We start from the raw sequence: 115343 nt of genomic DNA, 5'->3' as shown, positions 1-115343 counted from the left end.
CGCCGCCCACGAGCACGAGCGGGTTGTGGCCGGCCATCTGCAGGTGGCGCATGACCTTGACCGCCACGAGGTGGCCGTGGTGGAGAGAGGCCGCGGTCGGGTCGAAGCCACAATAGAACGTCACGGGCCCCTCCGAGAGCGCCTTGCGCAACTCGTCAATATCGGAGGTTTGGGCGATGAGCCCACGCCATTGCAGTTCTTCGAGGACGTCCGTCACTTCATTCCCTTTCCTTTGCGCTCGCCGCGGCGGCGAACCACATCAATCTTGCCTCAACTGCTTCTCTTGCCTCAATTCTGCCCGCGTTCACGACGCCGTCGCCGCCGCTGCGTCCGGACAGTCCGGCGCACGTCGTTGACGTGATGTAGTATTCCTACTACGGTTAGAGCTGTTAGGACAACAAGGAGGTTTCATGCTGACAGTGACCGACCTACACTTCGCCTACGGCAAGAACGAGGTGTTGAAGGGCGTCTCGCTCAGCCTCGACGCCGGCGAACTCCTCGCCGTGCTCGGCCCCAACGGCGCCGGCAAGACCACGCTCATCGAGGTGATCCTCGGCACCTACGCCCCGGTATCGGGAACCGTATCCGTGTTCACGGACGGGCCCACCTGGACCCGGATCGGGCTGGTCCAGCAGCACTGGACCGACCACGCCAAGTGGCGCGTGAGCGACCAGCTGGGCTGGATGGAGCATGCCTTCAAGTCGGCGGGCCGGCCCACCCGCGACATCGACGATCTGCTCGCGCGCGTGGGGCTGACCGGGAAAAAGAACGAGCGCCTCGGGCAGCTCTCGGGTGGCCAGCGCCGGCGGGCGGACTTCGCCGCGGCGCTCATCGGATCACCGGACCTGCTCATCCTCGACGAGCCGACCACCGGGCTTGACCCGGCCGGCAAGCTCGAAATCCACGACCTCATCGCCGACGCCGCCGACCGCGGCACCGGCGTCCTCATGACCACCCACGACCTGCCGGAGGCCGAAAAGCTCTCCACCAAGATCGCCATCATCAACGACGGCGTAGTCGCAGCTCAGGGTACCGCCACCGAGTTGCGCGAGAAGTTCGTGCGCCCGGCGGAGGTGACGTGGGTGGAGGGTGACACGCGCCACGTCCACCCCACCGAGCACGTGGAAGAGTTCGTGGCAACGCTCGACCTGGCGGCCATCACCGGCCTGACCATCACCCGGCCCACCCTCGAAGACGCCTACCTCGATCTGGTCGGCCACAAACGCAACTGAAAGGATAGCGATGTCACACTTTGGTAAGGCAGTGAGGATTCAGGCTCTGGCGGATCTGCGTCCGCAGCTCCTGGGCCTGTCCGCTCTCAACATCCTCATCATCCCGGCGCTGTGGACGTTCCTCGGCAGGCGGCTGACGGGTTTGGTCGAGGGCATGGACGTGAGCGTGGGCCACTACCTCATCGCCGGTTCACTCGTCGGATTCTCGGCGATGGTGGCCTACCAGATCGCGGCGGAGATATATAACGAGTACATGGCCGGCACGCTGTTGCGGGTGCGCACGCTCCCCCAGGGCGTGAAGATCTGGTCCACGGCAAAGCTGATCACCTCGGCCGGCGTCATCCTCGTCTCCCAGGTGCTGCTCCTCCTCGCCACCCTCTTCTTTATCCCCGGCTTCGCCCTGACGTGGGACAAGGTAGCGCTCGCCATCCCCTTCCTCATCCTCACGCTCGCCGCCACGGCCCCGCTGGGCTTCATCATCGGCGCGTTGACGCGGACCGCCACGGCGCTCATCATCGGGATGCTCCTCTTCATGGGCTTCATGGCAATCTCGGGGATCTTCTTCCCCCTAGACCCCCTGCCCGGCTGGCTCCAGGCTGTCTCAAAGGTGCTGCCGATCTACCACGGCGGCGTGGTCTCACGCTGGGTCTTCCTCGGCGGGGCCGAGAACGTGGCTCTCTCCAGCGGTGTGCTCGCCGCGTGGTTCTTCCTTGGCATGATCGTGGCGCGCAAGGCGATAGTCTTGAGTTTTAGCAAGGTCAGCCTGGGCACGGTGGCCCGCGCCCAGCAAAACCTGAAGAACACCATGGGAATCTGATGAAGGACGACGTCGTATACAACCGGATCGCGCTGCTGCGCACGGAACGCGGCGTGTCCCGGCGCGAGCTCGCCGAAGCGATGGGCGTCCACTACCAGACCATCGGCTACCTCGAGCGCGGCGAGTACGCCCCCTCCCTCCACCTGGCCCTGCGCATCGCCGCATTCTTCGACCTCCCCCTCGAGCGCGTGTTCTCCCTCGAGGCATTCCCGCCGCTCAATTGAGCCAACGACGACGGTCGCCCGCCTGGCGCTTCAGGCGGGCGACCGTCGTGGTTAGCGGCGTTTAGCGGGCGTGAACGCGGGAGTTGGTGAATTCGCGTAGCTCGAGCACGCGACGTGCGGCCTCCTGGCGCTGTTCGGCCACGCGCTCGGGCGCGGTTCCTCCTCGCCCACGACGCGCGGCCACGGATCCTTCGACGCTCAGCACCTCGCGCACAGCGGGCGTGAGGCGCGAGTCGATCCGGGCAAAGTCGTCATCTGTGAGGTCCCACAGCTCGATGCCGCGCTTCTCGCACGTGGCCACACACGCGCCCGAGATCTCGTGGGCCTCGCGGAACGGCACGCCCTGGCGCACGAGCCACTCGGCGATGTCGGTGGCGAGCGAGAAGCCCTGAGGGGCGAGCTCGGCCATCCGCTCATAGTTGAGCTCCATCGTGGCGATCATGCCGGCCACGGCGGGCAGCAGCACGTCGAGGGTGTCCACCTGATCGAACACGGGCTCCTTGTCCTCTTGCAGGTCGCGGTCGTAGGCCAACGGCAGGCCCTTGAGCATCGCGAGCAGACCAGTGAGGTCGCCGATGAGGCGGCCGGCCTTGCCACGGGCGAGCTCGGCCACGTCCGGGTTCTTCTTCTGCGGCATGATCGACGATCCGGTGGAGAACGCGTCGTCGAGGGTGACGAAGGAGAACTCCTTCGTGTTCCAGATGATGATCTCCTCGCTGATACGAGACAGGTCGATGCCGATCTGCGCCATGACGAAAGCGAATTCAGAGGCGAGGTCGCGCGCGGACGTGCCGTCGATCGAGTTCGGCGAGCTCGTGGCAAAGCCCAAGTCCGCCGCCACGGCCTGCGGGTCCATGCCGAGCGTGTTGCCGGCCAGCGCCCCCGAACCGTACGGGCTCTCGGACAGCCGCATGTCAAGATCAACCAGCCGGCCGACGTCGCGAAGCATCGGCCACACGTGCGCGAGCAGCTGGTGGGCCACGAGCACCGGCTGGGCGTGCTGCATGTGCGTGCGCCCGGGCATGATCGCCTCCCCCGCGCGCTCGGCCTGGGCCATGAGGGCGTCGACGACGTCGAGCAGCCGGCCGCCGATGTGGCGGGCCTGGTCGCGCAAGTACATCCGGATGAGGGTGGCAATCTGGTCGTTGCGCGAACGCCCGGCACGCAACTTCCCGCCGAGCTCCGCACCGGCGCGTTCGATGAGGCCGCGCTCGAGGCACGTGTGGACGTCCTCGTCGTCGGGCCGAGGGCCGAACGCACCAGAGGCGACGTCGTCGTCGAGAAGCGTGAGGGCGGAAAGCATCCCGGACAACTCGGAGTCGGACAGGAGGCCGGCCTTATGCAGGGCGCGAGCGTGCGCGCGCGAGCCAGCGATATCGTAGCGTGCCAGGCGCCAGTCAAAGTGAGTGGAGCGGGAAAGCTCGGTCAGTGCGTCCGCGGGCGCGCCACTAAAACGGCCGCCCCATAAAGCCAGATGTTCCATGCATTTATCATGCCAAAGAAGCCAGGCCAGTGCGGGCATTCTTCGCCGGGAGTAGGATAGAAGACACACCGAGAGAAGGGAAGAGCAATGAAGGTGTTGGTCGCAGGTGGAGCCGGATACATCGGTTCGCACACTGTCGTGGAACTGGTCGCCGCGGGCCACGAACCCGTGATCGTCGATAACTTTTCCAACTCCAAAGAAACCGTGATCGACCGCCTCGAGGAACTCACCGGGCGCTCCCTCGAATGGTATAAGACGGACCTGGCCGACCCCGAGCTCACGCGCCAGATCTTCCTCAAGACCCGCCCGGACGCCGTCATCCACTTCGCCGGCTACAAGGCCGTGGGCGAATCGGTGGAAAAGCCGCTCGACTACTACGAGAACAACTTCAACACCACCTTCTCCATCACCCGGGCCATGATCGCCGCCGGCACGAAGGAGATCGTCTTCTCCTCCTCGGCCACGGTCTATGGCGACGTGCCGCTCCCGCTCCTGGAGGATGAGAAGCACCTCGATTCCCTCTCCCCCTACGGCTACACGAAGGTGGCGGGCGAGCGCATCCTCACCGACATCGCCCACGCCCACGGCTTCAAACTCGGCCTGCTGCGCTACTTCAACCCCGTGGGCGCCCACAAGTCCGGACGCATCGGCGAAAACCCGCTCGGGATCCCGAACAACCTCATGCCGGCCGTGGCGAAGGTCGCCGCGGGCCGCCAGGAGAAGCTGCTCATCTTTGGTGACGACTACCCCACGCGCGACGGCTCGTGCATTCGCGACTACCTGCACGTGGTGGACCTGGCCAAGGCCCACGTGGTGGCCCTGGAAAAGATGATGGACGGCCCGTGGGACGTGCGAATCTGGAACCTCGGCACCGGGCGCGGCACCTCCGTCTTCGAGCTGGTGAGCGCCTTCGAGAAGGCGTGCGGGCACGAGCTGGCCAAGGAGGTCGCACCGCGGCGCGCCGGGGACCGCGACGAGGTCTTCGCCGAGCCCACGCGCGCGCTCGAGGAGCTGGGCTGGAAGACCGAGCTCACGATCGAGGACATGTGCGAGGACACGTGGCGCTGGCAGTCCAATAACCCGGACGGCTACCCAGACGGCCCGGCGAAGTCCCAGCCCGGAACCGTCTGACCAGAATGATTGGCCCCCGCGCGGGGGTGAAATCTCGCGCCCGTGGGCGTGCGTGCGGATAAACTGGCCACATGCATGAACTTCACGGACGTTCCTTCCTCAAAGAGGCCGATTTCACCCCCGCGCAGTGGCGCGCGCTGATCGAACTGGCAGCCGACCTCAAGCGGCAACGCTACGAGGGGCGTGAGGTCCAGCGCCTAGTGGGCAAGACGATCGCACTCATTTTTGAAAAGACCTCCACCCGCACGCGCACTGCCTTCGAGGTGGCGGCATACCACCAGGGCGCCCACGTCACCATGCTGGACGGCACCACGTCCCAGATCGGCCACAAGGAAAGCTACGCGGACACCGCGGCCGTGCTCGGGCGCTTCTACGACGCGATCGAGTTCCGCGGCGCCCACCAGTCCGACGTCGAACTGCTGGCCGCTTGGTCCGGCGTGCCGGTCTACAACGGGCTCACCGACGAATGGCATCCCACCCAGATGCTCGCCGACGCGCTCACCATCGCCGAACATGTCGACAAGCCGTTCGAGGACGTCACGTACGTGTACGTGGGAGACGCCCGCTTCAACATGGGCCGGTCCCTGCTCGTGTCCTCCGCGATGCTCGGGATGGACGTGCGGATTGTGGCGCCGCAGGCCTTCCAGCCCGACGCCGAGGCCCAGCGCATCGCGGCGGAGTTCGCGGAGCAGACGGGTGCCCGGATCACGATCACTGACGAGGTGGGGGCGGTCGAGCGCGCCGACGTGGTCGCCACGGACGTGTGGGTGTCCATGGGCGAGTCCAAAGACGTGTGGAACGAGCGCGTCGAGGCGCTGCACGACTACCAGGTCAACGCCGCGCTCATGGCGGCTGCCGGCCCGGAGGCGATCTTCATGCACTGCCTGCCCGCCTTCCACGACCTCAACACGGCTGTGGGCCGTGCGGTCTACGAGGCCACCGGAATGGACGCGCTCGAAGTCACCGACGACGTCTTCTCCTCGGCCGCCTCCGTGGTCTTCGACCAGGCCGAGAACCGCATGCACACGATCAAGGCAGTCATGGTGGCAACCCTGGGCCACGACCTTGGCTAAGTTCCTCGATCGCAACCCGATCACCCGCCTCATCCTGCCCATCTACCTGCCGGCGCTCATCTTCGCGATCGGCTCGGGCACGGTCATGCCCGTCCTGGCCCTCGCCGCGCTCGACGTCGGCTTCGACGAGGCCGGCTCCTCGGCAGCCGTGGGCGTGCTCGGCTTCGTCTCGATCGTCATCTCCCCGCTGCTAGGCAAGCTGATCGCGCGGATCGGCGACAAGTCCGCGCTCATCGCCGGCTCGGGCGCCGCGCTCGTGGCGCTTGGCGGGTTGCTGTGGACGTGGGCGTACCCGGGCACGACGCCGTCCCGCGCTGTTTTCGTGCTCGCTATCGTCCTGTTGGCGGTCGGCTCGAATTCGTGGTCGCTCGCGCGGCAGGCCTACCTGGCCGAGTCCATCCCACCCATGTGGCGGGCCCGCGGCCTGTCCACGCTCGGCGGAATGATCCGGATCGGCCAGCTCATCGGCCCGCTGGTGGCCACGGCCCTGCTGACCGCGTGGGCGCTGCAGTCCGTGTTCATCTTCAACATCCTGCTCATCTTCTTGGCTCTCGCCCTCATCGTCGCCTACGTGGTGCCCGACCCGGCCGCCGAGCGCAAGCGCGTCTCCGCCGGCCAGAGCGAGGAGGGAAGCCGCGGGCTCGAACACCGCTCGAAGCTGGCCACGGCCATCCTCGGGATCGGCATCAACTGCCTCAACGTGCTACGGGCCAACCGCTCGGTCATCGTGCCACTGTGGGGGACCTTCCTCGGCTTCCAGCCCACCTTCGTCACCGCCACCTTCGCCGTGACAGCCCTGCTCGATACCCTGATGTTCATCGTCTCCGGCTCGCTTATGGATCGGCGCGGTCGGCACTGGGCGCTCCTGCCCTCCCTCGTCTTCATGCCGATCGGGATCGTGGTCATGATCCTATGGACCACACCGCTCGGCTTCGTGGTGGGCGCCGCGATCCTCGGCTTTGGCAACGGATTTGGCGCCGGGATCGTCATGACGATGGGCGCCGACCTGTCCCCCATCACCAACCGCGCTGCCTTCCTCGGGATCTGGCAGTCGATCGTGGCGATCGGCACCGCGGCGGGCCCGTTCGTGGTGTCGGGCATGACGGCCGCCGTGAGCCTGCGCGCGGGCCTGTGGGCCACCGTGGCCATCGGCGCCTTCGGCCTCATCTGGTGCGCCGCGCTCGTGCCGGTGGCCTACCGGCGCCTTGGCACCGACCTGCGCGGAATGCCGCTCTGAGACTGCCATTATGCGCAGCTCTTCGACACAACTTGTGAGTCTTCTGCTCATCGGGCCCATATAGAAATCGGCAGCCGGTATATTCACGACTTCTGTCGGCCAACCCGGGTAAAGAAGAGGGCGGGGGCTCCGTCCGCGAGCCCCCGCCCTAGTGTTGACCGTGCTAGCCGATCAACGCGATGTTATGCCAACCATGGCCTCCTTCAACCGGGGCATTCCAATACCCCTTACCCATATTGAAGTAGGTAAAGAGCTTGCCATCTTCGCGAATACCAACCAGGTCAAAACGACCATCACCATTGACATCACCAGGAATCACGGCATCGACAAAGTTCTGCCACCCATGACCAATCTGGCCCGTGAGCTTGATCTGGCCCTCACGATCACCGGCGTAGAAGAACATCTTCCCATCAGAACGAATACCGACGATGTCAGCATTCCGATCCCCGTTCATATCACCAGGGCCAAGAATGACGTTCATCGCCCCCCACCCGTGACCGATCTTCACACCCGACTTCATCCCCCGCGAGGTCAGCACGTAGCGGTACAGATCACCGCTCGGCACGTGGCGAGCCACCACATACTCCGTCTGGGTCGAGCCCATCTTGCCGGCATAGACAATGTTGTCCATGTTTGTCCAGCCATGACCCACCTGCGAGCCCTGAGTCAGGAAACCATCACCCTGAGAGTAGTAGAAGAACATCTTCCCATCCGGATAACCCACCAGCGCATCCCCACGACCATCACCATTCTTATCCGGAATAGCAACAATCGAAGTGAAGTGGCCAGCATCGCAATCCACGATCGCACCACCCGAGAACGCGCCACTTGCGCCACCCTGGTACCGGCGCAGGTTACCCGCACGATCAACCGCCCACAGGTCAGCAAAACGATCACCAGTGAACTCGCCCAACAGACCCGTGCCACTAGCCGGAATCGATGGACGATCCACTGCCGCACACACCGGCGGCTCGGTGTCGGTCGTGCCAGGGTTATCCGGCTCACCCGGCTGGTCGGGTGTCACGCTCATCACCTGAGCGTTGATCATGAACTGACCGTTTTCGTCAGGGCTCACCCAGGCATCATTGATCAGTTTGAAATTGTGCTCCGAGCCGTCGCTGCTTGAATCCACGCCCAGGTTGATGCGGTCCTTTCCGCCATCCAGCTGTGTGTAAGAGATGTAGTACGAACCGTGGACCGGAATCGGGTACGGGGTCGAGACTTCCACCCAGCTCCCGCCTTCACCGGCGTCGACTCTCGCCTTCATCGGGCCCACAAGCACGCGGCCCGGAAGGCCGTCGCGGTCATCGTTCTCCCACAGCGCCCACTCGAACTCCTGTGCCACGGTGGAACGGAAGATGAAGAAACGGGCAGCTGTGACATGAGCGTCGGCGTCCGCGTCGAAGCGCACGGCGGCGGTCTTGCCCTCATTGAGTGTAGTGAGTCCGGCGCCAGCCTTGCCAGTGTCGTAGGAGGTCCAGGAAGACTCTCCGCCAACCGCGTGGGCAAGCTCGATCTCAACATGAGCCGGCTGGACTTCCTCCACTGTCAAGGGAAGGTCAACTTCCACGTACCCAGGAGCGCCCGCGCGCAGAGTGTAATCGCCCGGCAAAAGCTCTGCCGTCACGGGCTCTGGCGCCGATTCCGCGAGCACGGGTGCCGTGCTCCCCTTCGCGTACACACTCAGGCGCGCATCCGCAACGCTCTCACCGGACTTGTTCTTGACGGTGAACGTGACGTTCTGGGCGTTTGCCTTCTCCAGGTAGAAGTCCTGGGTAATCGCCTTGCCGTCAACCAGCTGCAGCGTCTCGACCGCTGACTTGTAACCGGGTGCCTTCGCAATGAGCGAGGCCTCACCCGCATGGCTACGTAGCGAGTATTCACCGGTGCCAGCCTCAGTGGCCACCTTCGTACCGCGCTCGGCGAACTCAACAGTCGCCCCCACCGCGGGCACCCACGAGTCGGTGGCGGTAGCGGAAACGTCCGTCACTGCCTGCGTGAGCGCCAGCGACGGTAGCGTCAGCTCATCGCCATCGTAAAGAGCAAGCGAGGTCGACGCCGTCAGCTTCGGTTGCGGAACCGTGGCGTCCACCGTATCTGCGAACATGACGTCATCAAGGAACCAGCCGCCGGCGAAGTCGGTCAATTCACTACCGGATACCAACTCAAACTTCACCTGGGTCTTTGCCCCAAGATACTCTGCCGGGATCTTCACGCCGTCGACATGCCAGGCGTTCGCGGTGCGGAGCTGAGTCTTCTTGTCCTCCGGATCCTTCTCGTCGACCTTCGCCTCGTCGAGCTTGAAGATCTCCTTCCACTCTCCCTCACTCTGGCGCACGTAGATGTGCGCGATGTCGTCATCATAGGTGCTCCACTCATCGTGACCGACACGACCGCGGGTGTTGAACCACTGTTGCCAGTACATGGTGACGTCACTGTATGCGGACAGATCCAGGGCCGGCGAGATCAGGGTGTAGGTGGCCTTGGACTTGCGATAGTCATTGAGGACGGTCGCGAAGACGTTCGGGCTGTCCGGGTTCTTCCCACGCATCTGCGTGCTCGTCGGAGCCTTGCCATAGGCATCGATATCTTCGAGCGCCGGGACGCCGCGCTCGAACACCGTGCCCTTATCCGACTCGGACGTCCATCCCTGGGCATCCGATTCAAAGTCGAACTTCTTGATCTCCTTGCCCATCGTGAAGGTGCGCTGGAGAATCTCCGACGGCTCCGACTCAGCCTCGCCCGCCACGGCAGTCACGTAGTACGAGTACGTGCCCTGCTGTGGGGTTGGATAGTCAGCGAAAGTGACCGAGTACTTGCCGATATCCGAGCCGGTGAGCTCCTGAACGCGGGTGAAAGTTCCGTCGTCGTGAGCGCGGTATAGGCGGTAGGCGCTGATCGTCTCGTCTTTAATCGGGGCAAAGTCAACCACCGTACGGCCCGAGGCGTACTTGTTGATCGCGAGTTCCTTGTCCACCTTCGGAACGGTGGTCGTCTTGATCGCCTCGAGCGCCATGTCATCGATGAACCAGCCGGCGGTGGCGTGCTCGGACTTCCACGCGCCGCGCATGCCGAACATGACCCGGACGGTCTTGCCCGCATACTTCGTCAGGTCAACATACCCGCGCTGCCAGTCGGACGTGTTCTTGAACAGCAACTGCGGCTTGGTCTCCCAGGTGACTTCGCCATCGGAGCCGACCTCGCCAACCCAGACCTCGGCGGTGTCGTACACCGCAAACGCATAGTTATCGAGGTCGTACCAGTGCTTGAAGGTCAACGCTGCCGGCTGGTCGTCCTTCAGGCCGATCGGCGGGGTCAGCAGCACAGCGTCCGACAGGCCCGGGTATCCCTTGCCGTCGAGGCCAACGCCCACGAGCTTTTCGCCCGAGGTCGGCTTCTTCAGCGACTCTGCGGGCCTTCCCCACGCCCACATCGGCGTCTCGCCGCTCATCTCGAAGCCGGCCACGCCAGACTCGAAGTCCTCAGCCCACCCGACAGTGACGGCGTCCTTCTGCTCGAAGCGGTGCACCAGCGTGCAAGCTTCCTTCTCCGTACGGTCGGTGGCACAGATCTGGTAAGAAACGTCATCGGACTTCAACGTGTTCGGCGAAATGACGAATCCATATGTTCCGTCAACCTTCGTGCCCTCGATAAGCGTCATTGCCTCAGTGCGTTCCCCGGTTGCGTTAGCCAGCTTGAGAGTAACGGAAGCAATGCCGGTGTCGTCAGCCACCTGTGCGGTCACGTTAGTTGTGGTGGCGTGGTAGAAAACCCCGATGGGGTTATGCGTGATCACCGGCGCACCGGCATCGACACCGCGAACGTAGACCTTGCCCTGGACAGTGCCGATGGTGGAATCGACCTTCGCCATATCAATCGCGAGGGCAGCGTTGACCTTACCGGCGCCGTAGGCGTGGTTGGGGGCCTCGACGTGCTGAGCATCGGTTAGGGGCGTAGCGGACTGACGCAGGATCTCTTCAAGCTTGTCAACCGTGAGATTCGGGTTGGCGCTCAAGACGAGGGCGGCAACACCAGTCACATGCGGAGCAGCCATCGATGTACCCGTCAAGATCTTCATCGTCTGCTTATTCCAGCCCGAGCGGATGTTGACACCGGGTGCCGAAATATCGGGCTTGACCTGATCGGTGTACCGCGACGGGCCGCGAAGCGAGAACCTCGCCACGACGTCGTCGGAACGCAGCGCGCCAACGGCGAACGCCTCCGGGAAGGAACCAGGCTGGCTGATCGAGCCGGAGCCACCAAAGTTATTCAAGTCCTGGTTACCGGCCGAGAACACCGGGAGAATACCAGCACTGCGCCATTCCTTGAGCGCATCGCGCATGAGGTGGTTGGCCGCCGAGCTCCCCCACGAGTTGTTGACGACGCGCGGAGCGAGCTCCGGGTGCTTGACCCCGTTGCTGTCAACCGGGGCGAGCATCCACTCCATTGCCTTAAGCAGCTGCGAATCACTCGTATCGCCGTTCTCGTCAAAGACTCGCGCAGCGATGAAGTTTGCCTTGGGAGCCACTCCAAGGGATCCGGTCCCGCTCGGGTCCGAGCCGAGGATCGTACCGGCAACGTGCGTGCCGTGGCCCGTGGAATCGACCGGCTCGGTCTCCGAACCGACCGTATCGAACCAGCTCACAGCTTTGTCACCAGTGTTTCCGCGCCACTTATCCTTGAGTGCCGGGTGGGTGATATCGACACCGGAGTCGATGATTCCCACCGTGATGCCCTCGCCGGCATACTCGCCGAGCAGGCCCTCGGTGACAGAAATCTGACGAAGGTTCCACGGGAGGTGCATGGGAGCAGACCCATCGACACTCGACATGCGAGCACCGGAATCGTCGACCACCGGATCGGCTTCGATCTTCTGATCAGCAAGGACCTCGCTGACGCCAGGCATCTTTGCCAGGTCAATAGCGACTTCCTTCGTCACTGTGGCAGTGACTGCGTTGACCACGAACAGCGACTCGATGTTCTGTGCTTTGTCAGCCTTCTCCGCCTCGGCCAACGCGACAAGGACGGCCTGCTGAGAGGTTGCCGCCATATCGACCAGATTCTCAACGTGGTCAGTCTTTTCCTGCGTGGTTCTCGCAGGTGCACCATCCGCCTCCTGCTGGTCGTCCATCACGACGATGACGGAATGCCACGATGCATCTGCCGATTGTGCAATGTCCTCGTCGAGGTGTGATACCGCCATCGCAGACGGAATCGCCGAAAACGCAGTAGCTGTGATCGCGCCAAATGATAGCGCGGCAACTATGCGTCCGAAACGTTCGCGCATGTAATCTCCAATCAATTCGGACCCAACGGGTCGGTGAAAACGGCCGGCGTGGTGTGCGCACATCAACCGCGAGCTAACCAAGGGCAGCCTACCCTAACCTCCGAAAAAGGGCCAGACTGTTGGTTTTCCCTATTTTTGCCGTTGGTGACGTCCGTGCGCGCCCATCCTCCACCCCACTGCCACGCCGTAGCGGGGGCAACAAAAGTGGCGCGGTCTCCCGCGCCACTTTCGCCCCCGTTTCACTTAGGAGAGGCTGAGCTTCGGCATCGCCTCGCCCTTGCCGAACTTCACGTCGCGCGCTGCGGCCAGCTGGGTGGTGAGGCCGGTTAGCGCGATGAAGCCGCGGGCGTGCGACTGGTTGAACGTGTCGCCCTGGTCGTAGGTGGCCAGGTTGAAGTCGTACAGCGAGGTATCCGAGCGGCGGCCCGTCACCACGGCGCGCCCGCCGTGTAGGACCATCCGGATGTCGCCCGACACATACTCCTGGGTGTCCTTGATGAACGCGTCAAGCGAGCGCTTGAGCGGGGAGAACCACTGGCCCTCGTAGACGAGCTCCGACCAGCGCAGGCCCACGCGCTCCTTGAAGCGCGCCTGCTCGCGGTCCATCGTCACGCGCTCGAGCTCGCGGTGAGCCGTGATGAGCGCCACCGCACCCGGCGCCTCGTAGATCTCGCGCGACTTGATGCCGACCATGCGGTCCTCAACGATGTCGATCCGGCCGATGCCCTGGGCGCCCGCGCGGGCGTTCATCTCCTCGATCGCCTGCAGCGGGGTGACGTCCCGGCCGTCGATCTGCACCGGGATGCCCTTCTCGAAGGTAATCACGACCTCGTCCGGAAGCGGCGGGTAGGCCGGGTCATCGGTGTAGTTATAAACGTCCTTCGTGGGCGCGTTCCACAGGTCCTCGAGGTAGCCGGTCTCGATCGCGCGGCCCCACACGTTCTGGTCGATGGAGAACGGGTTGGACTTCGTGGTCTCGATCGGTAGGTTGTGCTTCTCGGCGTAGTTGATCGCGAACTCGCGGGTGAGCGCCAGGTCGCGTACGGGCGAGAGACACTTCATGTCCGGGGCGAGCGAAGTGATGCCGTTCTCGAAGCGCACCTGGTCATTGCCCTTGCCGGTACAGCCGTGGGCCACGGTCTCCGCGCCGAACTGGCGGGCCGCCGTGACCAGGTGCTTAACAATCAGCGGGCGGGACAGCGCCGACACGAGTGGGTAGGCCTCCATGTACAGGCCGTTGGCCTGCAGGTCGAGCATGCAGTAGTCCTCGGCAAACTCATCGCGGGCGTCAGCCACGTAGGCCTCCACGGCACCGCAGTCGAGGGCTCGCTGGCGGACCACCTCCAGATCCTCGCCGCCCTGCCCGACGTCGACCGCCACCGTGACGACCTCCGCCCCGGTCTGCTCGGCGATCCAGCCGATCGCCACCGAGGTGTCGAGCCCGCCTGAGTATGCGAGGACTACGCGTTCCTTTGCCATGATGAACCTTTCTAGTTATTTGAGGAAGAGTGGGCGATGTCGATGAGGTGGCTCAGCAGCTCGTCGGCACGTTTGGTGGATTCAGTAATGATGAGCACGGTGTCATCACCCGCGATACAGCCGAGCACGCCGTCGAGCACAGCGCGATCCAGCGCCGAGGCCAGTAGTTGGGCCGCCCCGGGCGGGGTGCGAAGGACGATCTGGTTACCGGCCGACTTGGCCGACACCATGACCTCGCGCGCCCAGCGCTCCAGGTGGAAGCCCGCGGGTGCGTCAGCCTCTCCGGCCACCCCGGGGCTGGGGATCTTGTAGTAGCGCCCGCCGGCGCCGTCGGGAACCTTGCGTGCCTGCAACTCGTCGAGGTCTCGCGAGAGCGTAGCCTGGGTGACGATGATGCCTTCGTCGGCCAGCAGCGCCCGCAACTCGGCCTGCGAGCCGATGGGCTGGGATTCGACCATCGTGATGATGCGGGCGAGCCGGGCCGCCTTGGTCACCATGGTTCCTGTCACGAGTGTGTCTCCATTTCTTCGATGAAAGGTGCCAATTCATCTTGCGTGATGATGAGCGGCGGCGCCAGCCGGATCGTGGTGGCGTTCGGCGCGTTGACGATGAAGCCCTTCTCCAGCAGTTCCGTCTGGAGAGCCGGGGCGTTTTCGACGACGACGCCGAGCAGCAGTCCCGCCCCGCGCACCTCGAAGCCCCGCGCCTCGAGATGGCCGCGCAGCCACTCCCCGGTAGCCCGTACGTGCTCGAAGAGCCCCGCCACTTCGCCCACCACGGCGTTCGCCGCCGCACACGCCAGCGGGTTGCCGCCAAACGTGGTGCCGTGGCTACCGGGGGTAAGCAGGCGCCCGGTCTTTTCAATTCCGACGACGGCACCGATCGGCACGCCCCCGCCCAGGCCCTTCGCCATCGTGATGACGTCGGCCTTGACGATGCCCGAATGAGCGAACCAGCGCCCGGTACGGCCCACGCCGGTCTGGACCTCGTCCACCACGAGCAGGGCCCCGAAGCGTTCGGCGAGCGCGCGGGCGCGGCGCAGGAAGTCACCCTCGAGGGGAACCACGCCGGCCTCGCCCTGGATGGTCTCGACGAAAATGGCGGCCACGTCGTCGTCGAAAGCGGCCTCGAGGGCCTCGATCGTGGGATCGATGAAGAGGACGTTCCCTCCGAGTGGCTCGAAGGGCTCACGGATCGCGGGCTTGTGCGTGATCGACAGGGCGCCGAGCGTGCGGCCATGGAAGCCGCCCTTGAGCGCGATGATCGTGCCGCGCGGCTTGTGCAGGCGGGCCATCTTGATTGCGGCCTCGTTCGCCTCGGCGCCCGAGTTGCAGAAGAAGACGCGGGCTGAGGCGCCCACGTAGCCGTCGTCGGACAGCATGCGCTGGATAGCGCCGGCCAGCTCGAGTTGCGGGGCCGTGGCGAAGAAGTTCGACACGTGAGTGGCCTTGCCCGCCTGCTCGGTGAGCGCGCGGGTGATGGCGGGGTGAGCGTAGCCGAGGGCGTTGACGGCGATACCAGCGAGCAGGTCGAGGTAGCGCTTGCCCTCCTCGTCAAAGACGTAGACGCCCTCGCCACGGTCGATGACCAGCTGCGGATCGCCGAAGGCGTTCATCATCCGCTGGGGATACAGGTCGCGATTCACTTGGCCTCCTTCTGGCCCACCACACCGCGCGGGGCAGCGGCCGTGACCTGGGTGCCGATGCCGGCGTTGGTAAAGATCTCGAGCAGGATGGAATGAGCCATCCGCCCGTCAATGATATGCGCCTTGGGCACGCCGCGCTCCACCGCCTTCAGCGCTGCCTCCATCTTCGGCTTCATCCCCGAATCGAGGGAGGGCAGGAGGGCGCGCAGGTCGTCGGGGTGGATCTCGGACACGAGTGAGGACTTGTCCGGCCAGTCGAGGTAGAGGCCCTCCACATCGGTGAGGATGATGAGCTTATCCGCGCCGGCGGCGTCGGCGATCGCTCCCGCGGCCGTGTCGGCGTTGACGTTGAGCACGTCCTCGGGGTTGTCGACGTCGGTGGCCACGGTCGAGATGACGGGGATGTGTCCGGAGGCAAGCATGTGGTCGAGGGAGGCGACGTTGATGGAGACGATGTTGCCCACGTGCCCGATGTCGATCTTCTTGCCCCCGACCTCAGCCTTACGCCGACGCGCGGACAGCAAGCCCGCGTCCTCGCCCGAGAAGCCGATCGCGCGCGGCCCGTCCACGTTGAGCAGGGAGACCAGCTCGCGCTGGACCTGGCCGGTCAAAACCATGCGCACCACATTCATCGTCTCGCGGTCGGTCACGCGCAGCCCGCCGCGGAACTCGGATTGGATGCCCACGCGTTCGAGCATCGAGTTGATCTGCGGCCCGCCGCCGTGCACCACAATCGGGTACAGGCCAACTGAGTGCATGAAGAGGATGTCCTTGGCGAACGCCCGCTTGAGCTCGTCGTTGATCATGGCGTTGCCGCCGTACTTGACTACCACGCGGTGCCCTGCGAACTCGTTGATCCAGGGCAGGGCCTCGATGAGGATTTCGGCCTTCTGTTGGGCGCCGGCCAGGCGATTCAAGATGCTCATGTCGAATATGCCGAATTCTCGTGGACGTAGTCGTGCGTGAGGTCGTTGGTCCACAGCTCAACGACCTCCTCTCCAGCATGCAGGTCGATCTCGATCGCGACCTCCCGGTTCGAGGCCAGGTCCACCAGGGTCCGGTCCTCGCCCACACCCCCGGCCAGGCACACCTGCACGCCATTGAAATACACGTCCAGCGCGTCGGCGTCGTAGGGCGCCACGTCCGCAGGGACGGTGCCCACCTGGGCAATGACGCGCCCCCAGTTCGGGTCGTTGCCGAAAATCGCGGCCTTGAGCAGGTTCGAGCGGGACACGGCGCGGGCCACCGCGAGCCCGGCCTCCTGCGAGCTGGCACCGACCACGCGGATGAGCACGTCGTGCGAAGCGCCCTCGGCGTCCGCGATGAGCTTGCGCGCCAGCGACTGGGCCACCGCCGTAAGCTGCCCCGTGAAGTCCTCGGGCACGACGCCGGAGGCGCCGCTGGCGAGCAGGAGCACCGTGTCGTTCGTGGACATTGCCCCGTCGGAGTCGATCCGGTTAAACGACGCCGCCACCGCGGCCTCCAGTGCCTCCTGGGCTTGCGCATTGGTCAGCACCGCGTCGGTGGTGATGACGCAGATCATCGTGGCCATGCCCGGGGCGAGCATGCCCGCGCCCTTGGCCATCCCGCCAATCGTGTACGGCCCGGCGATACCGGCCTGTTTGCTGACCGTGTCGGTGGTGCAGATCGCCTCGGCGGCATCGGCTCCGGCGTCAGCGCTGAGGTGAGCCCCGGCATCGGCGATGCCCGCGAGCAGCTTGCTCATCGGCAAGCGCTCGCCGATGAGCCCGGTGGAGCACACTGCCACCTCCTCGGGCTCCCGCCCGAGCATGGCCGCGGTATGGCGGGCGGTGGTCACCGTGTCCTCGAAGCCGGGCTGGCCGGTGGCTGCGTTCGCACCGCCCGAGTTGATGACGGCGGCGGTCTGCGTGCCGCCTGCGATCTGCTTCATCCAACGCACGGGCGCGGCGTAGACGCGGTTGGAGGTGAGGACCATGGCCGAGGTCGGCTGCGGGCCGTCGTTGACGACGAGCGCGACGTCGCGCCCGGCGCTCTTCAGCCCCGCGCGCACGCCCGCCGCCCGGAAGCCCTGCGGGGCCGTGACGCCGAGGGGCTGGACGTCCGCGGCGGTGTCGGTAAAGAGAATCATGGCGCTACTCCAATCTGGGACAGGCCGGTTGTTTCGGGAAGGCCGAGGGCCAGATTCATCGACTGGGTGGCCGCCCCGGCGGTGCCCTTGACCAGATTGTCGATCGCGCAGATCGCGGTGATGCGCCGCGCGTCGGCGTCGAGCTCGGCGTGGACGAGCGCAAGGTTGGAGCCCGCCACGATGCCCGTGGAAGGCCAGTCGGGCGACCACGTGACGAAGGGCTCGTCGGCGTAGGCGCCCCGGTAGGCCTCGAGCACGCGCTCCGGGCTCACGCCCTCCACCGGGATCGAGACCGTGGCGAGGATGCCGCGCGACATCGGCACGAGGACGGGGGTGAAGGACAGGCTCACGGCCGGCGCGCCGGCCGTGATGAGGTTCTGCGCGATCTCTGGGATGTGGCGGTGGGTGCCGCCAACGGCGTAGGGCGTGGCCGACTCGATGGCCTCGGAGGCCAACAGGTGGGTTTTGGGCGACTTGCCCGCGCCCGAGTATCCCACTGAGAGGATCGCCACGATGTCCTCCCCGCTTGCCAGCCCGGCGGCGATCGCCGGCTGGGCGGCGAAGGTAACAGCCGAGGCGTTGCAGCCGGGGGCGGCGATGCGGCGCGTCGCGCAGAGCAGCTCGCGCTGGGTGAGCCCCGTGGCGCGGATGAGCTCGGGCATGCCGTACGTCCACGGCTCGGCCGCCTCCGAGTGGTAGTAGCGCTCCCAGGCCACCGGGTCGGTCAGCCGGTGGTCGGCGCCGAGGTCAATGATGAGGGCGTCCGGATTGATCTGCTCGATCTGTGCCGTGATCGCAGCCGACGCGCCGTGGGGAAGGCCGAGGACGACGACGTCGTGATCAGCGAGCACCTCCGCCTCAAGCGACTGGATCTCAAGGTGTCGCAATGGCCACAGGTGCCTCTGGTGCTCACCGAGCGTGCCGCGCGAGCTGTGTGCGGCGACGGTGGCGACCTTCATGTCAGGGTGTGCGGCGAGTACGCGCGCGACCTCGCCACCTGCATATCCGGTGACGCCAGCGATAGCAACAGAGTACGTCATACGTATAACTATACGCTCCGGCGCATTTTTCTCCACTGGCGTCCACTGTGAGAACAGACACCGAACCCAGTGCACTTAAGAGCCCTTTATGTAAAAGCCTACCCATATGAGTGGATTGTTGAGAAACTCAAGACATGAAGAAAGCAATGCCGCATTCGTCTCGCGATGACCTCATGTTCGAGGCCGCCTACCTCTACTACATGGAGGGCCTCACCCAACAGGCCATCGGCACACGCCTGGGATACACCCGCTGGACGATCGGCCGCCTCATCGACGAGGCACGCCAAACCGGGCTCGTCACCATCACGATCAACCACCCGCGCATCCAGACCCACCACCTCGAGATGCAAATCGCCGAGCAGCTGCGACTCAAGCGCGCGATCGTCGTGCCGTCGAAGAACGGCGATGGGCGCCAGGTGGTGGCCCGCGCCACCGCCCAGTTCCTCATGAGCCGCGCGCCCATCCGCTCCCTCGCCGTGGCCTGGGGGCGCACGATGACCGCGCTCGCCACCGCGCTGCCAGAGCACTGGTCACCCGGCATCCGCGTCTACCAAACGAACGGCGGGCCCACCCACCACGGCGACAACGAGGTCTCATCCTCCATCTCCGCCATGGCACGCAAGGCCCCCGGCACCGCGTTCACGCTCCCGGCCCCCACGATCATCGGCAACCCGGACCTCGGCCCGCAGCTCATGGCCGAACCCTCCATCACCGGATCTTCGAGGGCGCCGCCGGAGCGGACCTCGTCGTCTACTCCCCCGGCACGGTCTCCAAGGAGTCCGTGCTGGTCGAATCGGGATTCATCCCGGAAGAGACCATCGACATGCTGCGGCGCAAGGGCTCGGTGGGAGACATCCTCTCCCACTACGTCGACGCCGACGGGAACCCCATCTCCGCCCAGCTCGAACGGCGCACGATCGCCTACCCGCTACGCAACCTCGCCCAGGCCCACCTCTCGGTGGCGGTGGCCGGCGAGGTGGAGAAGGCGCCCGCCATGGTGGCGGCCGCCCGCGCCAAGCTTGCCCAAATATTCATTATCGACACCTACACGGCCGAGGCAATCTTGGCCTACACCTCGAAGGAGAACTAAATGGCAACCATCGCAATTCTCGGCGCCGGCATCATGGCCACCGCCCTCACCTTCCCGCTCACGGAGAACGGCCACAAGGTCAACCTCGTTGGCACCCATCTCGATCGTGACATCATCGAGTCGATCCAGACCACGGGCGTCCACCCCGACCTCGACCTCAAGGTCAACGACAAGGTGGTGGCTTACCAGCTCGAGGACGCCGAGGCCGCCTTCGAGGGCGCCGACGTGGCGATGTCCGGCGTCAACTCCTTCGGCGTGCGCTGGGCGGGCGAGCGCCTGGCCAAGCTGGTGAGGCCCGGCATGAAGGTCCTCAACGTCACCAAGGGCATGGAGGCCGACGACGACGGCACGCTCCACCTACTCCCGGACGTGCTGCGCTCCTACTTCGACGAGGACCTGGCCAACTCCGTGACCTGGAACGCTATTGTGGGCCCGTCGATCGCGGGCGAGGTGGCCGTCCACCACGACACGTGCGTCATCTTCGCCGGCGAGGACCAGGACTCGCTCGACTACCTGGCCGACCTGTTCCGCACGGACTACTACCACGTGTGGACCTCCACCGACTTCCGCGGGTGCGAGATCGGCGCCGCCACGAAGAACATCTACGCCTTCGCCGCCGGCCTCGGCGCCGGGCTCCTGCGCAAGGAAGGCAAGCAGGATGACCGCTACGTGCGCTTCAACTACAACGCGGCCGTGTTCGGCCAGGGCCAGACCGAGCTTCGCCAGTTCATGACCCTGCTTGGCGGCAAGCCCGAGACGGCCGACGGCCTGGCGGGCGTGGGCGACATGTATGTCACCTCCGCCGGCGGACGCAACGTCAAGGCGGGCACGTTCGTGGGCGAGGGCGTCCCGTTCTCCGAGGTGCGCGACTCACTGATGAAGGGCGTGACTCTCGAGGGCGTCCAGGCGATCCGCGTGATCGGCGGCGCGCTTGAGCCGCTCACCGAGCGCGGCGTGATCAAGCCCGAGGACTTCCCACTATGCCGCTACCTCTACCAGATCATCGAGAAGGATGCCCCGCTCGACATGCCGTGGGAGAAGTTCTTCGGCGGCATGAAGTAATCAGGTGCCAATCGGCGCAAATTGCGCCCGCGTGAGCCCGGCCAGATCAGCCGGGCTCATTGCTACCGACAGGGTGCGCTTGCCCGCCGAGACGACGAAGCGATCCAAAGTCTGCGCCGAGGAATCGATCCACGTGGGCAACTGGCGGTTCTGCCCGAGCGGCGAGATCCCGCCCGTGACGTACCCGGTGAGTTTTTCGGCGTCGTGCGGAGCAATCATCGCAGCGGACTTGCCGCCCGCGGCCTTCGCCAGCGCCTTGAGGCTCAACCGCCCCGACGCGGGCACAACGGCGACCACGGGGTGGCCATCCACACTCACCATGAGCGTCTTGAAGATCATGTGCGGGTCAATCCCGAGCACGCGCGAGGTGTCGAGCGCGTAACCGCCGTCCATCTGCTCCGAGTGCTCGTATTCGATGAGCTCGTAGTCCACGCCGGTCCGGTTCAGGGCCTGGAGCGCCCGGGTTGCACCTTTGTTCTTCGCCATAACACCATCCTATGGGCGCGGGCCCTGCCGAGTGGCAGGGCCCGCGTGTCGGTCAACCGCAATCACATCCGTAGCTGCGCATCGAATGCCTTCTTCGCGGCCTTGATCACCCGGTTGCGCACCTGGGAGATCTCCTCAGCAGGCAGGGTGTGATCCCCGCGGAAGCGGAGGGCGAAGGCGAGGGACTTCTTACCCTCGTCGATCTGATCGCCGGTGTAAACGTCGAAGAGGCGGATCTCCTCAAGGATCTCCCCCGCCGCCTCGGCCAGCACCTTTTCCACCTCCGCGGCCGTCACCTGCTCATCGACAACGAGGGCGAAGTCCTCCTTGGCCACCGGATGGGTGAAGACGGGCGCCACCGCGATCGGATCACCGCCGCGCGCCTCGATGAGCGCATCCAGGTCGAATTCGAAGGCCACCGTGCGGGCGGGCAGCTCGAAGGCCTTGCACACGCGCGGGTCCAGCTCGCCCGCATACCCGATCACGGCCCCGCCCACGGCGAGCTCGGCACACCGGCCCGGGTGGAATGGCGCGTACTCGGCATTCGCGACCCCGAGCGTGAGATCGATCGTGCGGGCGGCGGTCTTGACCGCCTCCACCGCGTCGCGCCAGTTCCAGGTCTGGGCCGGCAGATCCGCCGCAGCCTGGGTGACCGCCGGGATCGCCACGCCCGCCACGTGATGCGGCTGGGGCGGGATCGAGGCGAGGAGCGCCTCCAGCGCCTCGGGATCGGGCCGCTTACCCACGCCCGGATTCGCCGCCAGCGCAATGCCGGTGGGCCGCGTGACAACCCCGGCCTCGAACACCGCCACGGTCGGGTTGCCGCGCGCCACGTTCATGCGCGCAGTCTCCAACAACGAATCAAGGAGCGAGGTGCGCATGTAAGGAGCCTCCTCCTGCAGCGGGTTGGCCAGCCGGATCGCGAGCCGGCGATCGTCGTCGTCAGCAATGCCCTGCTTCGCAAACGCCTCGGCGGAGACGAACGGGTAGGACAGCACCTCGGTCCAGCCGGCCTCGGCGAGCGCACGGCTAATGTCGCGGCGGTGGCGCTGGGCCGGGCGCAGGCCCGCACCTGCGGGTGCGGCCGGCAACCAGGACGGGATCTCGTCATAGCCCACCAGCCGGGCCACTTCCTCGACCAGGTGCGCCGGGCCCGTGAGGTCCGGTCGCCACGTGGGCGGGGTGACCAACAGGGCGTCGTCGCCCGACACGGCGCAACCGATCTGCTCGAGGATCTCCACGATCCGCTCGCGGCCGAGGTCAAGGCCCGTGAGGCGGGCGACCTCGAAGATGTCGAAGGTGAGCAGCTCGGGCAGAGTAGTCTGATCGTAATCCGAGTTCGCCTCATCGATCCTCCCGCCGCCGAACTCCACGAGGAGCTCGGCCACGCGCTGGGCGGCAACGCCGGCCACCCGCGGGTCCACGCCACGCTCGAAACGCTTGGAGGCCTCCGAGGGCAACTTATGCTTGCGGGCCATTCGCGCCACGGAGACGGGATCGAAGTGGGCCGCCTCGATGAGGACGTTCGTGGTCGCATCCGTGATCTCCGTGTCCAGGCCGCCCATCGTGCCGGCCAGGCCGATCACGCGCGCCCCGCGCCCGCCCTCGGAATCGGTAATGAGCAGATCGTCCCCGCCGAGCGCGCGCTCCACGCCGTCCAGCGTGACAAGGGTTTCGCCGTCGTTGGCCCGCCGCACCACGATCGGGGCCACGAGCGTGTCGAGGTCGTAGGCGTGTAGCGGCTGGCCGAGGTCGAGCATGACGTAGTTAGTCACGTCCACCGCCAGCGAGATCGAGCGCATGCCCGCAGCCAACAGACGCTCCCGCATCCACGCCGGCGAGGCGGCCTGCGGTTTGATCCCCCGCACGATGCGCGTAACGAAGCGGTCACAGCCCGGAACGCCGTGGATCGGCGCCGCGTCGTCCACCTCCACCAGGAAGCCGTCCTCCGTGGGTGTCGGCAGCGGGGCGGAAAGGTTTTCCTCGAGCCCCAGGTCGGTGAAGCGGGCGCCCGTGGAGTGGGCGAACTCGCGGGCCACGCCGCGCATGGCGAAGCAGTAGCCGCGGTCCGGGGTCACGTTGATCTCCAGCACCTCGCCGGCGAGGCCAAGGTAGTCGAGCACGTCCTCACCCACCGCCGGGATGCCGCGCTCGGCGGCCTCCTCCGGGCTGGAGGCGAGCACGATAATGCCGTCGTGATCCTCGCCCAGGCCCAGCTCGGCCTTCGAGCAGATCATGCCGTCCGAGACGTGCCCGTACGTCTTACGCGCCGCGATGCGGAAATCACCCGGCAATACGGCGCCCGGAAGCGAGACCACCACGTAATCGCCCTCGACGAAGTTGTGAGCGCCGCAAATAATGCCGCGCGAGGCCAGTTCCGAGGGCTCCTTGCCCTCGCCCGGGGCGTCGTTATGCGCGCCCACATCCACGCGGCAGTAGTTGATGAGCTTGCCGTTCTTCTGCTCGTTCTTCTCCAGCGTCAGCACGCGCCCGACGACAATCGGCCCGGTCACGTCCGGGCGGTGGATTTCCTCTTCCTCCAGGCCCACACGCACCAGGTCAGCTGCGAGCTGCTCGGCCGTGAGGCCGGCCGGGACCTCAACGTGGTCGGAGAGCCAATCAATATCGATCCTCGGCATTAGTTGCCCCTTCCGGTCGCGGCGAACTGGGCGGAGAAGCGCACGTCGCCCTCCACCATGTCGCGCATGTCGTCGATGGAGTTGCGCAGCATGAGCGTGCGCTCGATGCCCATGCCGAAGGCGAAGCCCGTGTAGAGGTCCGGGTCAATACCCGCGTTGCGCAGCACCTCCGGGTTGACCATGCCGCAGCCACCCCACTCGATCCAGCCCGGGCCGCCCTTCTTCTGCGGGAACCACAGGTCCATCTCCGCGCTCGGCTCGGTGAACGGGAAGAACGACGGGCGCAGGCGCGTGCGCGCCTCCGGGCCGAACATGCCCTTGGCGAAGTGATCGAGCGTGCCCTTGAGATGCTCCATCGTCAGACCCTTGTCCACCGCCAGGCCCTCGATCTGGTGGAAGACCGGGGTGTGGGTGGCATCGAGGGCATCGGTGCGGAAGACCTTGCCCGGGCACACCACGTAGATCGGCGGCTCACCGCGGTCCAGCATGACGTGGGACTGCACCGGCGAGGTGTGCGTGCGCAGCACCAGACCCGTAGCATCCGCCACCTTCTCCTCGCCGGCCGCTCCCACGCGCTCCACGCTGCGCACATAGAACGTGTCCTGCATCTGGCGTGCCGGATGATCCGGGCCGAAGTTCAGCGCGTCGAAGTTAAACCACTCGTTTTCCACCTCGGGGCCCTCGGCCACCTCCCAGCCCATGGCCACGAAGAGGTCGCAGATGTCCTCCATGAGCACGGGCAGCGGGTGGCGGGCACCCAGCGGCGCGCGCCTGGTCGGCACCGTGACGTCCACGCGCTCCTCGCGCAGCACGCGCTCCTGGTCGGCCGCCTCCAGACGCGCGGCCGCCACGGCCAACGCCGCCTGAATGTCTTTGCGGGCCGCGCCCATGAGCTTGCCGGCCACCGGCTTGTCGGCCTTATCCAGGTTGCGAATCTGCATATTCGCGTGCGTGATCGGCGCGTTGTCTCCGCTGTGGGCCAGGCGCGCCGCCTTCAATTCATCGAGGCTCGACGCACGTGCGAATGCGTCTCGCGCATCGGCCACCGCCTGCGCGATCCCGGCCTCGTCGAGTGGACTGAGAGTCATGTCTACCTTTCCTTGCCCCCGCAGGCGCGGGTTTACGCTCCAAGTCTAATCATTGAGCCAGCCCGGGGCGATTTCGGTCCACTGTGGCCCGCGCAACGACGCCGTCGCCCAACTCACGTCCGCGCGATCGGCCCGCTCCAGGTCCCGAGCTCCGCCACCTCGGTGCGCTCCCAACCCTGGTCGTGCGCCACGGCGTCGGCAAGCTCCTGCACCCACACCGCATACCACGGGCTGTTGGGGTGGAAGAGGTCGATCGCATGGTAGGAAAACAGGTAGGTGGCCATCGGCAGGCTCTGAGAGATACTGCGGATGTCGACGACGCGGTGAGACTCGAGCCGATCGATGCTGGCCGAGAACTCCTCCGCCCGCGCGTCGGCCGTCATCACCCCGAACGAGGGGATATTCATGACGAACGAGCCGGCGGGCAGCTCGCCCTCCAGACGCTCGACGTAAGCGGCAAACTCATCCTGGCTCAGCCACGGCTGGAGCACGTCGTTGCCGCCGATGTCGAGGCTGACGACGTCAGGGCGCAACGGCTCGCCCGCCACCTTGAGCCCGCGCAACTGCGGTAGCTGGGTACCGAGCACCGACTGGATCGTGCCGCCCGAGAGCGACAGGTTAAGCAGCACGACCTCGCGCCCGCTCATCTCCTCCAGCGCCCGCGCGAACCGGGGCACGTAGCCCTCCTGAACCACCCGGGCGCCCAGGCCCTGGGCCGCCGAATCCCCGAGCGCCACGTAGATGAGTGGCATCTCGCCGCCCACCTGCGCGATCTGGTCAAGGCGGGCCAGTTCAGCCTGGAGGTGGCGCTCCCAATACCGGCGGAAAGGCGAGTTCTGCTTCGCCACTCCCCGGCGGCGCACCATCCCGGCCATCACTCCCAGCGCGACCACTCCTGCAATCTTGCCCTTCAGCGCGTCGACCTGCCCCTCACTAGCTGGTCCGGCCATGGGATCTCCACATCCAGCACCTTCGCCCAGTGCCGCGGCACGTACGGGTCATGGAGCCCCACGCGGCCCACGTAGACCACGTCAGCCTCTTCTTCATACACGACGACGTCGGCCTGCGTGGCGTTCGTGATCTGCCCGGCGGCGCCCACCACGGCGCCCGTCTCCTCCCGGATCCGGCGGGCGAAAGGGACCTGGTATCCCGGGCCGGCGGGGATCTTAACGGGGAAACAACCGCCCGTGCTCACGGACCAGAAATCGACGTCGGGAAGCTCGCGCACCAGCCGGATCGAATCCTGCAGCGTCCACCCGTAGCTGCCGTCCACCTCCTCGAAGTTCTCCGCCAGCCAGTCGGTGGCCGAGATCCGCACGAAGAGCGGCACGTCGCCGATCACCGCACGCACCGCGCGCACAACCTCGCGCAGGAGGCGCGTGCGGCCCTCGAAGTCTCCGCCCCAGGCGTCCTCGCGATGATTCGATATCGGGGAGAGGAACTGGTGAATGAGGTAGCCGTGGGCGGCATGGATCTCGATCGCCTGGAAGCCGGACTCCACCGCCAGGTTCGCCGAGCAGGCGAACTGGGCAATAACGGCCTGGATCTCGGCCTCCGTCATCTCCCGCGGAGCGGGCAGGCCCTCGAACGCAATCGCGCTGGGCCCCACGGTCTCCCACGCCTCCTCGGGCGGTAACGCGCCACCACCGAGCCCACCCCGCGTGGAGGCCTTGCGGCCCGCGTGGTTGAGCTGGATCGCGGCCACCCCGCCGTGCTGGGTGATGACCCGGGCGATGTGCCGGAAGGCCGGCACATCCGCCTCATCATCCAGGCACAGGCACTTGTTCGAGATGCGCCCCACCGGGGTGACCGCCGTTGCCTCCACCGTGATGAGGCCAAAGCCGCCCACAGAGCGGGAGGCGTAGTGCTGGTAGTGCCAGTCGTTCGGCCGACCCAGCCACTCCCCCGACTCCCCCGCGCAATATTGGCACATCGGCGGCAGCCAGATCCGGTTGCGGACCTGCAACCCGCGTAACTCGATGGGATCGAAAAGACTCACTAAATCTCCTCCGGCACCATGGAGATCGCTCCACACGGGCATTCCTCGGCACACACGCCGCAGCCCTTGCAGTAATCGTACTTGAACTCATACACGCCGGAGGCAATCTTCGTGACCGCGTTATCCGGGCACACGCCGAAGCAGTTGTCACACCCGAAGCAGTTGCCGCAACTCATGCAACGCCGCGCCTCGTAGATCGCCGACTCCTCGTCCAGGCCGATCACCACCTCGTCGAAGGTGGAGGAGCGCCGGGCGCCCTCGAGGCGCTTGTGCATCTTGTGCGGGGCGTCAGAGTAGTACCAGGTCTCCATCCGATCGAGCGTGGCGTCCCCGTGCTTGTCCGCCGGGGCGTACGTGCCACCCCTCAGCCAGGAGTCGATGTAGCGGGCGGCCTTCTTGCCGTGCCCGATCGCCACGGTCACGTTCTTCTCCGCCTTGATCATGTCGCCACCGGCGAAGACGCCCGGGCGGCCCGTCATCATCTGGCCAGAAACCGTGACGACGCCGTCGTTGATCTCCACGCCCTCCACTCCCTCGAGGAGCGTGAGGTCGGACTGCTGGCCAAGCGCCATGATGAGCGAATCGGCGGCCAGCTCCTCGTACTCGCCGGTGGGCTGGGGGAAGCCGTTCTCGTCCAGGGCCATCTTCTCGATCTTGATCGAGCCGGCATCCACGTGGTCCACTGTGGACAGCCAGCGCATCGTGATGCCCTCCTCCTCGGCCTCCTGGACCTCCGAATCATGGGCCGGCATCCGATCGCGCGTGCGGCGGTAGAGAATGACCGACTCGGTGGCGCCCAGGCGCTTGGCCGTACGGGCGGCGTCCACAGCCGTATTGCCGCCACCGTAGACCACCACCACGCGGCCGAGGAGTGGCTGGCTAGCATTCGCCGCGAAGCCGTCCTCCTCCACGTCGCGCAGCACGTCCACCGCGTCCATCACGTGCGAGGCCGACCCGGCGGGCACGTTGATGTTCTTCCCGATCTGGGCGCCCACCGCAGTGAAGACCGCGTCGAAGTCGGCAAGTGCGGCCTCGACGTCGTCGACCCGCGTGTTTTGCTCGAAGGTGACGCCCATGTCGGCAATCCGCTGGATCTCCGCGTCGAGGATATTGCGCGGGAGGCGGTAGGACGGGATGCCATAGCGCATCATGCCGCCCGGCTTCTCACCCAAGTCCCGCACCGTGACCTCATGGCCGAGCAGGGCGAGGTGGTAGGCGGCCGACAGCCCCGCCGGGCCCGAGCCGACCACCAGGACCTTCTTTCCCGACGGCGCGGCGGCAACCTCAACCTTCCAGCCCTCCTCGATCGCCTTGTCACCAAGGAAGCGCTCAACCGAGTTGATGCCCACCGCCTCGTCCACCTGGGCGCGGTTACACGCCACCTGGCAAGAGTGGTAGCACACGCGGCCCATGCAGGCGGGAAGCGGGTTGTTGACCATGATCTCGCGCCAGGCCGCCTCGTAGTCGCCTTCCTCGGTGTGGTAGAGCCACTTTTGGATGTTCTCCCCCGCCGGGCACTGCTTGTTACACGGAGGCAGGAGGTTGACGTAGACCGGCCGCTCCGAGCGCCACGTGCCCGTGCGATTCGCCGCCGAGGAGCCCACCTCGAGGGTGATCGCAAACGGCAGGTTTTCCTTCTCGTCTCGCAGCGATGTCATGATTCGTCTCCCTCGTACTTGACAAACTCATCCAACGACTCGTCATCGATCAGGTCATAGCTCCTGATATTGCGGTCCGCCATTTCCTGGATCCGACGAATCACCTCCGGGTCCGCGCCCTTCTTGAATAGGTGGGCGAAGCGGCGCTGGAGGCGCAGGTAGTCCTCCACGGGCGCCGGGCGGCGGATCTTCGACACGGACGTGATCTCGCCATACTCGGCCTCGTAGACCGGAAACAGGCCAGTCTGGGTGGCCAGGCGCGCCACCTTGACCGTAACTCCGGAGGCGGTGCCCCAGCCGAGCGGGCACGGCACGAAGATGTGGATGTAGCGCGCGCCGTGCATACCCATCGCCTTCGTCACCTTGTACTCGAGATCGCGCAGGTCAGCCACCGTGGCGGTGGCGACGTAGGGGATCTCGTGCGCCATCGCAATGCGCGGCAAGTCCTTGCCCTGGCCCCAGGTATTGCCCGGCTCCGGGCCGACGGGCTGGGTGGTGGACGTGCGGGCCGTGGGCGGGGTGGCGCCCGATCGCTGCACGCCCGTGTTCATGTAGGCCTCGTTGTCGTAGCAAATGTAGAGCACGTCGTCGTTACGCTCGAACATGCCCGACAGGGGGCCGAAGCCGATGTCCACCGTGCCGCCGTCGCCGCCCTGGGCCACCACCCGCACGTCCGACTTGCCCATCGCCTTCAGGCCGGCGGCCGCACCGGTGGCAACGGCAGCCGTGTTGCCGAACAGCGAGTGCATCCACGGCAGGTTCCACGAGGTTTCGGGATACGGGGTGGAGAAGACCTCAAGACAGCCCGTGGCGTTGATGGCTACCACGTGGTTGTCGGTCGCCGCCATCGCCGCATCGAGGGCGTAGCGGGCGCCGAGCGCTTCGCCGCAGCCCTGGCAGGCGCGGTGACCCGAGGTCAGGGAGTTGAAGCGGTTCGGTCCGGATTGGACCGACTGGTACTGCCCGTCCACCAACCGGTTGCCCACCGCGAAGGATCCGACCTGGTAGAACTTGACCTCTTCGCGGGAGGGGATCGCCGTCTGGCGGTACTCCGGGCTTGGCAAATCAACGGATGTCATCGTGACCTTCTTCCTGTGCCCGCTCCGCGTAGTGGCGGATCATGTTTTCCGGAATCGCGCCGGATCTGCGCATCTTCGCCTCGCGCTCCAGTTCGTGCTCCACGAGCTCCGTGTCGAGGTCGAGGAACGTCAGGTGCTCCACCTCGTCACGCACCGCCTTGTCCAGGTAGGCGTTGAGCGAAGCGATCGTGATGTCGCGCCCGCCCAGGCCCGCGATCAGTTCGTGGCAGGTGAAGTGCAGCCCGCGCATGGCCGCCCGGCAGTGGGAGGAGACGATGCCGCCGATGCCCACCGAGAACGCCTTCTCCAGCACCACGAAGCGCTTGGCGTTCTTCAACACCTCGCGCACCGCCGCCGACGGGAACGGACGGAAGGACACGAGCGAGAGCACGCCGATCTTCTCCCCCGCCTCGCGCCGCATGTCGACGACGTCGCGCAGCGTGCCCGTGACCGAACCGAGGCAGACGACGATCGTTTCCGCGTCCTCGCAATTGTACTCGTGCAGCAACCCGCCCGAATCGCGGCCGAAGATCTCCTTGAACTCGGCCTGGATGCGCGGCATGAGCTCGAGCGCGTCAAGCTGCTTGTGGTGGGCGAGGTAGCGCACCTCGGTGAAGGCCTCCGGGCCCACCATCGCGCCGATCGAGATCGGATCGGCCGGGTCGAGCACCTGGCGCGGCTCGTAGGGCGGCAGGAAGCGATCCACCTGTTCCAGCTCGGGGATGTCCACCTGCTCCACGGCGTGGGTCAGAATGAAGCCGTCCATACACACCATCACCGGCAGCGAGAGCTCCTCGGCGATCCGGAAGGCCTGTACGTGCAGGTCCGCCGCTTCCTGGTTGTCCTTCGCGTACAGCTGCAGCCAGCCAGAATCGCGCTGGGACATCGCGTCCGAGTGGTCGTTCCAGATGTTGATCGGCGAGCCGATTGCGCGGTTGGCCACTGTCATAACGATCGGCAGGCCCAGTCCGGAGGCATTGTAGACCGCCTCGACCATGTAGAGCAGGCCCTGGGAGGCGGTGGCGGTGTAGGCACGGGCGCCCACGGCCGAAGCTCCGATGGAGGCCGACATGGCCGAGAACTCCGACTCGACGTTGATGTACTCACAGTTCTCAAGCTCGCCCTTCTTCACCATCGCCGACAGGCCCTCCACGATGTGGGTCTGGGGTGAGATGGGGTAGGCAGCGACGACGTTGGGCCGGCACGCGGCCACGGTCTGGGCGATCGCCTGCGATCCCTCAATTTGCTTCAGCATTGAGCGCCTCCTTCTTAGCTAGCACCAGGTCATATGCCTCCTGGGCGGCGGCCACGTTCATCTCGCCTACCCGCCCGGGGAAGCGCTCAGAGATCGCCTTGGCCACCGACTCCATCTTGTACAGGCCGGTCAGCGCCGCGGCCGCGCCGAGGAGCACGGCGTTAGGGACGGTGCGCCCGGTGTGTTTGCGCGCGATGTCCGCGGCCGGGATCGTCATGAAGTGGCCCTGCGGCATCTCGGCCTGACGCTCGGTGAGCCCAAGCTCCGCGCTGCGCTTGGAGGAATTGATGAGCACGTAGCCACGCGGGTTCAGCCCCGAAAACACATCGACAATGCCAAGCAGCGTGGGATCTTGCACGATGAGCAGATCCGGATGAAGCACGGGTTCGCGGGTGCGGATCTCTTCCTCACGGACCCGGCAGTAGGCGACGACGGGCGCGCCGGTGCGCTCGGATCCAAACGAAGGGAATGCCTGGGCGTGACGACCCTCGGCGAACGCGGCCATTGCAACGAGGTCAGAGGCGGTCACCACGCCTTGGCCGCCTCGCCCATGGATGCGAATTTCTACCATGACACCGATCATAGTTCTGGCGCGGTAAGGACGAGCCCGGCATTAGGTAAGACTTGAATTAGCTAATTTTTACAGACACTGAAATAGGGACGGCGCACCCGGCCGCGGGGACCTTCGTCCCTTAAAGCGTTCTTTCTCAGCGGGCCTCGGCCGCACGCTGCGCCAGTGCGCTGGCGTACAGGCACAGCGAGCTCGCCACGCCCGCGTTCAGCGATTCCGCCGCGCCCCACATGGGAATTCGCACCCTATGGTCAGCCAGCTCCAGTTGGGCGGGCGTGAACCCGTGGGCCTCGTTACCCACCAGCCACATCGTGGGGGACGCAAGATCTAGGACCTGCGACCCGGCGCCGTCCACCCGTGAAAAATCGCCCGGGCACACCATGGCCTGTGCCAAATCGCGCTCCCCACTCCCGTCCGCGCACAGCACCTGGATGCCGGCCGCGCGCGCCGCTCCGACCGCCTCCTGCACGGCCACCGAGAGGATCGGCAGGTGGAAAACCGACCCTGCTGAGGAGCGGATCACCTTGGGGTTGAACAGCTCCACTGAGCCCGGGCCGAGCAGCACGGCGTCAGCGCCCGCGGCGTCGGCGGTGCGGATGACCGTGCCGAGGTTGCCCGGGTCGGCCGACTCCGCCAGGCACACCAGCAACCGCGGCGCACGCCCAAGCACGTCGGCCAACGACGGCTGGCCGGGCACGTCCGCCACCGCGAGCCAGCCCTGGGCCGACGTCGACAGGCGCGCGAAGTCCGCCTCGGACAGCACGTGCGTGTACGGATCGACCCGTTGGGCGAGCGAGTCGAGGTCAGGGTGACGAGCGAGGCCCTCCTCCGTGACGTACAGGTCGCGAAGCTCCGGGCGCGCAAGCACCTCGCGCACCGCCTGCGGGCCCTCCACGAGGATCTGGCCGTAGCGCTCCCGGTTCCTGCGCGACTGCAGGCCGGCAACCTTCTTCGCCTGGCCCGTTAGGCCCTCGAAGCGGCGCGGCACCTACGCTCCCCTCACCGCGGAATACCGCGGGGCGTTCAAGTCCTTTTCCGAGATCATCGCCCGGTTATCGACGTCGACCGGGATCGGCCACTCGATGCCCAGCTCCGGATCAAGCGGGGCCAGCGCCGAGCCCGGCATCCCCGCCGTCCACTCCCGGTCGAAGAAGTAGAGGTACTCCGACTCCTCCAGCGCCTGGAAGCCGTTGCATACGCCCTGCGGGACCAGCACCATCGTGCCCGGGGTGATCTCCACGGTCACCACCTGGCCCCGCGTGGCCGAGCCCTCGCGGATGTCCACGTAGGCGCCGAAGACCCGCCCGAAGACCACCGTGACCAGCTTCGTCATCGCCTCCGCGTGAAGGCCGCGCACGGCCCCCTTGTGCGTGAGCGTGTTGTTCGCCTGGGCAAACGAGCTCACCAGCCCGCGCTCCTCCAGCCAGGACCTGCGCACTAGCTCACGGATTGTGCCGCGTTCGTCCGTGACCTGCTTCGGCGTGATGACGTAAAGGCCCTCAATGGCCGTGGCCTGCATGGCCGGTTCAATAATTTCCACGGTTCCTCCGTTTTTCCTTCATGGTACCAGCGCAAAATCAGTGAAGCGGGCCCCGAAAACCTCGGGGCCCGCCACAATGAGTGCGTTACTTGTTCGCCGGAGCGTTCACGTCCGCCGGAAGGGCGGCCTTGGCGGCGTCGACAAGCGCCTTGAAGGCGGCCGGGTCATTCACCGCGAGCTCGGCGAGCATGCGGCGATCAACCTCAATGCCGGCCAGCGACAGGCCCTGCATGAAGCGCGAGTAGACCATGCCCTCGGCGCGGCACGCAGCGTTGATGCGCTGGATCCACAGCTTGCGGAACTCATTCTTGCGCACCTTGCGGTCGCGGTAGTTGTAGACGAATGAGTGGGTAACCTGCTCCTTGGCCTTGCGGTACAGGCGCGAGCGCTGGCCGCGGTAGCCCTTGGCGCGCTCAAGCGTGGTACGGCGGGACTTCTTGGAGTTCAGTGCATTCTTTACGCGAGCCATCTCTACTCCTTACATGCCAAGAAGGCGCTTGGTGGGCTTGACGTCGGCCTGGGCCACCGGCTGGTCCGAGGACAGGCGGCGGGTACGACGCGAGGACTTGTGCTCGAGAAGGTGGCGCTTGCCCGCCTGCTCGCGCATGAGCTTGCCGCTACCGGTGACGCGGAAGCGCTTCTTAGCACCCGAGTGGGTCTTCATCTTAGGCATTATTCGTATTCTTTCTTGACTAGTTCGCTGCCGTCTCAGCCTGCTCATCGGAGGCGGCATCCTGCCGGGCGCGGCGCGAATCGGCGCGGTGAGCTGCGCGCTCTGCCTCACGCCTGCGGCGCTGGTCGGACTTGGCCTGCGACTTGCGACGAATAGGAGCAAGCACCATCACCATGTTGCGACCATCGACGCGAGGGGCAGACTCCACGGTGGAGTTTTCCTCAGTGTCGTTCGCAATACGCTCCATGAGGCGCACACCCATCTCCGGACGCAGCTGCTCGCGGCCCTTGAAGCGAAGCTGGATCTTGACCTTGTCTCCCCCATCAAGGAATTTCTTGATGGCCGAGACCTTCGTGTCGTAATCGTGCTTGTCAATCTTCAGGCTCAGGCGAATCTCCTTGAGTTGGGTATTGGCCTGATTGCGGCGAGCTTCGCGCTTCTTCTGCGCGGCTTCGTACTTGAACTTGCCGTAGTCCATCAGCTTGGCCACTGGCGGATTGGCGTTGGGTGCCACCTCAACAAGATCGAGATTAGCTTCCTGGGCGAGGCGCAGGGCATCCTTAACGCGAACGACGCCGACCTGTTCACCGCCCGGCCCGACTAGACGTACCTCGGAAACGGTAATTCGATCGTTGATTCTTGGCTCGTTGATAACGGTTCCTCTTCTTACTTCGACGTGCAATGCGCACGGAGTATCCCGAGGAAAAGGGGCATACGCCCACCTTCACCAAAAACCCGGCCCCCTGTGGGAACTCGAGGTGGGATTTCTCCGCTTGCATCCCGGCATTCGCCGGTGGTGGTCGCCTAGTAGTGTATCAGGGGCCGCCACGCTCCGCTATATCCGCTCACGCTACGCGCCCCGTGAGCTTGCCCACCTAAGCTCCCGCAAAGAACGGCCGGATCTCCACCACGTCCAGGCGCGACTTGACGTACGGGTCGCTTCCCATCGCCGCGGCCACGGTGTGGGCGATGTTGACGACCTTATCCCGGTCCACGGGCGGGATAAGGTAGAGCACGACGACGGCCGAGCCGTTCTGCCCCGGCTGGACCCCGATCTTCTCCAGGCCCGGCAGATAGCCGTCAATCCCAAGCGTGATCCTGCGGGGGATCTCCGGGTCGTCCCAGGGCGCCACCCACGGGGTATTGCTGGCGAGCGCGGCGGTGGCGCTGCGCCCCAGCCAGGTCTGGTCCTTGCCCGGGTCGAGCACAAGCACGCCGTCGGCTCGTTCCAGAGCCGCCGAGGCGACCTTCGCCACTTCAACCGGCACGGGACGGGCCTCATCGTTCCACGCACGCAAGGCTGAGGCCGAGGAGAAGATCGGCAGGGCCTGCCGCCCACCCGGAAACTCCACGCGCACCAGGTCGTCGTCCGGGCACTCGAGCGGATCGGTGGGGGCCGGCGCGTGGGCGGCGATCCCGGCGCCGTCGCGGCCCGGGTGCGCGTGCGGGAGGACGGGCACGATCACCCGGCCGAGCGCGGCCACAATCGCCGCTACGCGGGCGTGCTCGGGTTCGGCGTAGGCCGCGGCGAGCTCGGGGGTGATGGAGCCGTCGTCGTCGGCAAAGGGGTTGGGCGAAAGGATGCGGCGTAGGTCGGCCATCTACCGCTCGCCCGCAATCTCCAGCGCCTGCGGCAGGGTGAACGCCCCGGCGTAGAGCGCCTTGCCCACGATCGCGCCCTCCACGCCGAGCTCCACCAGCTCGCGCAACGCCGCGATGTCATCCAGGTTCGACACGCCGCCGGAGGCGACCACCGGGCGATCCGTGGCCTCACACACCTTGCGCAGCAGCTCGAGGTTCGGGCCCTCGAGCATCCCGTCGCGCGTGACGTCGGTGACGACGTAGCGGGCGCACCCGTCGTCGTTGAGGCGGGCGAGCACCTCCCACAGGTTGCCCCCGTCGCGCGTCCAGCCGCGGGCCGAGAGCACGTCCCCGCGTACGTCCAACCCCACAGCCACGCGCTCACCGTACTCGGCGATCGCGCGCTTGGTCCACTCCGGGTCCTCCAGCGCGGCCGTGCCCAGGTTGACGCGGGTGGCGCCGGCCTCGATGGCACGGGCGAGCGAGGCGTCGTCGCGAATGCCGCCCGACAGCTCAATCTTCACGTCCTTCTGCTCACCCACGATCCGGGACAGCAGCTCGTGGTTGGAGCCGCGCCCGAAGGCCGCGTCGAGGTCCACCAGGTGGATCCACTCCGCGCCCTGATCGACGAAGAGGGCCACGGCGTCGGCCGGATCGCCGTACTCCTGCTCGGTGCCAGCCTTGCCCTGGTTGAGGCGCACGGCCTTGCCGTTGACGACGTCGACGGCGGGGAGAAGTTCGAGTTTAGACATGGCTACCTTTCATATCGAGCCAGTTGCGCAGGAGGCGCAACCCGGCGTCGGCGGACTTTTCGGGATGGAACTGGGTGGCGGTCAGCGGGCCGTTCTCGACCGCGGCGACGAAGCGCGCGCCGTGCTCGGCGAAGGTGACCAGCGGCGGGGCGAAGTGCCCGCCGGCCAGCTCGGCCGCCGGGTCGGACATGACGGCGTAGGAGTGGACGAAGTAAAAGCGCTCGTTCTCAATCCCGTCAAACAGTGCCGAACCCTCGGGCACCTCCACCTTGGACCAGCCCATGTGCGGCACGATCGGAGCCGGTAGCAAGTCCACGCTCCCCGGCCACTGGGCGAGACCGCGCGCTCCCCCGTGCTCGGCGGAGTGATCGAACATGATCTGAAGGCCCACGCAGATGCCGAGCACGGGCCGCCCACCGGCGAGCCTGCGCTCGATGATCCGGTCAGCTCCCGCCGCGCGAACCTTATCCATGACGGCGGCCATCGCGCCCACGCCCGGCACCACCAGGCCGTCGGCGTCCTCAAGGATGGCCGGCTCGGTGGTGAGCTCCACGCGCGCGCCCACCTTCTCCAGGGCGCGCACCACCGAGCGCACGTTGCCGCCCGTGTCGAGGACCGCGATCATCGCACGCCCTCGCCGTCGGAGTCGTCGGCGGCATCGATCTTAGGCGCCCCACCGAGGATGCGCTCGACGTCGGCCAGGCTCAGGTCCATCGAGGAGATGCCCTCACCCGCCGCGCCGTTGATGACCAGGCTCTCCACCTTCGGGTCGAGCGTGTTGAGCAAGATTCCGGCCTGGACCTCCTCACCGCGTAGGCCGCCCAGGTAGCGCACGCCGGTTACCATGCCGGACAGACCGGCCTCGGAGCCGACGTCGTCGCCCAGCTCGGCCGTCAGCAGCACCACGCCGAACTCGGATAGCGCCGAGAGCGGGCCGGCGAGGTTATCCGGGTCGTCAGCGACGTTGGCGGGCTCGCCCTGCGCGGGCTCGGGCTCCCCGCCGAGGAGCTCGGCGATGTCCCAGTCGGTGAAGGCGGGCACGGCCACGTCATGTACCACGCACACGCCTGAGTTCGTGGCGATCACCCGGGCATCCAGCCCGCGCAGGCGCAGGATGCCGGCCACGATGTCGGGCTGGCCGAAGGGGGTGAGGACGACGAATCGGCGCGAGCTCACAGGGCCCCCTTGGTGGAGGGCACGCCGCTCACGCGCGGATCGGGCTCCACGGCGGCGCGCAGCGCCCGGGCCAGCGCCTTGAACTGGGCCTCGACGATGTGGTGCGGGTCGCGCCCGTAGAGCAGCTCCACGTGCAGGCAGATGCCGGCGTTCATCGCGAAGGACTCGAACACGTGGCGCGTCATCGCGCCCGTGAAGTGCCCTCCAATGAGGTGGTACTCCTGGCCCGCGGGCTCGCCACGGTGCACGACGTACGGCCGGCCCGACACGTCCACCACGGCCCGAGCGAGCGACTCGTCAAGCGGCACCACGGCGTCGCCGAAACGGCCGATCCCGCTCTTATCCCCCAGCGCCTGGCGCAGCGCCTGGCCGAGACAGATCGCGGTGTCCTCCACGGTGTGGTGCACGTCGACCTCCACGTCCCCGCGCGCCTCGACGTCGATGTCGATGAGCGAGTGCTTGGACAGGGCGGTGAGCATGTGGTCGTAGAACGGGACGCCCGTGTCGATGTGGGACGTGCCCGTCCCGTCCAGGTCAATTTTCACCCGGATCGAGGATTCGGACGTGGTACGCTCCACCATTCCTTGGCGAGTCATCGTGCCTCCTTCAGTGCCTCAACAAAAGCAGCGTTCTCCTTCGGCTGCCCCACCGTCACGCGAAGCCAGCCGGCCGGTCCGACCTCGCGGATCAAGACGCCCCGGTCCACAAGGCGCTGCCACACGGCGTGCCGGTCTTCAAAGGTACCAAACATGACGAAGTTTGCATCCGAGTCCGCCACCTGCAAACCCATCTGGCGAAGCTCGGCGGCCAGCGCGTCGCGGTCGGCGCGGATCTGGCCCACCTGCTCCATGAGCAAGGCGCGGTGGGCGAGCGCGGCGCGGGCGGCAGCCTGGCTCACAGCTGACAGGTGGTAGGGCAGGCGCACGATCCGCACCATGTCCACGATCTCGCGGCTGGCGGCCATGTATCCGAGGCGCAGGCCGGCCGCCCCGAAAGCCTTCGACATCGTGCGCGTCACCACCAGGTTCGGGTAGCGCCCCAGCAGCTCGAGGGCGCTCGGCACGCCGTCGCGCCGAAATTCCCCGTAGGCTTCATCCACGACGACGACGCTCGCCGCGCCCTCCGGCCCCGATTGCGCGCTCGCCTCGAGGATGGCACGGAGGTCGGCAGGGTCGAGCGCGGTGCCCGTAGGGTTGTTGGGCGAGGCCAGCAACACGACGGCCGGGCGGTAGACCTGCAGTTGCGCGGGCACGGCGGCCACGTCGATCGCGAAGTCCGCTCCCCGCTCCACAGCGACGAAGCGGCCGTAGACGTTACGGGTGTACTCGGGGTACATGGAATACGACGGGGTGAAGGTCAGCACCGTGCGGCTCGGGCCGGCAAACGCGGTGAGCAACTGAGCCATAACCTCGTTCGAGCCGTTCGCCGCCCACACCTGTTCCGGCGCGAGCCTCACGCCCGATTCGGCAGCCAAGTAGCCGGCGAGATCGGCTCGCAGGGCGAAGGCCTCGCGGTCCGGGTAGCGGTTGAGAGACGCGGTGGCCTCGGCCACGCGCACGGCGATCTCCGCCACCACCTCGGGCGCCGGCGGGTAAGGGTTTTCGTTCGTGTTGAGCACCACCGGCAACTCCATCTGGGGAGCGCCGTAGGGCACCTCGCCCACGAACTCGGGGCGCAGCGGCAGCTTCATGAGAGCCTCACCTTCAGAGCGTCGGCGTGGGCGGGCAGGTCCTCGTCCAGCGCGAGCGCCGTGAGCGGCCCGGCCATGGAGGCCATCGCATCCCGCTCGTACTCGATCTCCTGGACGGGCTTGATGTAGGCGAACACGTTGAGCCCCGCCGCGAAGCGGGCGGTGCCGCCCGTGGGCAGCACGTGGTTGGAGCCGGCCATGTAGTCCCCAAGCGGCACCGGCGAGTACGGGCCCACGAAGATCGCCCCGGCGTTGCGGATGCGGCCGGCCACCTCCCGGGCGTTCGCCGTCTGGATCTCGAGGTGCTCGGCCCCGTAGGCGTCGGCCACCCGCACGGCGGCCGCCATGTCATCCACCAACACGATCCCGGACTGGGGGCCGCGCAGCGCGGTGTCCACCCGCTCGGCGTGCTTCGTCGCAGCCGCCTGGGCCGCGAGCTCGGCCTCGCAGGCGTCGGCGAAGTCCTCGGAGTCCGTGATGAGCACGGAGGCGGCGGCCGGGTCGTGCTCGGCCTGGGACAGGAGGTCTGCGGCCACGTAGCGCGGGTTGGCACCGGCGTCAGCAATGATCGCGATCTCGGTGGTGCCGGCCTCGGCGTCGATGCCCACCACCCCATGGACGGCACGCTTGGCGGCGGCCACGAAGATGTTGCCAGGCCCCGTCACAACGTCGACCGCCTCGCACAGCACCGGCCCGTCGGCCTCCTCGGATCCGGCGGCGCCGTAGGCGAACATGGCGATCGCCTGGGCCCCGCCCACGGCGTAGACCTCGGTGATGCCGAGCAGCTTGCACGCAGCGAGGATCGTAGGGTGGGGCAGGCCACCGTACTCCTTCTGCGGCGGCGAGGCCAGCGCGATCTGCGACACGCCCGCCACTTGCGCGGCCACCGCGTTGTGGATGACGGAGGAGGGGTAGACAGCCAGCCCGCCGGGCACGTACAGGCCCACGCGCTCCACCGGGATCCAGCGCTGGCGGACCACGCCACCCGGCACAATCACCGTCTGCGCCGGGGTGGGTAGCTGAGCGCGGTGGCCGGCCCGGTTATGCTCGATCGACAGCTCGAGAGCGTGGCGCAGTTCGGGCATGAGCCGGGCTTCGGCGTCGTCGATCGTCTCCTGCGGCACGCGCAGGCTCTCGGGGCGCACGCCGTCGAAACGCTCGGCCAGGTCGCGTAACGCGGCCGCGCCCTCGCGCCTCACCCGTTCGATGATCGGGCGCACGGCCTCAAGCGCGGCGTCGATGTCCACGCTCGCCCGCGGAAGGCTCGCGGCCAGCTCCGCCCGCGTGAGGTTGCGCCCACGAAAATCAAGTCGTTGTAGCATGCGGCCAGTGTACGCCGTGAGCACCGCAAACGCCTGGCCCGCCCACCTATCGGGAGCCCGGCCCCGGGGGCGTCACTCCCCCGCCACCGCGTCGACCGCGCCGCCGAAACGCCGCTCGCGCCCGGCGAATCGATCGAGGCAGGCGCGCAACGAATGCTGGTCAAAGTCCGGCCACGGCTCGTCCACGAACATCATCTCCGCGTACGGGGACTCCCAGAGGAGGAAGTTCGACGTGCGTTGCTCACCGCCGGTGCGAATGAAGAGGTCAACGTCGGGAAGGTCGGGCTGGTACATGTAGCGCCCGAGCAGCTCCGGGGTGACCTGGTGGGGCTCGACCACCCCGCGCCGCACGTCGTAGGCCAGCTCCATCGCGGCGTCCGCGATCTCGTTGCGCCCGCCGTAGTTACAGCAGAAGTTGAGGATCATCGTGTCGCAGTCGGCCGTGTAGCGCTCGGCCGCCTGAAGTTCGTTGATGACCGAGCGCCACAGCCGTGGCTGGCGCCCCGACCACACCACCTTCACGCCCCACGAGCGCAACTCCTCGCGGCGGCGGCGAATGACGTCGCGCGAATAGTTCATGAGGAAGGCGATCTCGCGAGGGGAGCGCCGCCAATTCTCCGTGGAAAAGGCGTAGACGGACAGCACCTCGACCCCGGCCTCAATCGCGCCGGAGATCACGTCCATGAGCGCGTCCTCGCCCGCCCGGTGGCCCTCCGTGCGCGGCAGACCCCGGGCGTTCGCCCATCGCCCGTTGCCGTCCATGACAATGGCCACGTGCCTCGCCTCAGCCATGGCCTCCCCCTTCCGCGCCCACCAGCGCAAGCGACTTCATCTTCGATTCCAGCTGCCACTGCACGAACGCGCCGATGAGGGCTGCCGCTTGACGACGCGCGGCGCTCCCCGAGGCGTCCGCGATCGACCAGTCCCCCACGCTCAGCGCGCCGATGAGCTGCCAGGCCTCCACCGACGGGATCGTGGCGCCCGGCGGCCGGCAGTCGTCGCACACCGCCCCGCCGCTGTGGACGTGGAAGGCCTCGTGCGGGCCGGGCGCGCCGCACTTGGCGCACTCGAAGACCGCCAGCTCCCAGCCCGACAGCGACATCGCGCGCAGCATGTAGGAGTGCAGCACGAGCGTCGGCGCGTGGGCGCCGGTCGCTAGCGCGTGGAGCGCCCCGTGGAGGAGGGAGAACTGCGCGGGTTCGGGGTGGTCGTCGGTCAGGCGGTCGGCAAGTTCAAGCATGGCGGAGGCACACGTGTACGCGTCGTATTCTGCGACGAGGGTGCGCCCGTACTGGTTGCGGGATTCGACCTGGGTGATCGTATCGAGGGTGCGGCCGCGGTAGAGCTGGACATCGATCATGGAGAAGGGCTCCACGCGCGCCCCGAAGCGGGACTTGGTACGCCGCACGCCCTTGGCCACCGCCCGGATCTTGCCGTTGTGGCGGGAGAGCATCGTGATGATGCGATCGGCTTCGCCCAGGTCATGGCAGCGAAGCACGATCGCATCGTCACGGTAGGTCTTCATGCGCCCCATTATAGGGGCCCGGGCCGCCGCTCTAGCGCAGGGCGCGGTTGACGGCAGACACGATGGCCTTGAAGGCGGCGGTGACGGTGGACGGGTCGAGGCCCACGCCCCACATCACCTGGCCGCCGATCTCGCACTCGACGTACGAGGCGGCCGTGGCGTCCCCGCCCGACGACAGGGCGTGCTCGGCGTAGTCAAGCACCCCGACGTCGATGCCGAGCTTGGCGAGCGCGGCCGTGAAGGCGTCGATCGGGCCGTTACCGGTGGCAGCCACCGTGGACTCGCTCACCTCATCGCCGTCGCGTTCGGACAGCGTGACGGTGAGGACGGTCTGGTGGCCCTCGTCCGCCGTCGTGACCGTAGTGCCGCGCAGGGAGTAGCGGCCCCAGGGGCGCAGGCCCTCGGCCGCGGTGTAGGGCAGGTACTCGTCCACGAAGATCTTCCACAGCTCGTCGGCCGTGACCTCCCCGCCGATCACGTCCGTGCGGTGCTGGACAAGGTTGGACACCTCCACCTGGAGGCGGCGCGGCAGGTCCAGGTCTCGCGTAGAGGACAGGAGGTAAGCCACCCCGCCCTTGCCGGACTGGGAGTTGACGCGGACCACGGCCTCGTAGGACCGGCCCACGTCCTTCGGATCTATCGGCAGGTAGGGCATCTCCCACAGCACCGCGTTCTCGTCCCCGCCGGCGGCGATAACCTTGCGGGCGCGGGAGGCGAAGCCCTTCTTGATGGCGTCCTGGTGGGAGCCGGAGAAGCTGGTGTAAACGAGGTCGCCGCCGTAAGGGGTGCGGGGCGGGACCTCCATCTGGGTGCAGTGTTCAACAGTGCGGCGGATCTCGTCCAGGTTCGACAGGTCGAGCTGGGGGTCGATCCCGTTGGAGAAGAGGTTGAGGGCCACGGTCACCAGGTCCACGTTGCCGGTGCGCTCGCCCTGGCCGAACAGGCATCCCTCCACCCTGTCGACGCCGGCGAGCAGGGCCAACTCGGTGGTGGCCACCCCCGTGCCGCGGTCGTTGTGATTGTGGGCCGACAGGGCGATGTGCTCGCGCCGGGAGAGGTTGCGACTCATCCACTCGATCTGATCGGCGTACACGTTCGGGGTGGAGCGCTCCACGGTGGTAGGCAGGTTGAGGATGATCTCCCGGTCCGGGCCGGGCTGCCACACGTCCATGACCGCCTCGCACACCTCGAGCGCGAAGTCGAGCTCGGTGTCCACGAAGATCTCTGGCGAATACTCCAAGCCCACAATCGTGTGGTCGTCGAAGCTCTTTTCCATGTAGGACACGAGGTCCTGAGAGCCGGCGACGGCGAGCTGCTTGATCTGCTCGCGGTTCATGTTGAACACGACATCGCGGAACACCGGGGCGGTGGCGTTGTAGAGGTGCACGGTAGCACGCGGCAGGCCCTGCAGGGCGTCCACCGTGCGGTGGATAATCTCCGGCCGGCTCTGGGTTAGCACTGAGATCGTCACGTCCTCGGGCACCGCGTCATCCTCCACGAGCGAGCGCACGAAATCGAAGTCCGCCTTCGACGCCGCCGGGAAGCCCACCTCGATCTCTTTCAGCCCGATCGCCACCAGCAGGTCAAACATCTTGCGCTTCTTCGCCGGGTCCATCGGGTCGATAAGCGCCTGGTTGCCGTCACGAAGGTCGGTGGACAGCCAACGCGGGGCCTTCGTGATTCGGTTGTTCGGCCACGTGCGATCCGGAAGGCTCACCGGGTTGGAGTCAAGGAAATGACGGTACTTCGCGATCGGCATCGGGGTGGGTTGCTGCTGCGTTCCAAAGCCTGCTGTTTTCATGGTCTCTCCCAAAGTTGTGTAAACGGTTAGCCAACACGAAAACCCGCGGAGAGGTGTCAGCCAGTGACCTCGCCGCGGCACCTAAGCAGGAGCGTGAACATGGCACTACCCTACCGGCGCCCTACCCGCGCGCAAGCGATATTCCACGTTGTGGGCGGCTAGGCCTCTCCGCGCACCTGCGCGAGCACGATGGTGACGTTGTCGTGCCCGCCCGCGGCCAGCGCCTCATCACGCAACAGGTGGACGGCCTCATCCATGTTGACCGCCTTGGCCAAGATCATCGCGATCTCATAGTCGGTTAGCTCATCGTGTAACCCGTCGGTGCAGCACAGCACGAAGTCGCCGTCGTGCAACGCCACGCGGCGAAACTCCACGTCCGGCGGCCCGTAGGTGCCCACAGCCCGGGTGATGATGTTCTTCTGGGGGTGCACGTGCGCCTCGTCGTCGGTGATCTGACCGGCGTCTACCATCTCCTGGACCATCGAATGGTCGTGCGTGAGACGTTCCAGGTCGCCGGCGCGGTATCGGTACACCCGCGAGTCGCCCACGTGGAACACGAGCGGCACCTCGCCCAGGTACACGCCCGCCACCGTGGTGCCGGCGGTGGGGCCAAGGTTAAGCAGCGAGGTCTGGGTGTCGAAAAACTCGCCCTCCACGTGCACCGTGATCGCCTCCGCAGCCCGGGCCAGCGCCTCCGAGATGACAGCTGCCGCCTCACTTTCGAGGTCTCCCTCCACCTCGGCCAGCATGTCCACGGCGTACTGCGCCGCGACGTCGCCCAGTGCGTGCCCGCCCATGCCGTCGGCCACCGCGAACAGCCGGGGGCGAGCCAGATAACGGTCCTCGTTGCGCGCACGGACGGCGCCGGTGTCGCTCACGCACACCATTCTTGCGGTCAATCTCCTGCTCACGCCTGCCCTCCTGCCCTCCTGCCCTCATCCTACGCCGAGCGCGGGCACTCTAGAAGAACGGCGAGGGGTAGATGCCCCAGTAGGCCAGGGCAAACAGGAGGAGGATCTGCCCGGTGAAGATCACGCGCAAGTCCGCCCCCGCCCGCCGGGTCTGCATCGGGTGGGCGTGCCACGTGGCAAGCGCGCGCACGAGGAAGTACACCGCGGCAAGGCCCAAGAGTTCCACCGCGAGGATCCCGCCCTGGACCACCCACCGGTTCGTCTCGTAGCTCAGCGCCAAGGTCGCGATCGCCACGAGGTAGGCGAGAAAGGCCACCCACGTGAGCGTCACCAGCACGGCGCTGATGAGGATCGGGCGTCCCACGCGCTGATAGTTCTGCCGCGCCCCGATCCCAAAGTGGCCCGACAGCAGGAGTAGCGATCCGATCACGGTGAGCATGAGGCCCGAGGCGAGGATCGCGAACATCGCGGTCCCCGAACCGAACCAGCGCGGGGTGTCAAGCGTCTGCGCCGTGAAGGCCTGGTGCGGCTGGGCACCCGCCACCTTCGGGCTGAGCCGGGCCGAAGACGGCAGGCCGTTGATGAAGTTCGCGATGTCCTGGAAGGGGCGGGCCTGCAGCTCGCCATCGATCCGCAGCCCGTGGTCGGCACCCTCGTAGTAACGCACCAACAGATCGTTGTTGCCCGCCTCCTGCAGGCTCTCCCCCACCTCGATCGGGCCCTGCACGATCGGCATCGACAGGTCGTGGGTGCCGTAGGCCATCATCACCGGCACCGTGATTTGCTTGTGGTAGGGGCGCGGGTCAAACGTGGCGTACTGGAAGTCGCCCGCTGCGATCGCGCCCGTAATGAGGCGCGGGATGCCCTGGTAGATGACCGGTGGTACGCCCACGTTGCGCAGGTAGGCGTCCGCGGCGAGCGCCCCCTGGTCGCGGATCGGCATGGCCGGGTCGGAGATGAGGATGAGGAAGGCCGCCTCGGCGTCATCGGCAACCGCCACGGGCGCAACGAGCGCGCCCTCGGACTCTCCGTAGTAGCCCACGTCACGAGCGTAGACCGAGTCCTGATCGCGCAGCCACTCGGCCACCGTCTCATACCCGCGGGCGAGTCCCAGGTAGTCGCGTTCGAAGGTGGTGTAGTGCTCGAGCAGCTTGTCCGGGACTGCCGTCACGATCCCGGCGGAGGCCAGCCACTGGGCGTGCTCCTCGAAGGCCTCGTGCGAGGATGTGCCCGTGCCGTGCAGGAACACGACGCCAGGGCTCTGTCCCTTCACCCCCACCGGCTCGCGCAGTGTCAACTCGATCGTGGTGCCGTCCTCCATGGCGACGTCGTGCACCGACGTCGCCACCTCGTACGTGTCAAGCGGCACGGTACGCGAGGAGGAGACGATGGCCGTGTCCGCGGTTTCGGGCGCGATGAGGTTCGTCATCGGCTGCGGGTTCCAGTTCGGCCCCGCCCACGCACCCCACGTGCCAAGAACCAGAACGGCGAGCACCCACAGCAGGACGAGTGAGGGCTTGCGCGCACGTAAACTGATCAAAAGCCGAGCCGCCCCAAAAGCTTCGGGTCGCGCTGCCAATCCTTGGCCACCTTGACGAAAAGGTTCAGGTAGACCTGGCGGCCGAGCATCGCCTCAATCGACTCGCGCGAGGAGCGCCCCACCCGCTTCAGGCGCGCCCCGCCCCGGCCGATGATGATGCCCTTCTGAGACTCACGCTCTACGTACAGGCTCGCGTGGATCGCCAGCACGGGCTCCCCCTCGCGCCGCGGCCGCTCCTCCATCTCGTCGACGACGACCGCGATCGAGTGCGGCAGCTCCTCACGCACGCCCACCAGCGCGGCCTCGCGGATGAGCTCGGCGATGCGATCCTCCTCTGTTTCATCCGTCACAGAATCGCGCGGGTACAGGGGTGGGCTGAGCGGCATGCGCTCGAGCAGAAGGCTGGCCAGCAGGCCCACCTGCTCGCCGGCCACGGCAGACACGGGCACGATCTCAGCGAACTCGTGCATCTGGGAGATCTCGATGATGCGCTCGGCCAGCGCGTCCTTCGTCACTTTGTCCATCTTCGTGATGACGGCCAGGATCGGCGCGCCAGTCTTTTTCACCAGGTCAAGCAGGAAGCGGTCGCCCGGGCCGGTCGGCTCGTCGGCCGGCATGCACAGGGCCACGGCGTCCACATCGGATAGCGCCTCCCCCACCATGTCGTTGAGCCTCTCGCCCAGGAGCGTGCGGGGGCGGTGCAGCCCGGGGGTGTCCACCACGATGAGCTGGCCCGCCTCCAGCTGGACGATGCCCCGGATCACCCGGCGTGTGGTCTCGGGCTGATCGGCGGTGATGGCGATCTTCGTGCCCACCATCGCGTTCAGCAACGTCGACTTACCCGCGTTCGGGCGGCCGACCACCGAGACGAATCCGGCCCGGAAATCCTCAAACTCACTCATCTTCATCCTGCGCTCTTTTCACAATGACACTCACCAGCCGCTTGCGGCGACCCTCGAACCGGTCCGCCGCTAGCACCAAGCCGGCGATCGTCGCCTCCGATCCTGAGATGGGTATCTTACCCAAACCCTTCGCAAGAAGACCGCCGATCGACTCCACGTCGTCGTCGTCAACATCGATGCCAAAGAGCTCGGCCACCTCGTCGATCGGCATGCGGGCCGGGACGCGGAAGACGCCGTCGTCGATCTGCTCCACCTCGGGCAGAGCCCGGTCGTGTTCGTCGACCATCTCGCCCACCAGCTCCTCGAGCAGGTCCTCGATCGTGACGAGGCCGGCGATGCCGCCCCACTCGTCCACCGCGAAGGCGATGTGGTTCTGGGTGGCCTGCATGTGGGCCAGCAGGTCGTCGGCCAGCATGAACTCGGGCACGAACTGGGCCTCGCGCATGACGTCGCTCACCAGGAGGCCCTCGGTGTCGGTGCGGCGGTGGATGCGGCGCACCACGTCCTTAAGGTAGGCAACCCCCAGCAGGTCGTCGGAGGACTCGCCAATTACGGGCACGCGGGAAAAGCCCGAGCGGGTGAAGAGCGAGATGGCGTGGTCCAGATCCTCCGTCGCGTCGATCGAGATCATGTCGGTGCGCGGCACCATCACCTCGCGCACGATCGTGTGCGACAGCTCGAAAACCGAGTGCAGCATCGAGCGCTCGTCGTCCTCCAGCACCTCGGACTCCGAAACGCGCTCCACCATCACCTGCAGCTCGTCCTCGTACCTCGTCTCCCGTTCCTCCTCCGCCGTCTCGCGCCGGGTGACGAACACCGAGCCGAGCCGGGCGAGCGGCCACAGCACGGCGTCGCCCACCCGCAGCGCCTGGACGGGGTATTTGGCGCCGAGGTGCGCGGGCAGGAGTAGGCCCGTGCCCATGAGCGCGAGCACGGCGACAACGAGCGTCACGATCCACACGAGCCAAGCGGCATGTACGAAATCCGTGATGAGGGTGAACACGCCCAGCCCGAGCAGCATGAGGAATACGTTGTGGACGGCCGTGACCGCCGCCAATGTGGCCGGGCGCCGCTCGTAGATCCGGGCCAGGTGCTCCCCCGCGTTGCCCTCCTCGATCGCCTGGCGCACGCGCGGGTGCGTGATTGTGTGCAGAGCCTGGAGCGTGATGTTGGTGAGGATCGTGCCGAGCAGGGCAACAATCGCCACCACACTGGCCAGGGTGAGCGAGACTTCGGACTCAATCATCGTCGACCGTCGGAGCGATGTCGTCGATGTTCCCCGAGCCGTAATCGTGCGGCTTGCGCGCCAGGAAGGTGAGCAGCAGGCGGCGCTGGAGGTCGAACATCTCCTCCTTCTCCTCCGGCTCGGCGTGATCGTAGCCGAGCAGGTGCAAGATACCGTGGGTGACGAGGAGCAAGATCTCCTCCATCGTGGCATGCCCCGATTTCAGGGCCTGCCGCTTCGCCACCGCCGGGCACACCACAATGTCGCCCAGCATCCCGGGCTTGGGCTCGGTGCCGAGCGGGGCAGGGCGGATCTCGTCCATCGGGAAGGACAGCACGTCGGTGGGGCCGGGCAGGTCCATCCACTCCAGATGTAGCTGCTCCATCGCTGCCTCGTCTACGAAGATCACCGACAGGTCAGCGCGCGGGTGCACCCGCATCTGCTCGAGCACGTAGGAGGCCAGCTCGCTGACCTCCGTCACGCCCACCGCCGGTTCGAAACCCGATTCGTCGTTTACCTCAATCATTTTCCTCACTCGGCGTCATATCGTGCGTAGGCGTCGATGATGTCGGCCACCAGCCGGTGGCGCACCACGTCGGCCGATCCCAACTCAATGAACTTGATCTTGTCCACGTCGCGCAGGATCCGGCGCACGAGCGCCAAGCCCGAGGTCTTCTTCGACGGCAGGTCCACCTGGGTCAGGTCGCCCGTTACCACCATCTTCGAGTGGAAGCCGAGGCGCGTGAGGAACATCTTCATCTGCTCCGGCGTGGTGTTTTGCGCCTCGTCGAGGATGACGAACGCGTTCGACAGGGTGCGCCCGCGCATGTAGGCCAGCGGCGCCACCTCGATCGTGCCGGCCGCCAGCAGCTTGAGGATCGCGTCCGGGTCAATCATGTCGTACAGCGCATCATAGAGCGGGCGCATGTACGGATCGACCTTGTCGTTCAGCGAGCCGGGCAGGAAGCCCAGCGACTCGCCGGCCTCCACCACCGGGCGGGTGAGGATGATGCGCGAGACCTCCTTGCGTTGGAGGGCCACCACGGCCTTCGCCATCGCCAGGTAGGTCTTGCCCGTTCCGGCCGGGCCAATACCGAACGTGATCGTGGCCTCGTCGATCGCGTCCACGTAGGCCTTCTGCCCGAGGGTCTTGGGCCGGATCGTCTTGCCCCGGTTGGTGAGGATGTCGGTGCTCAGCAGGTCAGTGGGCTTGGCCAGCCCCGATCGCATGATAGCGAGCGCGCGTTCCACCGCGTCCACGGTCATGTGTTCGCCGGTGGCGGCCACGGAGATGAGTTCGCTCATGAGCTCGGCCGCGAGCTCGACGTCGGCCTGCTCGCCGTTGATCGTGATGCCCTGCCCGAGGACGTGGAGGGTGGCCGGTGCCAGCCCCTTTTCGAGTGCGCGCAACACCTCGTCCCTGTGGCCGAGGATGTTGATCATCGGCACGCGGTCGGGGACGGTGACAGTTTTGGTAACTTCCATCGTTTTCATTCTAGCGGTATGCCGTGACGACGGCGGCCGCCCACGCCCCCGCCGTCGCCGAGCGCATGACGTGGTTGCCGAGCAGGACGGGGGTGGCACCGGCGCCGGCGAACATCTCGAGTTCGGCGGGCGTGATGCCGCCTTCGGGCCCGACGACGATCATGACGTCGCGCTCGATCGGCAGCAGGTCGGCCAGCGGCGCGGTTGCTTCCTCATGGCAGACAACCGTGAGCCCGTCGAATTCGCGGATCGCGGCGGCGAGCTGGCCGGAGGTGTGGAGGGGGTGAATCTGCGGGAGGAAGGCACGCCGGGATTGCTTCGTGGCCGCCCAGACGGCATCGGCAAGCCGCGCCCGGCCCTTCTCGGCCCTGTCCCCGCTCCAGCGCACGATCGAACGCTCGGCCATCCACGGGATGAAGGCGTCCACGCCGTACTCGGTGCAGGTTTCGAGCGCTTGCTCGTCGTGTCCGCGCTTAGCGAGCGCCTGGACGAGAGTGATGCGCGGGCGCGCCAGCTCCTCTTGAACGGAGGCGAGCCGGCGGCCGCAGACCTCAGCCTTGCCGACGACGTCGACTTCGATCGTCACCCGCAGCCCGTCCCCGTTCACGACGTCGATCCGATCGCCCACGCTCGTGCGCCGTACGACGGCGGCGTGGTGGGCCTCGGGCCCGGTGAGGATGACCTGCTCGGTATCGGCGAGGTCAGGATCGATGTAGACCGGTAAAGTCATCGGCCCGAGAGCCGATCCCAGATGCGCCCGAACACCGACTGGCTGGAGTCGACCAGCTCGCCGGTCTCCTCCCCGCGCTCGTGGGCGAACTGTTCGAGGAGCTCGCGCTGGCGGGCATCGAGCTTGGTGGGGGTGACCACCTGGACCTGGACCTTGAGGTCGCCGCGCCCGCCGCGGTGGAGGCGGCCCACGCCCAGGCCGCGCAGGGTTTCGACGTGGCCGGCCTGCGTGCCCGGGTCGAGGGAGATGGTCTGCTCCCCATCGAAGGTGTCGATCTCGAGCGTGGTGCCGAGCGCGGCCGCCGTCATCGGCACCTGCAACGTACATAGCAGGTCATCCCCGGAACGGGTGAAGACCGGGTCGGGCTCGATCTGGACCTGGGCGAACAAGTCACCCGCCGGGCCGCCCGCCAGGCCGGCGTCGCCGCGGCCCTGGAGGCGGATGCGCATCCCATCGTCTACGCCCGCGGGAACCTTGATGGTGACGGGCTGGCTGGCGCGGATGCGGCCCTCGCCCGAGCACTCCCCGCACGGGGTGACGATGATCGTGCCATATCCCTGGCAGCGCCCGCACACCGTCTGTGACATGACCTGGCCGAACAGCGACTGGGTGACCTGCTGGACGGAGCCGGTGCCGTCGCAGTTCGTGCACGGTACGGGCTCAGTGCCCGGCTCGGCCATCTGCCCGTGACAGTGCGGGCACTCGACCACGGCCTCATGGTTGATGGTCTTCTCCGCGCCGAACACCACCTCGTCGAGGCTGAGGTGGACGGCCACGAGCGTGTCCTGGCCGCGCCGGGCGCGCGAGGCCGGGCCGCGGCGTGTGTTGCCCCCGCCGAAGAAGGTATTGAAGATGTCCTGGAAGCCCTCGAAGCCCGGGCTGTAGGTGGCCCCGCCGCGCAGCGCGTCCTCCCCGCCCATGTCGTACATCTTGCGTTTGTCCGGGTTGGAGAGCACCTCGTAGGCGTTGTTGACCTCCTGATACTTCTCCGTGGACCCGCCGTTGGGGTTGTCGGGGTGCAGTTCGCGGGACTTCTTCCGGTAGGCCTTCTTGATCTCGGCCTGGGTCGCGTTCCGGCCCACCCCGAGGACGTCGTAATAATCTGCCACAGTTTCCCTTTGTTAATTCGCTGCCAAGATGTCGGATAGATACTTCGCCACCGCATAGACCGAGGACATATTCGCCGTGTAGTCCATGCGCGTCGGTCCAATGATGCCAAGCCGGGCCAGTGTTTGCTGGTCCGCGCCCACATAGTTGGTGGACACCACAGAGGTTTCGCTCAGGGCATCACTCGAGTTCTCCCGGCCGATCCCCACGTGCAGCCCGTCCTCCTGGTGGGCGAGGATGCGCAGCAGTACCACCTGCTCCTCGATCGCGTCGAGGATGGGGAAGACCGAGTTGTCGAAGTCAATCGTGTAGCGGGTGAGGTTGGCGGTGCCGGCGACGACGACCCGTTCCTCGGCCTCGTTGCGTAACGTTTCTTCCACCACCTGCACGACGAGGCGGGCGGCCGGCTTGAGTTCCTCTGGCAGGCCGTCTTCCACCCGGCCGAGCGCGTCGGGCAGGCCGGCCAGCTGGAGCTCCTCGAGTTCGGTGTTGAGCACCCGCCGCAGCGCCACCAGGTCCTCCTCCGTGAGCGCCGAGGGGAAGGAGACCATGCGCTGCTCCACGCGGCCAGCGTTGGTGATGATGACGACCAGCGCGCGGGTGTCGGTGAGCGGCACCAGCTCGATGTGGCGCAGGGCCGTGCGGCGAAGCGAGGGGTATTGCACCATCGCCACCTGGTTCGTGAGGGAGGACAGGAGGGCCGCGGCGCGTGTGATGACCTCGTCTAGGTCCACCGCCTCGAACAGCATGCGCTTGATCGCGGTGCGCTCGGCGCGCGAGAGCGGCTTGAGCGAGGCGATCTGGTCCACGAACTGGCGGTAGCCGGCGTCAGTGGGCACGCGCCCTGCGGAGGTGTGGGGTTGGTGGATGAGGCCAGCCTCCTCAAGCGACACCATGTCGCTACGGACGGTTGCCGGCGAGACGCCGAGGTGGTGGCGCTCGACCACGGCGCGCGAGCCCACTGGCTCGCCCGTACGCACGTAATCTTGCACGATGGCGTTGAGCACCTTGGCCTGCCGATCCGTTGCCATCACGCCTCCCCACATAGCACTCGCATAACTCGAGTGCCAATTCTACGCCCTGGCCTCCAAATATCCCAGTTGCCTCCCACGCGCTACCCTAGCCCCATGAGCTATATCGACCGCTACGGCCCTGACGCCCTCAACGCCCCCGCCTCCACCATCCGCGACGTCACTGTGGAGGTGGGCATGGTCCTCGAGGACGTCACCTCCGGGTACGTGGGCGAAGTGATGAAGGTGGGCAAGGTGGCCGGCCAGTGGCAGATGGAACTGGAGGATGCCCAGATGCGCCGGCGCGGCTTCCCGATCGGGCGCGGGTTCTGGCTCGAGGGCGAGGCGGTGAACCTCATCCCGCCCCTGCCGAAGAAACTGGTAGCCAGCCGAGGCCCGAAGATCACTGCCTCGGGCTCCTTCCACGTGGAGCACGAGGCGCGCGTGGCCAAGGCCTCCCGCATCTGGGTGGAGGGCAAGCACGACGCCGAGCTCACCTCCAAGATCTGGGGCTCCGACTTGGCCTATGAGGGCATCATGATCGAAGAGCTCTTCGGCGCCGACCACCTGGCCGATGTCCTCGCCGTCTTCGGCCCGTCCGATTCCCGGCGCGCCGGCATCATGCTCGACCACCTCGTGGCCGGCTCCAAGGAGGCCCGTATCGCCGCCGAGGTGGCGACCATGGAGGGCGTGCTCGTGCTCGGCCATCCCTACGTCGACATCTGGCAGGCGATCAAGCCCGGCGTCGTTGGTCTGAAAGAATGGCCGCACGTGCCGCGCGGGGAGGACATCAAGAAGGGCACGCTCGCCCGCATGGGCTGGCCGCACGCCACGGCCGAGGATATCGGCCTGGGCTGGGCCAGGATTCTGAGGGCCGTGCGCGACTACCGGGACCTCGAGCCGGCGTTCCTTGGCCGAATGGAGGAGCTCATCGACTTCGTCACGGCCGCTAGCCCCACACCTCACCGGGCAGGGTAGGGATGATCCCCTCCGCATAGGAGGCGATCTCCTTCAGCCGCTCGACCTTCTCCCCGCCCTCGTTGACCATGAAGGTCACTTTGTTGGCCGTCAAGTGCGCCGCTCGCAGGCCGGGCCAGGAGGTGAGGAAGGCGGCGACATCGTCGTTCACCCAACCCGACTCGCCCTCCCAGGACAACCCGCCGTCCAGGCGCGCGAGGGTCTCGGGGATCTCGGGCTCGGTGCCGTCGCTACGCAGTGGGACCTCAAGCGTGAACAGCAGGTAGCCGCCAACCGACGGCGCCACGAAGCTGCCCGCCCGCCAGGTGGTCCCGCGCCGGCCGGAGCTGACGGCCTCCACGCCCGGCGCCCCCACCGCGAGCGGCCAATGGCTCGGCAGCACCGTGGTATCGAGCAAGAAGAGGGCGAGGTTGTCCACGGTGTCCTTCACCCGCCACCCCTGGGCGCGCATGGCGCCCTTGAGACGCGAGGCCTCGTCCCACGTGCCACCCGACTTCTTGGAGAACAGGGTGATCCCCGTGTAGATCAGCGGGATGCCGATCACGAGGGCAAGGATGGTGTAGACGACATAGTCGCGGTTCATGATGCCTCCTCGGCGTCCCACAGGGTTCGGGTCACGACGTCAGCCAACAGGCGCCCCTTGCGGGTCAGCCGCAAGCGGCCGGCGAACGCGGCGGCTGGGTCGATCAGTTCGTCGGCGATAAGCGAGGCGACGACGCCAGGCGGGGTAGCACCCACGTCGATGCCCTCGCTCAGACGGATGCCCAGCATGATATCCTCCTCGCGCCGCTCGGCGGGGGTGAGGACCTCGCCGCCCGCGATCGGCAGCTCCCCGGCCTCAAGTTTGCCAGCGTACGCGATCGGGGGCTTGATGTTCCAAAAGCGACGCCCGTCCAGGTGGGAGTGGGCGCCGGGGCCGAATCCCCACCAGTTCGCGTTCGTCCAGTAGGCCCGGTTGTGTTCCGAGCGCTTGCCGGGCTTGGCCCAGTTCGACACCTCGTACCACTCGTAGCCGGCGGCAGACAGCGCCTCGTCTGCCATCTCGTACTTGGCGGCCAGCACGTCCGGGTCCGGCTCGGGGATCTCCCCGCGCCGCAACTGGGCCCCCATCTTCGTGCCCTCCTCGATCGTCAGGCCGTAAGCGGAGATGTGGCCGGGCTCGAGCGCGATCGCGGCGTCGAGGGAGGCACGCCAGTCATCGAGGGACTCCCCCGGCGCGCCGTAAATCAGGTCAAGGGAAAACTCCAGGCCGAGCTCCCGCGCCCAGCGGGCCACCTGGGCCACTTGGCCGGGCGTGTGCTGGCGGTCGAGGGTGGCCAGCACGTGCTCGACCGCCGACTGCATGCCGAAAGAGAAGCGGGTAAAGCCCGCATCTGCGAGGGTCTCGAGTGCCTCCAAGGTCACCGTCTCCGGGTTCGCCTCGGTGGTCACCTCGCCCTCAGGGGAGCCGAAGGCCTCCGTCAGCGCGGCCAACACCGCCGCCAGGTCGGACGCCGGCAGCATCGTGGGAGTGCCGCCCCCAAAGAAAACCGTGCGCAGGGGCCCTGCCGGGGCGACGGCGTCGTGAGCAAGGGCGATCTCAGAGATGAGGGTGTCCGCGAAACGCGAGGCGCTCGCGCCCTTGCCGAAATCGAGGTTCGTGTAGGTGTTGAAGTCGCAATACCCGCAGCGCACCGAGCAAAACGGCACGTGGACGTAGGCGGACAGACCCTCCACCCGCGCGGTGTCGATGCCGAGTTCAGTCACGCTCGCGGATCGCCTCGACGTCGAAAATCTTGCGCCCGGCCTCAATCCCGCGCGACTCGAAACGGGTCATTACGCGGCCCGGCCAGCGCTTGGCGAAGCCGCCCCGGTACTGGCCCTGGTCGGCCGCATCGGGGTTCTTCTCCGAGTAAGGATTGGAAAAGTGCGGGCTGTTGGCCACCACATCGCGCATATGCCAGGCGTAGTCGGCCCAGTCGGTGGCCATACGCCACACGCCGCCCTGCTCGAGCACGAGCGCCACGGTCTTCGCGAAGTTGTCGCTCACCAGGCGGCGCTTGTGGTGACGCTTCTTGCGCCACGGGTCCGGGAAGAACGTCCACACCTCCCGCGCCCGCGGGTTTTCCACCTCGCCACACCGGAAAAGGATGGGCAGGGCCTGGGCGGCGTCAACCTCCATGATCCGCACGTTCTGCACGCCCTCGCGCACGGCCGCATTCACGCAGCGCGCCACGCCGGGCGACCACGCCTCGATCGCCAAGAAGTTCCACTCGGGGCGGGCGAGGGCCGCGGACATCGTCTGCTCCCCGCTGCCCGGGCCGATCTCGACCACGAGCGGGGCCGAACGCCCAAATGCCGCGCGCAGGTCCACGAACGCATCCTTAGCCAGGGTGGTCTGGGCCGGCCCCTGCGGGTAGTCGATGACGTATGCCGGGCCGTATTCCTCCATTACCTTTTCGTACTTGTCCCCCAGGCGCGAACCGCGCCGGGTGAAGGACATAATCCGGCCGTAGTTGGGGTTCTGCTCGGGCAGGGTGCCGTGCTCGGACATTACTTCTTCTTTGACTCGGGCATCTCGGAGGACAGGGCTGCGACGAAGGCCTCCTGCGGCACGTCCACGCGCCCAATCGACTTCATGCGCTTCTTACCTTCCTTCTGCTTCTCCAGCAGCTTGCGCTTACGGGAGATATCGCCACCGTAACACTTGGCCAGCATATCCTTGCGCAGGGCCCGGATCGTTTCGCGGGCAATAATGCGCGAACCGATCGCGGCCTGGACGGGGATCTCGAACTGCTGGCGCGGAATGAGGCCCTTGAGCTTGCCGGTCATCTCCACACCGTAGTGGTAGGCGTTGTCGCGGTGGACGATCGCGGAGAAGGCATCCACCTTCTCGCCGTTGAGCAGGATGTCGACCTTGACCAGGTCCGCCTGCTGCTCGCCCTCCTCCTTGTAATCGAGGGAGGCGTAGCCCTTCGTGCGGGACTTGAGCTGGTCGAAGAAGTCGGTGACGATCTCGGCCAGCGGCAACTTGTAGCGCAACTCCACCCGGTCCTCGGACAGGTAGTCCATCCCCTCCAGGTTCCCGCGGCGCTGCTGGCACAGCTCCATCGTGGTGCCCACGAAGTCGGAAGGGGTGAGGATCGTGGCGTTGACCAGCGGCTCGTAAATCGCCTGAATCTTCCCGTCCGGGAACTCGGACGGGTTTTGCACCACATGCTCGGCCCCGCCTTCGGCAACCACCCGGTAGATAACCGAGGGGGCGGTGGCGATGAGGTCCAAGTCAAACTCGCGCTCGAGGCGCTCTGTGACGATCTCAAGGTGGAGCAGGCCGAGGAACCCGCACCTAAAGCCGAAGCCGAGTGCCACAGAGTTTTCGGGCTCGTAGACAAGGGCGGCGTCGTTGAGCTTGAGCTTGTCCAGCGCATCACGCAGGGCCGGGTAATCCGAGCCGTCGATCGGGTAGATGCCCGAATAGACCATGGGCTTGGGGTCGCGGTAGCCCGAGAGAGGCGCGGCGGCCGGCTTGCGGGCGTCCGTGACCGTGTCGCCCACGCGCGACTGGCGCACCTCCTTCACACCCGTGATGAGGTAGCCCACCTCCCCCACGCCCAGTCCGGCGGCCGGCTTCGGTTCGGGCGAGATGACGCCGATCTCGAGTAGCTCATGGTTGGTGTGGGTGGACATCATCTGTACACGCTGGCGCGGGGTGAGGTTGCCATCCACCACACGCACGTACGTCACCACGCCGCGGTAGGAATCGTAGACCGAGTCAAAGATCATGGCGCGGGCCTCGGCGTCGGCGTCGCCCGTGGGGGCCGGGATCTCGGCCACGATCCGGTCAAGCAACTCGTCCACGCCCTGGCCCGTCTTGCCCGACACCCGCACCACGTCGTCGGGATCGCACCCGATGAGGGAGGCGAGCTCGGCGGCGTACTTGTCCGGGTTCGCGGCCGGCAGGTCGATCTTGTTGAGGACGGGGATGATCGTCAGGTCATTCTCGATCGCCATGTACAGGTTCGCCAGCGTCTGCGCCTCGATGCCCTGCGCCGAATCGACCAGGAGGATCGCGCCCTCGCACGCGGCGAGCGAACGGGAGACCTCGTAAGCGAAGTCCACGTGGCCGGGGGTGTCGATCATGTTGAGCGCGTAGGCCTGCCCGTCCACCGACCACGGCATGCGCACCGCCTGGGACTTAATCGTGATCCCGCGCTCGCGCTCGATATCCATGCGGTCAAGGTACTGGGCGCGCATCTCACGCTCCGTGACGATGTCCGTCAATTGCAGCATCCGATCGGCAAGCGTGGACTTGCCGTGATCGATGTGGGCGATGATGCAGAAATTCCGAATCTGCGCGGCCGGAGTGGACGCGGGCTGGATCTTGGCCAGCTCGGCAGAGGTAGAAACGGGCACGAGTCTCCTTCGAATAACAGTCTTTGACAACGATACCAGCGCGCCCGCACGGAACCGGGAATGTGCCGTGTGAAATTAGGCGGCCTGTGCCAGACTTGAGGCGTGTACACCTCCATTTTGTGGGACATGGGCGGCACGCTCATCGACACCTACCCGGCCGTCGACCACCTGCTCGCGCGGATTGGATATCGCACGGACGCGCCCAGCAACGCCCAGCTGTCCGAGGTGGCCCGCCTGCGCTCGATCTCCATCGACCACGCAATGAACAAGCTCCACCAGCTCTACGACGCCGACCTCGAGGCCCTGCATGCCGGCTACTCCGAACTCAAGGAATCGTGGAAGACCCGCCCGGCCCCGCTCATGAGTGGCGCGCGCCGCGTGCTCGAGGCTGTTCGCGACGCCGGTGGGCTCAACCTCATCGCCACCCACCGTGACCGCTGCTCGGCCGAGGACCTGCTGGCCGCCCACGGCATCGAGGTGGACGACATGGTGTGTGCTCCCGACGGCTACGAGCGCAAGCCCTCCCCTGACATGTACCTGGTGCTGATCGAACGCCACCGTCTCCACCCGGCCCGCGTGCTCGCCGTGGGCGACCGCCCGATCGACGTGGAGGCCGCCACCGCCGCCGGGGTGGACGGCTACCTGCTCGACCACCGGGGCAAGCAACCGGGCACCCTTGCCTCCCTCAGCGAACTTATTGGGATGATCGGGCCGCGGCAGTGAGACAATACCTACCATGAGCCTAGGTCCTGGATCCCTCAACGTCTTTCTGCCCCTCATCGAGCGCCTGACCCGCCTGCCGGGGCGCGCGCTCGTAACCTTCGCCGCCGCAAGCAACGCGCTTCTCGCCTTCGTCGGCTGGCAAGCCGGCACGCACGGAGGTGGCGCAGGCGCGTGGATCCCGTTTGGCGCATGCGTAGTCTTCAGCATCGTGCTGGTGTTCTTCGCGATCCGGCGCTCCCGGCTCGAGCGCCTGCTGAACGAGTACACCGAGAAGGTGCGGGCGCGCTACGCCAAGCAGACTCAACGATCCGAGAGCGCGGGCCAAATCTCGCAAAGCTCCGGGGACGGGATCATCATCGACGAATATGGCAACGTCCTCACCCGCGAGGCGGGCATGGAGGCCGAGGTCAAGCGCCTGCGGGCCCGGGAACGCCAGGCCGACGCCGAACGGGAGGCCGCCCAGCGGCGTAAGACCTTCCTCTCCCGGCTCGAGGCCGCCCAGCGCGCCGCCATCGCCCAGGCGGGCGGGGTGGGCAACGTCCCCCACCTCCAAGACGACCTGCGCTGGACCGTGCTCGCGGCCGGCATCACCCTCGCCTCCCTGCCGTTCATCGCCCTCCTTGCCATCATCAGCCTCTTCATCTGGCTCTAATGCCGGGTGGCCGGCACTCGGAGTGCCGGGGCGGCCGCTCAGGCGAGCCGCTCCAGCGGGCGCGAAGTGGGCGACGGCGTCGTGAACGGCCAGCCTTGTGGCAAAATGGGGGCATGGGTTTTAACAAGAAGCGCCTAGCCGCCGACGAGCACGTTATTCGCCACATGCGCGAGCACGTGAAGGCGATTTTTGGCAATATCCTCGCGCTGGTGGTCGTGGTGGTGGCATTGGTCCTCGCACTCTACTTCCTGCCCGACTCAGTGCGCCCGTGGGCGCACTGGGCCGCCGGCGCTACGGCTGGGCTACTGGCGATCTTCCTGTTCGTCATCCCGTGGCTGCAGTGGATGACCAGCACGTACACGGTCACCGACCGGCGGATCATCACCCGCACGGGCATCTTCAACAAGACCGGGCACGACATCCCGCTCTCCCGGATTTCGAGCGCCTCCTACGAGCGCGACATCATTGACCACATGTTCGGCTGCGGCACCCTCATCCTTGAAACCTCGGCCGGCAACCCGGTCACGCTCCACGACGTGCCCGAGGTCGAGCGCTTGCACGTGACCCTGATCGAGCTGCTTGACGAGAGCGAGGACGAGTAGCCGTGTCTTTCATGGAGTCCCTCCGGCGCGCGGCCAAGTCGGCCGGCCGGAGTCTTGGCCGGGACCTGGCCCGCAAGGCGGGTGACGAGATCTCCCGCGCGATCACCGGCAGCCGTGGCACGTCGGGACGCGGCGGGCGTTCAGCATCGCGCGGAACGGCGCAAGGCGGGGGTAGTGCGCGAGGTGCGAGGACGGCGTCGTCGAAGAAGAACGCGACTCAACCGGCGCCAGGACCCAAGTTGCGGCCCAGGGGCGCCACCTTGCCCGGGCCTGACGAGCCCGCCATCGAGTGGCCGGTTGCGCGCATCGGCCTTCCCACCTTCGACTACTCCCCGCTCCCCGACGCCTCCCCCGACCCGGGCGAGGTGGTGTGGGCGTGGGTACCGTTCGACGAGAACGACGGGCGTGGCAAGGACCGGCCCGTGCTCGTGCTCGCCGGATACGAGGAGCACGTGGTGTTCGTGCAGATGTCGAGCAAGGATCACGACGACTACACCCGCTACGAGGCCAGCCAAGGCCGCACGTGGCTGGACATCGGGACGGGCGCGTGGGACTCGCGCGGGCGCTCGTCGGAGGTGCGGCTCGACAGGCTGCTGGTCGCGCACGTGGCCCAAGTCCGCCGCGAAGGCGCCACGCTCGATCGGGCCAGGTACGACGCCGTAGTCAAGGCGCTCATGGAACTCCACGGCTAATGCCAGACTTTTCCAAGGTTCGCCCGCTAATATGAAAAGAGTAAGGAAGCTAGACGCTTCGGACCCACGTTAAAGGAGCAATCATGAGCTTTGATGACATCAAGAACAAGGCCAAGGACCTGGGCGGCAAGGCCAAGGAAACCGCCGGCAAGGCCACTGACAACGAGGACCTCGAGTTCGAGGGCAAGAAGGACCAGCTGGTTGCCGACGTGAAGAAGGCCGCCACCGAAGCCGGCGAGAAGGCCAAGGGCTTCGTCAACGACACGATCGACAAGATCAAGGGCGACAAGGACGAGCAGTAGTCAACGCCCCGGGGCTCACGCCCCTGTAGCCACCACGGCGCCGCAAACGTGAGCAGATGCACCACAAACCGCATCTGGCCTCGCTTTTGCGGCGCCGGTCGCTTTGCTAAAGTAGTCAATTGGACTTTGAACCTGGTCGGGTGAAAGGTCCGGCCAATCTTCTTTCCACGGGCACCCCACGCCTCAGTCCGAAGATGGCATGCCCTCACCGACCCGCGGCCCTCGGGGCCATCATTCACAACGAAAGAGTTCATCAGTGGCAAACATCAAGTCCCAGATCAAGCGAAACAAGACCAACGAGAAGCGCCGCCTTCGCAACAAGGCCGTCAAGACCGAGGTTCGTACCCTCGTACGTAAGACGCGCGAGGCCGCTGCAGCCGGCAACGCCGAGGAGGCGCAGGAAGCGCTCCGCGTTGCTTCCCGCAAGCTCGATAAGGCTGTTTCCAAGGGTGTTATCCATCGCAACCAGGCGGCCAACCGCAAGTCGAAGCTCGCCAAGCTCGTTGCGAAGATCAACGGCTAAGTAGCTCGAAGAAAGGGCGGCGGACTGGGGTCCGCCGCCCTTTTGCGTGCCCGCCGGGCCTGAACTACGGGCGCGGCCCCGCCGGGCCACGCCCGCCAGCTGGAATTAAAGAGCTTTGGACGATTTCGGGGCGATCTTCGTATATGAGGAGATCGCCCCGGAATCGTCCAGGAATTTCAAACGGGTCCCGGGTAACAGCTTGCCCAGTGGCCGGAGGCAGTCACGCCGGCGGAGAGGGATGAAGCCTCACCGCCCGAAACGACGGCGTGACTGCCGGAGGCTTAACAACCGCTTTCGCTAGGCGTTCACCTTGAGCGCGGCGTTGATTTGGTCCACCGAGTCCTTCGCGTCGCCCAGCAGCATCTGGGTATTCTCGTTGAAGAACAGCGGGTTTTGCACGCCGGCATACCCTGCGTTCCCCATGGAGCGTTTAAAGACAATGACGTTCTTCGCCTCCCAGACCTTGATGACGGGCATACCCGCGATCGGCGAGCCGGGCTCTTCGGCTGACGGGTTGACCGTGTCGTTTGCGCCGATGACGAGCACCACGTCGGCCTCGGAGAGCGTGTCGTTGACTTCGTCCATTTCGTAGACGATGTCGTAGGGCACGTTAGCCTCGGCAAGCAGGACGTTCATGTGCCCAGGCAGTCGGCCCGCCACGGGGTGGATCGCGAACGACACGTCCGCGCCCGCCTCGCGCAGGCGCCGGGTGAGGTCCGCCACCGGGTATTGAGCCTGGGCCACTGCCATACCGTAGCCGGGGGTGATGACCACCTTGGAGGCCGAAGCCAGCATGTCGGCCACCTCGGGGGCGGTGATTTCGTGGTGCGTGCCGTAGTCGCGTTCTTCGGCCACCGCGCCGTCGGAGCCGAAGCCGCCGAGGATCACGGAGATGAAGGAGCGGTTCATCGCCTGGCACATGATGTAGGACAGGTAGGCGCCCGAGGAGCCTACGAGTGCGCCCACGATGATGAGCAGGTCATTGCCGAGGGTGAAGCCGGCCATCGCGGCGGCCCAGCCCGAGTAGGAATTGAGCATCGACACGACCACCGGCATATCGCCGCCGCCGATTGCGGCCACGAGGTGCAGGCCGAGCAGGAGCGCGATCACCGTGAGCAATGCCAGCGGGATCATGCCCATCCCCACGGTGCGCGTGTGGGCGAACCAGATGATGAGCGCCAGCGAGGCGACGATCGCCCCCAGATTGAGCCAGTTACGCCCCGGCAGGGTGAGCGGCTTGCCAGACATTCGGCCCGAGAGCTTGAGGAAGGCGATGATCGAGCCGGTGAACGTGACCGCGCCGATGAACACCGCCAGGCCCACCTCGCCCATGTGGAAGGCGTTGTCGGGCGAGTCCGAACCGGGGGTCAGGATGAAGGAGTTGTAGCCGACGAGCACGGCTGCCAGGCCCACGAAGGAATGGAGCATAGCGATCAGCTCGGGCATGCCGGTCATTTCCACCTTGCGCGCGAGCGGGATACCCACGGCCGCGCCGATGCCGAGCGCGACCACGATGAGGGCGGCCACCACGGCCTGCTTCTGCGCGAACGAGATGAGGAGGATGACGGTGGCAAGAAGCACGAGGCCCATGCCTACCATCCCGAGCCGGTTACCGCGCTGGGCCGTGGCCTGCTTCGACAGCCCCGCGAGCGCGAGGATAAACAGCAGAGCGGCGGCGATGTACGCCAGTGACTCGAAGCTGAGCTGCCATGACGTGTAGTAAGCAACGATGTCGTTCATGATCAACTCCTATGGAACATCTTGAGCATGCGCTCGGTGACGAGGAATCCACCAAAGATGTTGATGGATGCCACGGCGATGGCGATGAAGGACAGGATCTGGACGGCGACATTGTCGGATCCGACCTGGAGGAGCGCTCCGACCACGATGATGCCCGAGATCGCGTTCGTGACGGACATGAGTGGTGTGTGGAGGGCGTGGGTGACCGCGGTGATGACGTAGAAGCCGATCACGACGGCGAGAGCGAACACCATGAAGTGGGTGGTTGAGCCCGGCGGCGCGGAAAGGATGAGCCAGATGAACAGGGCGCCGGCGGCAAGTTTCCACCAGTGCTTGGCGATCCAGGATTTCTCCTTCGGCGCCTCGGGGGCGACCTCCGCTTGCGCGGGCGCGGGTGCCGGCGCCGGGGCGGCCGAGACCTTCACGGGCGGCGGCGGGAACATGACCTGGTCATCGAGCGTGACGAGCATCTGGCGCACGATCTCATCATCGAGGTCCAGGTGGAGCAGGCCGTCCTTGTCCGGGGTGGTGAGCTTGAAGAAGTTGAAGATGTTCTGCCCGTACAGCTGTGAGGACTGGCCCGGCAGGCGGGCGGCGAGCTCTGCGTAGCCGATGATGATCACGCCGTTGGCGGTCACGACCACCTCGTCCGGCCGCGATCCGACCACGTTGCCGCCATTGGCGGCGCCCATGTCGACGACGACGGAGCCCGGCTTCATCCCCGCCACGGTTTCCTCCGTGAGCAGCACGGGTGAGCGGCGTCCAGGGATGGCGGCGGTGGTGATGACGATGTCGGCGACTGCGGCCTGTTCGGCGTACAGCTTTTCGGCAGCGGCCGCCTGCTCCTGGCCCATCTCCTTCGCATACCCGTCGGTGGATTCCTGGGAGGCGACCGGGATGGCCACGAAGTCGGCGCCCATGGATTCGACCTGCTCGGCCGTCTCGGGCCGCACGTCGGTGGCCCTGACGATCGCGCCCATCGAGTTCGCCGTGCCGATCGCGGCCAGGCCCGCAACGCCCGCACCGATCACGTAGACGTTGGCGGGGGCGACCTTGCCGGCCGCCGTCACCTGGCCGGAGAACAGCCGGCCGAAGTGGTGGGCGGCCTCGATCACGGCCCGGTATCCGGCCACGTTGGCCAGGGAGGACAGCACGTCCATGGACTGGGCGCGCGAGATGCGCGGGACCATGTCCATCGCCAACCCGGTGATCCCACGGCTGGAGAGGGCCTCCAGGATGTCGGGGTTGCGGCCGGGGGCCATGCGCGCGATCAAGGTCGCGCCGTGCTTCATGAGGTCGAGTCGGTCAAGGCCGGGGGCGTCGAGCGCCGTGACGATGTCCGCTGCCCACGCCTCCTCCGTGCTGACAATCCGCGCCCCCGCACTCTCGTACAGCGAGTCGGGGAAGCTGGCCCGGGCACCGGCGTCGTGTTCAACGACAACCTCGTAGCCCAGCTTGATCAGCTTTCCCGCTGTGTCCGGAGTAGCGGCGACCAGAGTCTGATCGCCAGACTCCCGTGGTACACCAATGCGCAACTTCACTCCTTTTGTCGTTACGTGCTAAAGACTCTTTCAGCATATCCCGCGCTCGGCGGGCGTGCGTCGCTTTCTTGCCGATGGGCTCGCGCACTATTGCCGTAGCGCGCAGATGGTGACGATGGCCCGCTCGAGCGCGTACTCCGGGTCCCGCGAGAGGCCCTTGACCTCCGCGTCCGCTGTGGCGATCGCCTGGATCGCCTCCGCCAGGCTCGCCCCCGACCACCCGCGCAGGTCCTGCTTGGCGCGGCTGGCCTGCCAGTTGTTGAGCTTCGGAGTGGGCCGGCCCTTGGCCGAGCGCACACCCAACACCTGCGCCATCGTGCGTAGCTTCATAGCGATCGCGCCCACGATCGCGACGGGCGAGTTGCCGGTGGCGACCGCGTGCCGGGCGAGCTCCACGGCCTTTCCGGCGCGACCTGCCACGACGGCATCGGCGACATTGAATGCGGTGGCCTCCACGCGGCCGGCGAAGTAGGTGCGCACGTCCTCCTCGGTGATCGTACCCTTCACGTCACTCAGGAGCTGGCTGACGGCCGAGAGCAGTTCGCGCAAGTCGGAGCCGAGTGCGGCAACGATCGCGTCCACCGCGTCCGACGTCATTTTCCGGCCCGCATCGCGCACGTCCTGCACCACGATCTTCGCCTTGTCGTTGGGGTACTTGACCTTCTCAAAGGCGTAGGTGGGCACCTTGCCCTTGAGCGCGTCGAGCACCTTTTTCCCGCGTTGGCCCCCGTTGTGGCGCAGCACGAGCACCGAGTCCTGCTCCGGGGCCTGGATGTAGGCAAGCAGGTCATCTTGGAAGGGCGCGTTGACTTGCTCGAGGTTGGGCACGACGATCGCGCGCGGCTCCCCGAACAGCGACGGCGTGAGCAGGGCCTCGAGCTGGCCGCTCACGTACTGCGAGGAGTCAATCTCCACGATGTTCGTGTTCGGATCCGCCGCGCGCAGCTGGCGGCGCAGGGAGGCCACCGCCCGATCCCCCAACACGGGTTCGCCGGAGGTGATGAGCACGATGGGTGCGAGTGTGACTGCCATGCGTGCCATTATTCCACGTCCATCCGACAACCCGAGACCATCTCGGCTGCCCCGAGCACGGCGGGCCCGCACAGGTCCGTGCGCACCTGGATTGGCGCGTGCCAGATCTCCAGCGCCTCGCGCGTGGGGTGGCCGTACGTGTTGTCCTTACCCACGGAGAAGATCGTCACCCTCGCCTCGAGCCTCTCGGCAAGCTCCCGGCTCTGGTCGCGCGCCCCGTGATGGCCGACGACGACGACGTCGATCTCCCCCACGTCCCCGAGCAGGGATCGCTGACGGTCTTCGGGTGCATCACCGAGGATGAGGATCCGGTGCGAGGCGGTGACCATCTGCACCACCAGCGAGTCGGCGTTCGTGGAGTCGTCGGTGCCGATCACCGAGCGCGGGCCGATGATCTCGATCCCGCCCGTGCGCTGGCCAAACTCCACCGGTCGGTGCTCGACGCCGCGCCGGTCCATGAGCTCAAGGGCCCAGGAAGAGTTGTAGACGTGGTTGAGGTTGGGCGAGTACCACACTTCGCCGACGTCGGCCGCATCCAGCACGTCCTCCAGTCCGCGCACGTGGTCGGCGTCGAAGTGGCTGATGATGACGAGGTCAATGCGGGCAACGCCAGCGAGCTCCAGGCAGGCCGCCATGTTGCCGCCCTCGGGCCCGACGTCGACGAGGACAATGCCTTCTTCGGTCCGTCCGAGGAAGGCCGAGCCCTGCCCCACGTCACACTGGATCGCCTCCCAGTCCCCCGCCCCGCGCTGCGGGATGAAGGCGGAGACGAGCGCGGCGCAGACGAGCGTGCCCACCGCGCCGAGGATGACGCGCACGCCCCCAAACGCCAGGGCGGCGAGCAGCACGCCGAGGAAGGCGACATTGGCGATGAGCACGGCGATCGTGGGCAAGCCCGAGCCGGGCAGACCGATGAGCAGGGTGGTCACCTTCGCCATCCACCACGTGCATGCTTCGCACGCGCGCAGGATCGGGGTGGCCAGCCAGGGCGCCACGGGTAGCAGGAGCGTGCCGGCCATGCCCCCAATTGTCAGTGGTGCCACGACGGGCGCAACCAGCGCGTTGGCCAGGATCCCCCATAGGGAGGCCCGTTCCTGGATGGCGAGGAGCGGCGGGCCGGTGGCGATGGCGGCGATGAGGGAGATGGAGACGACGTCGGCGATCGCCCCGGGCACGTGCTCGGCCAGCCGACGCTGGAGCGGGTAGGAAAAGACGATGATGGCAGCCGTGGCGAGCGCCGAGAGCTGGAAGCCGAGGCTGCGAGCGAGCTCGAGGTCGAGCAGGCTGACCCCGATGATCGTGGCAGCGAGGAGCGGCAAAGCGTTCGTCCGCCGGCGCAGGGCGATCGCCAGGCACATGAGCACGCCCATGTAGCCGGCCCGAAGCACGGAGGCCTCGGGGCCGACCAGCGCCACGAGCCCGCCCAAGCTCGCCAGCGCGAATGCACCGGCAACGAGCGGTCGGCGTCGGCCCACCGCGCCGAGCACCACCGCGATCACGAGGGAAACGTGGGCGCCAGAGACCGCCGTGAGGTGGGACAGGCTGAGCATGCGCATCTGTTCGGTGGCAAGCTCGGGCAGGCCCGTGTCGTCGCCCACCACCACGCCGGGGATGAGTTGGGCGTGCCAGGGGCGGTCGGCAACGTACTCGCGCAGGGCCGAGCGCAGGCGCCCTGTCAGGGGCGCGGAGAGGGGCTCGATAGTGGAAGCGTTGAGGCGGAGCATGGCATCGCCGGCCGACAGCCTGCCGCGTGCCACGAATCGCGTGCCTCGCTCGAGGCGTTCGCCTTCCCAACGCATGTAGGCGCTCGCGCGCGAGCTCATCGCCGGCCCAGAGTTAGCCGCAGCGCTCACCCGTGCGACCGCCTCGATCCGCACCATCGCGCCGAACTGCCCGCCCGTCGTCTTCGGGTGGCGTTCGATTGCGCCGGTGACCTCCACCTCGCGGCCGACCTCGTGATAGATGGCATCCGACTCCCCCACCAGGGCATCCGTCCCGCCCGCGATCGTCCCGGAGAGCAACGCCACCCCGACGATCGTGGCGAACCAGTTGCTTCTCAGCGCCCCGAGCAGGGTGACAAGGAGCGCCACGAGCCCGAGCGCGAGGTAGTCGGGGGCGAGGAGCGCCACCGCCCACACCACCCCCGCAGGCACGAGCAACCGGAAGTCCTGCATCAGATGCGCACGTGGTCGCGCAGCTGCTCGAGCGTCTTGGGACCGATCCCTCGCACGTCGATGAGCTGGTCGATCGACGTAAAGGTACCGTTGGCGTTGCGCCAATCGATGATGGCTTTGGCTGTCACCGGCCCGACCCCCGGAATCGCCTCCAGCCCCGCCTGGTCCGCCGTGTTGAGGTTGACCTTCCCGTCCGCAGCGCCGGTATCTCCCGCCCCGCCGCTCGCTGCTCCTTCCCCGCCGACGACGCCCGAGCCGGTCGCGTCCCCTCCCTCCCCGACAGCGGGGACGTGGATGTGAACGCCGTCACTGATGGGCCCGGCCAGATTGATGCGGGCGAGGTCGGCCTCCCCGGTTGGCCCGCCGGCCGCCTGCACGGCGTCCGCAACCCGCGCGGGCGCCGGCAACGTGACGACACCCGGCACCGCCACCTGCCCCGACACGTGCACGACGATCGTCTCCGCCCTCGCGCTCGCCTCCTCCGAGCCCGCAGAATCTGGCGCTGCCTTGCCACTGGCGGTACCGTCCACTGCGTGCCCACCCTCGGTACTCTCGCCGGAGCCTGCTCCCCCGTCCCCCGCGCCGGCCTTAGACTGCGCTGACTCTTCTCCCTGCGGGATCGCGGCCACCTCGGTGGAGCGCCCGGACAGCGCTCCGATCACCCCCGACAGCGCAAGGACGAGCAGGAGGACCGCGGCGATGCGCAATGAGTTACCGTCAAGCACGAAGCGGCGCTTCATAGCGGGCGTGGTGAGCGCCCCGACGTCGTCGCCGGCGCCGAGGCGCATGGCCGTGCGGGTGAAGCCCTCGACCTTCTCCCAGTCGGCGGTCGACTGGCGGGAGGCTGGGCGACGGGTAGGCATTGTGGTCATGGAGCCATTATGTGCGCTCGTCCCCACGCGCCTTCGCGCCCGAGCCCCAAAAATGGGGTTGCCCTCCCGCGAGCGAGATTGTGGAAAATGACTCCCACCTCGGCCCCGGCCTGCCCGTAGACTGGTCCCATGAACGATGAGATCCTCCGTTTGCAAGCTGAAGCGCTCGAGGCCGAAGCTCAGGCCGCCGCAGCAAAGGCGGCCGCCGCCAAGGCCCGCCTCGAAGCCGCCCTCGCGGCCCAGGAGTCTGGCTCCCCGGAGCCGCAGCCCAACGAGGACACATCTCCCGAACCCGCGCCAGCAGCAGCGCCAGCGAAGTCGGCCGTGCCCGCAACAGAGCAGCACGCCGAACCGGCCGCCTCCCCCGCACCAGACCCCGCACCCGTGCCCTCACCCGCAGCCTCGGACTACGAGCAAACCGTCCGCGCCGGCTACACCTTTGACGGCCCGACACTCACGGTCGGCACCTACATGGAAGACGGCGTTCCCCGCCCGGCCACACAGGTGCGCCTGCCGCTTGGCATGCTCAACCGCCACGGGCTCATCGCGGGTGCCACCGGCACCGGCAAGACCCGCACGCTCCAGCTTTTCGCCGAGAGCCTGTCGGCCAGCGGCGTGCCGTGTTTCGTCACGGACATCAAGGGCGACCTCACGGGCTTGCTCGAGCCCGGCCCGGCATCGGACAAACTCGCCGCTCGCGCGGCTGAGCAGGGGCAGGATTGGGCGGCGTCGTCGTTTCCCACGGAACTGTATGCGCTGGGAGGCGAGGGCAACGGCACCCCGATTCGCACCACGATCTCCGACTTCGGCCCGATCCTGCTCGCCAAGGTGCTCGGCCTCAACGAGACGCAGGAATCGGCGCTGTCCCTCATCTTCCATTGGGCCGACACGAATCAGCTGGCCCTCATCGACATCACCGACCTACGGGCCGTCTTCTCCTACCTCACATCCGATTCGGGCAAGGACGAGCTGAAGGCGATCGGCGGGGTCGCGCCGGCCACCGCGGGCGTCATCTTGCGCAACGTCGCCGAGCTCGAGGCCCAGGGCGGTGCGCTGTTCTTCGGCGAGCCCGCGTTCAGCGTGGCTGAGTTCATCCGGACCGACGACGGCCGAGGCGTCATTTCCGCCCTCGAGCTCCCGGACATCCAGTCCCGGCCCGCGCTGTTTTCCACCTTCCTCATGTGGCTGCTGGCCGAGCTCTTCCAGGAACTGCCCGAGGTAGGCGATCCGGACAAGCCCAAGCTCGTGTTCTTCTTCGACGAGGCCCACCTCCTGTTCGACGGCGCCTCGAAGGAGTTCCTGCGCCAGGTGGTGCAGACCGTGCGGCTCATTCGCTCGAAGGGCGTGGGCATCGTCTTCATTACCCAGACCCCGACGGACATCCCGGCCGACGTGCTCGCCCAGCTCGGCTCCAAGGTCCAGCACGCCCTTCGCGCCCACACCCCCGCCGAGGCGAAGAAGCTCCGCGAGACGGTGGCGACCTTCCCCACCTCACCCCTCGACCTCGAGCAGATCCTGCCCAGCCTGGGCACGGGCGAGGCGATCGTGACGATCCTCGACAAGAAGGGCCGCCCCAGCCCCGTGGCCCCGGTGCGGATCTGGGCGCCGGCCGCCGTCATGGGCCCGGCCAGCGCGCAGGCGATCGACGCCGCCCTGCGCAACTCCCCCACCCTCGCCCGGTACAAGGACCCCATCGACCCCGAGTCAGCCTTCGAGCTGCTCGAGCAGCGGATGGCCGCGGAGGCGGCGGCCCGCGAGGAGGCCCAGCGCCTGGCCGAGGCAGCCAAGGAGGCCGCCAAACTCGAGGCGGAGCGCAAGAAGGAACTCGACCGCCAGGCCCGCGAGCTGGAGAAACAGATCGAGCGCGAGCGCCGCGAGGCGGAGAAGGAAGCCGAGCGTCGGCGTCGTGCCGCCGAGGCCGAGGCGGAGCGCCAACGCAAACGCCGCGAGGCCACGGTCGATCAGATGGTGCGCACGGCTGGCCGCACGCTCACGCGCGAGATCACGCGAGCAATCTTCGGAACCCGCCGCCGCTAGGCCGGGCCACGCGAAACGGGTGGGACCTGATGAGAGGCGAGGGCGCCAGAGCAAGCCAAAGTCAATGGCCATTAACTTGTTATAGTCTATCGGTCTAGACTAATGTGACGAAGCGAAGAATCCTCATCAAAACGCTAGAAAGGATCGTACGCGAAAGAGGCGAAATACTCATTCTGACTGAAGGTGGTAATCAGACGAAAGCCACCATTGGCCAATGGAGCGAGCCGATCCCCAGACACCGAGAAGTCAGCGAACGCCTCGCCAAAGCAATCATTAGGAGGGCAAGTCAATGATCGATATCCTCATCTCCGCCGTCCGCGACGGTAAGTGGTGGGTGGCAGAATTCGAGGTTGAAGGTCACCCGTACGGGACACAGGCGCGCCGCCTCGATCAGCTCGAGGGCATGGTCAGGGACGCCGCGAGCCTCATGACCGGCAAGCCGGCCGCCGAGTTCAACGTCGACATCAACGCTCAGGGCATTCCCGGAGAGGTCGTTGAAAACTACCGCAAGGCCGCCCAGGAAGCGAGTGCCGCCGAAGCCCGCCTGTCTGCGGCATCGCGCCAGGCTGTTAGCACACTGACGGGCGCTGGCCTGTCCATGCGCGATGTCGGCGCGCTGATGGGCCTGTCCACGCAGCGCGTCTCACAGCTGGCCAAGGCCTAGAAACCCGGTCCCTACCCTTCGCCAACAGTAAGTGCCATAGCGCAACCCGGGCACGACGCCGGCTCTAGCGGCGGAAGGTCAGCGTGGCTGTCATCTGGCGCGACTGGCCGGGCTCCACGCGAACCGAGCCGACGGCGTCGGGACGATTGAACGAGTCGGCAACGGCGGACATGGGCGCGAGTGCGATGGCTGTGCGGGGGTCGCGCTCGAGGCAGTCGCCGGTGTCGATGTGGACGACCGCGGCCTCGCCGGGCTCCTGCGTGAGAACTACGGAGGCGTTGGTGGACGGGGTGACGACGCGTGTGGCGACCACCCCGTAGTTGTCGGGCACGAGCCCACGGTAGTAGTCGTTGAGGGACGCCGACCCCAAATAGTCGATGACCACGGGCGTGTTGACACCGCCGTAGGCGGACTCCCCCGGCAACGGGACGCCACGGCGGTCGGTGAGGATCTTCGTGCGCGCAGGGATGGACAGGCCGAGGTTCGACACGGTCTCCATGCCCGGCAGCATGAAGTAGGGGTGCCAGCCCACGGCGATCGGCGCGGGCTCATCAGAGAGATTTTTCGCCTCGAGGGTGATGGAGAGGTGCTCCTCGCCGTCGGCGCCCGAATCGAGGGAGAAGTGCACGGACACCTGGCACGTCCACGGGTAGGAATCGCAGGGCTTGATCACGGTCTCCATCGACAGGGTGGTGCCGGCGGAGACCACGTGGAAATCCTGCAGGTAGGCGAGTGAGTAGGCGCGCACGGCGTCGTCCACCTGGATGTCACGCCCGTCGAAGGTGTAGGTGGCGTCCGCGATCGGGCCGGACCACGGGGCAAGGATCATCGAGCGCGCACCCGCGCCGGCCTCGAGTTCCTCTTTCGATTGATGGCCTGCCAACACCTCCACGCCGGGCTCCGGCTGCCAGGACAGCAGGGTGGCGCCGCGTTCGGACACGATGGCACGCGCGCCCGTCGGCGAGGCGATCTCCCAGGCGGCATGCCCAAACTTGTCGACCTTTGAGATGTCAGTAGATGCCATCACACACCCTTTCCTTCGTCGTTCACTGTATCGGTTCTTGAGCTGGCGCGCCGAGCCGATATCACTGGCTGGAATTGTTACGAAAAACTACGGAACAATGTTGACCAGGTTCGGCTCGCGCACGATCACCTTGCGCGGCTCACCCTCCAGGAACTTGGCCACCTTCTCCGAGGCCAGCGCCATCGCCTGCAGGTCAGCCGCCGAGATGTCGGCCGGGACCTCCAGGCGGTCGCGGACCTTCCCGCGCACCTGCACAACCGCCGTGACCGTGTCCTCGGCCAGCAGCGATTCGTCCGCCACCTGCGGGAACGGCGCGAAGGCAAGCGACTGATCGTGCCCCAGCCGGCTCCACAGCTCCTCGGCCACGTGCGGCGCCACGGGCGCGACCATGAGCACGATCGCCTCCGCCACCGAGCGCGGCACCTCACGGCCGGTCAGGTGGTTGTTGAGCATGATGAGCTTGGCGATCGCGGTGTTGATCCGCATACCCTCGTAGTCCTCGCGCACGCCCACGATCGTCCGCGCCAGCAGCTTCGCCGTCTCCAGGTCCGCTTCCCCATCGACGACGACGAGCTCGCCCGTCTCCTCGTCCACAATGTTGCGCCACAGGCGCTGGAGGAATCGCTGGGAGCCGACAACCGCGCGGGTCTCCCACGGGCGGTCCACGTCGAGCGGGCCCATCGACATCTCGTACAGGCGGAACGTGTCCGCGCCGTACTGCTCAGCCATCTCGTCAGGGGTGACGATGTTCTTGAGCGACTTGCCCATCTTGCCGTACTCGCGGTTGACCTTCTCGCCCTGGTAGACATAGGTCACCTCGCCCGAGGCGTCGGCGGCGGCCACTTCCTCCACCTCGTCGGCCGGCACGTACTGCCCGCGCGAGTCGGTGTAGGCGTAGGCCTGCACGTAGCCCTGGTTGAACAGCTTGTAGAATGGCTCAAAGGAGGACAGGTGTCCGAGGTCGAACAGGACCTTGTGCCAGAAGCGGGCGTAGAGCAGGTGGAGTACCGCGTGCTCCACGCCGCCCACGTACAGGTCCGCGCCGCCCGCGACCTTGCCCTCGCGTGGGCCCATCCAGTACTCCTCCACCGCCGGGGCCACGAAACGTTCGGCGTTGTGCGGGTCAAGGTAGCGTAGCTCGTACCAGCACGAACCTGCCCAGTTCGGCATCGTGTTCGTGTCGCGCGTGTACATCTGCGGGCCATCCCCCAGGTCGAGCTCCACGTTCACCCAGTCCTGCAGGCGCCCGAGCGGCGGCTCAGGGTTAGACGAGGCGTCGTCGGGATCGAAGGAGCGCGGCGAGTAGTCCGGGGTGTCCGGCAGGTCCACCGGCAGCATCGACTCAGGCAGGGCGTGAGCGTTGCCATCGGCGTCGTAGACCACCGGGAAGGGCTCGCCCCAGTAGCGCTGGCGGGAGAAAAGCCAGTCGCGCAGGCGATAGGTCACCGTGGCCTTGCCCAGGCCCTTGGCGGCCAGCCAGTCGCTCATCGCGGCCACCGCTTCGGCCTTGTACATGCCGTTGAGCGAGATCTCTTCATTCGCCGAGTCAATGATCTCGCCGTCTTCCTCCCACGCGCTCTCCCACTCGAAGCCGTCGGCGGGCTTCATCGTGGGTACGATGTCGAGGTCGTAGGCCTTCGCGAAGTCGAAGTCGCGCTGGTCGTGGGCCGGCACGGCCATGATCGCGCCGGTGCCGTACCCCATCATGACGTAGTCCGCAGTGAACACCGGGATTTGCTTGCCGTTGACCGGGTTCGTCGCGTAAATGCCGGTGAAGACGCCGGTCTTTTCCCGCGCGTCGTCGGCCCGGTCCATGTCGGACTTCATCGACGCCTGGCGCTGGTAGTCCATGACCGCGCCCATCGGCGTGCCAGCCCCGCCGGTCCACGCCTCCTTCGTGCCCTCCGGCCATTCGGTGGGCACGCCCGAGCCGCCCAGCATCGGGTGCTCCGGGGAGACCACCATGAACGTGGCGCCGAACAGCGTGTCGGGGCGCGTGGTGAAGACTTCGAGCGTGACGTCGCCCTCGGCCGTATGCGCCGCGAACGTCACCTTCGCGCCGTGCGACTTGCCGATCCAGTTGCGCTGCATGAGGCGCACCTTCTCCGGCCAGTCCACGTAGTCGAGGTCGTGGGCGAGGCGGTCGGCGTAGTCGGTGATGCGCATCATCCACTGGCGCAGCTCGCGCTTGAACACGGGGAAGTTGCCGCGCTCGGAGCGGCCCTCGGCCGTGACCTCCTCATTCGCCAGCACGGTGCCCAAGCCCGGGCACCAGTTGACGGGCGCGTAGTCGATGTAGGCAAGGCGCCGGGCATCCACTGCACGACGCCGTTCGGCCGCGTCCAGCTCGGCCCACGGGCGTCCGTCCGGGGTTGCGACCTTGCCCCGCTCGTATTCTTCGACGAGCTCTGAGATAGGGCGGGCGCGGCCCACCGTGCCCGCGACGCGGCCGGGGGCTTCGGTGTCGTACCAGGAGTTGTAAATCTGGAGGAAGATCCACTGGGTCCAGCCCACGAAATCCGTGTCGGTGGTAGCGACCGAGCGGCGCGCCTCGTGCGACATGCCAAGGCGGCGCAGCTGGCGGCGCATGTTGGCGATGTTTTGCTCGGTGGTCACGCGCGGGTGCTGGCCGGTCTGCACGGCGTACTGTTCGGCGGGCAGGCCGAAGGCGTCATATCCCATCGTGTACAGCACGTTCTTGCCCTGCATGCGGGCGAAGCGCGCGAGCGTGTCGGTGGCGATGTAGCCCAGCGGGTGGCCCACGTGCAGGCCCTTGCCCGACGGGTAGGGGAACATGTCGAGCAGGTAGAAGGGCTCCTTGAGCTCCGCGCGACCGTCCGCGAGCGCGCCAGCCGGGTTGGGGGCGTTGAACGTCTCCTCGCGCTCCCAGCGATCCTGCCACTTCTTCTCGATCTCGCCGGCAAGCTCGGCGGTGTACCGATACGGGGTGCTCATGAGTCTCCTTTACTTAAGATCGCGGCTATTCTAGCTCAGGTGCCTGGCCCGGCCCGCCGGCGGCCACTGTGAGAGACATGACGCACGCCGTAGAATATAGCCATGAGCACCATCTTTTCCAAGATCATCGCCGGGGAGATCCCCGGCCAGTTCGTCTGGGCCGACGACGTGTGCGTCGTCATGGCCACCATTGAGCCGGTTCGCCCCGGCCACGTCATGGTCGTCCCCCGCGCCGAGGTGGCGAAGTTTAATGAGGTGGACGCCGGCGACTTCGGCCACATGATGCGCGTGGCGCAGATCGTGGCGAGCGCCCAGGAGAAGGCGTTTGGCGTGCCGCGGGCCGTGGTGGCGATCCTCGGTTTCGAGGTGCCGCACACGCACGTGCACGTGATCCCCGCCGAGTCGGAGGAGGCGGCGCGCTTTTCCGACGCCGTGGCCGCACCTGCCGAGGAGATCGCCGCAGCAATGGACAAGCTGCGCGCCGCGCTGATCGAGACCGGGTACGCCGATCAGGTGGCAGCCGCCCGGTAGTGCCTGTGCCGCCGTCACTTTGGAGTTGTTAAGGGAATAGACTCTCCTTGCACTCACACACTAGGAGAGTATTATGCGATCACTATTTTCGCGTCTTGCGACCGTCGCATTGACGGCGGTTCTCATGGTGGTTGCCGTGGCACCCACCGAGGCGAGCACGATCCGTTCCGGCTACCGGGACACGCTTCTTGCCCGCCATACGAACAATGATCTTTATGCCTACGGGGGGAGCGCTAGCTATCTCTCTCCGGGCATGAAGATTGGCCACGGCTGGGGCGGTTTTGATTACGGCATCCAAATTGCCTCGCTCGACGGCGCCGATTATGGCGACGTCATCGTCCGCTCCCCCGACGGCCTGCTGCGCATCTACCACTCGGATGGCACCTCGCTGACCGGCGGGTACCAGATCGGGTACGGGTGGCACGTCATGGCCGATATCGTCCCGGCCGATGACTGGGACGGGGACGGCCACCCGGATCTCCTCGCCCGCCACAGGGACGGCCGCCTGCTCCTCTACCCCACGCTGAGCGCGGGCGAGTGGGACCGGGTTCGCGAGATCGGATGGGGCTGGGACGACATCGACATGATGGTGGTGCCCGGCGACATCGATGGTGACGGGGTGGCCGACCTCGTCGCCCGCCACAAGCCCACGGGCCGCCTGCTCCTCTACCCGGGCGACGGCAGCGGTGAATTTGGCGCGATGCGCCAAATCGGCCACGGCTGGGAGTCCTTTACCAACATCACCTCGATTGGCGACATCGATGGCGACGGCCGCCCCGACATCATCGGCCAGCGCGCGGACGGCAAGCTCTTCCGCTACACGAGCCTGGGCAACGGCTGGTGGTCCAAGGCCGTGCAGATCGGCCACGGCTGGCAGGACATGACCCTGCCGGGCAAGTGGAAAGCCACCACGGTTGCGGGCCCACCGGCGCCGAAGCCGCAGCTGCTGCGCCAGCCCTTCGTCTACGGCACGCTCCGCACGGGCGACATCGGCTACCACATGGTTCAGGGCCGCGTGATCTCGGAGCGCAAGGATACCGTGCCGCGTTACGCCCTGTGGGTCACCCACAAGGGCACGTGGCCGTGGGCGATCCCCAGCGCCACGAGCCGCCCGATCGTTGGCCAGATCATGGAGTTCCCGGCCTCGACACTGGCCGCGAACCTCACGCGCCTGGACGTCTACGAGGGCTACTACCCGAACCGTAACATCAACACCTTGCGCTACTTCCGCAACGCGGCCACGACGACGTCGGGCAAGCCGGTCTGGATCTACGAGACCTCCCCGCGCCAGGCGCAGTGGGTGGTGCGAAATGGCTACCGGGTGTCGAATGGTGACTGGTTCAACCAGATCCGCGCGACCTCGCTACGTAGTCCGTCGGGCGGGCTGTGGGTCTCGCCTGATGCCGAGGCGTACGTGCAGGTTGACAAGGCCACCGAGATCACGACCTGCACCTCCGAGCTCGGGAGCCTGGATGGCCAGTTCCTCCACCTCGATCTGACGGCTACCGCCCCGGCCTCGACCGAGCAGGGCTACATCTCCGTCCCGGCGGAGTCCTTCGTAGCCGTGGATTCGGACGGCAACCCGTTTGCACCGTTCGACGAGTCGGCGCGGTACTGCTCCGCCATGAATGACCAGCTCATCGCGTTCGTCGACGACGGCGTCACGGCTTCCGGCACGCTCACTCTTTCCGGTGACATTGCCGAGCTGTACTGGGTCAACGACGACGGCGAGGCGGTCCTCATCTGGTCGAAGAACCCGGCGCAGCTCAGCCAGCCAAGCACGGAGCCGACAAAGGATCCTACCGCTGAGGTGACCGAGCCGGCCGAGGGGGCGGACCAGTCCGCGACAGAACCGGCCGCCGAGCAGACCGGTGAGCAGACCGGAGCGGCGGAGTCGGACAACAACGACTAGTCGGAACGCCGCCTGCCTAACAGTGAGGGCCTCCGGGGATTCCCGGAGGCCCTCACCATTGGCGGAGGTTGATTAGAAGACGAGCGCCCAGGAGTCCCAGAACCAGATGACGGTGAACAGGACGAGGACGAGGTAGACCACTGCCACGGTGATCCAGCGGTTGCGCACTAGGGCCGAGCCGAAGCCCTCGGCACCCTCCCCAAGGTGTCCGGCTTGGGCCACGCGGGCCAACAGCACGATGAAGAGCGGGATGGTCACGATCCACACGACCAGGCAGAACGGGCACAGTGACCTGTTGACCACGTAGGATTCGTAGGCGAACCAGACCACCCACACGATGCCCATGCCGGCGCCGGCGAGCGCGGCGTTCCACAGCCAACGGTGGAGGGTGCCGCCGAAGGCGAGCACGAGCCCGAGGGCCACGATTCCGGCGAAGAACATCATGCCGAACAGGGCGTTGGGCACACCGAACAGGAGGTGACCCTGCCAGGCGGTGAAGTACTTCGAGCAGCCGATCAGCGGGTTGACGTCACAGATGAGGCTGGCGTTCGGGTTTTTGTAGTAGGTGAACTCGGACAGGACGAGCATGAGTGAGGCGAACAGGCCGATCGCCCCAGTGATGATCATGGTCAGCGAGGTTTCGAGCGAGGCGCCGCCGGCGCGCTCGTGCTCGCTGGCCTTGGCCTCAAACTTGGCGATTCGACGATCCATTTCCTCGATGTCGAGTTCACTCATGATGTTCCTTCGCGTTTGCGACGTACGATTCAACAAAGTGGGCCGTGTCGGACCAGTCGGCAACGGCGTGGGTGTCGATCCCGAGTCGGGTGACGGGGTAGTCGTTGCCGCCCTCGTCGAGGCGGTCGCCCACAAACAGCATGTTCGCGATCGGTATGCCCGTGACCTTCTCCAGTTCGGCGATTCCGTAGGCCTTGTCCACGCCCTTGCGGGTGATGTCCACCGACGTCGATCCGCCCGATCGCACTTCGAGGTGCGGTAGGCGCGGGGCGACGGCGGCGCGCAGGGCCTCCTTCTTCTTCCCCGTGGGGTCCCAGGCCTTCTTCGCCTCGAGGGGCGCCTGCTGGCCGAGCGCGGAGAACGTGATTTGCGATCCGCGGTCTTCGAGGATATCTCCCCACACCTCGGTCTCCCACAGCCCGAGACGCTTGGCCTCTTCCTCCACGACTGCCATCGCCTCGGCCCTCTCCTCGGCGCTCAGGTCACGCACGTAGACGGGCCGCCAGTCGGCGTCGTCGTAACGCATGTAGCGCGTGCCGCACGTGGGCATGAGGTGGAGGCGGGCGAGCTGGGCGTCGGTGGCGTCGAGGTTGGCAAGCAGCTGGCCGCGGAACTGGTCAAACGTGCCGCCGGAGATGACACACACGTCGTGAAGATCGAGCAGGTCGCGAAGCGCGGCGGCCATCCGAGGTGACAGGGGTGATTTCGACGGTGCGAGCGTGTCATCGAGATCGAAGGCGAGCAGTGCGTACAAGGTTCCTCCTGAGCAGTTCGGCGTCCATTCTCTCACGCCACACGGAATAAAACACATTTCAACTATTTCGCGTTGGAAGAAATGCAGCCTCACCCGATAATGTGGCGCCTATGGAAGATTTTCAGCCACAACACGCACCGGACTCGGAACCTGACGAGGTGACGGTCAAGGCACACGAATACCGCTCCCCCGTCCCACCCGCCCTTGAAACTGCCGCCGGATGGGCGTGGCGCATCATCGTTCTCGCCATCCTGCTGATCGGCGTGGGCTGGGTCACCTTCAAGCTCTCCCTCCTCTTCATCGCGCTCATGGTGGCGCTCCTCATCGCCGTCGTGCTCGAACCTGCCAGCGCTTACCTACGCAAGCGCTGGAACTGGCCGCCGGCCGCCGCGGCCGCAGCCGGAGTGCTCGGGTTGGTCGTCATCATCCTCGGTCTGCTTGTGGGGGCGGGCACCGGAATCGTGGCGGGCATGTCCGACCTGGCCGACCAGGTTATCGCCGGCGTGTCCACGATCGTCGACCTTCTGACTGACAAGTTCCCCACCCTCCAGCAAACACTGAACGAGAGCTGGTCGAAGGCGCAAAGCGCCCTACAGAACAACGCCGCCACCCTGCTGGGCGGCGTGGCCTCCATCGGATCGAGCGTCACGGGCTTCCTCACCGGCATGATCCTGTCCCTGTTCTCCCTATTCTTCTTCCTCAAGGACGGCCGGCGCCTGTGGCACTGGATCGTGCGCGCCACACCGCGCTCGCAGCACGACCGGGTCAACGAGGCCGGCATCCGCGCCTGGGTGACGATCGGGAACTACACCCGCACGCAGGCGATCGTCGCCGCTGTCGACGCCGTCGGCATCGGTATCGTCGCGATGCTCCTGAAGACCCCGATCTCGCTCGCCTTCCCCATCGCGGTGGTCGTCTTCCTCTTCTCCTTCATCCCGATCGTCGGCGCCTTCCTCTCCGGCTTCCTTGCCGTGGTGATCGTGCTGGTCAACACCCAGTCGGTGGGCTTCGCGCTGCTCATGCTGGCCGGTGTCATCCTCGTCCAGCAGATTGAAGGCAACGTCCTCCAGCCCGTCCTCCAGGGCAACGCGCTCAACATGCACGCCCTGGCTGTGGTGCTCATCGTGGCAGGCGGATCGGCGCTCGCGGGCATCATCGGAGCTCTGTTCGCCGTGCCGCTTGCCGCCGCGATCAACACCGCGATCCTCTACCTGCGCGGGCATGACACCTACCCCTACCTCAACCGGATGCAGGACCGCCCGGGCGGCCCGCCGCGCGCATTCGAGGAGGTCTCGGCCGAGCACTGGGAGCGCTTTGACGAGAAGGTGGCCCAGCACCTCACGCCGAAGGAGCGCAAGGCGAACGCCAAGCAGGCCCGCGCGGAGCGGCGAGCCGCCCGGCGCTCGCGTTAGACTAGATCAGTAAACTTTCCGCCTTACGTTAAGGAAGAACATGGCAACGCCACACATCAACGCAGAAAAGGGAGACATCGCTCCCGCCGTCCTCATGCCGGGTGACCCGAAGCGCGCCGAGCGCATGGCCCAGATGCTCATGCCGGACGCCAAGGTCGTGTCGGACGTGCGCGGCATTAAGGCCTTCACGGGCACGGTGGATGGCAAGCCACTGTCGATCATGGCATCGGGCATGGGCCAGCCGTCGCTGGGCATTTACGCCTCGGAGCTTTTCTCCATGTTTGACGTGCAGCGCATCATCCGCGTGGGCACGGCCGGCGGCCTGTCGAAGGACGTGAAGGTGGGTGACGTAGTGATTGCCAGCGGCGCGCACTACGAAGGCGTGATCAACACCTACCTCATTCCGCAGACCCACTTCTCGGCTATCGCCTCCTTCAACCTGGTCAGGGCCGCGGCGGACGCGGCTGGGGATGACCCGGACGTCGTCGTGGCACCCGTGATCTCGCGTGACCGTTTCTACAACGTGCCCGAAGAGGTCAACGAGGCCGCCGCGAAGGTGGGCACCGCCGGAGCCGAGATGGAGGCAGGCGCACTCTACGGCCTGGCGTCCCTGTACGGCAAGGAGGCCCTTGCCGTGCTGACCATCTCGGATCACATGACCGTACCGAGCGAGGACATGACGCCGGAGGAGCGCGAGACTAAGTTCGTCAAAGCGCTCGAGCTCGCGGTGGCGGCAGCCCTTTCCTAATGAACACGCTCTCCCCCTCGACCGAGGACTACCTCAAGACGATCTGGTCCATCTGCGAATGGTCCGGCGATGAGGTAGTCCCGATCGAGCTTGCGCGCCGCATGGGGCTGAGCCCCTCCACTGTGACCGAAGCCGTGAAGAAGCTCAGCTCCCAAAACCTGGTCAGCCATCGGCGCTACGGCCCGATCCGCCTCACCGAGGAGGGCTTGCGCGAGGCACTGCGGGTAGTGCGCAAGCACCGGCTCATCGAAACCTACTTGCACACCCACCTGGGTTATGCCTGGCAGGAGCTGCATGACGAGGCCGAGGCGCTCGAGCACGCCGTGTCCGCGCGTTTCATCGACGCGATTGACGACCTGCTCGGCCACCCGCTGCGCGACCCGCACGGCGACCCGATCCCCCAGCCCGACGGCTCGATGCCAGCCATGGACGTCTTCCACTTGCACGAGGCAGCAGAGGGCGCGCCCGTGGTGATCGAGCAGGTGGACGACGACGACGCCGACGTGCTCATTTACCTGGGCGACCTGGGGGTGCGGCCCGGCAAGAACGCCACGGTGACCTCACAGAGCGCGGTGCTGGGCCTGACCACGATCGAGATCGACGGCCAGTCCATTGCACTGCCCAACCCCGCCGCCCGGCGGGTGCGCGTGACAATCCCAGAGCGCTAACTCATCGGGCGGGCGCGCACTGCGCGCCCGCCACGTGAGCGCCGCCCACGCAGGGTACACATCCACGTCAAAGGGCATATCCTGCCCGCGGGTGAGGATCCATGTGAGCCGCAGCCGGCCCGTGTATTGGCGTTCTTCCATCTCCATATCTCCACTCTCCCATGCCCCTCCGACAATTCTTTCCCGCCGATGCCCTATGCTGGTACAGCTGGACACTTTCGAAGGGATGAGCAGTGGCAAAACTGTATTTTCGTTACGGCACGATGAACTCGGGTAAGACCGCCGGCCTGCTCATGGCGGCCCACAACTTCGAAGAATCCCACCAGCAGATCCTCATCCTTAAGCCCGCCCTGGATTCGAAGGCCGGCGCCGCGCTCTACACGCGCATGGGGATCGAGCGGCTCGTGGATCACCTCGTGGCCGAGGACGACGACCTGTTCGAGCTTGCGAGTAACTGGCTCGCCTCCATCGAAGGCAAGACGGTGGGCGGGATCCTCGTGGACGAGGCGCAGTTCCTCACCACCGCACAGGTGGACCAGCTGCTCATGGCGGCCCTCACCCTCAACATCCCGGTGCTGTGCTACGGGTTACGTACCGACTTCCTCACCAAGGTCTTCCCCGGCTCGGCCCGCCTGCTGGAGACTGCCCACACCCTCGAGGAACTGAAGACGATGTGTGGGGCGGGGTGCCGGCGCAAGGCGAACTTTAACGCCCGCAAGGTCAACGGCCAGTTCGTGCTCCACGGCGAACAGATCGAGATCGATAACCGCTCCGAGGTGGAGTACATGGCCCTGTGCGGGCAGTGCTTCCTCAAGCTGGTGGGCCCGATCGACGGCCACCGCGAGTAGCCCTGCAAGCAAGTACCGCAAGTAATCACCGACTTCCACCCTCAGATGCATCCGAGCGCAGACGCATCTGGATTCTGCGCCCGAAGACTCCGCTTTTAGCAACAAGACAGCCCAGGGTTCTGATCGATCCACACGTGCGCGTTACGCCACACCCCACCACCTTCATATCGATATCGATTCCCGTTACACTTGTAGGTGATAAAGATTCTCAATTGAAAGTAGGTGATCCTTCTTGTCGCGTCTGAGTTGGGCGAAGCGGCTCGCCGCCCTCACTACCTCCGCACTCGCCGTCTCCTTCTTGGCACCGGCGGCGGCCGCGCCCACGGAGGGCAAGGCAATTTTCGATCAAGGCCACACCGATTCCCCGAAGGTGTTTTGGGAGAATGACGCCCTGACGATCAAGGCTTCCGGCCAGCAGGTCACGCCGCTGGAGAAGGGCCTGCACTGGCTGCACCAGGGCTACGATTCCAGCGGCAAGCAGTACTTCTATTACACCGCTGGCGAGCATCCCCAGTATCGCTTCCTGGGAGAGGCGGGCGACCTGTTCTACTGGGGCTCCCCCATCAATGCCACGGGCGGCGCTAAGAACCTGTGGATCGGCTACGGTTCGGACGCCGGCATCCCTGTGGAGAAGTTCCGCGACCAGATGTTCCAGCTGGAGCTCGTGGACTTCACCGGCCCGGGCCAGATGGAGATGTTCCGCTACACGAATGATGATTATCCGCAGGAGCGCTTCCTCTCCAGCCACCAGAACGACTACCGTTTCCTCCAGCTCGGCGCCGGTGCTCACACGCACCTCAACACCACGTTCTCCAAGCCGGGCACGTACCACCTCACCTACCGCACCACGTACCGCGATGCCACGACCGGCCAGTTCGTGACCTCCGCTCCGCAGGATATGGAGTGGCAGGTTGGCGGTAGCAATCCGCGTCAGGCCAAGCTGGGCAACGTGATCGACGCTTACAACGCCTCCCAGGAGACGGGCTCATCGCAGTCCTTCAAGCCCACGCTCACGCTTGCGCCTTCGGGCACCGAGCCGATGACGTCGATCACCTTCGACACGGGCGATCCGGCCGCCACGGGCCGCGTGGCCTTCTACATCGACGGTTACTACCTGGCCGAGCAGCCTCTGACCGGCGGTTCCGCTACGTGGAGCGAGATGATCGGCTCCCAGACCTCAAGCTTCCAGGCCGTTTACGTTCCCGACGCCGGCTCGCCCGCCCCGCGCTGGATGACCGCCCCGGTCTCTTACAAGCTCGGCGATAAGGCGACGACGACGTCGGAGTCCGGCCAGTTCCCGGCCCCCACGAACACCAACATCCCGGCGAAGAACCTGAGCCCGGCGGCGATCACCTCCACCAAGGTGACGATGTCGAGCAAGCTCGAGGGCGATAACTACGTCATCACCGCCATGCCCGAGGATCCGAACGTGGAATTCGGCGTGGTTGGCGGCTTCGGCGAGGACGTGTCGAGCACCGCCGAAGAGTGCCCGATCAACTTCACCTCCACCCGCTCCTCGCGCTCGATGACGATTTCGAAGAGCTTTGTGGACGACTGGTGTGACACCACCCAGGCCCACTGGGAGCTCACCCCGGCCACGCAGTACCCGGCGGCCCGCACCCCGCTGGACGCCGAGGGCGCGGAGTTCACCGCGACTGCGAACTTCGCCGCTGCACCCGATAGCGATGCGCCCGCACCCTCGGAGCCGGAGACTCCGGCGCCGGAGAACCCGGACAACCCCACCGACCAGCCGACCGGCGATGCCGGTGGAAACGGTGAAGCTGGCGATAACGGCAAGCCTGGCGAGGCCGAGGACAACGCCAGCGCCGAGACCGAAGGCGCCATCAAGACCGAGGCCGTGACGATCACGGAGGGCCACATCGACTACGGCCCCACGCTCACGCCGGACGGCTCGCTGCGAATCATCGTCGGCGACGATTCACGCACTATCGAACCGCGTAGCGTGGTTCGCGATCCCGACGCCGTCACTCTCAAGGCCAAGGTGCGAAAGCAGGTGCGCTCCAAGCGCGTCTTTGGCGATGAGTCCTACAACTTCTTGGGCGATTACGGCACGCCGCTGTACGTGCTGCCGCAGTCGCAGGTGAGGGGCTTGGTATGGCCGGGCTTCTCTACCGAGCGCCTGCCCACGGAGACCTTCCCCAATGGCACGACGATGACCTTTACGCCGATCTCGGTACCCTCGGGAGGCGCACAGGCGACTCCCGAGGTTGCTGGACGCGCGATGCCGATGATGGCGTCGATGGCTCATTCGGCGTCGGCGGACGAGGGCGCGAAGGCCTGGGCCTTCACGCAGGGCCTCGCGGGCCTGCAGGATCTGCTGGTCGACTCCTCGAAGACTACCACGGTGACCAACACCCTTCCGGCGCACATCCACGCCAACTGGGTCTTCACCCACCCGGGCACGTACGAGTTCGCGATGCAGGTCTCTGCCACGGATAAGGACGGCACGTCGATAACGTCGGACATCGGCAAGATCCGGATCGTCGTGGAGGACAAGTCCGCGCCCGACGCCGGTGACACCGACAACACGGACACGGGCAACGGCAACGACGAAGCCGGCAACGGCTCCGGTAACGACAACACGGGCAACGGCAACACCGATGGCTCGAATAAGGGCGACGCCGACAACGGCGGCAAGCCCGGCGGCAAGACCCCGGACAAGCCGGCCGGCGCCCCCGGCACCACCGGAACACCCGGCGCCACCGGAACGCCTGGCGCTACCGGCACCCCGGGCGCGGCGGGCACCGGCCCGGCGGGCACGATCACGGGCGGCGGCGCCGCTGTGGAGCAGTGCATCCCCACCCCGATCGAGACCGAAGTTTCGGGCCCGGCGGCGAAGGCATCGGGCGGTTCTTACACCGTGCCGGCCAACACCCACTCGCACCCGAACTGGGTGTTCACCAAACCGGGCACTTACAAGGCGACGATCACGCAGACCGCCAAGCTCAAGAGCGGTAAGCGCGTCCAGGCCACGGGCACCCTCACGTTCAATGTGGGAGGTTCGGGCAACGCGGATTCGGGCCACTTCGACATCGGCTCGGTCCTCGAGGGCGACAAACTCATGTTCAAGGTGAAGGATGACCGCACCCAGCCGGCCAAGTGGGTCGATCCGGGCTCGCTCGTCTTCGGCCTGAGCGACGCTTCGAAGGCCACCGCACCCGCAGGCCTGGAATTCATCGCCCCGAAGGGCTCGCAGATTTGGATGATCTCCTCCGCCGCTGTTCCGGGCGTGCCGTGGGTGGGCGCGAATACGCAGCACCCGTCGATCGTCTCGGGTACCACCGGTGAGGTCACGTGGTCGCTGTCCAGCGTGACCGGCCCGGGCCAGCTCGCGGTGTTCTCCTCGGGCAACCTCGGCCAGGTGGTTGGCGAGCGCTGGTTCGGCGGCGCGGCCAGCGATAACGGCCTGCCGGCGGGCGTGGAGAAGAAGGGCGATAAGTACATCAAGACCGAGTGGGTGGGCAAGACGGCGTCGGGCGCCGACTGCCAGCTCTCGGCCGAGCAGATCGCCCAGCTCCAAGCGGAGGGCAAGAACGTGGCGGCCGGCCAGACCACCGCGCTCACTCACGCCGGTGCAACCGTGTCCACGCTTGCGGCCCTCACGATTGCGCTCATGGGCATCGGCGGTGCGCTGATTGTTCGCAGGCGCTTCGCATAACCGGGGCAGGCTCGCCCGCTCCCTAGCACTCCTGGCCAGCCTCGCGCTGGCCGGGTGCGCCGCACCTACGGAGGACTCGGCCGGGGTGGTCGCCACCACCCCTGTCGTGGCCGACTTGGTGCGGAACGTGGCGGGCGACGCGATCGACGTCGTCTCCCTCGTTCCGCCCTCCTCCGACCCCCACACGTACGAGCCGCCCTTGTCGATGCTGCGCCACGTGACGCGCGCGAAGACGGCGTTCTCTAACGGGCTGCTCCTGGAAAACGAGTCGATCCGTGCGATGGTCGATTCGAACCTTCCCGCGGGCAGCCCGAACGTGGCACTTGGGGACGAGTCGGTGGCAGTGGGCGGCTACCACATCCCGCTCGTCGAAGACCAGGCGCTGGACACGATCTGGTTGGGCCTGCGCGTGGCCGGCCGCTACTCCGACCCCGGAACGGTGACCTTCCGCGCCACCGCGCTCGAGGGCCCGGGCAACATCTCGGCCTTCACCACGGGCGTGTTCGGCCAGCCCTCGATCTGGCTCGACTCCTCGAACGGCCTGGACGGCGACCAGCTGGCCCTCCCCGCCGGCTCGCACACGCACATGTCGTGGGGGTTCACCGCCCCCGGCCGCTACCGCCTCACCATCGAGGCGATTCCCGACGCCGACATGCGCGGCTCCTCCCCCGCCGAGGCGACGATCGAGTTCGCCGTTGGCACCGATCCGGGGCCGAATGCTCTGGATTCGGGGCACGTGGACCTCTTCGCTCAGGCCGACCTCACGCTGCGCGGGGAGGACAAGGGCCGCAGCTTCGAGCGCAAGCCGGCCGACGTCGTCGTCGCGGTCCCACACGCCACCCGCACGCAGGTGCCGGCGGACCCGCAGTGGCGTTTTCTCGGCAAGCCCGGGGAGGACGCGTGGGTGCTGGCGCAGGCCGTGATCGGCAGGCACGTGCACGGGGAAATTGACCCGCACATGTGGCTGGATGTTGCCAACGCGATCACCTACGTGGAGGTGATCCGCGACCAGCTCTCGGCGATCGAGCCCGAGCACGCGGACGTCTTTGAGGCCAACGCCTCGGCATATATCGCCAGGCTCGAGCGGCTCGATGCGTGGGCCGCGAACGTGCTCGCCACGATCCCGCCCGCTAACCGCCGCCTGGTGACGGCCCACGACGCCTACGGGTACCTGGCCAACGCCTACGGGCTTGCGATCACGGGGTTTGCGTCGGCGAACCCGTCGCTTGAGCCGTCGGCCGGGGCGCTCGCCACGCTCACCGCCACGCTGCGCGACCTGCACGTACCGGCGGTTTTTACGGAGGCCTCCACGAAGTCGGGGGCGGGCGAGTTGACGTCGATCGCGGACGGCCTGGGGATTAGCGTGTGCTCCCTGTCCTCCGACTCGCTCACCCCGGACGCCCCCACCTACATTGACCTGGTGGTTCACAACATCACCGCATTAAAATCGTGCCTGGATCCGAGCTCGTATCCAGCATGGACGTTTGAAGGATAGACATGAAACGACTCTCCGCGCTCACCGCGCTCGCCCTCGCCGCCACGGCCCTCACCGTGCCCGCGGCCGCCACCACCGACTCCACGGCCGTGGACCCCGCGCTCACACAGCGCGTGAACGCCGACGAGGCGGTAGCCCCTGCCGGCGAGCAGACGGTGATCGACGCCGGGCACGTGGACATGGGCCCGCGCATCATCGACGGCCAGTGGCAGGTCCTCGCCCGCGACGACACCACCGCCACCCCCACATGGCGCCAGACCAACGACGTCGTCTACCGCGTCTCCGACGCCGCCCGGCTCGACGTGCCCGAGGGCTACGACTTCGTGGGCGGCACGCAGGCGTGGGTGATCCCCCAGCAGGAGATCTCGGGCGTGCCGTGGCTGGGCTGGAACACGCAGGACCCGGCAGTGATTGACCAGGTCAACGGCACGGTCAACATCGTCTTCGAGGGCCACGAGGGCCCGGGCACCTTCACCGCGTTCGTCCAGGCCGGCAACTTCCAAGGCCCGGACCTACTGTGGGATTCGGCGAAGGCCGAGTCCCAGCCGATCTCGGTGGAGCTTAACACGCACACGCACGTCAACTGGGCCTTCACCGAGCCGGGCGTGCACCGCATCCGCCTATCCTTCACCGCCACTCTCAACGACGGCACGACGGCCGGCGACACAGCTTACATCAACGTGGCAGTCGGCTCTGAGACGAGCATCGACGACGTGTGGGCGGCCATCGCCGCCGTACAGCCGGACTCCACGACGCCCGACGGCTCGGCTGACGCCTCGGAACAGACGGGCGAGGGCCAGTCTGGCGCGGGCCAGAGCAGCAATGGTTCGGAGCAGGCTGACGACGCCAGCCCCGACGCCACCGCGCGCGACCAGCGCGACTCGAGCACCGGCGTCGTCGTCCTTGGCATGGCGGGCCTGGCCCTGCTCGTCGTGGCCGTCTTCGTGGTGCTACGCAAGCGCACGAGCTCCGCGCAGGCCCGCGCCCTGGAGGACAAGTGAGCGTCCTTGCCCTTCGCGACGTGGACGTGTGCCTGAGCGGGCGCACGATCCTCGAAAGTGTCTCGCTCACGGTGGAGCCGGGCGAGATCATGGGTCTGCTCGGGCCGAACGGCGCGGGCAAGACCACGCTCATGCGCGCGATCATGGGGCTCATCCCCACTGCGCGCGGCACGATCGAGCGCTCGGGTGCGCCGGGCTACGTTCCCCAGCGCCACGACATCGCCTGGAACTACCCCATCTCCGTGCAAGAAACGGTCATGACCTCCCTGCAGGCGCGCATGCGCCCGTGGCAGTGGGCGAAGGCTGAACACTGGCGGTCCGTCTACGACGCCCTGGAGATGGTGGGGATGATCGACCTGCGCGAGCGCACGCTCGACGAGCTCTCGGGCGGGCAGAAGCAGCGGGTGCTCATCGCCCGCGCGCTCGCCCCTGGGCCCCAGGTGTTGTTGCTGGACGAGCCGTTCACCGGCCTCGACCACCCCACCCAGGACTCGCTCACCGATCTCTTCACCTCCCTGTCCGAGGCCGGGGTGGCGATCCTCATGTCCACCCACGACCTCACGCAGGCCGTGGGCATGGCCGACCGACTGGCCCTGCTCGCCGGCACGATCCGCGCCGTCGACGCCCCGGACAACCTGCGCGACCCCCACATCTGGATGGACACCTTCGCCGTCCGCCCCGACTCCGCCCTGCTTCGTACCATTGGACTGACATGAGCCTGCTCGACTTCCTCGCCGACCTCGCCAACCCCCAGCTTGCCTTCCTTCAGCGGGCCATGGTGGTGGCAATCCTGTCGGCTATCATCTGTGGCGCCGTGGGCGTTCACACCGTCCTTCGCGGCATGAGCTTCATCGGTGACGCGCTCGCCCATGCCGTCTTCCCCGGCATCGCCGTGGCCTTCGCCGTGGGCGGCTCGGTACTGCTGGGCGGGGCGGTGGCCGGCGTCGTCGTCACCCTCCTCATCGCCGTGTTCACGCAGAACCGGAAGGTGGGCGAGGACTCGGTGATCGGCATCTTCTTCGCCGCCGCCTTCGCGCTCGGCCTGGTCATCATGGCGCACATCTCCACCTACACCGGCTCGCTCGAATCGATCCTGTTCGGATCGCTCACGGGCGTCCAGCCCGGCGACCTCACCTCCATCGCCATCGGCGCCGCCGCGATCCTCACCGCCCTGGCGCTCGCCCACAAGAAACTGGTGATCGTCTCCCTCGACCGCGCCTACGCCTCCTCGCTCGGTATCCGCGCCGGGCTCGTAGACGTGGTTCTCTACCTCACCATCGCCGCCGCGGTGGTGATGAGCGTGCAGATCGTGGGCAACATCCTAGTGCTCGCCCTGCTCATCACGCCGGCCGCCACCGCCCGGCTCCTGACCGATCGCTTGGTGCCCATGATGCTGATCGCGCCCGCCATTGGCTCGGCGGGCGCGTTTTTCGGCATTTGGGCGTCGTGGGTGTGGGACCTGCCCACGGGCGCGGCGATTGTCCTCATTTTGACGGCCGCGTTCGCGCTCGTGTGGGCGGTCCGGGCGCTACCCGCACACAGGCTTAGGCGTTAAGCTCGGCGCGCGTAGGCGCGTAGGCTCCCGTGTGTGCCACGGTGATCCCAGCGTTCTTCGAAGCGCGCTCGAGGATGGCGCGCACCTTCGAGACCCAGGTCGGCCATCGTCACGCGCTTTGCTATCCTCGTCCTTTCCTCGGCATCATTCTGCCATCGACGCCGGACGCCGGCACAAAAGGGTGCGGTCGAGGTCTCCCCCGGCCGCACCCTTGCTCGTACTTACATCTTCTTATCGTGCCCGCGCACCACCATGCCCATGGTCCCGAGCGCAGAACTCACGAAGTGGCCTAGCTGCCACACGGGGTTCTTGCGCAGATGCAGGGTGAGCCGGGTGGGCACCGGCACGTCGTCGTAGGAACGGATGATGGTCGGGTTGTCGGCGTTGTTCATGATGCCCTCTCTATTCCGGAATGAGCGTCCAGCCCGGCAGGGCCTTCGCCTTGTAGATGAACAGGTAATGGAGGAAGGTCTTCATCCAGTGGCCAGAGAGCCCGATCTTGCCGGTGGTGAGCTTGGTGTTGCGGCCGCCGGTCTGCGGGTACTTCTGGTAGTTCGGCACCACGGGGTACATTGCCATGGATGCGGCCGAACCGTTGAGGATGTCGTTGCCGGCGGAGGCCACGCACACCGCGCCGAGGCGGGACATGGAGGCTTCGTGGGCCGGGGCGGACGCGCCGTTCTTGATCCGGTCGCGGATCGTGAGTGCCACCGTCTTGCCCATCACGCCCGAGGGCATGCCCGTACGCGGCGGGGCAGGCGCGATCGCAGTGCCGAGCGCGGAGGCGCGCGGCTTGGAGATCGGGTGCGGCGGGGCGAAGGCGATACCAACCGCGAACATATTCGGGTACTGCGGCACCTCGTACTTCTCGGGCCAGTCGGTGGCGAGCCACTCGTCATAGGACTTGGGCGTGTAGTTGGCATCAACCTTCATGAAGTTCGCCGGGTTAAACAGACCCTCGATGGGCTCGCCGTCCTTGTCCACGGCCGACAGGCCCTGGCCGGTGAACGGGGGCAGTAGCATGGCGAAGTCGTACTTGAGCTCGTACGTCTTGTCGTCGTCGACCACCTCGTACTTGATCGTGTCCTCGGTGATCTCCTTGCAGCCGGCGCCCAGGATCGAGGCGACCCCGCGCTCCGTGAAGATGGACTCGGTCCACATCTTCGAGGACTGCTTGAAGCCGCGCTCCACAAACTGCATGCCGCCCACGCCGAAGTCGCCCAGCTCGTATTCGTTCGTGAGGTAGATGAGGTCCGCCTTGTCGCGCACCCCGTAACGCTTGAGTTCGTGGTCCACGTTGAACGTGTATTCGAAGGCCGCGCCCTCGCAGGTGCAGTTGCCGGCGCCCATGCCGACCACGAGGGTCTGGCGTTCGCCGCGCTTCATCTTCTCGATCGACTCCATCAGCTTTTCATTGGCTTCGACGGCGTGATCCGCTGTGCAGACGGAGACCGTGTAGCCGTTGTCCGGGCCGAGGCCCGGGGTCGCACCGAAGTTGAGCCGCGGGCCGGTGGCGTTGACGAGGTAGTCGTAGTGGATCTTCTCCTCTTCGCCCTCGCGCTTCGGGTCGGTGTAGACGACCTCGACGTAGGGCCGCGAGTCGCCGGCGTCACCCTCGGGGTGGATGACGGTGGCGCGCGCCTGGCGGAAGTCCACGCCCTTGCGCTTGTAAATCGGTGCGAGCGGGAAGACCACGTCCTTCTTCTTCATTCGCCCCGTGCCAACCCAGATATTCGACGGAATCCAGTTCCAGTGCGAATTGGGGCTGACAACCACAACCTTGTGACTCTTGCCCAGCATCCTCTTCAGGTGCAGGGCTGTGGTGTGCCCGGAGATTCCGGCTCCGAGAACTACAACTGTGGCCATTTTCCCTCCAGCCATTTAGCGATGCGGCGTCGTTGCCGCTTGTCACGATCATACGCTATACCCCACCGGGTATCTTCGTTTTTCTGGAAGTACACCAAAGTCTTTTCTTTTTCGGTTTCACAACGCCGTCCGCGCGGCCTAGTAGCGTTCGGCGATGCGGGCCTTCTGGTCTCCCGACGCCGTGGCAAGGTATCTTACCTTCGGCGCCCGGCCGCTTACCCCGGCGAGCTCCACGGTGTACCCCGCCAGCAGGCCGTATTCGACGTCGGTGTGCGGCTGTTCGCGCTGGTAGATCTCCTACTTGCCGGCCTGCGCGGCGAGGGATTCGGCCAGGAGGTCGCGTGGGGCGGGCAACTCCCGCGAGCGCGAGAGCAACCAGTAGCCCACCGACAGGGCGAGGATGTAGGGCACGCCCGCATACCAGGCGATCGGCATGAGCCAGTAGAGTGCGATGAAGATGGCCACGCTCGCGGCGAGGACCACCACGTTGGTCACGGGGCTGCCCCACAGCCGGTTGGTGGGCAGGGGCAGGCCGGCCCGGGCACGCTTGGCGCGGAAGGCGATGTGGGTGCTCATCACCATCACCCAGGTGACGAGAATGCCGATGGTGGCCATGCCGTACAGCCACATGAACACGTTGCCCGGGCTGAGGATCGCGAGCGCAGCGGCGAGTGCCATTCCGCACATGGCGAGGCCCACGGCTCCGCGCGGGGCGCCCTTGGCGTTGGTGCGGCTGGCGAAGCGTGGGGCTTCGCTGTCGACGGCGAGTGAGTGGAACATGCGGCTGGAGGAATAGAGGCAGCCGTTTGCGGCCGAGAGCGCGGCGACGATGAGCACGGCGTTCATCACGTGCGAGGCGCCGGCCACGCCCGTGATCTCCAGGACCTTGACGAACGGTGACTGTTCTACCGTGCCGGCCACGGCTGCCGTCAGCGTCCAGGGCTGGAGCATGAGGACCACGAGAATCGCGCCCACGTAAAAGATGAGCAGGCGCCAGATCATGGTGTGAGCGGCGCGGGGGATATCGCGGGTGGGGTTGGCGGACTCGGCCGCGCCCACCGACACGTTCTCAATCCCACCGAAGGCGAAGACCGCCATACACGCCGCCGCCAGCACTCCCCCAACGCCCTTGGGCAGGAAGCCGCCCTCGGTCAGGTAACGCACGCCGACGGCGTCGTTGGTCCCAAGCCCCAGCACCACGGCCAGGCCGAGCAAAATGAAGACGACGATCGCCACTACCTTGATCATTGAAAACCAGTACTCAGACGAGCCGTAGAGATGGACGGAAAACATGTTGAGCGCGCCGATGAACACCGAGCACAGGATTGTGCCGAGCCACAGCGGGAGTGCGGGGAACCAATAGGTGAGGTACGTGGCGGAGGCGACCACCTCGGCGCCGACTGCCACCATCATTGTGATCGCGAAGTTCCAGCGCGTGACGAAACCGCCGAAGCGCCCCAGGTACGACGCCGCCACCGCGCCATGCCCGCCGGGGACCGGGTGGACCGTGACCATCTCAGCCAGCGCCCACACAATCGCCAGGGCAAGGCTGCCCGCGAGCGCGTAAGAGATGACGGTGGCGGGGCCGGCGTAGGCGATGACCGAGCCCGAGCCGAGGAAAAGCCCGGTGCCGAGCGCCCCGGACAGGGCAATCATGGCAACCTGTGCCGAGGTGAGGCCGCGTTGGAGTTGGGAATCGTCGTTCACGCCTTCATGGTAGCCCCGCCACGGGAATGGACGTCAATTTCGTGAGTGTCGTGTTGCATTAGGCCATTATGCCCGCGGAATGTCGGAGGCAGCTCCTATCCTCTTAAGCGAGGGGTTTTACGCCTAGTAGAGAGAAACTTTCATGGACGATATCAAGTACAGGGACATGCTGCCCGTCGGGCCGGATAAGACGGAATACCGCCTGGTCACCACCGAAGGCGTGGAGACCGTGGAGGGCCCCGATGGGATGACGTTCCTCAAGGTGGACGAGTCGGCGCTGGAGCTGCTGGCTGAGACCGCGTTCCACGACATCAACTTCTACCTGCGCACCGCCCACCTCAAGCAGGTGGAGAAGATCTTGGAAGACCCGGAGGCCTCCCCGAATGACCGCTTCGTGGCCAAGACCCTCCTGCGCAACGCGCTCATTGCGGCCGACGGCGTGCTTCCCATGTGCCAGGACACCGGCACGGCCATCATCAAGGGCGAGCGCGGCCAGCGGGTGCTGACCCCCGGCGTCGACGAGCGGGCGCTTTCGCGCGGCGTACAAAACACGTACGGCAAGTACAACCTGCGCTACTCACAAAACGCGCCGTTGACCATGTACGAAGAGAGGAACACCGGCACCAACCTGCCCGCGCAGATCGAACTGTACGCGGACACCGAACCCGGGCACGAAAACGAATACCACTTCCTGTTCATGTCGAAGGGCGGCGGATCGGCGAACAAGTCCTACCTGTACCAGGAGACGAAGGCGATCCTGAACCCCGACTCGATGATGCCATTCCTCGAGGGCAAGATCCGCTCGCTCGGCACGGCCGCCTGCCCGCCATACCACCTGGCGATCGTGATCGGCGGAACGTCGGCGGAGTACGCGCTCAAGACCGCGAAGTACGCCTCGGCCAAGTACCTCGACGAGCTACCCACCCACGGCGGCGAAGAGGGCTACGGCTTCCGCGACCTCGACATGGAGGAGCAGGTCCTCGAGATGACCCGCAAGATCGGGATCGGCGCTCAGTTCGGCGGCAAGTACTTCTGCCACGACGTGCGCGTGGTCCGCCTCCCCCGCCACGGAGCCTCCCTGCCGGTGGCGATCGCGGTGTCCTGCTCTGCGGACCGTCAGGCGAAGGGCAAGATCACGCCCGAAGGCGTATTCATCGAACAGCTCGAATTCAACCCGGGCCAGTTCTACCCGGCTGAGACGGACGCGGAGATCGGGCACACCGCAGGCGACGAGGTGGTGCGCATCGACCTCAACCAGCCGATGAAGGACGTGCTCGCCGAGCTGACCAAGTACCCGGTCAAGACCCGCCTGTCGCTCACCGGCACGATCATCGTGGCACGCGACATCGCCCACGCCAAGATCCAAGAGCGCCAGAACAAGGGCGAGGGTATGCCGCAGTACATGAAGGATCACCCCGTGTACTACGCCGGCCCGGCGAAGACCCCGGAGGGCAAGCCGTCCGGCTCCTTTGGCCCCACCACGGCGGGACGCATGGACTCGTACGTGGGCCCGTTCCAGGCCGAGGGCGGGTCAATGATCATGCTGGCCAAGGGCAACCGATCCCAGCAGGTGACCGACGCGTGCAAGACGTACGGCGGCTTCTACCTCGGCTCGATCGGCGGCCCCGCCGCCCAGCTGGCCGAGGACTGCATCAAGCACGTCGAACTCCTCGAGTACCCGGAGCTGGGCATGGAGGCCGTGTGGAAGATCGAGGTGGAGGACTTCCCCGCCTTCATCGTGGTTGACGACAAGGGCAACGATTTCTTTGCCGGCTCCCAGACCGTGTCCGTCACGTTGGGGAAGCGTCCGGGGCTGTAAGGTTCGGCTGATACAGCACGGGGTGCCCGGGACGTGAGGTCCCGGGCACCCCGTGTGTTTGCCAGGCCGGCCCGTGACCTTGCCTACACTTCACCCGAAGGGTGAGATCCTTTTGCAGCGCCAAGGATCGACGTGTTTACTGTTCACTGTAATCACCGGACAGGTCGCCACCTCGGCAGCGTTTGGACCGGTGGCGAAGAAGGAGAACCATGATTGAGCTGCAAGGGGTCACCAAGGTGTACCCCCGCAAGGGAGCTGAGTCCGTTGTGGCACTCGACGACCTCTCGCTCACCATCATGGACGGCGAAATCCACGGCATCGTAGGCGAATCGGGCGCGGGCAAGTCCACGCTCATCCGCTGTCTCACGGCCCTGGAAAAGCCCACCTCCGGCGCCATTCTCGTGGACGGTAAGGACCTCACCACTCTCTCGGGCCGCCCGCTTCGCGCAGAGCGTCGCCGCATCGGCATGGTCTTCCAGGGCGCGAACCTGCTAGAGGCCCGCACGGCGGCCGAAAATATTGAATATCCGCTTAAGGTCTCGGGCATCCCGAAGGCCGAACGTGACGCGCGGGTGGCTGAGCTACTCAACCTCGTCGGCCTTGCGGACCGCGGGGCGTCCTATCCTGCGCAGCTGTCGGGTGGCCAGCGCCAGCGCGTCGGCATCGCCCGCGCGTTGGCGATCCGCCCCTCGGTGGTTTTGGCTGACGAGCCCACCTCGGCACTCGACATGGAGACTACCGACCAGATCCTCGACCTCCTGAAGAACGTGCGCGAGCAGCTCGGGGTGACGATCCTGGTCATCACGCATGAGATGGGCGTGGTGCGTAAGATCTGCACGTCGGCAACCCTCCTGGACGCGGGCCGGATCGTCGAATCGAGTTCGATCGACCACGCGCTCGCGAACCCCGAGTCGCGCTTGGCCAAGAAGCTGATCCCGCTGCCCGAAGTTGAGCCGGAGTGCCTACGCGAAGACACCCTGGTCGACATCTACTTCACGTCCCGCCCCGGCATCCCCACGGGTTCGAAGGTGATGGCTCGCGTGGCCGAGCTCGGCGGCGACATCGCGGCCGGCCTGTTTGAGTCGGTGGGAGAGATGCAGGTGGGCCGCCTCGCGCTGGCGATTCCGGCGCAGAAGGTTTCCCACGCTCTTCAGGCATTCGCAGCCGACGGCATTCACGCGGAGGTGCGCGCATGAGTTTCGACATCTTCCTCGCCACGGATTCCTGGTTTTCCAACCCGGCGATCGCGCGCGGCTTGTGGCCGGCGGTCCTGGAAACGATCTACATGGTTGGCCTGTCGTCGCTCATCACTGTGGCGATCGGGATTCCGATCGGCCTGATCCTGTCCGAGACCCGCAAAGGCGGCCTCATCGCCGCGCCCACCACGAACAAGATCGTGGGCGCCTTGGTCAACCTGGGCCGCGCGATCCCGTTCATCATCCTGGCGATCATCGTCCTTTTCTTTATCCGCGGCATCGGCCTGCCGTTCCTCAAGGCGACCGGCTGGCTGGCGTTCACCATCGCGCTCGCGGTATCCGCGATCCCCTACTTCGCCCGCATGGTCGAGTCGAACGTACTCGCAGTCGAGCCGGGCAAGGTGGAGGCCGCGCAGATGACCGGCGCGCCTGCGGTGCGCATCATGTGGGACGTGCTGGTGCGCGAGGCCCTGCCCTCAATCATAAATTCGGTGACGATCCTCGTCATCACGATTGTGGGCTACTCGGCGATGGCTGGCGCCGTGGGTGGCGGCGGCCTGGGCGCGCTCGCGATTAACCAGGGTTACCAGCGTTACAACTTCGACGTCATTGTGATTGTCGTTGTCGTCATCCTGCTCATGGTGCAGATGATCCAGTGGCTCGGCGACATGCTGAGCCGGATGGTTGACCACCGCTAAGGCGCAGCCATCCGGGACCTCGCTTCAGTCTTAGCCTCCACTTTCGTACCCATTAGACAAGGATTCATCATGCGTAAGATTTTTGCTCTCGTGGCCTCCGCGGCCCTCGCCCTCACGGCGTGCTCTTCTGACAACGGTTCTGCTAACAGCTCGGAGTCGACGACGTCATCGTCCGCCTCCGCCGACGGCCTGACCACCCTTGTGGTTGGCGCTTCCCCGGTACCGCACGCCCCGATCCTGCAGTTCGTGGCGGACAACCTGGCCGAGAACGCGGGCCTGCAGCTGGAGATCAAGGAGTACACGGATTACGTCCAGCCGAACGTAGCGCTGGATGCTGGCGAGCTGGATGCCAACTTCTTCCAGCACCTGCCCTACCTCGAGGCCCAGATCGCGGATCGCGGCTACGACTTCGACCACGGCAAGGGCGTTCACATCGAGCCCTTCGGCATCTACTCGGAGACGGTCACCAACCTTGACGACGTGCCCGAGGGTGGCGTCGTGCTGGTGACGAACGACCCGTCGAACCAGGCGCGCGGCCTGTGGCTGCTCGAGACCGAGGGTCTCATTACGCTGGAGGACGTGGACAGCCCCACGATCTACGACATCAAGGACAACCCGAAGAACCTGCAGATCCGCGAGTCTGAGGCGCCGTCGATCCCCGTACAGCTTCCCGACGTCGACCTGGCTATTATCAACGGCAACTTCGCCCTTGAGGCGGGTCTGGTTCCGGCGAAGGACGCGCTCGCGCTGGAGTCCGGTGAGAACAACCCGTACGCCAACATCCTGGCGTGGAAGGCGGACTCCGGCAAGCTTGACGCGATCAAGAAGCTTGACGAGCTGCTGCATTCCCCGGAGGTTGCCAAGTTCATCGAGGAGACCTACCCCAACGGTGAGGTGACCCCGGCCTTCTAAGGCTTAGGTCCCTCGAAGGTGGCGGCCCTCGCGGCCGCCACCTTCCTTTTGGCCGGGTTGTGCCCAAACGTGAGCTTTCTGGCAGGCCGAGTTGCGGCGTCGTGAGCGCAAATGGGCATAGATTCGGCATAGACGTGCGCGAAGTGAAAGGACACGTATGCCAGTCGAGGATCATGAACAGGAAGAGACCCTCCATCGCGGGTTGTCGAACCGCAACATCCAGCTGATCGCACTGGGAGGGGCGATTGGCACGGGCCTGTTCATGGGATCGGGGTCGACGATCCATTCGGCGGGCCCGTCGATCATCCTGGTTTACATGATCTTGGGCCTGGTGCTGTTTCTTATCATGCGCGCGATGGGCGAAATCCTCATCCACAACCTTGACTACAAGTCGTTCCAGGATTTTGCCCATCACCTCATCGGCCCGTGGGCGGGATTCGTGACGGGGTGGACGTACTGGTTTTTGTGGGTGGTGATCGCGATCGGCGACATGATCGTGGTGACCGGCTACTTCAACTTTTGGATCAAGAACATCACCGTCTCGGCGTTCGTGACGCTCGGACTGCTCGCGCTGCTCGTGGTCATCAACCTGCTGACGGTCAAGCTCTTCGGTGAGGTCGAGTTCTGGTTCGCGCTCATCAAGATCGCTGCGATCCTGGCCCTCATCGCCGTGGGCGTGGTGATGGTGGCCAGCGGCTTTACGGGGCCGACGGGCGAGCCGGCGTCGTTCACCCACCTGTGGGACCACGGGGGCTTCTTCCCCACCGGCGCCTCCGGGTTCCTGGGCGCGTTCTCGATCGCGATTTACTCGTTCATCGGTACGGAGCTGATCGGCACCACTGCCGCCGAAACCAAGGACCCCACGCGCACGATCCCGCGCGCCATCAACCAGGTGCCGTTGCGCATCGCGGTGTTCTACGTGGGCGCGCTGGCGGTCATCATGGCGATCACGCCATGGGACGCCATCAACCCCGAGACCTCCCCCTTCGTCTCCGTGTTCGCCATGGTCGGGCTGGGGGCAGCGGCGTCGGTGATGAACTTCGTGGTGCTGACGTCGGCGGCGTCGTCGGCGAACTCGGGGATCTTCTCCTCCTCGCGCATGATGTACGGGCTAGCCAAGTCGCACCAGGCGCCGCGCCTGTTCGGGCGGCTGTCCTCACATCGCGTGCCGCGCCGGGCCCTGCTGTTCATCGGCCTGCTGATCCTCATCTACCTGCCGATCTTGTTCGTGGGCGGCAGCGTGCTCAAAGGCTTCGAGCTCATCGCCGCGGTGGCGACCACGCTCATCCTGTTCATCTGGGCGCTCATCCTTGTTTCCTACATCCGCTACCGCAGGCGTCACCGCGCCGCGCACGAGGCCTCCGAGTTCAAACTCCACTTTGCGGCCGTCACCCCGTGGCTGGCACTGGCCTTCATCGCGTTCATCGCGTGCGTGCTCGTCTACTTCCCTGCCACCCGCGTGCCCACCCTGCTCACCCCGGTCTGGTTCGTGGTGCTGGGCCTCGTATGGGTGGTGCGCAAACGGATTCTGCTCCGCCGCGGGGTGACGTTGGACATCATCAACGGGTAGGACTGTTTTCAGCTTACAATCCGGACTCGGCGAGCAGCACCTCTCCCCCGCCTGCTAAATTGTTTCCATGAACAACGGTCAGTGGTGGTGGCTCTAGACGAGCCTTCCAGTGTTGACCCCAAGGCTCGTGCGAAAGCTACGAGCCTTTTTTGTAGCCTTCGCCGGAAAGGGCAGACATGAAGATTTACCGCAGGCAGGTGCCCTACGTCGACGACGTAGCGGCGCTCATCCCCTACCTGGACGCGCGCGACTCCGGCTACGACCCCTCCACACTCATGCTCCTGGAGTCGGCGGACATCGAGACCCGCCAGGGTCTGACCTCCATCGCGATCCTACGCGCGTCGGTGCGCGCCACCTGCGAAGGCCAGTCGGTCACGCTCGAGCCGCTCACGGCCACCGGGCGCATCATTGCCGAGGACGTTCTCGCCGGGCTTTCCGGCCTGTGCCGCGTGGAGGGCAACCAGGCGATCTTCGAAGTGTCGCACGACGTCGACGAGCGGGCCCGCCTGCTCGCACCCTCCACCGTGGAGCCCCTGCGCCGACTGCTGGCCCTCGACTTCGGCGACGCGCAGCCATGGGTAGGCGGCACCTTCGCCTACGACTACGTGGCCACCTTCGAGGACCTGCCGGGCGTGGCGGAGTCGGCCAACACCTGCCCCGATTACCAGTTCGTACTCGGGGAGGTGGTGCTGGTGGTGGACCACACGGCTCGCACGGCCGAGCTCATCCAGGCTGACGCCACGGGTACCGGCTCCGACGTCGACGATCTGGCCTCCGCCCTGACGCACGCGCAGGAGGCGCTCGCGGCAGCGCAAGCCTCCCCTGGTGCAACGCCGGCGGCGGACGCGGCCGGCCCGAACGGCGTTGTGAAAGCGAAAGCAGACATCAGCGACGCGGGATACCGGGAGATCGTGGCGCAGATGAAGGAGGCGATCGTCCGCGGGGACATCTACCAGGCGGTGCCGGCGCGAACGTTCACGCTGGCGTGCCCGGAAGCGGCGGCGGCGTACGCCAGGCTGAAGGAGTCGAACGCGAGTCCGTACATGTTCTTCCAGCGCGGGGTGGGGCGCGATGGGAAGCCGTTCGAGCTGTTTGGGGCGTCGCCGGAGTCGAACCTAAAGTTTGACGCGGCCACCCGCGAGGTCGAGCTCTACCCGATCGCCGGCACGCGGCCACGCGGGCGTGGGGCGGACGGGGCGATCAGCCACGAGCTGGACATCCGCGCTGAGCTCGACATGCGCACGGACGCCAAGGAGCTCGCCGAACACACGATGCTGGTGGACCTGGCGCGCAACGACCTCGCGCGCGTGGCCACGCCCGGCACCCGGCAGGTGGCGGCGCTGCTGCAGGTGGACAGGTACTCGCACGTGATGCACCTGGTGTCGCGGGTGACGGCACGTCTGGCCGACGGCATGGACGCACTCGACGCCTACCGGGCCTGCATGAACATGGGCACGCTGACCGGCGCGCCGAAGATCAAGGCAACCGAGCTGCTGCGGTTGCTCGAGGGGCGCCGGCGCGGCTCGTACGGGGGTGCGATCGGGTACCTGCGCGGGGATGGGTCGATGGACACGTGCATCGTGATTCGCTCGGCGTTCGTGGCCGGCGGCGTGGCGGCCGTGCAGGCGGGCGCGGGCGTGGTGCGCGATTCGAACCCGCAGTCCGAGGCGGATGAGACCCTGCACAAGGCCCGGGCCGTCCTGGAAGCCATCGCCCGAGCTCAGGGTAAGAAACTGGAGGTGGAGCGATGATCGTCCTGCTCGATAACCAAGATTCCTTCGTCTACAACCTGCTGGACGCGTTCGCCGGCACGGGCCGGGAGTGCGTGGTGGTGCGCAATACGACGCCGGTGTCCGCCATCACCGACCTGGGCCCGGAGATGATCTGCCTCTCGCCCGGGCCGGGCCACCCGCGCGAGGCGGGCGTGATGATGGAACTCATCGACACGGTGGTGGGTCAGATCCCGATCCTGGGCGTATGCCTGGGTTTTCAGGCCCTGCTCGAGCATTGGGGCGGGGTGGTGCGCGCGTGTGGACCCGAGCATGGCCGCGCGATTCCCATGACCCTGACCGAGGCTGGCCTGGCCAGCCCTATCTTCGCCGGCCTCGCCACCGACACGCTCCCCGACCAGCCCGGACGCTCCGTGCCCGTGGCGCGCTACCACGCGCTCGGCTGCACCGACGTGCCCGAGCAGATGGAGGCGCTTGCCACCACTCCCACGCAGATCGGTGACGTGGTCATGGCCGCGCGCAGCCGGGACGGCAAGGCACTCGGCTTCCAGTTTCACCCCGAGTCGGTGCTGACGATGTCCGGGCCCACGATGCTCGAACGCGCGATCGAGGAGCTGACGGCTGACTGACCAGCCCCAAAGACCGGCTCTAGTCGGCCCCGGCACAACTCGTGAATCTGAAGGCGACCAGGCCCCTATAGAAATCGGCAACCGGTATATTCACGACTTCTGTCGGCACAGCGCCAAGACAGGGTGCGCGAGCCCGAGTGGGCGCCGATAATTTGGGTTGGCGGTCCCGCCGAGGCTAGCTAACCAGCGCGAGGACCAACGCGAACATCCCCGTACCCGCCAGCAGCGAGGCCAGGACCTTGCGGAAAGCCAAGTGCACGCCGAGCGTGGTGGGCACCCCGGCGGCCGGAGGCATCCAGGAATCGGCGCTGGCAAAGGTGACGTCCTGGAGGGTGAAGATGACGAGGATCAGCATCACGCCCGCGGGCATGGCGGCGCCGAGGTAGGCGAGGGTCTCGGAGTCGCGGACCTTGGACAGGAACACAAAGGGCGCGGCTCGCAGAGAGAATGTGATGGCCGTGGTGACAGCGATGATCGCAATAATGTAGTTCATGGCATGGAGTCCCTTCGCTCCCGGCTGTGCTCGGTGCGGCGCTCCCGGCCCGGCCGGCTCACTGCCCTGCCCAGCGCGCCGACAGGCTCCCCGACCACCGACTCGACACGCGAGGCAATGAGCAGCGCCACTGTGAACAGGACCAGCGCGGCCAACAGGTACACAGAAGACGGCAGGAACAGCGCCCCCACGCCGATGACGGCGGCGAGCGCGAAGTCCACCCGCTTGCGGTTGGCCAGGTAGGACTCAAGCATGAGCACCACGAACAGGGAGGTGAGGACGAAGTTGAGGATCCGTGAGTCTATGGGCACGGCCAGGCCCACGAGCGCCCCGAGCGTACACCCAAATATCCACGTGGAATGAGCGAAGACCTGGATCCACACCACGCGCTCCCCCGTCAGCTCTTCCCAGGGTTTGGAGGCGACCACGGCGTAGACCTCGTCGGTGAGCGCGTGTATCGAATAGAGCTTGGCCAGTAGATGCCGCACCAGGTCGAGTGGGAAGCTGATCCCGTAGAAGGCGTGCCGGAACTGGATGAACAACGTGGCAAGCGCAACGGCAGCGATCGGCTCACGGGTCACGATCATTGGGACCACCAGGTACTGCATCGACCCCGAGTAGATAAACACCGCGAAGATCGGCGCCCACCACCACTCGAGGCCCGCGCCCGTCAGCGTCATCCCCATGCCCATCCCGAGCGGGACGTAGCCCAAACCGACCGGCAGGGCATCTTTCAGGGCCAACGCGAACGCGGACGGGGAAGCAGGGGACATACAAAAAACCTACGGCCGCCACCCCACCGGGGCAACCCGGTCCACAACGTGACCGTGACCGGGCACTGCTCCTCGTAGCCCACGAGCGCGCGGAGCACGTAAAGGTTGAGGAGCGTGCGAGCCGAGAGCTCGTCGGTGCAATAGACGTTGAATGTCTCGTTGACGCGGATGTCTTCCGTTTCGGTTTTCTTCTCGCCCTTGCGGGCCGCCTCGCACCCCACCTGCTTTTCGCGCCCGAACAGGCCTTTGCCCGTGGGGATGATCCGGATGTGGCCGGACGGTCCCGGGACGGATTGGCGGGATTCCGTTCGCGAAGCCATCTGCGTACGTTCAGGTAGCGTTTCCGTGTGGTTTCCGACGACGCCGCCGCCCAGCTCGCGCCCGGCCGTGCGGCTCTTAGCCGGCGTGGTGGAGGCGGGCCCGAACCCGGACCATCGCGCCCACGGGCACGGGTACCGGACAGGGCATCGAGAATTCGCGCGCGGGGAAGTTGATCTCGGCAACGGGGTTGCCGTCGGCGTCCTGGAGGCCGTCGGCAGGGACGGCCATCGCCACGGGGGCCGAGCCCGGGAAGAGGATCTCCATCTCCTTGCCCGGGGCCAGCTTGTTCTTCGCGTGCAGGCGGAGGCGGGAGGTTGCGGGGTCGTAGCCCGTGACGATTCCCGCGAGCAGCCACTCGTTAATGTAGCCGCCCCTGTGGATCTCCTCGCCCGCGGGGTTTTCCGGGTAGTAGAAGCCGGTGGAGTAGGCACGGTGGGTGACCTTGAACGGCTCGTCGTGTAGCCAGGTCGGGAAGGTGACGGGGGTGGCCGGGCGAGGGGCGGCGGGCAGGTGGACCTGGTCGTGGAAGGGGACGAGAGTTGCGCCGGCGGCGTCCTCGAAACCGCGCTGGACCATGTACTCCCCCACAGCCGTCTTGTAAGCGTTGGTCATGGCGGCCACGTAATAGGCGCTCTTCGCGCGGCCCTCGATCTTGAGGGAGGTGACTCCGGCGTCGAGGATGTCGTCGATGTGGGTGAGCGTGTTCATATCGTTGGAGTTGAACAGGAACGTGCCCTGGTCTGTGATCTCCACAGGGATGAACTGGCCCGGCCGGCGCTCCTCCACCACGTGGTACTTGTAGCGGCAGGACTGGGCGCAATCGCCGTGGTTGGCGTCACGGCCGGTGGTGTGTTGGGAGATAAGGCAGCGGCCCGAGAACGCCATGCACATCGAGCCGTGCACGAAGGCCTCGATCTCCAGCTCGGGAGGGGTGTGAGCGCGGAGCTCACGGATGTCGGCAAGGCTGAGCTCGCGGGCCAAGACCACACGGGTGGCGCCCAGTTGGGCCAGCGCGTTCGCCGCCTGGTAGTTCGTGACCCCCGCCTGCGTGGAGACGTGGATCTCCGTGTTCGGGGCCACCTGGCGGGCGGCCATAAGCACCCCGATGTCAGTGACGATGAGGGCGTCCACCCCGATCTCCCCCAGTTGGCCCATGTACTCGTTCATGGAAGTGACCTCGGCGGAGGTGGGCAGGATGTTGCAGGTGACGAACACGCGCCCGCCGCGTTCATGGGCGTAGGCGACCGCCTCGGCGATATCCTCCAGTGTGAAGTTTTTCGGGGCCGACCGCATGCCAAATTCCTGGCCGCCGAAGTAGACCGCATCAGCGCCGAAGTCGAAGGCGGTTTTCAGGGTGGCGAGGTTGCCGGCCGGGGCCAGGACCTCGGGGCGGGTGCGGCGGCGGACGCCAAAAGGTTCGATCACGACCGTAAGCATAGCCGGCCGCCCCGCCGGGCTACCAGCTGGCTGGCGCGGCCGGGCCAGTCTTGCCGGCCTGCGGGCGCGCTTCTACCAACCGCGCTCTGCCAGCCGGTGCGGGGCCGGCAGGTCGGCCACGTTGATCCCCACCATGGCTTCGCCCAGCCCGCGGGAGACCTCGGCGATCACCTGCGGGTCGTCGAAGGAGGCGGTGGCCTTGACGATGGCGGCGGCGCGGGCCTTGGGGTCACCGGACTTGAAGATGCCGGAGCCCACGAACACTCCGTCCGCGCCGAGTTGCATCATCATGGCGGCATCTGCCGGGGTGGCCACGCCTCCGGCCACGAAGAGCGGCACGGGCAGCTTGCCCTCGCGGGCCACCTGGGCCACGAGGTCGTAGGGAGCGGCGAGGTCCTTGGCGGCAACAAACAGCTCATCCTCGGTCAGGCCCTTAAGCTCGCCGATTTCCTTGGTGATCTGGCGGATGTGCTTGGTGGCTTCGGAGACGTCGCCGGTGCCTGCCTCGCCCTTGGAGCGGATCATGGCGGCGCCTTCGTTGATGCGGCGCAGCGCCTCGCCGAGGTTGGTGGCCCCGCACACGAACGGTACGGTGAACTCGCGCTTGTTGATGTGGTTGACGTAGTCGGCGGGTGAGAGCACTTCGGATTCGTCTACCCAGTCGATGCCGAGCACCTGCAGCACCTGCGCTTCGACGAAGTGGCCGATGCGCGCCTTGGCCATGACGGGGATAGACACGGCTTTCATGATGCCTTCGATGAGGTCGGGGTCGGACATGCGAGCCACCCCGCCTTCGGCGCGGATGTCGGCGGGCACGCGCTCGAGTGCCATGACGGCCACGGCCCCCGCCTCCGCGGCGATCTTGGCCTGCTCGGCGGTGACCACGTCCATGATCACCCCGCCCTTGAGACCGGCTGCGAGTTGGAGTTTGTTGTCTTCAATGGTGTAACTCATGGTCTCCATTCTCGCCCGCGTATGGTCTACAATTAAGTCCACTTCTCGCCTACATTTTTAGACCACCCATACCCCCGCATCCCAGGAAGTACCCCGTGCCCTCCATTCCCGCCACCATCGTCGCCGACATCCGCGCCCGCCTCGAGTCCGGCTCTCTCACCCCTGGCGACCGCCTCCCCTCCACCCGCGCCCTCGCCGACGAACTCGGCGTCTCCCGCGGCTCCGTTGTCAGCGCTTACGAACAGCTCGAAGGCGAGGGCATCCTCCTCGCCTCCCGCTCGGGCAGCCGCATTCACCCGGCCCTCGTCGACACCGCCCAGCCCTCCTCCCCTCGTTCACCTTCGCCAATAACACCGTCACCCCCGTCCCTGCTCCGCCCTGGCGCGCCCCTAGAGGCACTGACCAGTTCGGCCTGGCGCGCAGCTTGGCGGGCCGCCGTGGCCGAACCGCACGCCTACCCCAGCCCGGGTTCGCCGCGCCTGCGCTATCTGCTCGCCGAGCACCTCCGCCTCACCCGGGCCGTCAGCATCGACCCGGAGCGGATCCTCATCACCGCCGGCGCCCGCGACGGCCTGCGCGCCACCCTCGCCGCGCTCGCCGCCTCCGCCCAAACCGGCCAAACCCAAACCAGCCACCCCCACCGCCTCGCCGTCGAGGACCCGGGCTTTGGCTCGCTCCGCGCGGTGCCGGCCTCAATCGGCTGGGACGCCATGCCGGTCACCACAGACGGCGAGGGCCTCTCCCCGGCGGCGCTCTATGTCCTCGCGCCCGCCGCCGCACTCGTCACCCCGAATCACCAGTTCCCCTTCGGCCTGCAGATGCCCGCATCCCGCCGCCGCGAGCTGGTCGAATGGCGCCGCGCCACCCCGGGCGCGCTCCTCATCGAGGACGACTACGACTCCGAACTGCGCGCCACCCACCCCGCGCTCGTGGCGCTCGACCCCACAGGCACCGCCCTGCTCGGCTCCTTCGCCAAGACCCTCACGCCCGCCCTCGGCCTCGGCTACGTGATCGCCCCGCCTGGGCTGCGCGCCGCTATCGAGGCCCGCCTCATCCCCGTCTCCGGCATCGCCCAGGACGCGCTGTCCAACTTCCTCGCCGCCGACGGCCTTCGCCTCCACACGGCCCGCATGCGCCGCGAATACAAGCACCGCCGCGGCTTGTTCGAGCGGATTTTCCCCGAGGGCCGCACGATGGACGGCGGGCTTGGCGCCATTATTCCTTTGTCTGACGACGACGAAACCACCGCCCTCGCCCGCGCACGGCACGCGGGGTTGGCGGTGGAGTCACTCGGTCAGTATTGGTCGGGGCGGGGTCGGCGGCCAGGCATCGTGGTCGGTCTGGGTGCCGGTAGCAGGGAGAAACTCTCGGCGGCCTTGAGCCAGCTGCGGCAGATCATCCCCGCGCCCGCCGCCCCAGCGCCCGCCCCCTAAATCTCAGACGCCGCGGACCAGCAGGTCGCCGCGATCGGCGAAGCCTTGCTTGGCAAAGTACACGGGGTCGGCGGCGTCGCGCAGGGGCACCGCCACGGAGTTAACCGCGAGGCCCTCGAACAGCGAGGCGTTGCCGTAGAGGAACGCGCCGGGCGTAAGGTCGCGGAAGCGTTCGGTGACGTAGTCGATGAGGATGTGGCCGGTGTCGCCCTCTGGGCGGAGGGCGAACAGGCCGATGACCTCGTCTTCGTGCATGAGGAGGAAGGCGCGGGCACTGGGGAGGGCAGCGCGGTCGAAGCGTGGAAAGGCCTCGGCGATGGCGGCGGCGTGGCGGTCGAGGAAGCGGGCGACCAGCGGCTCTCCGGCGTCGACGTCGAGCACGGAGTAGCCGCGTTCCCCGTCGTCGCGGGTGAGGCGCCACAGCCAGTAGGCGTCGATGATGACGATCACGCCGTTCATGGCGGCGTAGGGCCAAATGCCGAAGTAGATGTTGTAGACGGTGGCGATGAAGGAGCCCAGGAGGTTGAGCACCCGGAATCGGCGGATGCTTGGCACCATGAGCGAGACGATCACGAGCACGGATCCCGCCCATCCAATAAACTCCCACAGCGGCATGTTTGTCTCCATTTCTGTTCGGCATCGTGACATGTCTTTGGCACGGTGGCACAAGTATATGAGCGTTGTAGCACGGCCCACGGGCACCTTGTGCGAAAGTGCCGAAGGTCGCACAATCGCATAAACTTGGGGCGGTTCTTGATGAAAGGAAATACCATGCTTCTTGCGTTCTCGATCGCCCCGCAAACCTCCGACCAGCCCGACGGCTCCGTTTCCGAGGCGGTAGCCGCGGCGGTGAAGATCGTCAATGAGTCGGGACTGCCGAACGAGACCACCTCCATGTTCACCACCCTCGAGGGCGAGTGGGATGAGGTGATGGCCGTGGTCAAGGCGTGCGTGGAGGAGCTGGAGAAGCGCACGCCGCGCATCTCGCTGGTGATGAAGGCCGACATCCGCCCGGGCTACACGGGCCAGATCACGGCGAAGGTGGAGCGGGTGAACAAGCTGCTCGAGCAGTAGGACAGCACCGCCACCAGCGATTAAGGGATGGTAGATGACAGCTCACCGGCTTCAGCTGGCGTGGTAAGGACAAGGCGCTGATCCCGCGGAGGCCGGCAAGTACGGTTACACGTGGGTAGACCCGTCCGATCCGCGTTACTGCGAGACCCACACGTTGATGTGCGACGAGGACGCGCGCGGTCGGCACCCCCAGTAGGATAAAGTCCGCGCGCTACATGCTTTAAATGAGTTTGGCCGGCCACTTCACTTGGAGTGGCCGGCCAAACTGTTACGGGCTAAGCGCTACCTGTTTGTTAGGTTGCGCGTGGCGTGTTGTTACGCCCGGTTTCGCCTAACTAGCGCCACGCCAGCGCCAAGCAGGCCAAGCGCAAGGGCAACGGTCATGCCGATCTCAACACCCGTGCGTGGCATCGGGTCACGCGGCTTTTCTGGCTTGTGCGGGGTCGGCCCCGGAGGCGTGTCCTTGGTGTTGGTCACCACATAACCATCGGTTGCGCTGCCATTAATAGAAGCCGTGTAGTCAGGCACTTCTACCTCAGCCACCGTGTATGCGATCTCGGTCTTTTCACCGTTAACCGTCACAAACTTCGGCAGGTCCTCAAACGTGGCCTTCCAACCGTCCTTAGCGGTCAGCTCCAAAGACTTACCCGTGTCCTTACCATCAGCCAACAACTTGATAGTCACAGAACCCGGACGGTCCGATTCCACATCACCAGACCACTTCTTCTCCACAGGTACCGAGGTAACGGCAGGAGCGTCCTTAGTGTTAGTCACCACGAACCCGTCTGCTGCACTACCACTAATAGAAGCCGTGTAGCCCTCAACAGAGAGCTCTTCAACCGCGTAAGTGATTTTTGCGCGCTTACCGTCAATGATCACGAACTGAGGAAGATCTATGAACGTGTGCTTCCATTCGTTCTCAGCGTTTAGTTCGACAGGGTCACCAACTGGGTTGGTTTCCTCATTGATCGTTCTGGTCAGCTGAACCTCAACTGGTTTTGTTGAACCCGGATCAAGATCTTTACCCGCATGATCCTTCCAAACCTTGGTTACATCCACCTTCGTGGTGGGAGGTACCTCAGTGTTCGTGACAGTGAAGCCGTCTACCGCGTCACCTTCTACCTTGATAGTGAATCCGCTGACGCCTAGTTCCTTGACGGAGTAGGAGATCTTGAGTTCCTTGGCGTTCTCGGAATTCTCCTCGCCAATGGTCTTAGTGGCCGGGAGGCTCTCAAAGGTATACGTCCAGTCATTCGTCTCATCGAGCACTACTGGATCACCCACGGGGCTCTTGTTAATGCCGTCGGTAGATTGAAGGAGCTGCACGTTAACAGGTGACATTGCTAATGGGGCAGTGATCGTCAAGCCGTCCAGCGCCGTGCCCCCCAACTCAACTGTGTTGACTCCGTCAACGCCCTGCTCTTCAACCGAGTACTTGACCTCTACCTGCTTGCCGTCAACGGTCTTGGTTTTAGGCAGGTCCTTGAACGTATGCGTCCAGTTGTTGTCCGCATTCAGCTGAGCCGGCTGGCCAATGTAGAACGTGTCTTTGCCAACTGATCCCACTAGCTGCACCTTGACCGCAACCTTGGAAGCGTCGTCAAGGTCGTTGCCCTCTGCGTCCTTCCACGCCTTGGAAACCTGCACCTCAGTCTTTTCGGGGGTTCCGAATTCAAGGCCACCGTTTGAGCCAATACCGCCACCACGCGGAGCCTGGTTCTTCGTAATCCTCAACCTTGCCCAGGATTTCGCGTTGCCTTTAGCATTCTGATCAGTAATGGTCTTTAGGCCTGCGTTTTGAAGCGAGGTTCGGTAATCACTGGACTCGTCGGACTCGCGCTCCTCGCCATCGAACACCTGCTTTTTACCAGGATTCTCGGCATCGAAACGCGGCTTGTTGTAGCCGCCATCCTTGTAGAGGGTGGACTCACCGCCACCGAGCATACGCGGATCGATAAGCATACGTGCGGAAGTGGAACCACCATAGGCGTCATGCGCAATATCGTCGCCCCAGTGGTGATCGTTAGAGCTTGGAGATTTGTTATCGAATACTGCTACGCCATTCGTGACGTGAATCTTCATGCTACCTGTTGGGCAGAGCCAAACACCGCCGCCGACTCCAACAAAGCTTCCTTTGGTTGTGCTGTTCTCAGTGATGAGCGTGTCCATGAAGTGAGCGGTATAAGACTTCGTCGCGACGTAGACGCCGCCGCCCTGCTGGTTGGCATTATTCCCTTCAATCAAGCCGGCATTGAGATTCACGGCATTCGATATCACGTTAATACCGCCCCCGGTGCGAGTGGCGCTATTACGCACCACGCTGCCCCCGTTCATTGTGAATCGGGCGGGAGAGACCTTGGTCCATTCTTGCGGTTTACGCTCCCCGAAGTGCTGTTTCGTCCATCGGCTGCCGTCCGAATCGATCTCTTGGTAAGTGTTAGGATCGCCGTTAATGTACATATCCATCACGTTTACGCCGCCGCCGTTTGGCGCTTGGTTGTCCGCGATGGTACCACCATTCATAGTGACGTCAGCATTTCCGAAGATATCGATACCTCCACCGGCAAAAGCTGCTTTACCCCGCGAGATTTCGCCGCCATTGAACACTAGCGTTGAGCGCGTGTCCGATGTGTCATCGCCGGGTTTTACGTTGCTCTCATTCAGCCAGTGGCTCACGTTGATATTGCCGGCCCAACCAGTGTTGTCAGTCAGCGTGCCGCCGTTAATTGTTAGATGGGCACCACTAAAAACACCGATGCCACCAGCTTCTCCGTATGCGTATGGGCTGTAATCGGATTGCCCCTCAGAAATCTCGCCGCCGTTCATCACCATCGTAGCGCCGTCAGTCAATGCGACGTTCGCCGCACCAAACTGGCCTCCCTTGCGCTGATTGTCAGTGATCTTACCGTCGTTAAGGGTGAACTTTGCGTCCCGGCCCTTGACGGTAACTGCACCCTCGCCGCCGTTACTCATCTTACGTGCACCCGTAACAGTGCCGGCGTTCATCACTAGTTCGCCTTCCACGAGAATGGTTGGGGAGAAGCTGGAGCCCTTTACAACATTTTCGTATTGTGCGCGCGAGTCAATAGTGATGCCCGCACCGTTTCCAGTTCCGTCAGAGAGGGTTAGTTTTGCACCCTTTTCAACCTTCAGTAGGCTGCCCGTGAAATCACCATCATCGCGAATGATCTTGCTTTCTGATGACCACGCAGCTGTGTTTGCATCCACTAGCTCAATATCTGCGCCAGCGGGAATGACGATGGTCTTCGTCAGCAAAGTCTCGGTACCGTTACCAATTTCGATCCTGGTCGGTGTAGTTCCAGCCTGCGCGATGAGTTTTTCTAGATGGTCCGGCTCACAGTACAGAACCCGGCCCTCTTCGTAGCACTTTAGGACCTGCCTGTCGGGGGATTCTGGCGCGGCCTCGGCAACCGGAGGAAGGCCGGTGCCCATCACCACTAGAAATACTGTTAAACATGCTACCCACAAGGCTGGGAGAAACCTGTAGTGCTTTATGCTTTTCACTTTTCCACTTTCTTCAGAGTGCAACACAAGCTTCGGAATACGGCCGGAGAGCTTATAGGACGAAACTATGCTGTCAAAGGAATCGTGAAGAAACAAGATATTACTTTATGTCGACAAGATTATCACGATGCGAGCCAACACCTAGCGGGATCGTCGGACACGATCCGGCATGTCGCCCGGCGCGAAGAGTTGCCGGAAACACAAAAGAATTCGTTCACGCAAATGATCGCGATAAAGGCTTGGGAATTAAGTCCAAAATGTGAAAGACTCGAAATTACGATACGCGTGATCTGGCCCGTTGTTTAGCAGACCAGAGGCCGCTGTTGTGAGAGGAGCAAATAATGATGGGCCGTTGGATGCGGTCGTTAGGAATTTTGCTGGCCACAGTGTTGGCAACAGTCGGGTTGACTGGCGGAGTAGCTCAGGCAGCTGATATTAATTCCTGGGACGACGTTATTACTGCGGTTAATGGTCTTGGTGACGGCGAGTCAACAGAACTGTCAATCGAATCAGAAATAACCGTGGAAAACGGGGCGCAGCCGCTGGTTGTGCCCGCGGGGAAACGAGTCACCCTAACGGGTAGCGGAAAGATCAGCGGAAATGGGTCCCCACTCTTCACGGTAGAAGAGGGAGGAACGCTCACCCTATCCGGCCCGACTTTCACAAACGCGCAGTTTAGCGTTGCGGGCGATATGAACCTTGTGGGCGGCGCGATCCGCGACACTGCGGTAACCGGCCCGGTCATTTTTGTTAACGGAGGAACGTTAACAATAGGTGGAGACGCTGAGTTTTCTGGTAACAACGTTTCAGATGAGTCTGGTGAACTTCGCCCGGCAGGGGTAGAAAAAGAAAAATATTCTCCAATCACTGCCTACAACGGCACCGTGCGAGTAGAGGGCGGAAAGCTTAGCGGCAATCATGGACTGCGTTACGGCGGCGCGATTGGCCTATGGGCGCGAGATGGCGGAACGCCTACTTTCGAGATGACGGGCGGAACGTTAATTGGAAACGTGGTTAGCCACCCCAATTACAATGGCCGCGGCGGCGCAGTTTACGGTGAGAGAACCTCGGTGAATATAACTGGAGGCACCGTACAGGAGAACATCACGGAGATCGGTGCTGGTCTTGCCTTTATCAATAGCGACGTTGCTCTGTCAGGCGGCCTTGTCGTTCAAGGGAACAACAACGGGGATTACAAAGGCGTCGGCGGCGGCCTCTTTCAAAGTGGAGGCATGCTGAACATCAGCGGCGCAACGTTTACAAAGAACGTGTCCACTGGTTCCGGCGGTGCGATCTACACAGAGGGCGATACGAAGGTCGATATTGCCGGCGCCGATATATCTTCTAACAACGCTGCGAGGTCTGGTGGAGGCGTTGCCTTCAATGGAACTACGAAGGCTGTGATCCACGCTGCAGTTTTGAGCGGTAACACCTCTAATGGCTTCTGGGGCGGTGGCGCAATGTACAGCGACACCAAAGCCGAGGTTACGATTTACAACGGTCTCATTCGTGACAACGTCATCAAGCCCGGTTTTCTCATCCAAGCCGGCAACCATCCTGTGAGTGCTCAAGGCGGCGGTGTCTGGAACTGCCCCACGGGTTCTACCGTTATGCACGTGACGCGCGGCGTGGCGATTTTTGACAATGTGGCACCCGATGTCTTTAAGGGGCAAAATAAGGGTGCCGGCCATGATTTCGCTAGCATCATCAAACACGAGTTCGATGAGCCGGTAGCAGGTCATGCGGTCGAGGTTACTGAGCGTATGCTCGGTGGTAGCCCTCGCGCTTGGTATCAGGACGGTTCGATTTATGGTATTCACGGTAACTGGTCCGCTAAGGGAAAGGTTCCGCGCTACTCAGCTGATGGAGACAACACCGCCATCAAACCAAACGAAAAGGTTACTAACAACATTGCTTTCAAGTCGGTCCCAACGCCCGACGCTAAGGCTATCGCGGAGATTCTTGCGACTGTGAAGATCACCGATAACGTCGCCACCGGCACTGGTATTTCCGGGGCTGGCATTGCCAACAACGGCAAGCTAACTTTTGGCGAGCCTGATGCGTGGAAACTGAAGTTGGAAAAGAAGTGGGCTAATGATGATCCAGAAGATCGCCCCGAGAGCATTTCGGTGGACGTGAAACTTGGTGACAAGACGTTGCAGACCGTCGAGCTCACAAAGAAGAACGATTGGAAGGCCGAGCTAGCCAACTATCCCGATCCGAGCACGCTCATTGATGCCAAGACGGGCGAGACTATCCCGCTGACCTTCGTTGAGCATGAAGTCAAAGGCTACATGGCTCACGACGCTG

The 115343-nt window shown here is 65.9% G+C and carries 103 protein-coding genes and 1 pseudogene (2 of these 104 running past the window's edge); 39 read left to right on the top strand and 65 right to left on the bottom strand.

Translation table 11 applies throughout. The features are described 5' to 3' along the window. Positions 1-217: the 5' portion of a tyrosine--tRNA ligase gene (tyrS, locus tag AQZ59_RS06445; RefSeq protein WP_062613848.1), read on the bottom strand. It extends 1043 nt beyond the left edge of the window; 217 of the gene's 1260 nt are visible here — the first part of the coding sequence; its start codon is at positions 215-217; its stop codon lies beyond the left edge, outside the window. 193 nt (positions 218-410) lie between these two features. On the opposite strand from tyrS, the gene AQZ59_RS06440 reads away from it, so the two are divergent. From AQZ59_RS06440 to AQZ59_RS06430, 3 genes are read left to right on the top strand one after another with little or no spacing between them, the layout of a single operon-like run. Continuing rightward, positions 411-1232, top strand: a complete 822-nt coding sequence (locus AQZ59_RS06440; protein WP_062613847.1) for an ABC transporter ATP-binding protein — start codon at positions 411-413, stop codon at positions 1230-1232. 31 nt (positions 1233-1263) lie between these two features. Next, positions 1264-2049, top strand: coding sequence for an ABC transporter permease (locus AQZ59_RS06435; RefSeq protein ID WP_160326879.1), 786 nt, complete (start codon positions 1264-1266; stop codon positions 2047-2049). After that, positions 2049-2273, top strand: coding sequence for a helix-turn-helix transcriptional regulator (locus AQZ59_RS06430; protein ID WP_062613845.1), 225 nt, complete (start codon positions 2049-2051; stop codon positions 2271-2273). Before AQZ59_RS06435 ends, AQZ59_RS06430 begins: the two co-directional genes overlap by 1 nt. Before the next feature lie 61 nt (positions 2274-2334). Here the strand turns inward: AQZ59_RS06430 and argH are convergent, their stop codons facing one another. Then, on the bottom strand, positions 2335-3756 hold the full coding sequence (gene argH, locus AQZ59_RS06425) for an argininosuccinate lyase (RefSeq protein ID WP_236698682.1): 1422 nt from the start codon (positions 3754-3756) through the stop codon (positions 2335-2337). Positions 3757-3843: 87 nt separating this feature from the next. Here argH and galE point away from each other — a divergent pair, with 87 nt between their 5' ends. From galE to AQZ59_RS06410, 3 genes are all read left to right on the top strand, one after another. Then, a complete protein-coding gene (gene galE, locus AQZ59_RS06420; RefSeq protein ID WP_062613843.1) occupies positions 3844-4887 on the top strand; it encodes a UDP-glucose 4-epimerase GalE in 1044 nt (347 codons plus the stop codon). A gap of 71 nt (positions 4888-4958) precedes the next feature. Further along, complete coding sequence (gene argF, locus AQZ59_RS06415; protein ID WP_062613842.1) at positions 4959-5960, top strand: ornithine carbamoyltransferase; 1002 nt, start codon at positions 4959-4961, stop codon at positions 5958-5960. Beyond that, on the top strand, positions 5953-7197 hold the full coding sequence (locus AQZ59_RS06410) for an MFS transporter (protein ID WP_062613841.1): 1245 nt from the start codon (positions 5953-5955) through the stop codon (positions 7195-7197). The genes argF and AQZ59_RS06410 overlap by 8 nt, the downstream gene beginning before the upstream one ends. A gap of 163 nt (positions 7198-7360) precedes the next feature. Here the strand turns inward: AQZ59_RS06410 and AQZ59_RS06405 are convergent, their stop codons facing one another. The 7 genes from AQZ59_RS06405 to argC form a co-directional block, all read right to left on the bottom strand. After that, positions 7361-12400 carry a S8 family serine peptidase gene (locus AQZ59_RS06405; RefSeq protein ID WP_062613840.1) on the bottom strand — a complete coding sequence of 1680 codons (5040 nt, stop codon included), beginning with the start codon at positions 12398-12400 and terminating at the stop codon, positions 7361-7363. A 327-nt stretch (positions 12401-12727) separates the two neighbouring features. Beyond that, positions 12728-13963 carry an argininosuccinate synthase gene (locus tag AQZ59_RS06400; protein WP_062613839.1) on the bottom strand — a complete coding sequence of 412 codons (1236 nt, stop codon included), beginning with the start codon at positions 13961-13963 and terminating at the stop codon, positions 12728-12730. An 11-nt stretch (positions 13964-13974) separates the two neighbouring features. Continuing rightward, positions 13975-14472 carry an arginine repressor gene (locus AQZ59_RS09695; protein ID WP_308802793.1) on the bottom strand — a complete coding sequence of 166 codons (498 nt, stop codon included), beginning with the start codon at positions 14470-14472 and terminating at the stop codon, positions 13975-13977. Beyond that, on the bottom strand, positions 14469-15608 hold the full coding sequence (locus AQZ59_RS06390; RefSeq protein ID WP_068538998.1) for an acetylornithine transaminase: 1140 nt from the start codon (positions 15606-15608) through the stop codon (positions 14469-14471). Before AQZ59_RS06390 ends, AQZ59_RS09695 begins: the two co-directional genes overlap by 4 nt. After that, positions 15605-16534, bottom strand: a complete 930-nt coding sequence (gene argB / locus AQZ59_RS06385; protein WP_201783166.1) for an acetylglutamate kinase — start codon at positions 16532-16534, stop codon at positions 15605-15607. Before argB ends, AQZ59_RS06390 begins: the two co-directional genes overlap by 4 nt. After that, positions 16531-17718 (bottom strand): bifunctional glutamate N-acetyltransferase/amino-acid acetyltransferase ArgJ, encoded by a 1188-nt coding sequence (gene argJ, locus AQZ59_RS06380; protein WP_062613837.1) that lies wholly within the window; start codon positions 17716-17718, stop codon positions 16531-16533. Before argJ ends, argB begins: the two co-directional genes overlap by 4 nt. Next, on the bottom strand, positions 17715-18758 hold the full coding sequence (gene argC / locus AQZ59_RS06375) for an N-acetyl-gamma-glutamyl-phosphate reductase (RefSeq protein ID WP_062613836.1): 1044 nt from the start codon (positions 18756-18758) through the stop codon (positions 17715-17717). The genes argJ and argC overlap by 4 nt, the downstream gene beginning before the upstream one ends. A gap of 134 nt (positions 18759-18892) precedes the next feature. On the opposite strand from argC, the pseudogene AQZ59_RS09185 reads away from it, so the two are divergent. Together AQZ59_RS09185 and AQZ59_RS06360 are read left to right on the top strand one after the other, a co-directional pair. Continuing rightward, a pseudogene (locus AQZ59_RS09185) lies at positions 18893-19848 on the top strand (sugar-binding transcriptional regulator). Further along, the gene (locus tag AQZ59_RS06360; RefSeq protein WP_062613833.1) at positions 19849-20910 is read left to right on the top strand and encodes an NAD(P)H-dependent glycerol-3-phosphate dehydrogenase; all 1062 of its coding nucleotides are present in this window, start codon (positions 19849-19851) and stop codon (positions 20908-20910) included. On the opposite strand, the gene ybaK is transcribed toward AQZ59_RS06360, so the two are convergent. The 33 genes from ybaK to hrcA all read right to left on the bottom strand — a co-directional run bounded on the left by ybaK (position 20911) and on the right by hrcA (position 52676). Next, positions 20911-21396, bottom strand: a complete 486-nt coding sequence (gene ybaK, locus AQZ59_RS06355; protein WP_062613832.1) for a Cys-tRNA(Pro) deacylase — start codon at positions 21394-21396, stop codon at positions 20911-20913. A 62-nt stretch (positions 21397-21458) separates the two neighbouring features. After that, positions 21459-24035 carry a phenylalanine--tRNA ligase subunit beta gene (gene pheT / locus AQZ59_RS06350; RefSeq protein WP_062613831.1) on the bottom strand — a complete coding sequence of 859 codons (2577 nt, stop codon included), beginning with the start codon at positions 24033-24035 and terminating at the stop codon, positions 21459-21461. Beyond that, positions 24035-25123 carry a phenylalanine--tRNA ligase subunit alpha gene (gene pheS, locus AQZ59_RS06345; protein WP_062613830.1) on the bottom strand — a complete coding sequence of 363 codons (1089 nt, stop codon included), beginning with the start codon at positions 25121-25123 and terminating at the stop codon, positions 24035-24037. Before pheS ends, pheT begins: the two co-directional genes overlap by 1 nt. Before the next feature lie 113 nt (positions 25124-25236). Beyond that, complete coding sequence (locus AQZ59_RS06340) at positions 25237-26073, bottom strand: SGNH/GDSL hydrolase family protein (RefSeq protein ID WP_082661202.1); 837 nt, start codon at positions 26071-26073, stop codon at positions 25237-25239. Further along, positions 26034-27122, bottom strand: a complete 1089-nt coding sequence (locus AQZ59_RS06335) for an NADH:flavin oxidoreductase/NADH oxidase (protein WP_218837031.1) — start codon at positions 27120-27122, stop codon at positions 26034-26036. Before AQZ59_RS06335 ends, AQZ59_RS06340 begins: the two co-directional genes overlap by 40 nt. Beyond that, complete coding sequence (locus AQZ59_RS06330; RefSeq protein WP_062613827.1) at positions 27122-28780, bottom strand: NAD(P)-binding protein; 1659 nt, start codon at positions 28778-28780, stop codon at positions 27122-27124. The genes AQZ59_RS06335 and AQZ59_RS06330 overlap by 1 nt, the downstream gene beginning before the upstream one ends. Then, complete coding sequence (locus tag AQZ59_RS06325; protein ID WP_062613826.1) at positions 28777-29859, bottom strand: thiamine pyrophosphate-dependent enzyme; 1083 nt, start codon at positions 29857-29859, stop codon at positions 28777-28779. Before AQZ59_RS06325 ends, AQZ59_RS06330 begins: the two co-directional genes overlap by 4 nt. Further along, positions 29846-31114 (bottom strand): transketolase C-terminal domain-containing protein, encoded by a 1269-nt coding sequence (locus AQZ59_RS06320; protein ID WP_062613825.1) that lies wholly within the window; start codon positions 31112-31114, stop codon positions 29846-29848. Before AQZ59_RS06320 ends, AQZ59_RS06325 begins: the two co-directional genes overlap by 14 nt. Then, positions 31098-31685: a 2-oxoacid:acceptor oxidoreductase family protein gene (locus AQZ59_RS06315; RefSeq protein ID WP_062613824.1), complete on the bottom strand. Its 588-nt coding sequence runs from the start codon at positions 31683-31685 to the stop codon at positions 31098-31100. The genes AQZ59_RS06320 and AQZ59_RS06315 overlap by 17 nt, the downstream gene beginning before the upstream one ends. Positions 31686-31821: 136 nt before the next feature. Further along, positions 31822-32673, bottom strand: coding sequence for a TrmH family RNA methyltransferase (locus tag AQZ59_RS06310; protein ID WP_068538987.1), 852 nt, complete (start codon positions 32671-32673; stop codon positions 31822-31824). Beyond that, complete coding sequence (locus tag AQZ59_RS06305) at positions 32674-33225, bottom strand: dTDP-4-dehydrorhamnose 3,5-epimerase family protein (protein WP_201783165.1); 552 nt, start codon at positions 33223-33225, stop codon at positions 32674-32676. Between the two features lie 85 nt (positions 33226-33310). Further along, complete coding sequence (gene rplT, locus AQZ59_RS06300; RefSeq protein ID WP_062613822.1) at positions 33311-33694, bottom strand: 50S ribosomal protein L20; 384 nt, start codon at positions 33692-33694, stop codon at positions 33311-33313. A 9-nt stretch (positions 33695-33703) separates the two neighbouring features. Then, positions 33704-33898, bottom strand: a complete 195-nt coding sequence (rpmI, locus tag AQZ59_RS06295) for a 50S ribosomal protein L35 (protein ID WP_062613821.1) — start codon at positions 33896-33898, stop codon at positions 33704-33706. A 19-nt stretch (positions 33899-33917) separates the two neighbouring features. Continuing rightward, positions 33918-34580, bottom strand: coding sequence for a translation initiation factor IF-3 (gene infC / locus AQZ59_RS06290; protein WP_201783164.1), 663 nt, complete (start codon positions 34578-34580; stop codon positions 33918-33920). Between the two features lie 193 nt (positions 34581-34773). Continuing rightward, positions 34774-35499, bottom strand: a complete 726-nt coding sequence (locus AQZ59_RS06285) for an SseB family protein (RefSeq protein WP_062613820.1) — start codon at positions 35497-35499, stop codon at positions 34774-34776. After that, complete coding sequence (priA, locus tag AQZ59_RS06280) at positions 35500-36231, bottom strand: bifunctional 1-(5-phosphoribosyl)-5-((5-phosphoribosylamino)methylideneamino)imidazole-4-carboxamide isomerase/phosphoribosylanthranilate isomerase PriA (RefSeq protein ID WP_062613819.1); 732 nt, start codon at positions 36229-36231, stop codon at positions 35500-35502. Continuing rightward, positions 36224-36856, bottom strand: coding sequence for an imidazole glycerol phosphate synthase subunit HisH (hisH, locus tag AQZ59_RS06275; RefSeq protein ID WP_062613818.1), 633 nt, complete (start codon positions 36854-36856; stop codon positions 36224-36226). The genes priA and hisH overlap by 8 nt, the downstream gene beginning before the upstream one ends. After that, positions 36853-37407 carry a hypothetical protein gene (locus AQZ59_RS06270; protein WP_062613817.1) on the bottom strand — a complete coding sequence of 185 codons (555 nt, stop codon included), beginning with the start codon at positions 37405-37407 and terminating at the stop codon, positions 36853-36855. Before AQZ59_RS06270 ends, hisH begins: the two co-directional genes overlap by 4 nt. Beyond that, entirely contained in the window at positions 37404-38003 is a 600-nt protein-coding gene (gene hisB / locus AQZ59_RS06265; protein WP_062613816.1) for an imidazoleglycerol-phosphate dehydratase HisB, read from the bottom strand. Before hisB ends, AQZ59_RS06270 begins: the two co-directional genes overlap by 4 nt. After that, on the bottom strand, positions 38000-39097 hold the full coding sequence (locus AQZ59_RS06260; RefSeq protein ID WP_062613815.1) for a histidinol-phosphate transaminase: 1098 nt from the start codon (positions 39095-39097) through the stop codon (positions 38000-38002). Before AQZ59_RS06260 ends, hisB begins: the two co-directional genes overlap by 4 nt. Continuing rightward, positions 39094-40419, bottom strand: a complete 1326-nt coding sequence (hisD, locus tag AQZ59_RS06255) for a histidinol dehydrogenase (RefSeq protein ID WP_062613858.1) — start codon at positions 40417-40419, stop codon at positions 39094-39096. The genes AQZ59_RS06260 and hisD overlap by 4 nt, the downstream gene beginning before the upstream one ends. 72 nt (positions 40420-40491) lie before the next feature. Next, positions 40492-41211, bottom strand: coding sequence for a polyprenyl diphosphate synthase (gene uppS / locus AQZ59_RS06250; RefSeq protein WP_082661195.1), 720 nt, complete (start codon positions 41209-41211; stop codon positions 40492-40494). Continuing rightward, entirely contained in the window at positions 41204-41944 is a 741-nt protein-coding gene (recO, locus tag AQZ59_RS06245) for a DNA repair protein RecO (protein ID WP_062613813.1), read from the bottom strand. Before recO ends, uppS begins: the two co-directional genes overlap by 8 nt. A 31-nt stretch (positions 41945-41975) precedes the next feature. Further along, complete coding sequence (leuA, locus tag AQZ59_RS06240) at positions 41976-43745, bottom strand: 2-isopropylmalate synthase (protein WP_062613812.1); 1770 nt, start codon at positions 43743-43745, stop codon at positions 41976-41978. Positions 43746-43903: 158 nt separating this feature from the next. Continuing rightward, positions 43904-44623 carry a PP2C family protein-serine/threonine phosphatase gene (locus tag AQZ59_RS06235; RefSeq protein WP_062613811.1) on the bottom strand — a complete coding sequence of 240 codons (720 nt, stop codon included), beginning with the start codon at positions 44621-44623 and terminating at the stop codon, positions 43904-43906. Positions 44624-44705: 82 nt separating this feature from the next. After that, positions 44706-46196 (bottom strand): alpha/beta hydrolase family protein, encoded by a 1491-nt coding sequence (locus AQZ59_RS06230; RefSeq protein ID WP_062613810.1) that lies wholly within the window; start codon positions 46194-46196, stop codon positions 44706-44708. Continuing rightward, positions 46193-47104: a GTPase Era gene (gene era / locus AQZ59_RS06225; RefSeq protein ID WP_236698681.1), complete on the bottom strand. Its 912-nt coding sequence runs from the start codon at positions 47102-47104 to the stop codon at positions 46193-46195. Before era ends, AQZ59_RS06230 begins: the two co-directional genes overlap by 4 nt. Continuing rightward, positions 47091-48344, bottom strand: a complete 1254-nt coding sequence (locus AQZ59_RS06220) for a hemolysin family protein (RefSeq protein WP_062613809.1) — start codon at positions 48342-48344, stop codon at positions 47091-47093. Before AQZ59_RS06220 ends, era begins: the two co-directional genes overlap by 14 nt. Next, a complete protein-coding gene (ybeY, locus tag AQZ59_RS06215; RefSeq protein WP_062613808.1) occupies positions 48337-48849 on the bottom strand; it encodes an rRNA maturation RNase YbeY in 513 nt (170 codons plus the stop codon). Before ybeY ends, AQZ59_RS06220 begins: the two co-directional genes overlap by 8 nt. 5 nt (positions 48850-48854) lie before the next feature. After that, the gene (locus AQZ59_RS06210) at positions 48855-49808 is read right to left on the bottom strand and encodes a PhoH family protein (protein WP_082661194.1); all 954 of its coding nucleotides are present in this window, start codon (positions 49806-49808) and stop codon (positions 48855-48857) included. Between the two features lie 10 nt (positions 49809-49818). Then, positions 49819-50538 carry a 16S rRNA (uracil(1498)-N(3))-methyltransferase gene (locus tag AQZ59_RS06205; RefSeq protein WP_062613806.1) on the bottom strand — a complete coding sequence of 240 codons (720 nt, stop codon included), beginning with the start codon at positions 50536-50538 and terminating at the stop codon, positions 49819-49821. Next, positions 50535-51647 (bottom strand): molecular chaperone DnaJ, encoded by a 1113-nt coding sequence (gene dnaJ, locus AQZ59_RS06200; RefSeq protein ID WP_062613805.1) that lies wholly within the window; start codon positions 51645-51647, stop codon positions 50535-50537. The genes AQZ59_RS06205 and dnaJ overlap by 4 nt, the downstream gene beginning before the upstream one ends. A gap of 12 nt (positions 51648-51659) precedes the next feature. Continuing rightward, positions 51660-52676, bottom strand: coding sequence for a heat-inducible transcriptional repressor HrcA (gene hrcA / locus AQZ59_RS06195; protein WP_201783163.1), 1017 nt, complete (start codon positions 52674-52676; stop codon positions 51660-51662). Between the two features lie 96 nt (positions 52677-52772). On the opposite strand from hrcA, the gene AQZ59_RS06190 reads away from it, so the two are divergent. After that, on the top strand, positions 52773-53633 hold the full coding sequence (locus AQZ59_RS06190; RefSeq protein ID WP_062613803.1) for a DUF3097 family protein: 861 nt from the start codon (positions 52773-52775) through the stop codon (positions 53631-53633). Here AQZ59_RS06190 and AQZ59_RS06185 read toward each other — a convergent pair. From AQZ59_RS06185 to lepA, 4 genes are read right to left on the bottom strand one after another with little or no spacing between them, the layout of a single operon-like run. Continuing rightward, on the bottom strand, positions 53605-54216 hold the full coding sequence (locus AQZ59_RS06185) for a hypothetical protein (RefSeq protein WP_062613802.1): 612 nt from the start codon (positions 54214-54216) through the stop codon (positions 53605-53607). The two genes, AQZ59_RS06190 and AQZ59_RS06185, sit on opposite strands and share 29 nt — an antisense overlap. Continuing rightward, positions 54213-55379 (bottom strand): radical SAM family heme chaperone HemW, encoded by a 1167-nt coding sequence (gene hemW / locus AQZ59_RS06180; RefSeq protein ID WP_062613801.1) that lies wholly within the window; start codon positions 55377-55379, stop codon positions 54213-54215. The genes AQZ59_RS06185 and hemW overlap by 4 nt, the downstream gene beginning before the upstream one ends. Beyond that, positions 55372-56166: a tRNA (guanosine(46)-N7)-methyltransferase TrmB gene (trmB, locus tag AQZ59_RS06175; RefSeq protein ID WP_062613800.1), complete on the bottom strand. Its 795-nt coding sequence runs from the start codon at positions 56164-56166 to the stop codon at positions 55372-55374. The genes hemW and trmB overlap by 8 nt, the downstream gene beginning before the upstream one ends. Beyond that, positions 56166-58025, bottom strand: a complete 1860-nt coding sequence (gene lepA, locus AQZ59_RS06170) for a translation elongation factor 4 (protein ID WP_062613799.1) — start codon at positions 58023-58025, stop codon at positions 56166-56168. The genes trmB and lepA overlap by 1 nt, the downstream gene beginning before the upstream one ends. A 102-nt stretch (positions 58026-58127) precedes the next feature. Between lepA and AQZ59_RS06165 the strand changes: the two genes are divergently transcribed. From AQZ59_RS06165 to rpsT, 6 genes are all read left to right on the top strand, one after another. Next, positions 58128-58748, top strand: a complete 621-nt coding sequence (locus tag AQZ59_RS06165; RefSeq protein ID WP_236698680.1) for an HAD-IA family hydrolase — start codon at positions 58128-58130, stop codon at positions 58746-58748. 13 nt (positions 58749-58761) lie between these two features. Beyond that, positions 58762-59400, top strand: coding sequence for a hypothetical protein (locus AQZ59_RS06160; protein ID WP_062613798.1), 639 nt, complete (start codon positions 58762-58764; stop codon positions 59398-59400). 113 nt (positions 59401-59513) lie between these two features. Beyond that, positions 59514-60002: a PH domain-containing protein gene (locus AQZ59_RS06155; RefSeq protein WP_062613797.1), complete on the top strand. Its 489-nt coding sequence runs from the start codon at positions 59514-59516 to the stop codon at positions 60000-60002. 11 nt (positions 60003-60013) lie between these two features. Then, on the top strand, positions 60014-60694 hold the full coding sequence (locus tag AQZ59_RS06150) for a type II toxin-antitoxin system PemK/MazF family toxin (RefSeq protein WP_068539013.1): 681 nt from the start codon (positions 60014-60016) through the stop codon (positions 60692-60694). A gap of 83 nt (positions 60695-60777) precedes the next feature. Next, complete coding sequence (locus tag AQZ59_RS06145; protein WP_062613795.1) at positions 60778-60996, top strand: CsbD family protein; 219 nt, start codon at positions 60778-60780, stop codon at positions 60994-60996. A 256-nt stretch (positions 60997-61252) separates the two neighbouring features. After that, positions 61253-61519, top strand: a complete 267-nt coding sequence (gene rpsT, locus AQZ59_RS06140; protein ID WP_062613794.1) for a 30S ribosomal protein S20 — start codon at positions 61253-61255, stop codon at positions 61517-61519. Between the two features lie 297 nt (positions 61520-61816). Here rpsT and pntB read toward each other — a convergent pair whose 3' ends face one another. From pntB to AQZ59_RS09690, 5 genes are all read right to left on the bottom strand, one after another. After that, positions 61817-63259, bottom strand: coding sequence for a Re/Si-specific NAD(P)(+) transhydrogenase subunit beta (pntB, locus tag AQZ59_RS06135; RefSeq protein WP_062613793.1), 1443 nt, complete (start codon positions 63257-63259; stop codon positions 61817-61819). A 2-nt stretch (positions 63260-63261) separates the two neighbouring features. Then, the gene (locus AQZ59_RS06130; RefSeq protein ID WP_062613792.1) at positions 63262-64794 is read right to left on the bottom strand and encodes a Re/Si-specific NAD(P)(+) transhydrogenase subunit alpha; all 1533 of its coding nucleotides are present in this window, start codon (positions 64792-64794) and stop codon (positions 63262-63264) included. A 93-nt stretch (positions 64795-64887) separates the two neighbouring features. Further along, entirely contained in the window at positions 64888-65832 is a 945-nt protein-coding gene (gene holA, locus AQZ59_RS06125) for a DNA polymerase III subunit delta (protein WP_236698679.1), read from the bottom strand. 8 nt (positions 65833-65840) lie between these two features. Next, on the bottom strand, positions 65841-68006 hold the full coding sequence (locus AQZ59_RS06120; protein WP_062613790.1) for a ComEC/Rec2 family competence protein: 2166 nt from the start codon (positions 68004-68006) through the stop codon (positions 65841-65843). Continuing rightward, the gene (locus AQZ59_RS09690; protein WP_201783162.1) at positions 68006-68878 is read right to left on the bottom strand and encodes a helix-hairpin-helix domain-containing protein; all 873 of its coding nucleotides are present in this window, start codon (positions 68876-68878) and stop codon (positions 68006-68008) included. The genes AQZ59_RS06120 and AQZ59_RS09690 overlap by 1 nt, the downstream gene beginning before the upstream one ends. A gap of 129 nt (positions 68879-69007) precedes the next feature. Here AQZ59_RS09690 and AQZ59_RS06110 point away from each other — a divergent pair, with 129 nt between their 5' ends. Together AQZ59_RS06110 and AQZ59_RS06105 are read left to right on the top strand one after the other, a co-directional pair. Then, a complete protein-coding gene (locus AQZ59_RS06110) occupies positions 69008-70915 on the top strand; it encodes a helicase HerA-like domain-containing protein (protein WP_062613789.1) in 1908 nt (635 codons plus the stop codon). A 289-nt stretch (positions 70916-71204) separates the two neighbouring features. Further along, entirely contained in the window at positions 71205-71579 is a 375-nt protein-coding gene (locus tag AQZ59_RS06105; protein WP_062613788.1) for a hypothetical protein, read from the top strand. A 64-nt stretch (positions 71580-71643) separates the two neighbouring features. Here AQZ59_RS06105 and AQZ59_RS06100 read toward each other — a convergent pair whose 3' ends face one another. Both AQZ59_RS06100 and leuS read right to left on the bottom strand, forming a co-directional pair. Next, positions 71644-72603 carry an aldose 1-epimerase gene (locus AQZ59_RS06100; protein ID WP_062613787.1) on the bottom strand — a complete coding sequence of 320 codons (960 nt, stop codon included), beginning with the start codon at positions 72601-72603 and terminating at the stop codon, positions 71644-71646. Positions 72604-72690: 87 nt separating this feature from the next. Next, the gene (gene leuS, locus AQZ59_RS06095; RefSeq protein ID WP_062613786.1) at positions 72691-75558 is read right to left on the bottom strand and encodes a leucine--tRNA ligase; all 2868 of its coding nucleotides are present in this window, start codon (positions 75556-75558) and stop codon (positions 72691-72693) included. Between the two features lie 102 nt (positions 75559-75660). Here leuS and AQZ59_RS06090 point away from each other — a divergent pair, with 102 nt between their 5' ends. Both AQZ59_RS06090 and AQZ59_RS06085 read left to right on the top strand, forming a co-directional pair. After that, positions 75661-76089, top strand: coding sequence for an HIT family protein (locus AQZ59_RS06090; protein WP_062613785.1), 429 nt, complete (start codon positions 75661-75663; stop codon positions 76087-76089). Between the two features lie 73 nt (positions 76090-76162). After that, positions 76163-78001: an FG-GAP-like repeat-containing protein gene (locus AQZ59_RS06085; RefSeq protein ID WP_082661192.1), complete on the top strand. Its 1839-nt coding sequence runs from the start codon at positions 76163-76165 to the stop codon at positions 77999-78001. Positions 78002-78073: 72 nt separating this feature from the next. Here AQZ59_RS06085 and AQZ59_RS06080 read toward each other — a convergent pair whose 3' ends face one another. After that, the gene (locus AQZ59_RS06080) at positions 78074-78736 is read right to left on the bottom strand and encodes a vitamin K epoxide reductase family protein (protein WP_062613783.1); all 663 of its coding nucleotides are present in this window, start codon (positions 78734-78736) and stop codon (positions 78074-78076) included. Next, complete coding sequence (locus AQZ59_RS06075; RefSeq protein WP_082661191.1) at positions 78729-79547, bottom strand: HAD-IIB family hydrolase; 819 nt, start codon at positions 79545-79547, stop codon at positions 78729-78731. Before AQZ59_RS06075 ends, AQZ59_RS06080 begins: the two co-directional genes overlap by 8 nt. Positions 79548-79600: 53 nt before the next feature. Between AQZ59_RS06075 and AQZ59_RS06070 the strand changes: the two genes are divergently transcribed. The 9 genes from AQZ59_RS06070 (at position 79601) to AQZ59_RS06030 (ending at position 90896) form a co-directional block, all read left to right on the top strand. Beyond that, entirely contained in the window at positions 79601-80902 is a 1302-nt protein-coding gene (locus tag AQZ59_RS06070) for an AI-2E family transporter (protein ID WP_062613781.1), read from the top strand. Positions 80903-80942: 40 nt separating this feature from the next. After that, positions 80943-81650, top strand: coding sequence for a purine-nucleoside phosphorylase (locus tag AQZ59_RS06065; protein WP_062613780.1), 708 nt, complete (start codon positions 80943-80945; stop codon positions 81648-81650). Next, the gene (locus AQZ59_RS06060; protein ID WP_062613779.1) at positions 81650-82318 is read left to right on the top strand and encodes a metal-dependent transcriptional regulator; all 669 of its coding nucleotides are present in this window, start codon (positions 81650-81652) and stop codon (positions 82316-82318) included. The genes AQZ59_RS06065 and AQZ59_RS06060 overlap by 1 nt, the downstream gene beginning before the upstream one ends. A gap of 233 nt (positions 82319-82551) precedes the next feature. Then, the gene (locus tag AQZ59_RS06055) at positions 82552-83166 is read left to right on the top strand and encodes a thymidine kinase (protein ID WP_062613778.1); all 615 of its coding nucleotides are present in this window, start codon (positions 82552-82554) and stop codon (positions 83164-83166) included. Between the two features lie 232 nt (positions 83167-83398). After that, positions 83399-86845 (top strand): choice-of-anchor M domain-containing protein, encoded by a 3447-nt coding sequence (locus AQZ59_RS06050; RefSeq protein WP_062613777.1) that lies wholly within the window; start codon positions 83399-83401, stop codon positions 86843-86845. Next, positions 86823-88340: an anchored repeat ABC transporter, substrate-binding protein gene (locus AQZ59_RS06045; RefSeq protein WP_070808057.1), complete on the top strand. Its 1518-nt coding sequence runs from the start codon at positions 86823-86825 to the stop codon at positions 88338-88340. The genes AQZ59_RS06050 and AQZ59_RS06045 overlap by 23 nt, the downstream gene beginning before the upstream one ends. Before the next feature lie 2 nt (positions 88341-88342). Beyond that, the gene (locus AQZ59_RS06040) at positions 88343-89341 is read left to right on the top strand and encodes a choice-of-anchor M domain-containing protein (protein WP_062613775.1); all 999 of its coding nucleotides are present in this window, start codon (positions 88343-88345) and stop codon (positions 89339-89341) included. Further along, on the top strand, positions 89338-90057 hold the full coding sequence (locus AQZ59_RS06035) for an anchored repeat-type ABC transporter ATP-binding subunit (RefSeq protein ID WP_062613774.1): 720 nt from the start codon (positions 89338-89340) through the stop codon (positions 90055-90057). Before AQZ59_RS06040 ends, AQZ59_RS06035 begins: the two co-directional genes overlap by 4 nt. After that, the gene (locus tag AQZ59_RS06030; RefSeq protein ID WP_062613773.1) at positions 90054-90896 is read left to right on the top strand and encodes an anchored repeat-type ABC transporter permease subunit; all 843 of its coding nucleotides are present in this window, start codon (positions 90054-90056) and stop codon (positions 90894-90896) included. Before AQZ59_RS06035 ends, AQZ59_RS06030 begins: the two co-directional genes overlap by 4 nt. Before the next feature lie 221 nt (positions 90897-91117). Here the strand turns inward: AQZ59_RS06030 and AQZ59_RS09590 are convergent, their stop codons facing one another. The 3 genes from AQZ59_RS09590 to AQZ59_RS06020 form a co-directional block, all read right to left on the bottom strand. Beyond that, positions 91118-91288, bottom strand: a complete 171-nt coding sequence (locus AQZ59_RS09590; protein ID WP_160326878.1) for a hypothetical protein — start codon at positions 91286-91288, stop codon at positions 91118-91120. Positions 91289-91298: 10 nt separating this feature from the next. Then, positions 91299-92762, bottom strand: a complete 1464-nt coding sequence (locus tag AQZ59_RS06025; protein WP_062613772.1) for an NAD(P)/FAD-dependent oxidoreductase — start codon at positions 92760-92762, stop codon at positions 91299-91301. Between the two features lie 297 nt (positions 92763-93059). Beyond that, entirely contained in the window at positions 93060-94469 is a 1410-nt protein-coding gene (locus AQZ59_RS06020) for an amino acid permease (protein WP_062613771.1), read from the bottom strand. A 142-nt stretch (positions 94470-94611) separates the two neighbouring features. On the opposite strand from AQZ59_RS06020, the gene AQZ59_RS06015 reads away from it, so the two are divergent. The 7 genes from AQZ59_RS06015 (at position 94612) to AQZ59_RS05985 (ending at position 103023) form a co-directional block, all read left to right on the top strand. Beyond that, complete coding sequence (locus AQZ59_RS06015; protein WP_062613770.1) at positions 94612-96288, top strand: fumarate hydratase; 1677 nt, start codon at positions 94612-94614, stop codon at positions 96286-96288. Between the two features lie 209 nt (positions 96289-96497). Next, positions 96498-97484 (top strand): methionine ABC transporter ATP-binding protein, encoded by a 987-nt coding sequence (locus AQZ59_RS06010; protein ID WP_062613769.1) that lies wholly within the window; start codon positions 96498-96500, stop codon positions 97482-97484. Then, positions 97481-98182 (top strand): methionine ABC transporter permease, encoded by a 702-nt coding sequence (locus AQZ59_RS06005; protein ID WP_062613768.1) that lies wholly within the window; start codon positions 97481-97483, stop codon positions 98180-98182. The genes AQZ59_RS06010 and AQZ59_RS06005 overlap by 4 nt, the downstream gene beginning before the upstream one ends. Before the next feature lie 69 nt (positions 98183-98251). After that, positions 98252-99094: a MetQ/NlpA family ABC transporter substrate-binding protein gene (locus tag AQZ59_RS06000; protein WP_062613767.1), complete on the top strand. Its 843-nt coding sequence runs from the start codon at positions 98252-98254 to the stop codon at positions 99092-99094. 157 nt (positions 99095-99251) lie between these two features. After that, positions 99252-100664 carry an amino acid permease gene (locus AQZ59_RS05995; protein ID WP_062613766.1) on the top strand — a complete coding sequence of 471 codons (1413 nt, stop codon included), beginning with the start codon at positions 99252-99254 and terminating at the stop codon, positions 100662-100664. A gap of 176 nt (positions 100665-100840) precedes the next feature. Further along, positions 100841-102415: an anthranilate synthase component 1 gene (locus AQZ59_RS05990; protein ID WP_062613765.1), complete on the top strand. Its 1575-nt coding sequence runs from the start codon at positions 100841-100843 to the stop codon at positions 102413-102415. Further along, positions 102412-103023: a glutamine amidotransferase-related protein gene (locus AQZ59_RS05985; protein WP_062613764.1), complete on the top strand. Its 612-nt coding sequence runs from the start codon at positions 102412-102414 to the stop codon at positions 103021-103023. The genes AQZ59_RS05990 and AQZ59_RS05985 overlap by 4 nt, the downstream gene beginning before the upstream one ends. A gap of 175 nt (positions 103024-103198) precedes the next feature. Here AQZ59_RS05985 and AQZ59_RS05980 read toward each other — a convergent pair whose 3' ends face one another. The 5 genes from AQZ59_RS05980 to pdxS all read right to left on the bottom strand — a co-directional run bounded on the left by AQZ59_RS05980 (position 103199) and on the right by pdxS (position 107001). Continuing rightward, positions 103199-103516, bottom strand: a complete 318-nt coding sequence (locus AQZ59_RS05980) for a branched-chain amino acid transporter permease (RefSeq protein WP_062613763.1) — start codon at positions 103514-103516, stop codon at positions 103199-103201. After that, a complete protein-coding gene (locus AQZ59_RS05975) occupies positions 103513-104289 on the bottom strand; it encodes an AzlC family ABC transporter permease (RefSeq protein WP_062613762.1) in 777 nt (258 codons plus the stop codon). Before AQZ59_RS05975 ends, AQZ59_RS05980 begins: the two co-directional genes overlap by 4 nt. Continuing rightward, positions 104250-104609: a DUF3137 domain-containing protein gene (locus tag AQZ59_RS05970; RefSeq protein ID WP_062613761.1), complete on the bottom strand. Its 360-nt coding sequence runs from the start codon at positions 104607-104609 to the stop codon at positions 104250-104252. The genes AQZ59_RS05975 and AQZ59_RS05970 overlap by 40 nt, the downstream gene beginning before the upstream one ends. 76 nt (positions 104610-104685) lie before the next feature. Further along, positions 104686-106035, bottom strand: a complete 1350-nt coding sequence (locus AQZ59_RS05965) for a peptidase U32 family protein (protein WP_236698678.1) — start codon at positions 106033-106035, stop codon at positions 104686-104688. An 84-nt stretch (positions 106036-106119) separates the two neighbouring features. Then, positions 106120-107001, bottom strand: a complete 882-nt coding sequence (pdxS, locus tag AQZ59_RS05960; protein WP_062613854.1) for a pyridoxal 5'-phosphate synthase lyase subunit PdxS — start codon at positions 106999-107001, stop codon at positions 106120-106122. A 95-nt stretch (positions 107002-107096) separates the two neighbouring features. On the opposite strand from pdxS, the gene AQZ59_RS05955 reads away from it, so the two are divergent. Next, the gene (locus AQZ59_RS05955; protein WP_062613759.1) at positions 107097-108434 is read left to right on the top strand and encodes an aminotransferase-like domain-containing protein; all 1338 of its coding nucleotides are present in this window, start codon (positions 107097-107099) and stop codon (positions 108432-108434) included. 3 nt (positions 108435-108437) lie between these two features. Here the strand turns inward: AQZ59_RS05955 and AQZ59_RS05950 are convergent, their stop codons facing one another. Continuing rightward, positions 108438-109049 (bottom strand): YgjV family protein, encoded by a 612-nt coding sequence (locus AQZ59_RS05950; protein WP_062613758.1) that lies wholly within the window; start codon positions 109047-109049, stop codon positions 108438-108440. Between the two features lie 156 nt (positions 109050-109205). Between AQZ59_RS05950 and AQZ59_RS05945 the strand changes: the two genes are divergently transcribed. Further along, on the top strand, positions 109206-109508 hold the full coding sequence (locus tag AQZ59_RS05945; protein ID WP_062613757.1) for a thiamine-binding protein: 303 nt from the start codon (positions 109206-109208) through the stop codon (positions 109506-109508). A gap of 315 nt (positions 109509-109823) precedes the next feature. Here the strand turns inward: AQZ59_RS05945 and AQZ59_RS05940 are convergent, their stop codons facing one another. Beyond that, positions 109824-113129 carry a Cna B-type domain-containing protein gene (locus AQZ59_RS05940; RefSeq protein ID WP_160326877.1) on the bottom strand — a complete coding sequence of 1102 codons (3306 nt, stop codon included), beginning with the start codon at positions 113127-113129 and terminating at the stop codon, positions 109824-109826. Here AQZ59_RS05940 and AQZ59_RS09420 point away from each other — a divergent pair. Both AQZ59_RS09420 and AQZ59_RS05935 read left to right on the top strand, forming a co-directional pair. Continuing rightward, complete coding sequence (locus tag AQZ59_RS09420) at positions 113118-113339, top strand: hypothetical protein (protein WP_143602190.1); 222 nt, start codon at positions 113118-113120, stop codon at positions 113337-113339. The two genes, AQZ59_RS05940 and AQZ59_RS09420, sit on opposite strands and share 12 nt — an antisense overlap. 35 nt (positions 113340-113374) lie before the next feature. Next, positions 113375-115343 carry the 5' portion of a Cna B-type domain-containing protein gene (locus AQZ59_RS05935; RefSeq protein WP_062613756.1) on the top strand. 467 nt of this gene lie beyond the right edge of the window, so only the first 1969 of its 2436 coding nucleotides appear in the window; it begins with the start codon at positions 113375-113377; its stop codon lies off the right edge, out of view.

It is taken from the genome of Trueperella bernardiae (genome assembly GCF_001469025.1).
Classification (GTDB): Bacteria; Actinomycetota; Actinomycetes; order Actinomycetales; family Actinomycetaceae; genus Trueperella; species Trueperella bernardiae.
Note: the sequence above shows the minus strand (reverse complement) of the source record. Positions and strands in the feature narration are given on the sequence as shown.

What these genes read in the sequence shown, in the direction of transcription:
- leuA (WP_062613812.1), bottom strand. Translation starts at nt 43,745, where the DNA reads ATGAAAACAGCAGGCTTTGGAACGCAGCAGCAACCCACCCCGATGCCG.
- AQZ59_RS06145 (WP_062613795.1), top strand. Translation starts at nt 60,778, where the DNA reads ATGAGCTTTGATGACATCAAGAACAAGGCCAAGGACCTGGGCGGCAAG.
- AQZ59_RS05995 (WP_062613766.1), top strand. Translation starts at nt 99,252, where the DNA reads ATGCCAGTCGAGGATCATGAACAGGAAGAGACCCTCCATCGCGGGTTG.
- pdxS (WP_062613854.1), bottom strand. Translation starts at nt 107,001, where the DNA reads ATGAGTTACACCATTGAAGACAACAAACTCCAACTCGCAGCCGGTCTC.
- AQZ59_RS06075 (WP_082661191.1), bottom strand. Translation starts at nt 79,547, where the DNA reads ATGTGTTTTATTCCGTGTGGCGTGAGAGAATGGACGCCGAACTGCTCA.
- AQZ59_RS06440 (WP_062613847.1), top strand. Translation starts at nt 411, where the DNA reads ATGCTGACAGTGACCGACCTACACTTCGCCTACGGCAAGAACGAGGTG.
- AQZ59_RS06105 (WP_062613788.1), top strand. Translation starts at nt 71,205, where the DNA reads ATGATCGATATCCTCATCTCCGCCGTCCGCGACGGTAAGTGGTGGGTG.
- hisB (WP_062613816.1), bottom strand. Translation starts at nt 38,003, where the DNA reads ATGACTCGCCAAGGAATGGTGGAGCGTACCACGTCCGAATCCTCGATC.
- AQZ59_RS06340 (WP_082661202.1), bottom strand. Translation starts at nt 26,073, where the DNA reads ATGGCCGGACCAGCTAGTGAGGGGCAGGTCGACGCGCTGAAGGGCAAG.
- AQZ59_RS06040 (WP_062613775.1), top strand. Translation starts at nt 88,343, where the DNA reads ATGAAACGACTCTCCGCGCTCACCGCGCTCGCCCTCGCCGCCACGGCC.
- AQZ59_RS06360 (WP_062613833.1), top strand. Translation starts at nt 19,849, where the DNA reads ATGGCAACCATCGCAATTCTCGGCGCCGGCATCATGGCCACCGCCCTC.
- AQZ59_RS06320 (WP_062613825.1), bottom strand. Translation starts at nt 31,114, where the DNA reads ATGCTGAAGCAAATTGAGGGATCGCAGGCGATCGCCCAGACCGTGGCC.
- argF (WP_062613842.1), top strand. Translation starts at nt 4,959, where the DNA reads ATGCATGAACTTCACGGACGTTCCTTCCTCAAAGAGGCCGATTTCACC.
- AQZ59_RS06285 (WP_062613820.1), bottom strand. Translation starts at nt 35,499, where the DNA reads ATGGCCGACCTACGCCGCATCCTTTCGCCCAACCCCTTTGCCGACGAC.
- pheT (WP_062613831.1), bottom strand. Translation starts at nt 24,035, where the DNA reads ATGCCGAGGATCGATATTGATTGGCTCTCCGACCACGTTGAGGTCCCG.
- AQZ59_RS05950 (WP_062613758.1), bottom strand. Translation starts at nt 109,049, where the DNA reads ATGCCGCTGTGGGAGTTTATTGGATGGGCGGGATCCGTGCTCGTGATC.
- galE (WP_062613843.1), top strand. Translation starts at nt 3,844, where the DNA reads ATGAAGGTGTTGGTCGCAGGTGGAGCCGGATACATCGGTTCGCACACT.
- AQZ59_RS06205 (WP_062613806.1), bottom strand. Translation starts at nt 50,538, where the DNA reads ATGACTTTACCGGTCTACATCGATCCTGACCTCGCCGATACCGAGCAG.
- rplT (WP_062613822.1), bottom strand. Translation starts at nt 33,694, where the DNA reads ATGGCTCGCGTAAAGAATGCACTGAACTCCAAGAAGTCCCGCCGTACC.
- hrcA (WP_201783163.1), bottom strand. Translation starts at nt 52,676, where the DNA reads ATGGCAACGGATCGGCAGGCCAAGGTGCTCAACGCCATCGTGCAAGAT.
- argB (WP_201783166.1), bottom strand. Translation starts at nt 16,534, where the DNA reads ATGAGCATCTTGAATCGCCTGGCCGGCGCCCAACAGAAGGCCGAAATC.
- leuS (WP_062613786.1), bottom strand. Translation starts at nt 75,558, where the DNA reads ATGAGCACCCCGTATCGGTACACCGCCGAGCTTGCCGGCGAGATCGAG.
- AQZ59_RS06090 (WP_062613785.1), top strand. Translation starts at nt 75,661, where the DNA reads ATGAGCACCATCTTTTCCAAGATCATCGCCGGGGAGATCCCCGGCCAG.
- AQZ59_RS06220 (WP_062613809.1), bottom strand. Translation starts at nt 48,344, where the DNA reads ATGATTGAGTCCGAAGTCTCGCTCACCCTGGCCAGTGTGGTGGCGATT.
- AQZ59_RS06015 (WP_062613770.1), top strand. Translation starts at nt 94,612, where the DNA reads ATGGACGATATCAAGTACAGGGACATGCTGCCCGTCGGGCCGGATAAG.
- AQZ59_RS06325 (WP_062613826.1), bottom strand. Translation starts at nt 29,859, where the DNA reads ATGACATCCGTTGATTTGCCAAGCCCGGAGTACCGCCAGACGGCGATC.
- AQZ59_RS09590 (WP_160326878.1), bottom strand. Translation starts at nt 91,288, where the DNA reads ATGAACAACGCCGACAACCCGACCATCATCCGTTCCTACGACGACGTG.
- AQZ59_RS06070 (WP_062613781.1), top strand. Translation starts at nt 79,601, where the DNA reads ATGGAAGATTTTCAGCCACAACACGCACCGGACTCGGAACCTGACGAG.
- era (WP_236698681.1), bottom strand. Translation starts at nt 47,104, where the DNA reads ATGAAGATGAGTGAGTTTGAGGATTTCCGGGCCGGATTCGTCTCGGTG.
- AQZ59_RS06000 (WP_062613767.1), top strand. Translation starts at nt 98,252, where the DNA reads ATGCGTAAGATTTTTGCTCTCGTGGCCTCCGCGGCCCTCGCCCTCACG.
- AQZ59_RS06185 (WP_062613802.1), bottom strand. Translation starts at nt 54,216, where the DNA reads ATGAACCGCGACTATGTCGTCTACACCATCCTTGCCCTCGTGATCGGC.
- argJ (WP_062613837.1), bottom strand. Translation starts at nt 17,718, where the DNA reads ATGATTCTCTTTACCGACACCGCCGCGGACGTCCAGCCCCTCGGCGTC.
- AQZ59_RS06405 (WP_062613840.1), bottom strand. Translation starts at nt 12,400, where the DNA reads ATGGCGGTATCACACCTCGACGAGGACATTGCACAATCGGCAGATGCA.
- pheS (WP_062613830.1), bottom strand. Translation starts at nt 25,123, where the DNA reads ATGACTCTCAGTCCACTCGACGAGGCCGGGATCGCGCAGGCGGTGGCC.
- AQZ59_RS06080 (WP_062613783.1), bottom strand. Translation starts at nt 78,736, where the DNA reads ATGAGTGAACTCGACATCGAGGAAATGGATCGTCGAATCGCCAAGTTT.
- recO (WP_062613813.1), bottom strand. Translation starts at nt 41,944, where the DNA reads ATGAAGACCTACCGTGACGATGCGATCGTGCTTCGCTGCCATGACCTG.
- AQZ59_RS05970 (WP_062613761.1), bottom strand. Translation starts at nt 104,609, where the DNA reads ATGGCTTCGCGAACGGAATCCCGCCAATCCGTCCCGGGACCGTCCGGC.
- trmB (WP_062613800.1), bottom strand. Translation starts at nt 56,166, where the DNA reads ATGTCCGAGCACGGCACCCTGCCCGAGCAGAACCCCAACTACGGCCGG.
- uppS (WP_082661195.1), bottom strand. Translation starts at nt 41,211, where the DNA reads ATGGCTGAGGCGAGGCACGTGGCCATTGTCATGGACGGCAACGGGCGA.
- AQZ59_RS06210 (WP_082661194.1), bottom strand. Translation starts at nt 49,808, where the DNA reads ATGGAAGTTACCAAAACTGTCACCGTCCCCGACCGCGTGCCGATGATC.
- rpmI (WP_062613821.1), bottom strand. Translation starts at nt 33,898, where the DNA reads ATGCCTAAGATGAAGACCCACTCGGGTGCTAAGAAGCGCTTCCGCGTC.
- hisH (WP_062613818.1), bottom strand. Translation starts at nt 36,856, where the DNA reads ATGATCGCGGTCCTCGACACGGGCGGCAACGTGCGCTCGGTGGTGCGC.
- argC (WP_062613836.1), bottom strand. Translation starts at nt 18,758, where the DNA reads ATGACGTACTCTGTTGCTATCGCTGGCGTCACCGGATATGCAGGTGGC.
- ybaK (WP_062613832.1), bottom strand. Translation starts at nt 21,396, where the DNA reads ATGGCGAAGAACAAAGGTGCAACCCGGGCGCTCCAGGCCCTGAACCGG.
- AQZ59_RS05975 (WP_062613762.1), bottom strand. Translation starts at nt 104,289, where the DNA reads ATGTCCCCTGCTTCCCCGTCCGCGTTCGCGTTGGCCCTGAAAGATGCC.
- argH (WP_236698682.1), bottom strand. Translation starts at nt 3,756, where the DNA reads ATGGAACATCTGGCTTTATGGGGCGGCCGTTTTAGTGGCGCGCCCGCG.
- AQZ59_RS06025 (WP_062613772.1), bottom strand. Translation starts at nt 92,762, where the DNA reads ATGGCCACAGTTGTAGTTCTCGGAGCCGGAATCTCCGGGCACACCACA.
- AQZ59_RS06190 (WP_062613803.1), top strand. Translation starts at nt 52,773, where the DNA reads ATGAGCTATATCGACCGCTACGGCCCTGACGCCCTCAACGCCCCCGCC.
- AQZ59_RS05985 (WP_062613764.1), top strand. Translation starts at nt 102,412, where the DNA reads ATGATCGTCCTGCTCGATAACCAAGATTCCTTCGTCTACAACCTGCTG.
- pntB (WP_062613793.1), bottom strand. Translation starts at nt 63,259, where the DNA reads ATGAACGACATCGTTGCTTACTACACGTCATGGCAGCTCAGCTTCGAG.
- AQZ59_RS06430 (WP_062613845.1), top strand. Translation starts at nt 2,049, where the DNA reads ATGAAGGACGACGTCGTATACAACCGGATCGCGCTGCTGCGCACGGAA.
- ybeY (WP_062613808.1), bottom strand. Translation starts at nt 48,849, where the DNA reads ATGATTGAGGTAAACGACGAATCGGGTTTCGAACCGGCGGTGGGCGTG.
- AQZ59_RS06010 (WP_062613769.1), top strand. Translation starts at nt 96,498, where the DNA reads ATGATTGAGCTGCAAGGGGTCACCAAGGTGTACCCCCGCAAGGGAGCT.
- AQZ59_RS06155 (WP_062613797.1), top strand. Translation starts at nt 59,514, where the DNA reads ATGGGTTTTAACAAGAAGCGCCTAGCCGCCGACGAGCACGTTATTCGC.
- AQZ59_RS06085 (WP_082661192.1), top strand. Translation starts at nt 76,163, where the DNA reads ATGCGATCACTATTTTCGCGTCTTGCGACCGTCGCATTGACGGCGGTT.
- AQZ59_RS06150 (WP_068539013.1), top strand. Translation starts at nt 60,014, where the DNA reads ATGGAGTCCCTCCGGCGCGCGGCCAAGTCGGCCGGCCGGAGTCTTGGC.
- AQZ59_RS06005 (WP_062613768.1), top strand. Translation starts at nt 97,481, where the DNA reads ATGAGTTTCGACATCTTCCTCGCCACGGATTCCTGGTTTTCCAACCCG.
- AQZ59_RS05990 (WP_062613765.1), top strand. Translation starts at nt 100,841, where the DNA reads ATGAAGATTTACCGCAGGCAGGTGCCCTACGTCGACGACGTAGCGGCG.
- AQZ59_RS06065 (WP_062613780.1), top strand. Translation starts at nt 80,943, where the DNA reads ATGGCAACGCCACACATCAACGCAGAAAAGGGAGACATCGCTCCCGCC.
- hisD (WP_062613858.1), bottom strand. Translation starts at nt 40,419, where the DNA reads ATGCTACAACGACTTGATTTTCGTGGGCGCAACCTCACGCGGGCGGAG.
- AQZ59_RS06400 (WP_062613839.1), bottom strand. Translation starts at nt 13,963, where the DNA reads ATGGCAAAGGAACGCGTAGTCCTCGCATACTCAGGCGGGCTCGACACC.
- AQZ59_RS06100 (WP_062613787.1), bottom strand. Translation starts at nt 72,603, where the DNA reads ATGGCATCTACTGACATCTCAAAGGTCGACAAGTTTGGGCATGCCGCC.
- AQZ59_RS06030 (WP_062613773.1), top strand. Translation starts at nt 90,054, where the DNA reads ATGAGCCTGCTCGACTTCCTCGCCGACCTCGCCAACCCCCAGCTTGCC.
- AQZ59_RS06110 (WP_062613789.1), top strand. Translation starts at nt 69,008, where the DNA reads ATGAACGATGAGATCCTCCGTTTGCAAGCTGAAGCGCTCGAGGCCGAA.
- holA (WP_236698679.1), bottom strand. Translation starts at nt 65,832, where the DNA reads ATGGCAGTCACACTCGCACCCATCGTGCTCATCACCTCCGGCGAACCC.
- AQZ59_RS06330 (WP_062613827.1), bottom strand. Translation starts at nt 28,780, where the DNA reads ATGACATCGCTGCGAGACGAGAAGGAAAACCTGCCGTTTGCGATCACC.
- priA (WP_062613819.1), bottom strand. Translation starts at nt 36,231, where the DNA reads ATGTCTAAACTCGAACTTCTCCCCGCCGTCGACGTCGTCAACGGCAAG.
- AQZ59_RS06315 (WP_062613824.1), bottom strand. Translation starts at nt 31,685, where the DNA reads ATGGTAGAAATTCGCATCCATGGGCGAGGCGGCCAAGGCGTGGTGACC.
- AQZ59_RS05945 (WP_062613757.1), top strand. Translation starts at nt 109,206, where the DNA reads ATGCTTCTTGCGTTCTCGATCGCCCCGCAAACCTCCGACCAGCCCGAC.
- AQZ59_RS06120 (WP_062613790.1), bottom strand. Translation starts at nt 68,006, where the DNA reads ATGCAGGACTTCCGGTTGCTCGTGCCTGCGGGGGTGGTGTGGGCGGTG.
- AQZ59_RS06260 (WP_062613815.1), bottom strand. Translation starts at nt 39,097, where the DNA reads ATGAAGCTGCCGCTGCGCCCCGAGTTCGTGGGCGAGGTGCCCTACGGC.
- AQZ59_RS06160 (WP_062613798.1), top strand. Translation starts at nt 58,762, where the DNA reads ATGAGCCTAGGTCCTGGATCCCTCAACGTCTTTCTGCCCCTCATCGAG.
- AQZ59_RS06060 (WP_062613779.1), top strand. Translation starts at nt 81,650, where the DNA reads ATGAACACGCTCTCCCCCTCGACCGAGGACTACCTCAAGACGATCTGG.
- AQZ59_RS09690 (WP_201783162.1), bottom strand. Translation starts at nt 68,878, where the DNA reads ATGACCACAATGCCTACCCGTCGCCCAGCCTCCCGCCAGTCGACCGCC.
- AQZ59_RS05980 (WP_062613763.1), bottom strand. Translation starts at nt 103,516, where the DNA reads ATGAACTACATTATTGCGATCATCGCTGTCACCACGGCCATCACATTC.